Source organism: Streptomyces sp. NPDC046379, from assembly GCF_055587785.1.
This window is the reverse complement of record NZ_JBVJFP010000005.1, coordinates 1-115,343: the sequence shown is the minus strand read 5'-3', so window position 1 is coordinate 115,343 and position 115,343 is coordinate 1. Positions and strand designations below refer to the sequence as shown.

The window sequence follows — 115,343 nt, the reverse complement described above, 5'->3', positions numbered from 1 at the left end:
GTCCGCACGGCGGATCACGGCCGAGCTCACCGAGGCCTACCGGCAGATCGTGGTCCGGGCCCACGCCCAGGGCATCGCCGTCTACGGGGCCACCCTGACCCCCTTCGGCGGCAACGGCTACGACGACCCGGCCGGGGGCCACGAGTCCGCGCGTCAGGCCGTCAACCGGTGGATCCGCACCGGCGGTGTGTTCGACGCCGTGATCGACTTCGACGAGGCCGTCCGCGATCCACGGGCGCCCCGGCGCCTGCTGCCCGCCTACGACACCGGCGACCACCTGCATCTGAACCCCGCCGGCTACCGCGCCCTGGCCGAGGCCGTCCCGCTCGGCCTGTTCCGCCGGCCCGCGGCCGTCTCCGGCCTCTGACCGCACCGAGTGCGTCCCCGCCCGGCGGCCACCACAGCGCCGGGCGGGGACGCCCGCGCGTCCGGCTCGCGTGGCGGAGCGGCGGCCCGTCGCGTCGGCACCCCGGCGGTCACCGAGCCGCCCCGCTCCCCTCCACGAACGTCTTGGCCGCGGTCAGCTCGGTGAGCCAGCCCTTGTCGTTGCCCTCGCGCTCCTTCAACCACGCCGCCGGGTCGTCGGCGAGGCCGGAGAACCCGCTCTCCACCACGCGCAGGGTCACCCCGCCGCCGTCCCGCTCGTCGATCCAGAACTCGACCAGGGTCGTCGGCGTGAACTCGTCCCGCGTCGGCGTCCCGATCCAGCGGAATGCCGCGTAACGGGGCTTGTCCAGCTCGACCGTCCGGAACCGGAACTCGCCGAGGGACGGATGGCGCACCACGGCCACGTCGTCCTCGTACCGCAGATCCGGCTGCGGGTCGACCACGCCGTCGTTGATGTACCAGCCGGGCCGCGCGACCAGCTCCCACACCCGCTCGGCCGGGGCGTCGATGTCGATCTGCCGGGCGATCCGGTCCAGCTCGACCAGCTCTGCTTCCGTGTACGTGACGTCGTCGTTCACAGGTGTCTCCCTTGCCATTGACGTGCAACTCAAAGGTTGCACAGCTCGGGGGCAACTGCAACTTGCCGGTTGCACTGTTCGACGAAACTCCCGGCTCCGGGACAACGGCGAGGCCCGGCCGTGGACGACCGGGGGTCGGACGTCCGGAACGGCCGGGCCTGCCGAAGCGGCCGGGAGTCGGCGGCGCGTCCCCGCGTCAGCGGGCCGCGAGGAGTTCGAGCGTGTCGATCACACGGTTCGAGAAGCCCCACTCGTTGTCGTACCAGGCGACCACCTTGACGTGACGGCCGTCGACCCGGGTGAGCGCCGAGTCGAAGATCGAGGAGGCGGGGTTGCCCGTGATGTCGGAGGACACGAGCGGGTCCTCCGAGTACTCGAGGATGCCGGCGAGCGGGCCCTCCGCCGCGGCGCGGTACGCCGCCAGCACGTCGTCGCGCGTCACGTCGCGGGCGACGGTCGTGTTGAGCTCGACGATCGAGCCGACCGGCACGGGCACGCGGATCGAGTCGCCCGACAGCTTTCCGTCGAGGCCGGGCAGCACCAGGCCGATCGCCTTGGCGGCGCCCGTCGTGGTCGGCACGATGTTGACCCCGGCGGCGCGGGCGCGACGGGGGTCGCGGTGCGGCCCGTCCTGCAGGTTCTGCTCCTGCGTGTAGGCGTGCACGGTGGTCATGAACCCGTGCTCGATGCCGGCGACCCGGTCCAGCACGGCCGCCAGCGGCGCGAGCGCGTTGGTGGTGCAGGAGGCGTTGGAGACGATGGTGTGCAGGGCCGGGTCGTAGGCGTCGGTGTTGACTCCGAACGCGAGCGTGACGTCGGCGCCGTCCGACGGCGCGCTGACGAGCACCTTCCGCGCGCCCGCGTCGAGGTGGGCGCGGGCGGCCTTGGCCGAGGTGAAGCGGCCGGTGGCCTCCAGGACGATGTCGACGCCGAGTTCGGCCCACGGCAACTGCGCCGGCTCACGCTCGGCCAGCACCCTGATCCGGTGGCCGTCGACGACGAGGGCGTCCCCGTCCACCGTCACCGGACGCCCGAGCCGGCCGGCCGTGCTGTCGTAGGCGAGGAGCCGGGCCAGAGCGGCGGGCTCGGTCAGGTCGTTGACGGCGACGATCTCGAGGTCGCTGTCGCGCTCCAGGCGCGCGCGCAGCACGTTGCGTCCGATGCGGCCGAAACCGTTGATGGCGATGCGAGTCATGAATGGTGTCCCTTCCCTTCGCCATCAGGTTCGCCCGCGGCGCGCGCCCGTCGACAGTGGCGTGATCGCCATGGTTCACAAGGATCCCGCCACCCCCCGCCGCAAGGTTGCCGCAACGCCACGGCCGTCGAACGGCGCGGCGAACGGCGCGCTATTCGCGCCGGGTGAAGGTGCGCCGGTACTCGCTCGGCGTCGTGCCGAGGATGCGCTGGAAGTGCAGGCGCAGGTTCGCGCCGGTGCCGAGGCCGACGTCGGCGGCGATCTGCTCGACGCCGCGCTGCGAGCGCTCCAGCAGTTCGCGGGCGAGGTCGAGGCGGGCGCGCATCACCCACTGCATCGGCGTGTAGCCGGTCTCCTCGACGAAGCGACGGGAGAACGTGCGCGGCGACACCCCGGCCTGACGCGCCAGTATGTCGAGGGTGAGGGGCTCGCCGAGCCGGTGCAGGGCCCACTCGCGGGTGGCGGCGAAGCGTTCGCCGAGCGGTTCGGGGACGCTGCGCGGCACGTACTGGGCCTGGCCGCCGCTGCGGTAGGGGGCCGCGACCAGACGGCGAGCGGCGTGGTTCGACGCGGCGAGCCCCAGGTCGCGTCGCAGGATGTGCAGGCACAGGTCGATGCCGGAGGCGGCGCCGGCCGAGGTGAGCACGCTGCCCTCGTCGACGAACAGCACGTTCTCGTCCACCCGGACGCGCGGATGCCTCGTCATCAGCGCTTGCGTGTAGTGCCAGTGGGTCGTGGCACGTCTGCCGTCGAGCAGGCCGGTGGCGGCGAGCGCGAACGCGCCCGTCGAGATGGCGGCGAGCCGCGCGCCCCGGTCGTGCGCGGCGATCAGCGCGTCCACGACGGCCGGCGGCGGGTCGTCGCGGTCCGGGAACCGGTAGCCGGGGACGAAGACGATGTCGGCCCACGTCAGCGCGTCGAGGCCGTCGGCGACGTAGTACGACAGACCGTCGCCGCCGGTCACGAGGCCGGGGGTCGCCCCGCAGACCCTCACCTCGTACGGCATGCTCGCACGGGTCGAGAACACCTGTGCGGGGATGCCGACATCGAGCGGTTTCGCGCCCTCGAGCACGAGGACGGCGACGCGGTGCAGACGGGAGGCTGACACGGGAAGGAGGTTACTGCGCGGAAAGATCCGTTCCGGAACGTGGACGCCTGTTGGCGTGGAGCGCCGGCTGCGGTACAAATAGGCCTCATGAATCCCGAGCCCTTGGTGCGACGCCTGGTCATCGACCTGTGCCGACGCCCGGGCTCGTGTTGTTGCTGACCCGGCCTGCCTCGACCAGGCTTTTCTGACACGCCCCGAGGTGCGGTGACGCCACCCCGCGCCCGGGCGGTTCCCGCACCCTGACACAGGGGTGCGCTCCCCTCGTCACCCCTCACCTTCGCTCGGGTCCGGCCGCCCATGTCGGTCGACGGCAGCCGCTCGTGTCCCGGCGCCCCCTGGAGGACGCCCGTGTCCGCAATTCCCCCTGCCACAAAGGCAGATGACAATCCGTCAACCACCGCCACAGCTTCCACCCCGCGTCCGCCGGCACGGGAGCGGGACCGGCGGACCGGCCTGCGCGGCGTCGCGCTGCCGTTCGGCTCGCTCCTGCTCTTCCTCGGCCTGTGGCAGCTGCTGGCGGCGAGCGGGACGTGGAGCGAGACGCTGGTGCCGCCGCCGGCCACGGTGTGGGAGGCGTTCATCGACGTCTCCACCACGCACGACGGCGTACGCGGCTACAACGGCACCACGCTGGTGGAGCACCTCGGCATCAGTCTGCGGCGCATCGCGCTGGGCGCGGGCATCGGCATCGCCGCCGGCGTGGTGCTCGGGCTGCTCATGGGCACCGTCGGCTGGGTGCGCTCGCTGTTCGAGCCCTGGATCACCTTCCTGCGGACGCTGCCGCCGCTGGCGTACTTCTCGCTGCTGATCATCTGGCTCGGCATCGACGAGGAACCCAAGGTGACGCTGCTGGCCGTGGCGGCCTTCCCGCCCGTGGCGGTGTCCACGACCACGGCCGTCACGGCGGTGCCCAAGAGCCTGATCGAGGCGGCCCGTGCGCTCGGCGCGTCGCGGTGGGACGTGGTCAGGGACGTCGTCGTCCCGTCCGCGCTGCCCGAGACGCTCACCGGGGTCCGGCTGGCCGTGGGCGTGGCCTACTCCTCCCTGGTGGCCGCCGAGTTGGTCAACGGACTGCCCGGCATCGGCGGCATGGTCAAGGACGCCGCCAACTACAACAACACCCCCGTCGTCCTCGTCGGCATCATCGCCATCGGCGTCTCCGGCCTGATCATCGACGGCCTGCTGCTGCGTCTGGAACGCACGGCCGTTCCCTGGCGCGGTCGCGCGTAGAACGTCTCCGGCCCCTTTGCGTCCATCCCGCTCGCTCTCCTCCTCCCGCCCTTCTTTCCTTCCTTTCCTTCCTTTCCTTCCTTTCCTTCCGCACAGAACGGCTCCGTCATGTCCCGTGTCTCCCAGGGTCCTTCCCGTCGTCTCCTGCTCGCCGGCGCCTTCGCCGCCGTCTCCGCGGCCGTCACCGGCTGCTCCTCGGACAGCGAGGCGTCGGCGTCCGGCGGCTCCAAGCGGCTGCGGATCGGCTACTTCGCCTTCCCCAGCGGCGATCTGCTGGTGAAGAACAGAAAGCTGCTGGAGAAGGCGCTGCCCGGCTACGAGATCACCTGGATCAAGTTCGACTCCGGCGCCAGCGTCAACCAGGCCTTCCTCGGCAAGTCCCTCGACATCGCCGCGCTGGGCTCCAGCCCCTTCGTCCGCGGCGTGTCCGGCAGTTCGCCCATCCCCTACAAGGTGGCCTGGATACTCGACGTCGCGGGCGAGAACGAGGCCCTCGTCGCACGCAGGGCCACGGGCATCACCGACATCGCCGGGCTCAGGGGCAGGAAGATCGCCACCCCGTTCGCGTCCACCTCCCACTACAGCCTGCTCGCGGCACTGGACGCGGCGGGTCTGAAGCCGTCCGACGTCGAACTGATCGACCTGCAGCCGCAGCCGATCCTCGCCGCCTGGCAGCGCGGCGACATCGACGCGGCCTACGTCTGGCTGCCGACGCTGGACGAGCTGCGCGCGACCGGCACCCAGCTCACCAGCAGCAAGGAGATCGGCGCGGCCGGCAAGCCGACCCTCGACCTGGCCGTCGTCTCGGACGATCTCATCGCCAGGGACCCGGGGGCGATCGACGCCTGGCGCGAGGCGGAGGCCGAGGCGCTCAGGCTGCTCAAGTCCGACCCGGACGGCTCGGTGCGGGCCGTGGCCGCCGAGCTGGGCATCAGCACGGCGGACGCCGAGGCGCAGCTGGCGCAGGGCGTGTTCCTCACCCCCGAGCAGGTGGCCTCCGCCGACTGGCTGGGGGGCGAGGACGGCCCGGGCAAGCTGCTCGGCTACATCACCGACACCGGCCGGTTCCTGGCCGACCAGAAGCAGATCGACGCCGCGCCCTCCGAGGACGTGGTCCGCGAGGCGTTCTACCTCAAGGGGCTGGCCGATGTCCGCGCCTGAGACCGCCGAAGCCGCGCAGGCGGTGGCCGCCGAGCCCGCCGGGTCCGTCCGTGTCGACGGCGTCGTCCACCGGTACGGCAGGGGCGAACAGACCGTCACCGCCGTCGGACCGGTCGACCTGACCGTCCCCACCGGGGAGTTCGTCGTCCTGGTGGGCGCCTCCGGCTGCGGCAAGAGCACGCTGCTGCGGCTGATCGCCGGCTTCGAGCGGCCCACGCACGGCTCGGTGCGGGTCTCCGGCGCCGACCCGCGGCCCGGCGAGACGTCCGGGGTGGTGTTCCAGACGCCTCGGCTGTTCCCGTGGCGGACCGTGCGGGGCAACATCGACCTGGCGCTGCGCTACGCCGGGGTGGAGCGCGCCCAATGGCCGGTGCGACGGGCCGAGTTGCTGGCCAGGGTCGGTCTCGCGGGTACCGAGGAGCGGCGGGTCTGGGAGATCTCCGGCGGACAGCAGCAGCGCGTCGCGATCGCCCGGGCCCTCGCCGCGGAGAATCCGCTGCTCCTGCTCGACGAGCCGTTCGCGGCGCTGGACGCGCTGACCCGGGAGCGGCTCCAGGAGGACGTGCGCCGGGTGGCCGACCTGACCGGGCGGACGACGGTGTTCGTGACCCACTCGGCGGACGAGGCGGTGTTCCTCGCCTCCCGCATCGTCGTACTGACCAGGAGCCCGGGCACCGTCGCCCTGGACCTGCCCGTCACCCTGCCCCGCGGCGACGTCGACGCCGAAGGGCTGCGCGGCTCGCGGGAGTTCGCCGAGCTGCGCGCCCAGGTGTCCCACGCCGTCAAGGCGGCAGCGGCGGCCTGAGCCGCGTACCGGCACACGACCCGTACCACCACGACCACCCGTAACCCACGGGCGAAAGGACATCCCCATGAGCATCCTCCGCGAACGGCCCGCGCTCGCGCAGCTTCCGATCACCGAACTCGGCCCCCGCTTCGGCGCGGAGATCCACGGCATCGACCTAGGCCGCCTCGACGACGACCAGGTCCTCGCGCTGCGCGAGGCGCTGGTCGCGTACAAGGTCCTCTTCGTGCGGGGCCAGCACACTCTGGACGACGCCGCGCAGATCGAGTTCGGCAGGCGCCTGGGCGAGGTCACCGTCGGGCATCCCGTCCACGACTCGGGCGACGTGGCCCCCGAGGTGTACTCCCTGGACAGCCAGGACAACGGTTTCGCCGACGTGTGGCACACGGACGTGACGTTCGTGGAGCGTCCGCCGGCGATCTCGGTCCTGCGGGCCGTGGTGCTGCCGCCCAGCGGCGGCGACACCAACTGGGCGGACAGCCAGCTGGCCTACGAGTCGCTGTCGCCGGGGCTGCGGGCGTACGTCGACACGCTCACCGCCGTCCACGACGGCAGCCGTGAGTTCGGCTACTACCTCGCCCAGCGCCGGCAGGGCCGGGGCAACCTGTGGGAGGGCGAGGTGTTCACGGAACTGACGCCGGTGGAGCACCCGGTGGTGCGGGTGCACCCGGAGAGCGGTCGCAAGGGCCTGTTCGTGAACCCCGGTTTCACCTCGCACATCGTGGGGGTCTCGGAGTACGAGAGCCGGGGTCTCCTCGACATCCTGTACGCCCACCTGACCAAGCCCGAGCACGTCGTACGGCATCGGTGGCAGCCGGGGGACGTCGCGCTGTGGGACAACCGCAGCACCGCCCACTACGCCAACCGCGACTACGGCACGCGGCATCGCGTCATGCACCGCATCACCCTGCGCGGGGACACCCCGGTCGGCCCGGCGACCGTCGCGGCGGGCTGACACCCCCTCGTCGGCGCTCCCGTCCCGGCGGGCGGCGCGGCATCCGTTCGGCTCCCTCCCGCCTGCGCGCGCGGCCGACGGCGCGGACGGTGGGAGCATGTCTCCCATTCCAGGCGTCCGCGGCCGTGACGGCTCCTTCACCGGCGAGGTGACGGACGCCGTCACGGCGCGGGCCACGCTGCTCGTGCTCGGCGTGGTCGCGCTCCAGTTGCTGTTCATCGCCTCGTACGTGGGGGCGCTGCACGACCCGGCGCCGAAGGACGTCCCCTTCGGCGTGGTGGCGCCCTCGGGCGCGGCCGGGCGGACGGCGGACCGGCTGGACCGGCTGGACCGGCTGCCCGGATCACCCCTGGACGCGCGCCCGGTGGGCAACGAGGCCGACGCCCGGAAGCAGATCCTGGACCGGGAGATCGACGGCGCCCTCGTCGTCCAAGCCCGCGGGGGCGCCGACACGCTGCTGGTCGCCTCCGGCGGCGGCACGGTCCTCGCCACCGCCCTGGAGGGCCTGGTCGCCCGGGCCGAGGGCGCGGAGCGGCGCGACGTGCGGACCGTCGACGTGGCCCCGACCTCGCCGCGGGACTTCGACGGGCTGTCGTCGTTCTATCTGGTCGTGGGCTGGTGCGTCGGCGGCTATCTGTGCGCGTCGATCCTCGCCATCAGCACCGGCGCCCGCCCCGCCACCCCCCGCCGGGCGGTGATCCGCCTGATCGTGATGGCGCTGGTCGCGGTCGTCGGCGGACTCGGCGGCGCGGTGATCGTCGGGCCGGTCCTGGACGCGCTGCCGGGCGGTGTGGCCGCTCTGTGGGGTCTGGGCGCCCTGGTCACGTTCGCGGTGGGCGCGGCCACCCTCGCCCTGCAGGGCGTCTTCGGCGTCGTCGGCATCGGGCTGGCGATCCTGCTGGTGGTGATCGCCGGCAACCCGAGTGCGGGCGGCGCCTTCCCGTTGCCGATGCTGCCGCCGTTCTGGCGGGCGATCGGCCCGGCACTGCCGCCGGGGGCCGGGACGTGGACGGCCCGCTCGATCGCCTACTTCGAGGGCGCCGACGTGACGGCCGCGCTGCTGGTGCTGTCGGGGTGGGCGGTCGCCGGGGTGGCGGTCACCGTGCTGGCGGCGGCGCGGAGAGGCGGACGGCAGTCGGCGCGGGCGTCCCTTCGGCCGCCGTGACGATTGGCCGGTGCGGTGGGCGGACATGCACTCACCGACGAACGGACGAAGGAGCCGAGGTGACGAGGAACCCCGCCGACGCGGTGGAATCGATGGAGCAGCTCGCGACGGTCTGGCGTGCCATGGTGCTCGACCGGAACCCGGGGGCCGACGTCCGTGACCTGCCGGGCATCGCGGTCCGCTGGGCGGGCTGCCGGTTCGCCTTCTGGAACTGCGTCACGCTCACCGACACCGGAGCCGGCCCGGACCTGCTGGAGCGGCGGCTGGGGCAGGCGGCGGACCTGATGCGGTCGAAGGAGCACGCGGGCTTCCTGTGGGTCTTCGAGGACCTCCTGGGCGCCGAGGCGCGCGCGAACCTGCCGACGGCGGCCGGGCGGGCCGGTCTTGCGCACGCCTTCACGGGCGTCGGCATGGCCGGTGACCTGCTGCCCCTGCCCGAACCCGCGCACCCGGACCTGACGTTCGTCCGCGTCGCCACGGACGAACACCTGCGCGCCTACGCGGACCTCAACTCCCGCGCCTACGGCATGCCCCTGGAGGACGGCCGCGACGGGCTCGCGGGCTCCGCGCTGTGGCGCGGCGAGGTGCACGCCTGGCTCGGCCTCCGGGACGGCGTCCCGGTGAGCTGCGCCGGATCGGTGGCGGCCGACGGCCGCCTGTTCGTCGCGCTGGTGGCCACGGACCCGCGCTGGGAACGCAACGGCTACGGCGAGGCGGTGACCCGCAAGGCCCTGTACGAGGGCGCCCGCGCCACGGGCCTGACCCGCGCGACCCTCCATGCGACGGCGGCCGGCGCGCCCGTGTACCGCCGGATCGGCTTCGCTCCGAACTCGCCGCTGCACTTCTTCGCCCTGGGCAGCTGAGCACGGGCGGTCGACGCCAGGTCACCGCTGCCTGGCCGGCCGGACTCGGAAAGCACCTGGGCAACGGTGGAACGTGACCGTCCGGCGCATGCGGTCGAGCCCCGGGACACGTCGTGACGGCGGGCCGCGCGGGGTACGGGGCTCGGACGGCCGACGGGCTGCGGTGCCCCGCACCGGCCCCGTCCTTCAGCTCAGGCCCTGAACCGCGTAGATCCCTCCGAAGGCCGTGGCCAGGATGCCGAGCAGCAGGCGCAGGACGGGCTCCGGCAGGCGCGGTTGCAGATGGGCGCCGAGATAGCCGCCGATCAGACCGCCGAGGCCGCAGGCCAGTCCGAGGCGCCAGTCGGGGGCGACCTCGCCGGCGCCGGTCAGGGACAGCAGCGCGAAGGTCGCCGCGCCGGCCACGGAGGTGACGAACGTGGCGGCGAGGGCGGCAGGGGCGACCCGGCTCACCGGCATGCCGCGGCCGACCAGGACGGGGCCGAGCAGGGAGCCGCCGCCGATTCCGTAGATGCCGCCGATGATCCCGACGGCCACGGCGAGGGCGATGACGAAGCGGGGCGAGGGTTCCGCCGCCGGGGCGGGGCGGCCCGGGCGCGGGGTACGGGCGATCAGCCACAGGCCGAGCGGCAGCAGCAGCCCGGCGACCAGCAGGCGGAACACGCTCGCCCCGGGCACGGCGAAGACCCGCACCGCGGCGCCGACGACCACGCCGGGCAGCGTGCCCGCGACCAGGAGGCGGGTCAGCGGGCTGTTCAGCACCCCCGCGCTGCGGTAGCGCACCAGGGCGCCCGGCCCGGCCACCACGTTGTACAGCAGGTTCGTCGGGGTGACCGCCGGACTGGGCACGCCGAACGCGCTCAGCTGCACGGGCAGCAGGAAGACCGCGCCCGAGACCCCCACGGGCGCGGTCACCGCCGCGATCGTCAGGCCGACGGCCAGGCCGTACAGCTCCGCCGGCACCGCCACGTCAGCCCCCGATCCGTGCCATGTCGGCCACCCCCGCCGCCTGTTCACACATCCGCCCGGTGTTCGTCCGCTCGGTGTCGTCGTCGAGCCCGCGGGCAGAGCGGCCCCCGCCAGCCGGGGGCCGTCAGTACACGGTCACCGGATGCCGCACCACGGCGTCGAAGAGGTAGCCCTGGGCGTTGGGCACGGCGACGTCCGGCTGGCTGCGGCCCGCGGTGTCGGTGGCGCGGGCCAGCAGTTCGACGGGTCCGGGCGCGACGGGCCTCCAGGGGACGGACCAGCGCGTCCAGCTGTCCGGGCGGGGGCGGTCGTGGAGCCGGGCCGGGCGCCAGGTCGCGCCGCCGTCGGTGCTGACGTCGACCCGCGCGATCGCTCCCGCGCCCGACCAGGAGCGGCCGTGCAGCACCTGGCCGGCGCCCGCCGGGAAGGCCGCGCCGCGCACCAGCTCGAAGGCGCTCTTGACGGTCTGCCGGGTGAGGGGCGCGCTGCCGCCCTCCGGGTGGGCGGGGCCGAACAGCCGGTAGAACGTGGTGTTCCACGGCGAGAACAGCGGCTGCGCCGACACCTCGATGTCGCCGACCCACTTGACCGACGCGATCCCCACCCAGGAGGGCACGAGCACGCGCACCGGATACCCGTGGTCGGGGGGCAGGGGCTCGCCGTTCATCTCGTAGGCGAGCAGCACGTCGTCGAGGGCCTTGGCCAGCGGCAGCGGGCGGCGGACCCGGCCGAGGTTCTCCCCGCCGCTGACGTACTCGGCGTCCAGGCCGCGGGGCTGGACGTCCACGGCGCGGGAGGAGAGTCCGGCCCGGCGCAGCACGTCGGCCAGGCGCACCCCGCGCCAGCGGGCGACGCCGACCGCGCCCAGCGTCCAGGCGGTGCCGGTGACGGCCTCGCCCTGCTGGGAGGCGTAGTACGTGCGGCCGTTGCCGGCGCATTCCAGGAACGCCGTGCGGGTGACGGAGGGCAGGGCGCGCAGATCGTCGTAGCCGAACTCCACCGGCCGGTCCTCGCCGGGTGCCCCGCGCAGTCCGCTGCCCCACAGCCGCAGTCGCCAGTCGTGGGCGTCGAGCAGGGGGGTGGCGGTGTGGTTGCGGACGAAGAACAGGTCGTTCGGGGTGAGGCGGCCGGTCCCGCGCAGGGCCTCCCAGCGGGTCTCGGCGTTGGTGCCGCGCAGGATGAACGACTCGGGCGGCAGCGGTTTGACGATCGTCGCGTCCGAGGCGCGTCGGGGACCGTCGGCGCGTGCGGGGCCGGGCGTGGGGAGCGCGGTCGCGGCGGCCGTGGCGGCGAGCAGCGTGAGCAGACGGCGGCGGCCGACGCCGTCCGCCCGGGCGTCGCCGGCGAGCCACTGGCGCAGTCTGTGCCGGTCGTATGCGGTTTCGTCGTGCCGGGCGGCGGATGCGGGCATGGCGGTCCTCGTCATCGGTGTGGCCGGACAGGGGGCGGGGCGGTGGTGCGAAGGCGGAAAGCGCCTGGGCGCCGGTGCGCGGGACGGGTCGGGCCGGCTGTCGCGTCAGCCGCGACAGCCGGCGGACCACACCCGACCGAAGTCCGTGCGGTCATGGGCGACCGGACGCGGCGCGGCGTTCATGTGATCAGTTGAGCAGCCCTGCGCCCGTCTCGTCAATCGTGCGCCTCTGAAGTGCAGGTTCACCCTTGGTCCCGGATGATGAGATCCAGTTGTCCAGAATACGAACACCCCCTTGGGATGCACGCCACCGTCTGCCACGATCCCTAGCAACCAGGTAGGAAAACTAGGGATCGGGGGTGGTCATGGGCGCGCTCACGCACGCGAACCGGTGGCTGCCTCTGCTGACCACGCGCCGCCACATCGACCTCGGCCGCACGTCCAGCGCCATCTGTCGGCCTTGCGACGCCCCCGCAACCGACGCGTCGCCCGGCGACGCTCCGTCGTCCCACCTCCCTGATCGCCCTTTTCCCCGAGAGGACACTCCGTGTCTGCCGCAAGACCGCTCTCCGCCCTGCGCACCCTCGCCGTCATAGCCGCGCTCCCCCTCGTCCTCACCGCCTGCGGCTACGGTTCCGACTCCGCCGACGAGGGCGAGCAGGCGGAAGTCGCGGCCGGCGCCGAGAAGCTCTCCGCCGACGAAGTGACGATCGGCTACTTCCCGAACCTGACCCACGCCACCGCTCTGGTGGGCGTACAGGAGGGCCTGCTCCAGAAGGAACTGGGCGGCACGACGATCAAGACGGCCACGTTCAACGCCGGCCCGTCCGAGATCGAGGCGCTCAACGCCGGTTCCATCGACATCGGCTGGATCGGCCCCTCCCCCGCCATCAACGGCTACACCAAGTCGAACGGCCAGAACCTGCGCATCATCAGCGGCTCCGCCTCCGGGGGCGTGAAGCTGGTCGTCGACCCGAAGAAGATCAAGTCCCTCGACGACGTCAAGGGCAAGAGAATCGCCACGCCCCAGCACGGCAACACCCAGGACGTCGCGTTCCTCAACTGGATCGCCGACCAGGGCTGGAAGGTCGACGCCGAGAGCGGCAAGGGCGACGTCTCCGTGGTCCGCACCGACAACAAGATCACCCCGGACGCCTACAAGTCCGGCTCCCTCGACGGGGCCTGGGTGCCGGAGCCGACCGCCTCCAAGCTGGTCGCCGAGGGCGCGAAGGTGCTGCTGGACGAGGCCGACCTGTGGCCCGACAAGAAGTTCGTGATCACGAACATCATCGTGTCGCAGAAGTTCCTCGAGGAGCACCCGGACGTCGTGGAGGCCGTGCTGCGCGGCTCGGTGAAGACCAACGAGTGGATCAACGCCAACCCCGAGAAGGCCAAGGCGTCCGCGAACGCGGCGCTGGAGAAGCTGTCGGGCAAGGCGCTGCCCGCCGAGGTCGTCGACCCGGCCTGGGAGTCCATCACCTTCCTGAACGACCCGCTGGCCGCCACCCTCAACACCCAGGCGCAGCACGCGGTCAAGGCCGGTCTGCTGGAGAAGCCCGACCTGGCCGGCATCTACGACCTCGCGCCGCTCAACAAGGTCCTCAAGGCCGAGGGCGAGACCGAGGTCGACGACGCCGGCCTCGGCGCGTAGTGACCACTGCCGTATCCCGATGAGTTCCCAGGAGGTGACGACCATGGCCACCACGGTCGCCAAGGCTGCCGAGGACGCCGCGGCGGTGACGTACGCCGCCCGTGTCGAGCACGTCTCGAAGTCCTTCCCGGTCCCGGGCACGGCCCGCGGACAGCAGCTCGTGCTGGACGACATCACGCTCGACGTCGCACCCGGCGAGTTCGTCACCCTCCTGGGTGCCTCCGGCTGCGGCAAGTCCACGCTGCTCAACCTGGTGGCGGGCCTCGACCGGCCCTCCGCCGGCTCGATCGGCACGGACGGCCGGCCCGCCCTGATGTTCCAGGAGCACGCCCTGTTCCCCTGGCTGACCGCGGGCCGGAACATCGAACTCGCCCTGAAGCTGCGCGGGGTGCCCCGGCCGGAGCGCAGGCCCGAGGCGGAGCGGCTGCTGGAACTCGTCCGCCTCAAGGGCGCGTACGGCAAGCGGGTGCACGAGCTGTCCGGCGGCATGCGCCAGCGCGTGGCGCTGGCCCGCGCCCTGGCGCAGGACAGCCGGTTGCTGCTGATGGACGAGCCGTTCGCCGCGCTGGACGCCATCACCCGTGACGTCCTGCACGACGAACTGACCCGTATCTGGGGCGAGACGGGCCTGTCGGTGCTGTTCGTGACGCACAACGTGCGCGAGGCGGTGAAGCTGGCGCAGCGCGTGGTGCTGCTGTCCTCGCGGCCCGGTCGGATCGCCCGTGAGTGGACCGTCGGCATCCCGCAGCCCCGCCGGATCGAGGACGCCGCGGTCGCCGAGCTGTCCCTCGAGATCACCGAAGAACTGCGCAAGGAGATCCGCCGCCATGGCCGGCACTGACACGGACACCGGCGTGGGCGCCGGAAAGACGCGCGACGCACAGGACCTGGCGGGGCTGGAGGCCGGACTCGACGCGCTGGAGACGGTGCAGACCGCCCGTACGCCGCTGCGCGAGACCCTGCTGCGCAAGGCGCTGCCGCCGGTCACCGCCGTCGCGCTGGTCCTGGTGGTCTGGCAGCTGCTGGTGTGGTCGGGGGCCGCGCCCGACTACAAGCTGCCCTCGCCGTCCGCGGTGTGGGACGAGGTGACGGACGCGTGGCTGCGGGGCACGCTGCTGGACTACATCTGGACCAGCGTCTCGCGCGGTCTGGCCGGCTTCCTGATGGCGCTCGCCATCGGCACGCCGCTCGGCCTGCTGGTCGCCCGGGTGCGGTTCGTCCGCGCTGCCCTCGGCCCGATCCTGTCCGGCCTGCAGTCGCTGCCGTCCGTGGCGTGGGTGCCGCCTGCCGTGATCTGGCTCGGCCTGAACGACTCGATGATGTACGCCGTGATCCTGCTCGGCGCCGTCCCGTCCATCGCCAACGGTCTGGTCGCCGGCATCGACCAGATCCCGCCGCTGTTCCTGCGGGCCGGGCGCACGCTGGGCGCGACCGGGCTGAGCGGCGCCCGCCACATCGTGATGCCGGCCGCGCTGCCCGGCTACCTCGCCGGCCTGAAGCAGGGCTGGGCGTTCTCCTGGCGCTCGCTGATGGCCGCGGAGATCATCGCCTCCTCGCCCGATCTCGGCGTGGGCCTTGGGCAGTTGCTGGAGAACGGGCGGAACAACTCCAGCATGCCGCAGGTGTTCCTGGCCATCTTCCTGATCCTGCTGGTCGGCATCGCCATCGACCTGCTCGTCTTCAGCCCGCTGGAGCGGCGGGTGCTGCGCAACCGGGGGCTGGTGACGGCGCGTTAGCCGACGCCGGCGGGTCGGGTGCTCGGGGCGCGGGTGAAGCGTTCACATGGTCGTCCTGCGCGATCACGTCGTCCTGCCCGGCCGCAGGGAGCCCGTGGTCGCAGGCCGAGCCGCACCGGGCCGGCGGCCCGTGGCGTCGGCCGGCGCGTCAGAGGACGGCGAGCAGGTCGTCCAGCGGGGCGGGGACGCGGGCGGGGTCGAGGGCCTCGACGAGGACGCGGCCGTAGCGGATCTTGCGTCCCTTCTTCGTGCCGAAGAAGCGCCGCAGCTGCTGTTCGGGCGGGCGGCCCTGCTGAGCGGGCTGGCGCAGGAAGGTCCGCAGGGGGCGCAGCTCGCCCTCCGCCCGGACGAGTTCCGTCACCCGTGTCACGCCGAGGGCGCGGATCAGCTCGTCCTCCAGGTCCGCCGCGCAGACGAAGTACCCCTGCCGGCCGGCGCCCGCCCCGTCCAGGGCGCGGGCGTAGTAGGGCCGCTCCCGCTCGTCGCACAGGCCGGTCAGGCGCAGGCCGAGGCCGCGCGGCCCGAGGAGGTCGGCGAAGCGGCCGACGCTCATCGCGCCGCCCATCGCCAGGACGCAGACGCCCTCGGCCTCCAGGTCCCGGCCGCGTCCTTCGGCCAGCGCGTCGACCGCCGCGACGTCACTCGGCCCTTCCAGCAGGACCACCGCCCGGACGGACAACCGCTCCGCCAGCTCGCGTGCGGGGTCACCGGAACCGCCGGCCGCCCACGCGGTGACCGCGTCCCGGAAAGCCCCCATGTCTGCCATGGCACGAGTCTGCGCCGTCCGCGGCCCCGGCGGTAGGCAATTTCCGCCGCCGCCGGACACCGGCGAGGGCATCTTCCCGTGCCTCCCCGGGGCCGGGGCCCTGGGGAAGCCGGCAACGGCGTGTGATGAGGCCGGTGCTACCCCCGCGGTGCATTCCGGGTCGGCGCCGCGGCGTCCTGCTGGGCCGGGTGGCCGGGGACGCCCCGTTCTGGATGAGCGGCGACCAGTACGCGTACTGGTCGCAGACCCACCTCACCGTCGACGTGGTGCCCGGCCGGAGCAGCGGGTTCTCCCTGGAGGCCCCGGAGGGCGTGCGCTTCCTGCTCCGCTCCCGGCTGCTGACGGACGAGGGGCTGGCACGCGTCGAGGCGGAGCCCCCGCTGCCGACCGGCGCGGACCCGACGGCCGGCTGAGGACTCGGTCGCGGGTGCCGCGGATCAGCGCAGGTCGAGGCGCATCAGGACGCGGGGGTGGCCGGCCAGCACCGAGGTGGTGTCGGCGGCGTGGACGAAGCCGGCGCGTTCGAAGTTCTTGCGCAGACCGGCGTACGCCATGGTCAGGTCGACCCGGGCGTCGCCGTTGTCCAGCGGGTACGCCTCGACCGCCGGGGCGCCGTGGGCGCGGGCGAAGTCGACGGCGCCGGCGATGAGGGCGTGCGAAACGCCCTGCTTGCGGTGGCCGGGACGGACCCGGATGCACCACAGCGACCACACCGGCAGGTCGTCCACGTGCGGGATCTTGCGGTTGCGGGCGAAGGACGTGTCCGCGCGGGGCGCCACGGCGGCCCAGCCGACCGGTTCGTCGCCGTCATAGGCCAGCACGCCGGGCGGCGGGTCGGCGCGGCACAGTCCGGCGACGTACTCGCCGCGGGCGGGGCCGCGCAACTCGTTGTTGAGCCGGGAGGGGATGCGGTAGCTCAGGCACCAGCACACGTTGGCCCCGGGCGACTTGGGGCCGAGGACGGCGCGGACGTCCTCGAAGACGGAGGCCGGGCGGACATCGATGGTCATACGGCCACGATGTCAGCCCGGCCCGCGGCCCGCAGGCCGTCCGCTACGGAACGACGGTGGCGCCGCTGTCCGGCTCGGCCGGCGGTTCGCTCAGCTGCTCGCGCACGTAGTTCCAGATCACCGCGATCTGCGCGGCGACGGGCACGGCGAGCAGGCTGCCGACGATGCCTGCCAGGCTGCCGCCCAGGGTCACGGCGAGCAGGATCACCGCGGCGTGCAGGCCGAGCCCCCGGCTCTGGATGATGGGCTGGAAGACATTGCCCTCCAGCTGCTGCACCGCCACGATGATCGCCAGCACGATCAGCGCGTCCGTCGGGCCGTTGTACACCAGCGCGATCAGCACCGCGACGAAGCCGGCGAACAGGGCGCCGACGATCGGTACGAACGCGGACACGAAGGTCAGCACCGCCAGCGGCAGCACCAGCGGGACGTCGAGGGCCCACAGGCCGAGGCCGATCAGGACGGCGTCGAGCAGGCCGACGATCGCCTGGGAGCGGACGAACGCGCCGAGGGTGTCCCAGCTGCGGGCGGCGACCGCCGGGACGTCGGTGGCGAGCCGGCCGGGGAGCTGGCGGGAGAGCCAGGGCAGGAAACGGGGGCCGTCCTTGAGGAAGAAGAACATCAGGAACAGCGCCAGCACGGCGGTGACGATGCCGTTGACCACCGTGCTCACCCCGCTGACGATGGCGGTGACCATCGAGCCGAGGCCCTTCTGGGCGCGCTCCACCGCAGTGTCGAAGGCGTCGCTGATCTGGTCGTCGCCGATGTTGAGCGGCGGCCCGGCGGCCCACTCGCGCAGCCGCTGGATGCCCTCGACCACGCCGTCGGTCAGCTCCCCGGACTGGGAGGCCACCGGCACCGCGATCAGCGCGACGACCCCGGCGGCGGCCAGCAGGAACAGCACGGTCACGGTCGCCGCGGCCAGCGCGGGCGGCCAGCCGTGGCGGCGCAGGAAGCGGGCCACGGGCCAGGTCAGCGTGGTGATGAACAGGCCGACTATGAGCGGCCAGACGACCGGCCACATACGGCCCAGGACCCACATGGTCACCGTGAGCATGAGGAGGATCAGCAGCAACTCACCGGAAACGCGCGCCGAAACGCGCAGCGCGGCGCGGGTCTTGGTGGAACTCAGCGTGGCAGGCATGGGGCCACCTTATGTGGATCACCGTGGGGCGCCGCCCTCAGTCCCCCAGCGCCCGGCGCAGGGCGTCGTCCAGCCGTTCGGCCAACTCGGAGTCGCCGGGCGGGTCGTCGGCGAACAGCGCGCCGAGCTGGGCGGTGAACGTCTGGGTGAACGCGCCGTACAAGGGGGTGCGGGGACGCAGCACGGCGTCGCGCAGGGCGGGCAGGAGGACGGATCGGGCATAGGCGGGCCGGCCGGTCCTCGCCTCGCGCGGCATCCGGTCGGTGCTCTCGCCGGTGGGCGAGGCGGAGGGGGAACCCGCGCCGAGGGGGCAGCGGAGGCCGGGGTCCTCGTAGGCGGACGTACGGGTCGCGGCGAACCCGGCGTCGAGCAGGCAGCGTTCGCTCTCCTCGCCGGTGAGGAAGCGGATCAGGTCGGCCGCCATGCGGGGCCGGTGGGACACGTCGGTCACGGCGAGGTTCTGGCCGCCGAGGACGGCCCGGCCGGGCAACGGGGCGACGCCGAGCTGCCGCGGGTCGAAGGTCTGGTGCAGGGTGCGGTAGGCGTACGGCCACTGCCGCAGGAACGTGGTGCGGCCGGCGGCGAAGTCGTTGAGGGAGCGGGCCTCGTCGGAGCCGTGGGCGTCGGGGAGGGTGTAGAGGTCGTCGGTGCGGCGGCGCAGTTCGGCGATGCCCGGGGCGAGTTCGTCGGCGTCGGCGCTGTAGCGGCCGTCCTCGTCGGTGAGCCGCAGCCCGGGCACGGCGCTGGTGAAGGCCTCGACGGCGTTGACCGTGCGGCCCTCGTAGGCGTCGAGCTGGGTCGTCCAGCCCTTCTCGTACCCTTCCGGGCGGTGGTCGTGGACGTGGTCGATCAGCCGGCGGAGCTGGTCCCAGTCGCTGCGGCGGAGGTCGGTGCGTTCCACGCGGGCCTGTTCCAGATGGTCGCGCCGGTAGTAGAGGAGACCGACGTCGCTGTTGAACGGCACCGCGTAGAGCCGGTCGTCCCACCACGCCGTGCGGGCCACGGACCCGATGACGTCGCCGTCGACGAGGTCCTCGTCGAGGGGACGGATCAGCCCGGCCTCGGCGAACTCCGGCACCCAGGTGACGTCCAGGTTGACGACGTCGTAGGCGGCGCCCCCGGACTGCAGGGCGCCGAGGAGCTGGCTGCGCTGCTCGTCGGCGCTGCCGGGCAGCTCGACCAGCCGGGCGCTGTAGCCGCTGCCGGCGCGTTCCTGGCGGGCGTTCCATTCGTCGATCAGCTGCTGGCGGATGCCGTTCTTGCCGGTGACGTCCCGGCCGCTGACGACCACGATCTCGCCGGGCTGCTCCGGGGACGGGCTCGGCGTCGCGCCCTCGTTCCCGCCGCCGGTGCAGGCCGCCGCCATGAGCAGGGCCAGCAGGGCCGCGACCCGTCGCATCCTCACTCCTCCCCCGTTCCGGTGCGGGCCACCTCGTCGTGCAGGACGGCGCCCACGTCGTCGTCGGCGTCGACGCACCGGCCGCCGGACGCGGCGGAGATCTGCGCGTCCGGTTTGTCGGAGGCGCAGCCGCCGCTCGTCAGGGACACCATGGCGACCGGCACCTTCACGGCGCGGGCGGTGGCCAGCACGTCGTCCAGGTTGCCGCCGGTCAGCCGGTTCGCGTCCTCGTCGTCGGTGATGTAGACGATCAGCTGGGGCCGGTCGTCGGCCGCTCCCCGGTCGTTCATGAACTGGAGCGCGTCGATCAGCGCGGCGTGCGGATCGGCCTGGGCGTCGCGGACGCGGGCCCGTTCGTCGATGGTGCGCTCGGCGTCGTTGCGGGCGCGGCTGCCGAAGGCGAGCAGCATCTCGTACGACCGCTCGCCGAGGCCCGACACGCCCCACACGCCGTACTCGTCCGCCGGGCCGAGCCCGACCAGGGACTGTTTCAGCAGGCCCGGGCCGCCGCTCGGCCCCTTCCACACGTCGCCCATCGAGCCGGAGCTGTCCAGCAGGAAGAGCACCCGGCCCGGCCCGTTGGCGCCGCGGTACCGCTCCAGCGCCGTGTCCATCGCCCTGCGCCCGGCGGACTCCACCAGCCGGGACGGCGCGGGCAGCACCCCTTCGGCCACGTGGTCCGCGTCCAGGAGCGGCCGGTGTCCGGTGGCCGCGCGGAAGCCGTCGCGGGCGAACGCGGACCGGCCCCCGCCGTCGTTGAGCCAGGCGCGGAACCGGTCCGCGGCGTCGTCGCGGGCGCTCGCGTCGCGGTCGCCGCCGTGCCAGCGGACGCGCACGAACACCGGCTCGTAGCCGGGCACGTCGCCGGGGTACTGGGCCGTCCTGGGCACCCGCCGTTCGGCGTCGCAGCCGACGCCGCTGCGCATCAGGAACTCGGGGACCAGGGCGGCGCCGGCGTCGTCCGCGGCGTCGTCGTCGGGCAGCGTGCACAGCAGGCCGGCGGCGGTGGGCGCGGGCACGCCGGGCACGAGGTCGCGCTCCGCCTGGGCGGGGTCGCGGTCCCCGCCGGTGGCGGAGCGCTGCAGGCCGATGGTGGCCAGCAGGCCCGCGGCGGTGAACTCGGGGTCCGGCCGCCAGATCCGGGCGTCGGGGCGGCGCGCCTTCAGCTGGGCGATCATACGGGCGAGGGGGGCTCCGGTGCGGTCGTTCCAGGACTGGGCGGAGAGGTCCTCGGGCACGGCCAGCACGACCGGGGAGTAGGCGAAGGGCGTCTGGTCGGCCTCCACCGCGGCCACGGCGTCCGTGTCCTGGCCGGCGGCGACCCGGGCGGCGTCGGCGGGGGACGCGGGGATCCACACGTCGGGCTGCGGGCCGATGTCGCGCTGCGGGTTGGGCCCCTCGTGGCGGGGTTCCTGCCAGGCGCCGGTGTGCTTGCGCAGGGCGGTGACCGTGTCGGCGGCGCCCGCGCCGTAGACGGTGATGCCGCTGCGCCGACAGTCGCCGTCGCGGTTCTCGTCCGACGTCAGGAACTCGTCGGCCGCGGCGCGCACGGTGCGCTCGAGGTCGGGGTCGGTGAGCACGCGCAGTTCGGTGGGCGGCGCGCAGGCCGGGGGCCGCAGCGCGGCGACCAGGCCGTGGACGCCGAGGCCGAGTCCCAGGGCGAGCACCAGGAGGGTGAGCAGCCCGGTGGCGACCACGCGCCGGGGTCGCCGCCGGGCGAGCGGGCAGTGGCGGTGGGGCTGCCCGCGCGCCGACAGCAGGACGTCCTGGTCGGGCTCGCCGCGGCGCTGGGGTTCCCAGGGTTCGGGGGGCTTGCGCAGGGTGTGCAGGCCGCGGGCGGTCATCCGGGCCCGTACGTCGTCCGCCAGGCCGGCGAAGCCCAGGGCGCCGTCCCGTTCCAGGCTCCGTACCAGTTCCTCGGTGAACGGCGTCGGCGTGTCGCCGGGGCCCGCGTCGATGAGGTGGTTGGCCTGCACGCTCATCAGCAGCAGGACGTTCCGTTTCCTGGGGAGCTTCTCCCAGATCCAGGCGGCGTTGCCCGCGAAGCAGCAGTCGAGGACCACCACGATCTGCCGGGCCCGGCTCTTCGCCAGCTCGTCGAGCACCTCGCTGAAGGGCGCCGCGCCCTCGAAGAGGGCCTGCCGGCCGGGGATCACGCCGGCGTCGCGCATCTGCAGGTACAGCTCGTCGCCCGCGCTCGGGAGGGCGCCGTGCCCGGCGAAGTAGAGCAGCAGCACGCCCCTGGCCTTGGCGACGGCCTTGCGCAGGGATCTTTCGAACTCGTCCCTGGACGGGGAGCGCTCGACGACGATCTGGCGCTCGCGGAACACCTCACCGCCCCGGAGCGCCTCGCGGAGCCGGTTCACGTTGTGCTTGACGGCCGGGAGGTCTCCGCTGACACCGCGCGGCATCCCGGCGAAGTCGTACTCGGACACCCCGACCAGCAGTGCCCGGTTCCTGCGCCCACGGGGGTCGAACCGGGTCACTGGCTTGTCCGTGCTCATGCGTCACCCGTCGGCGCGGGCAGCGGGCGGATCGTTCTCCGGGCCCGCGGTCCCCTCCGGTTCGTCCTCCCCGACCGACTCCAGCCTGACCTCGGGCGGTTCTCCTTCCTCCACTCCCCTGCGGTTGTCCCGCCATGCCTGCGCCGCCCGTCCGATCGCGTCCAGGAGGTCCCGGACGACGACGGAGGTGACGCCTCCGACGACCGCGGCGAAGATCTCCATGCCGACGCCCATCGGGCTCCCCGGCTCGGGATCGTCCGTACGGCTCCGTTCCTGCAGCTGCAACCGTCCCGAGCGGACCAGTTCGTCGAGCGCCTGTTCGCGCTCCAGCCAACTGCGCAGGGCGCCCACATCGCTCTCGGTGGCCGTTTCACCGTGCAGTCGTACGCACACGCCCCGGACTGCCACATCATCCCCGTCAGCCATAACTCACCATCATGGCAGCCCAGTTGCGTGGTGGGGAGGGTTCGAACAGCCTCGGGGAGAGATCGCCGCCGGGAAAACACGTGCGAGGCGTCGCCGTATGGTGGACGCCATGGCGGAGGTGGAGGTCGTGCAGCTGCTGGTGTCCGCGGACCACCGTTTCGCGGGGCGTCCGGCGGACGGGCCCGCGCCGGGGCCGGCGGACGAGCGGGTGACGCAGGTGCGGGTGCGCCGCGGTCTCGGACTGGTCGGCGACCGCTACTTCGGCCGGGCGGCCCACCGGGACGCCGCGGTGACGATCATGTCCGAGGAGAACCTGCCCACGGCCGTCGACCCGGACGTCGATCTGCGGGCGACGCGCCGCAACATTCTGCTGCGCGGCGTCGACATCGACGCGTTCGTGGGAGCGGTGATCACCCTGGACAGCGGTTGCGGCCCGGTGACGTTCCGGGTCAACCGCCCGGCGCGGCCCTGCGCCTGGATGGACGTCACCGTCGGACCGGGCGCGCAGCGGGCGCTGCGCGGCGGGGGCGGCGTGCGGTGCACGCCCGAGTCCGACGGTGTGCTCGGCCTGGGCAGGGCCGTGTTCCGGGTGGTTCAGGGTCACCAATAGTGGCGGCGGCCGGCGACCGCGTGGCCCATGGAGCCCGCGATCCACAGGATGGCGCCGACGACGACCAGGATGAGTCCGATCGTCCACAGGATCGATATCCCGGTGATCAGTCCGATGACAAGAAGGATGACGCCGAGGAGGAGCATGGTTGCCTCCTGAGAGGGAGTAGGGCTGCCTCTCCGAGTACCCCGGCATACCCCGGGGAAGCACCCGGGTCGCCCTTGCCGGTCACTCGTCCCTAATGCCTCACTTATCCCGCTTGCCACTCTTCATCCGGTTTCGCCGCTTATGCGGTGGTGAGTCGGACAGGGCGAGCCCCAGCAGCGAGAGAGAGGACGAGATCAGTGATCACCCGCGAGCAGATCCCCGCCGTACTCGATCACCCCGTGTACGACGCCGAGGGCAACAAGGTCGGCGAGGCCAAACACGTCTTCCTCGACGACGCCACGGGCATGCCCGAGTGGGCCACCGTGAAGACCGGCCTGCTCGGCACGAGCGAGTCGTTCGTGCCGATCCGCGACGCCTCGATCGTGGAAGACCATCTGGAGGTGCCCTACCCGAAGAACACCATCAAGGACGCGCCCCACGTCGACGTCGACGCGGGCGGCCATCTCTCCGTCGACGAGGAGCACCGCCTCTACGAGTACTACGGCATCCGCTGGGACGACGCCTGGCAGCAGGCCAACGAGCCCGGCGAGGGCGGCTGGGCCCACGAGGGCGCCGGCGGCGGTACGGCGGGCGCCGCGGGCATGGCCGCCGGCACCGCGGGGATGGCCGGCACCGCGGGCGACGAGACGACCCGCCGACGCGGTGTCGCCGACGACGAGACGGCCCGGATGCGCGGCGCCGGAGGCGGTGTCGGCCGGGACGACGCGATGACGCGCTCGGAGGAGCAGCTGCGCGTCGGCGTCGAGCGGCAGGAGACCGGCCGGGCGCGGCTGCGCAAGTACGTCGTCACCGAGGAGGTGCAGCAGACCGTTCCGGTCAAGCGCGAGGAGGTCCGCGTCGAGCGCGAGCCCATCACGGACGCCAACCGCGACGCGGCCATGTCGGGCCCTGAGATCTCCGAGGCCGAGCACGAGGTCGTCCTGCACGAGGAGCGGCCCGTGGCGCAGACGGAGACGGTCCCGGTGGAGCGGGTGCGCATGACGACCGAGGAGCACGCCGACCAGGAGACGGTGCGCGGCCAGGTCCGCAAGGAGCGCATCGACGTCGAGGGCGTCGAGAAGGAGGAGGGGCCCGGCAAGTGACCGCGGCGGGGCCCCCGCGTGCGGCGGCCCGTCCCGCGACCGCGCGGGGCGGGCCGCCGCACGCGTCCTCGCCGGGGCCGCGTCCTCGCCGGGGGCGGACGACGCCGCCTGGGCCGAGCCTCGGTCAGTGGCGGGCCACCACCCGCAGCGTCCGGACCGACGGGTCGGCGGCGTCCGGGATGAGGACGCCGTGGTCGACGCCGCTGCGCAGGTACTCGACGACGTCCTCGTTGATCACCTCGCCGGGGGCCACCACCGGCACGCCCGGCGGATAGGGGCTGATCGTCTCGGCGGCGATGCGGCCCGCGGCGCGCTCGGCGGGCACGTGCTCGGCCTCGGCGAAGAACGCGTCGCGGGGCAGCAGCGCCTGCTCCAGTTCCAGCGCCTTCGGGTCGGGCAGGTGGACCGGCGGCTGCCGCTCGATGGAGTCGGCGCCCTCGACCAGCGCGCGCAGCGCGTCGACGAGCACCTTCTCGGTCTCGTCGTCGTCGGCGTGGGTGATCGAGGCGCTGATGCGGCAGGTGTCGGAGCCGCCGACGTCGACGTGCCGGTGGGCGCGCAGCCACTCGGCCGCCTGCATGCCGCTGATGCCCAGCTCCCGGACGTCGATCACCAGCTTCAGCGGGTCGAACGCCGCGGCGAGGCCCTCCTCGACGACCTCCCCGCCCATCGGCCGCAGCCCGGGCAGCTCGCCGGCCGCCGCGCGGATCCGCTCCGCCCGGTGCAGGGCCGCGTCCAGCAGGTCGTGCCCGTGTTCGACCATCTGGCGGCGCCAGCCGTCGAGAGTCGCGTACACCAGGGACGACGCGCTGGTCGTGCCCAGCAGGTCCTCCCGCTGCTTGAGCGCCTCGGGGGAGACCCGGTCGTACTGGAGGTGGAAGACGGAGCTCTGCTCGATCGCGCCGCCCATCTTGTGGACACTGGTGACTACCAGGTCCGCCTCGGCGTCCATGCCCCAGGCGGGCAGGCCGGGGTGGAAGGGCAGGTGGGCGCCCCAGGCCTCGTCCACGATCAGCGGGACGTCGAACTCGTGGCACACCCGCGCCACGCCGCCGATGTCCGCGCAGGTCCCCCAGTCGGTGGGGGTGATCAGCAGCATGCCCTTGGCGTCCGGGTGTTCCTCCAGGCGGCGGCGTACGTCGTCGGGCTCGGGCGGATGGGCGATGTGCCGCTCGGTGTCGAACTTCGGGTGGACCCAGATGGGCTCCACGCCGTTGACGACGACGGCCGCGATCACGGATTTGTGCGCGTTGCGGGACAGCAGCAGCTTCTCCCCCGGCCCCGCGACGGCCAGCATCGCCGTCTTGACCGACAGGGAGCTGCCGCAGGTGGAGAAGAACGCCTGGTCCGCGCCGACCGCGTCGGCCATCAGTTCCTGGGCCTGCCCGAGCACGTTCTGCGACTGGCGGCGGTCGTCGAGGCCGTTGAGGGAGAGCACGTCCGAGCGGAACACGTCGAGCCCGACGATCTCGGCCACCCGGGGATCCACCCCGCGGCCCTGCTTGTGCCCCGGCGGCCCGAAGACCACGTCTCCTCGGCGCCGGAATTCCTGAAGCGCCTCCAGCACAGGCACGCGCGAGTGGTCCATCGTTCCTCCCAGCCGGACGTCCAGGTACACCGATCGTGTTGCACCGGCACGGCACTCGAAACCCCGGGGGGTGTGGCACCGCCCGGACGGTGGCACCCGGGGACGCACACGTCGCCCCACCGGAGGAGACCGAGTGACCCGCACCGACCTCGCACCCGTCCACGAGGCGCTCCGCACGGCCGTGGCCGCACGGGCCGGCGCGCTGTGGGACGTGGCGCTGCGGCTGCACGCCGACCCCGAGTACGCCTTCGCCGAGCACCGGGCCGCCGCACTGCTCACGGGCGAGCTGGAACGTGCGGGGTTCGCCGTGGAGCGCGGGGTGGCCGGGATGGCGACCGCGTTCACCGCCCGTACGGGGAACGGGCGTCCCGCGGTGGCACTGCTGCTCGAGTACGACGCCCTGCCCGGCCTCGGGCACGCGTGCGGGCACAACCTCATCGCGGCGGCGGGCCTCGGCGCGGCACTGGCGCTGCGCTCGGTGCCGGCCTGCGACGCGGGGTCCGTGCTCGCGGTGGGAACCCCGGCCGAGGAGGGCGGCGGCGGGAAGGCGCTGGAGGCTCGGGCCGGGGTGTTCGACGGCGTGGACGCGGCGCTGATGTTCCATCCCGGCGTGCACAACTGGCGGCGGGCCCCGCTGACCGCGCAGGTGCAGTACCGGGTCGGCTTCCACGGCCGGGCGGCGCATCCCACGGGCAACCCGACCGAGGGGATCGACGCGCTCGGCGCGCTGATCGAGCTGTTCAACGTGCTGGGCGGGCTGAGCCGACGGTTGCCGGAGGCGTCGCACGTGCAGGGCATCGTCACGCACGGGGGCACGGCCACCAACATCGTCCCGGCGTACGCGGAGGGCCTGTTCGGGCTGCGGGCGGCGACCACCGGGGCGCTGGAGGACCTGGCGGGGCGGCTGCGCACCTGCGCGGAGGGCGTCGCCCTCGCCACGGGGACACGGGCGGAGGTCGAGCGGGCCACGGTGCGCTACGAGCACTTCCGGGACAGCGGGGTCCTGTCGGCCCGGTTCGCCGCGCACCTGTCCCGGTCGGGAATCGAGCTGACGGAGCCGGAGCCGGGCGTCCAGCTGGGGTCGTCGGACATCGGCAACGTCAGCACGCTGGTGCCGGCCGTCCACCCGTTCGTGGCGATCATGGGCGAGGACGGCTCCGACCACACCCCCGCGTTCGCCGAGGCCGCCGCCTCCGAGCGGGCCCGGACGGTGCTCACCGCCGCGGCCGGCGCGCTGGCGTGCACGGCGGCGGACGTGCTGCTCGACGCGGACCTGCGCGGGCAGGCGTGGGCGGGTCACGCGTCGCAGGGCTGAGTCGCAGCCCGACGGTACTCAGCGCGCGCCGGGCTGCGGCAGGCCCTCAGCGGTCCGTGTCGTCCGTGCCGGGCGCGGACTCCTCGGCCTCGACACCCTCCAGGGGGTCGCCCGCCACGGTGCCGCGGTCGGGCTGGTAGCCCTCCCGGGCACTCGCCGTGCCGGGCACGGAGCGCTCCTGGGCCTGGCTCTCCCCGCCCGAGTGCGCGCCCGGTTCCTCGGGGTCGCGCGCCCTGTCGTAGCGGTCGCCGCTCTGGTCGTTCCCGCCGGTCATGTCGGTGCCTCTCGTCGCGGTTCGGGCTGCTCCGGGTTCCCGTGACCCGGTCCCCGGAAACGGCACGCGGCGGGTACGTCGGTCTTCCCAGGGGGGCGTCCGGCCCGATGCCGGAGACCGGCCCGGCACCGGACGCCGGACCTGCGCGGACCGGCCCCGGACCGGGAGCCCGACCCGGACCGGGCGCCGGACCTCCGCCGAAGACGGCGCCCGCGACGGCGCCGACGTCCCGACCCACGCCACGCCGGACGATCGCCGTCCCTCAGCAGTCGGCTCCCGGCAGCGGCGGGACGATTCCCTCGTCCCGGTCCGGCAGCGAGGCGATCAGCTCCGCGCGCCGCCGTCCCGCCCACGCGGGGCGCAGGGTGTGCAGCAGCTCGAACTGCCGCCGCCACAGGGTCACCCGGAAGGGCTCGCCGTCCAGCCGGTTGCGGCTCGCCCACCGTCCGGCGGCCTCGTGGGCGGCGTCGCGGAACGCCCAGTAGAGCAGTTCGTCGAGGTCGGACGTGACCTGTTCGAAGAGCAGCCGACCGCGCTCGTACGCGAGGTAGCGGTACTCCCCCGCGTCCCCGATCCGCAGGAACGGGTAGCCCGCGTCGCGGTCGACGAAGCCGGGCCACCGCTCCTGCGGCAGGCCCACGAGCCCGGCGAGCCGCGCCACTTCGTGCTCCACGCGCCGCCGCGTCCGGGCCGGGTCGTCCGTGCCCATGGGCCCGCCCTCCGTTCCTCGCAACCGTTCTCGGATTCCCGGCCGGCCCCACGGGCGGGCCGGCCCGAGGACGGTATCGGGTCGCTCGTCTCCGGGTGCCGGGGGTCGGACCGGAAACCGATGCCTGGCCGAGACCTTTCGCCGCGAAGCGGGCGAGGAGTACCTGGCGCGGCATTCGGTGCATCCAGTACGCGCCAATAGCGTGCGCGCCGCGCAATCCGGGGTTTCGGCGCCGACGCGTCGACGGGCGGGGCGCCGCACCGCGTCCGGCGTGCACGTATACGAACAAGCACATGGCGTCACGGTTTCTCCGTACGACCTTCACAACACGCACACTTTCGGTCGATCCCCGGGAAGGGCGCCGACGCGGGGGCAGACGCCGCGGGCGGCGGGTGCCTAGCCTCCCGGGCCATGCGATCACCCATGACGAGACGTCTCGGTCTCACCGCCGTCCTGGCCCTCATCCTCGCCGTGTTCGGCCTGGCGCCCTCCGCGAGCGCGGCCGACCCCGCCCCCGCGGAACTGACGTTCACCAGCGACGCCGCCACGACCACGCCGGGCGGCACGGTGAACCTGTCGATGACGCTCACCAACAACAAGACCTACGACGTCTGGTTCGTCTACCAGACCATCGACCCCACCTGGCTGACCACCCAGCGACCCGACCTGAAGTACTCCTTCACCGGCTGCACCCTGGCCACGGCCTCCGGCAGCACCCCCTGTTCCGGCACCGGCCCGGCCGACCTCGGCGCCAACTACGGCGCGCCCATCCCGCCCGGCCAGAGCCGCACCGTGACGCTGACGCTGCAGATCGCCGCCGACTCCGGCTGCAACGGCAACATCGGCTTCTACTCGTACTTCTACGCCGAGTTCAGCGACAGCACCAACGTCAGCGGCGGCCCGGTCTACTCGCCCCAGACCCGCGTCCTGTGCGCCTAGGCCACCGTACGGGCGCCACATTGACCTGAAACCGGCCAACGGATCCCGCGGCGAACCCGTCCGGACCCACGGCAGCCGCACCGGTGGACCCGGCGGTCCACCGGTGCCCCGCCTCCCCCTCCGACCTGCGCGACATGGCCCCGGCCGGGCCGTCCGCGCGGATCGGCGAATCCCTGCCGCAGGCCAAACCACCGCAGAGGGACCCCTGTCGCACACCTGCGCTTTTCCGTCAGGTTTCGCGACATGCCCGCAAAAGCTACACAGACCATCCACCATGTGACGCGACGGATGTGTCGACGACTGGCCTCTGAGGGGGAAGCCGGCGTCGCGCAAGGGGGTGCGTCCGCTCCAGCGGAGCAGTGCTCACCCCTGCCCTGGGAGGGGACAGCACCGCATGAAGCGGACCATAGGCACCACCCTGCTCACGGCGGGCGCGCTCATAGCCGCCCTCGGCATACCGGCCACGGCGGCCCACGCCGACGCCGCCGGCCCCCGCATCGATCTGCGGGTCCTCGTCGTGAGCGACGGCGGCCCGGCCACCGACGCCATCGCGGCCGAACTGGACGCCGCGGGAACGCCGTACACGGAGATCGACCTCACCCGCTCCGACCGGCCGGTCATCGACGCCGGCTACCTCGCGGACACCGTGGACGGGCGGCAACGGGCCAGGTTCCAGGCCGTCGTGCTGCCCAACGACAACCCGTTCCCGGCCGGCTCCGCCGAGATGGCCGCGCTCGCCGCGTACGAGCGGACCTACGACGTGCCGCAGGTCGACGCCTACACCTACGCCAGGCCCGAGGCGGGGCTCCAGTACCCGATCCACGGCGGCTACTCCGGCAGCGTCGACGGCGTCCGCGCCGAGGTGACCGACGCCGGCCGCGCGGGCGCCTTCGACTACCTCGACGGCCCGGTGCCCTTCGAGGACAACTCACCGACCGTGGGCGAGAGTTACGCGTACCTGTCGACCCCCGTCGCCGGCGCCGACTTCACCCCCTACGTGCAGGCCACGATCCCGGGGACCACCAAGAAGGGCTCGCTGGTGGGCGAGTACCGGCACGACGGGCGGCGCGAACTCGTCGTCACCTTCGTCTACAACCGGTACCAGCAGCAGTTCCGGCTGCTGGCCCGCGGCATCGTGGAGTGGATGACCGGCGGGGTGCACCTGGGCGCCTCCCGCAACTACTTCGCCGTGCACGTCGACGACGTCTTCGCCGCCGACGACCGCTGGAACTCCACGCTCAACTGCACCCCCGGCGACGTCGACTGCACCGACCCGAACGCCACGCCCGACCCGATCCGGATGACCCCTGCGGACGTCGACCACGCCGTCGACTGGCAGCGCGAGCGCGACTTCACCCTGGACCTGGCCTACAACGGCGCCGGCAGCGTCGACCACCGCGAGGACCACAACGGCCAGGACCCGCTGACCGACAGGTTCCTCGCCCAGCGGGGCGAGTTCCGCTGGATCAACCACACCTACACGCACGCCTTCCTCGGCTGCCAACAGGACACCACGGTCGTGCCCTGGCGGTGCGCGACCAACGCGGACGGCAGCACCAAGTGGGTCAGCCGCTACGACGTCGCCGACGAGATCGCGAGCAACACCGTGTGGGGCCTCGTCTCCGGACTGCCCCTGGACACGAGCGAGCTGGTGACCGGCGAGCACTCCGGGCTGCGGGTGCTGCCGCAGCAGCCGGCCGACAACCCCAACCTGGCGCTCGCCCTGGGCGACAACGGCGTCCGCTGGCTCGCCTCGGACAACTCCCGCGACCCCGACCAGCGCAGGGTCGGCCCCGCCGCCACGGTCCCCCGCCACCCGATGAACATCTTCTACAACGCCGGACGGCAGGCCGACCAGGTCGACGAGTACAACTGGATCTACACCAGCCGCGCCCAGGGCGGCAGCGGCATCTGCGAGGACAACCCGGCCACGACCACCTGTCTGCCGGCCCCGCTGGACACCGCCACCGGCTACACCGAGCACATCGTGCCGCTGGAGCGGCGCATCGCGCTCGGCCACGTCCTCGCCAACGACCCCAAGCCGCACTTCATCCACCAGTCGAACCTGGCCGAGGACCGCATCGCCTACCCCGTCCTCGACGGCGTCCTCGACGGCTACGCGGCGCTCTTCGCCGGCAACACCCCCGTGGTGAACCTGCGGATGAAGGACATCGGCGTCGAACTCCAGCGGCGCACCGCCTGGCGCACGGCCCTCCGCGACGGACAGGTCACCGCCTACCGCGTCGGCGACACCGTCACCGTCACCGCGCCGTCCGGCGTGGCGGTCCCGGTGACCGTGCCCGAGGGCACCACGCGGACCGGCCTGCCCTTCGGCAGCGCCTACGCGGGCGAGCGCTCCGGGTGGGCCACCCCGGCGCTCACGGCCCTGACGCTGACCCTGCCGCAGTCCGCCGCCCCGGCCCCGGCCGGCGCACCGGGCGTCGTGGCGGACGCCACCGGCCCGGCGCCCGGGACCCGGGTGCCCCAGGGCGTGGCCGAGCCGGTCTCCCCCGTCGCGGGCGGCTGACCGGCGCTTCGGCAGCACGGTCCCGGCCGCCCCCGCACGGCGGCCGGGACCGGCACGACCACCCCACATCCAGGCCGTGGAGCCCACCCATGCACGTTCAGCACGGCGCGCGACCCTCCGGCGCGACGCGCGTCACCCTGCTCACCGAAGGCACCTATCCCCACAGTCACGGCGGCGTGAGCGTCTGGTGCGACCAGCTCGTCACCGGCATGCCCGACGTCGACTTCGACGTCATCGCCGTCACCGGCACCGGGCGGGAGCCCGTCGTCTGGGACCTGCCGGGCCACGTCTCACGGGTCGTCTCGGTCCCGATGTGGGGCGATGCACCGCCGGGCCGTCCGCCGCGCGGCCGGGCCGCCCGCGCGCGCCTCGCCGACGCCTACGAGCGTTTCCTGACCGCCCTGGTCGACCCCCGCGCCGAGGACGGCTTCCCGCCCGCCCTCTACTGCCTGGCGCACGCGGCGGCGGACGGTCACCTCAGCCCTTTTCTGCGCGGCGACGCCGCCACGGCCGTGCTGACCTCCGTGTGGACCCGCCCGGGGCTGGCCGTGCGCGAGGCGGCGCCGACCCTGCACGACGCGCTCACCGCGACCGGGCTGCTGGAGCACGCCCTGCGCCCGCTGGCCGCGCCCCCGCCCGAGGACGGCGTCGCGCACGCCGTCAGCGGCGGGGTCGCCGTACTGCCCGGGCTCGCGGCCCTCGACCGGCACGGGGTGCCGTTGCTGCTGACCGAGCACGGCGTCTATCTGCGCGAGCGCTACCTCGGCTACCGCACGGCCCCCTACCGCTGGCCGGTCAAGGCGGTGATCCTGGGCTTCTTCCGGCTGCTGGCCGAGGAAACGTACCGCCGGGCGGCGCTGATCACGCCGGGCAACCGGTACAACCGGCTCTGGGAGGAGCAGGGCGGCGCCGACCCGGAGTCGATCCGCACCGTCTACAACGGCGTCGACCCCGCCGCGTTCCCGCCCGCCGGCCCCGAACCGGAGACCCTCACGCTCAGCTGGGCCGGCCGGGTCGACCCGATCAAGGACCTGGAGACCCTCATCCGCGCCTTCGCCCTGGTGCGGGCCGAACTCCCCGGCGCGCGGCTGCGGTTGTTCGGCGGCACGCCCCGCGGCGGGGAGGCGTACCGGGAGCGCTGCGAGGCGCTGGCCGCCGAGCTGGGGCACGCCGACGCGGTGACGTTCGAGGGACGGGTCGAGGACATCAGGGACGCCTACGCGGCCGGGAACGTCGTGATGCTGTCCAGCATCAGCGAGGGGTTCCCGTTCACGCTGATCGAGGCGATGTCGTGCGGGCGGGCGACCGTCTCCACCGACGTGGGCGGGGTGCGGGAGGCCGTCGGCGACACCGGGCTCGTGGTGCCGCCGCGCGACCCGGGGGCGATGGCCGCCGCGGCCCTCGAACTGCTCGGCGACCCGCAGCGGCGCCGGGCGATGGGCGAGGCGGCCCGGCTGCGGGTGGTCGAGCAGTTCACCCTGCGCCAGACCATCGACACCTTCCGCTCCATCTACCGGGAACTGCCCCTGCGCGCACGGAGGTCGTCGCCGCGGGTCGTCCTGCCCGCCCCGGCGGTCAGCGGCACGGGGAGCCTCACCGGATGAGCGGCCCGATGTCCCTCGAACCCGGCGGCGCCGAGCAGGACACCCTCGCCCTGCGCCTGGCCCGGCCTCGCCGGCCGCGCCGCCGCCGCCCGAGCTGGGCCCTGGACGACGCCGCCCTCGCCATCCGCCTGCCCCGGCGCGGTCCCGACGAGGAGTCCGTCACCGCGCTCGCCGTCGAACTCGCCGACCGCGTCGGACCCGCCGTCCACCCCTACGAGGTCGCCGCGCTGCTGGAGGCGGAGGGCCTGTCCGCCGAGGTGATCCGGGACCGGTACGGGCACCCCGATCTGTTCTCCCTGGCCGCCGCGCTGTACGAGAGGGTGCCGCGCACCTTCCCCGAGCCGCCCGCGGCGCCGGACCCGTGGCGCCCGGACACGGTGCGGTGTCTGCTGCGCGGGGTGCTGTTCGCGCTGCCGGCGCTGGCGCATCTGCTGACCGCTCCGCTGTGGGACGTCGACCGGCACGCCCCCGTGCTGATCGTCGCGGGCATCGCGTCCTGGGCCTGGGGGCAGGCGCTCGGCCACCGCGCGCACCTGCGGCTGGTGGCGGGGCGCAGGGAGGCCGCCCGCACCCTGCTGGCCGGAGCCCCGGCGGGCGCGGCGGTCGCCACCGGCCTGGCGGTGCTGCCCGCCGGGGGCGGCGCGGCGATCTGGGCGGCCGGCGCGCAGTCGCTGTACCTGGCGGCGGCGGGAGTGCTGCTGGTGCTGGCCCGCGAGCGGCTGCTGCTGGCCGCGCTCAGTCCGCTGGTGGCCGGGGCGGCGGTGCTGCCGTGGTGGGATCCGGGTGCGCCGGCGCGGGTGGCCCTGCCCGCGCTCGCGCTGCTGGCCACGCTCGCCGCCGCCGGGTGGGTGCTGCGGGCCGGCCTCGCCGCCCCGGGCGCGCCCGGCGGAACCCGGCCGCGCCTGGGCTCCTCCGTTCCGTACGGCCTGTTCGGTCTGGCGGCGGCGGTGCTCGTGGTGCTGGAGGGCCGGCGGCACCCGTACGCGGTGATCGCGCTGACCGTCAGCATGGGACCGGCCGAGTGGCTGCTGTACCGCTTCCGCGGCTGGTCGGTGGCCGCGCTGCGGGTGAGCGCGACGCCCCGCGGGTTCCTGCTGCGCTCGGCCGGCAACCTCGCGCTGTGTCTGACCGCCTACCTGCTCCCGCTGCTGGTCCCCGCCCTGCTCACCGACTCCGACCCGGCCGCGCTGCTGCTGCTCGCGGCGGCCCTGTGGACCGCCCTGCTGCTGCAGGCGTTCGGCGTGGCCTGGCCGCCGGCCGTGCTGTGCCTGCTCGCCGCGGGCGCCGCCGCCGCGGTCCTGCGCCTCGATCTGCCGCCGGGCCCGGCCGTACTGCCGCTGGCCTGCGGCACGGCCGCGGCCTGTCTCGCCGGCTGCGCGGTCCGGCTGCTCGGCAGACCCTCCCCGCACGCCTGACCACCGGGCCACGCGCCTCGGTGCGCACCCCCGGCTCGCCTCACCACGACGAAAGGACCCAGGAGTTGACCTCCGCACCGCTCGCCGCCGTCACCGGAGCCGAGGGCTTCATCGGCTCGCACCTCACCGAGGCGCTCGTCGCCTCCGGCCACCGTGTCAGAGCCATGGCCCAGTACAACTCGTTCTCCTCCTTCGGCTGGCTGGAGACCCTGTCCGCCGACGTCCTGGACCACGTCGAGATCGTCCTCGGCGACGTGCGCGACCCCGGCTCGGTGCGCGGCCTGCTGGAGGGCGCCGACTGCGCCTACCACCTGGCCGCGCTCATCGCGATCCCCTACTCCTACCGGGCGCCGCACAGTTACGTCGACACCAACGTCACCGGCACCCTCAACGTGCTGGAGGCCGTGCGCGCCCTCGGCACCCCGCGCCTCGTGCACACCTCGACCAGCGAGACGTACGGCACCGCGCAGACCGTGCCCATCACCGAGGACCACCCGATCAACACCCAGTCCCCGTATGCTGCTTCGAAGGCGGGCGGGGACCGGCTCGCCGACAGCTACCACGCCAGTTTCGGCACGCCCGTGGTGACGCTGCGGCCGTTCAACACCTTCGGCCCGCGCCAGTCGATGCGCGCGGTGATCCCCACCGTCATCGGCCAGGTCGCCGCCGGGCAGCGCACCCTCACCCTCGGCGACCTGCGCCCCACCCGGGACTTCAGCTATGTGAAGGACACCGCGCAGGCGTTCCTCGCCGTCGGCACGGCACCGGCGGAGAAGGTGGTGGGGCGCACCTTCAACTCCGGGACCGGCGCCGAGATCTCCGTCGGCGACCTGGTCGCGCTGATCGGCAAGGTCATGGACACCCCGCTCGACGTGCGCGAGGACCCAGAGCGGCTGCGGCCCGCGAACTCCGAGGTGATGCGGCTGGTGGCCGACGCGAGCCGACTGGCCGCGGCGACCGGCTGGCAGCCGCGCCACACGCTGGAGCAGGGCCTCGCGCGGACCGTGGAGTTCTTCTCCGACCCGGCCAACCTGGCCCGCTACAAGACCGGCATCTACAACATCTGACCCGTCCGGCACGCCACGCAGGAGGTATCCCCATGCACGCAGTGATCCTGGCCGGAGGAAAGGGCGTGCGGCTTCGGCCGTACACCACCGCGCTGCCCAAGCCGCTCGTGCCCATCGGCGACCAGCACGCCATCCTGGAGATCGTGCTGCGCCAGCTGTCCACGGCCGGCTTCACCCACTGCACCCTCGCCATCGGCCACCTCGGCGAGATCATCCGCGCCTACGTCGGCGACGGCTCGCAGTGGGGCATCACCGTCGACTACGCCACCGAGGAGAACCCGCTGGGCACCATGGGCCCGCTGCTGAACCTGCGCGACCGGCTGCCGGAGACCTTCCTGGTGATGAACGGCGACGTGCTCACCGACCTCGACTACGCCGACGTGCTGCGCCGGCACGAGGACTCGGACGCGCCGCTGACCATCGCCACCTACGCGCGCACGGTGCACATCGACTTCGGGGTGCTGACGACGGACGCGAGCCGGGTCGTGGCGTTCACCGAGAAGCCGAGCATCGACTACCGGGTGTCCATGGGCGTCTACGGCGTCTCCCGCTCGACCCTGGACGGGTACACTCCGGGGCTGCCGCTGGGCTTCGACGAGCTGGTGCTGGACCTGCTCGCCGCCGAACGGCCGCCGCACGCCTACGAGTTCGACGGCTACTGGCTGGACATCGGCCGGCCCGACGACTACGACCGGGCCAACGCGGAGTTCACCAGCCGCAAGTCGCTTCTGCTCAAGGGAGCCTGAGCACGCATGCGCATCCTCGTTCTCGGCGCCACCGGCTATCTGGGCGCTCATGTCGCCGGGCTGCTGCGGGCCCTGCCGGGCGCGCTGGTGCTCGCCGGGGGCCGCTCGTCCACCGCCGACGTCACCGTCGACCTCGCCGCCGACCGGGCGCCCGCGGTGGCGAAGGCACTGGCGTCGGCCGCGCCGGACGTGGTCGTCAACTGTGCGGGCGCGACCGGCGGGGACGCCGTCACCCTCGCGGAGGCCAACGCCCGCGGGCCGGCCGTACTGTGCGCGGCGCTGCTGGAGGCCGCGCCCGGAGCGCGTCTGGTGCATCTGGGGTCGGCCGCCGAGTACGGGCCGGGCGAGCCCGGCAGCCGGGTGACGGAGTCGGCGGCGACCTGCCCGGTCGGCCCGTACGGGGCGACCAAGCTGGCGGGCACGGTCGCGGTGACGGCGTCGGGGCTGGACGCCGTGGTGCTGAGGGTGGGGAACCCGGTGGGTCCGGGGGCCCCGCCCACGGGGCTGCCGGGCCGGGTCGCCGCCCTGCTGCGGGACGCCGGCCCGGACCCGGAGGCCCGGCTGCGGCTGGGCGACCTGTCCGCGCACCGGGACTTCGTCGACGTGCGGGACGTGGCGGGGGCGGTGCGGTTGGCGGCCACCGTGCCCGGGCCGCTGCCGCCGGTGCTGAACATCGGCGGCGGCGAGGCGGTGCCGGTGCGCGCGCTGGTGCGTACGCTGGCGGACGTGGCCGGTTTCCGGGGGCGGATCGTGGAGGAGGGCGGGGGCGGCTCGGCGCGGTCCGCGCGGGTGTCGTGGCAGTGCTCCGACGTCGCCGCCGCCCGCGAGGCCCTCGGCTGGCGGCCGGTCCACTCGCTGGAGGCGTCGCTCGCGGCGCTGTGGGCGGCCGGAGGGGCCCCGGCGCCGTGAACCTGCTGATTCCGCTGTACGTCCATCCCGCCGAGGACCCGGCCGCCTGGCACCGGCTCATCACCTGCGCCGACCGCGCCTACGCCGTCGTCCTCAACCCCGCGAACGGTCCCGGCGACGGCCCCGATCCGGCGTTCGTCGCCGCGGCCGGGGCGCTGCGGTCGGCGGGCGCCCGGCTGCTCGGCTACGTCGACACCGACTACGGGGCGCGCGATCCGGCGGCGGCCGCCGCGGATCTGCGCCGGCACCAGGAGTGGTACGGGGCCGACGGCTGCTTCCTGGACCGGGTGACGGCCGCGCCGGACGGGCTGCCGGCGTGCCGCAGGCTGGTGCGGTCGCTGCGCCGGCTCGGCGCGTCGACCGTCGTGCTCAACCCGGGCGTGCACCCGGCGCCGGGTTACGTCCGGCTGGCCGATCTGACGGTCACGTTCGAGGGGCACTGGTCGACGTACGTGTCGGCGTTCAGCCGCCCCTCGTGGGCGGTGCGGCAGTCGCCCGAACGGCTGTGCCATCTGGTGTACGGGGTGCCGGGGCCGCTGGTGCCGCTCGCCGTGCGCACCGCGCGGGAGCGGGGCGCCGCGGTGTGCGGCCCGGTGACGGGGGAACCGCCCAACCCGTGGTCCCGGCTGACGCCGGCGCTGACGGAGGCGGACCGATGAGGCGACTGGCGCGGGCGGTGGTGCCGGTCCTGCTCGCCGCGCTGGTCTCCTGCTCCGGCGGGTCGGAAGGGGCCGGTGGTCCGGGCGGTTCCGGTGGCGCGGACGGCGCGGTGTGGCGGCCCCGGCCGGGGCTCGCCTGGCAGTGGCAGCTCGACGGCAGGGTCGACCCGTCGGTGGACGTCCCGGTGTACGACATCGACGGCTTCGAGAACGGCGCGGCCGACGTCGCCCGGCTGCACCGCGACGGCCGCAAGGTCATCTGCTACGTCAACGTCGGCGCCTGGGAGGACTTCCGCCCCGACCGGGACGACTTCCCCCGGGCTCTGCTGGGCCGGCCCAACGGCTGGCGCGGCGAGCGCTGGCTGGACATCCGCCGGGTGTCGGTGCTGCGGCCGCTGATGGAGCGCCGCTTCGACATGTGCCGGGACAAGGGCTTCGACGCGGTGGAACCGGACCTCGTCGAGGGCTACGCCAATGACACCGGCTTCCCGCTGACCGCCCGCGACCAGCTCCGCTACAACCGCATGATCGCGGACATCGCGCACGAGCGCGGCCTCGCCGTGGGCCTGAAGAACGACCTCGCGCAGATCCCGGAGCTGCTGGACGACTTCGACTTCGCGGTCAACGAGGAGTGCGCCCAGTACGACGAGTGCGGGCGGCTCGGACCGTTCGTCGCGGCGGGCAAGGCGGTCTTCCACGTGGAGTACGCCGAGCCGACGGCACGGTTCTGCCCGATGGCGCGCGAGCTGGGCCTGTCGTCGATGCGCAAGAAGCCGGACCTGGGGGTCTGGCGCAGTCCCTGCTGACCCGACCGGGTGTCCGGGGTGGTTCCTTCCCCGCCCGCGGGGCAGAGGGAACGGGACGAACGCAGCGACTGCCGTACTGCCGAGGAGCGTGTCCGCGCCATGGGAACCGCCGTCCACGTCCCGCAGACCAGGGACATGATCGGAGAAGAACTCTCCGGCGACGAGGCGTTCGCCGCGCTGCGCCACTACGGCGGGCTGCGGCTGCTGACCGACGCCTTCGTGCGGTTCCGGTACGCGGACGGCTTCACCAACGCGCGGGCGCTCGCCTTCCAGGTGGTGCTGGGGCTGGTGCCGTTCACCATCGCGCTGGTGGGCCTGGCGACGTCCGCGCACACCGAGAGCGTGGGCCGGACGATCGAGCTGACGCTGGCCCGGATCGTGCCGGGGGCGAGCGCCGACGTCGTGGCGGACGCCCTCGACGGCGGATCCGGCGGGAACCACGGCCTGTGGGGCACGGTCGCCCTGTGGCTGGGCCTGGCCTTCGCCGTGCTCAACCTGGCCTCGGCGATGGGCCAGATCGAGCGCGGCGCCAACCGCATCTACGGCATCGAGCGCGACCGCCCCTTCCCGCGCAAGTACGGCCGCGCGATGGTCCTGGCGTTCGCTGCGGGCCTGCCGCTGGCGCTCGGGTTCATGGTCCTGGTAGCCGGGGACGCGGTCGGCGACGCGGTGGCGCGGACCGCCGGGCGCGAGGGCGGCGGACCGGGCTGGTGGCACGTGCTGGAGGTGCCCCTGGGGCTCGCGCTGGCCTGGGTCGCCTCGGCGGTCATCTTCCGCTGGTCGCCGCGCCGCGACCAGCCCGGGTACACCTGGCTCGCCTTCGGATCCGGCGTCCATCTGCTGCTGTGGGTGGCGGCGACGTGGCTGCTGTCGCTGTACGTCGAGCGGAGCGGGGCGTTCGGTGATCTCTACGGCCCGCTGACCGCGTTCGTGGCGCTGCTGCTGTGGGCCTATCTCACCGCCGTGGCCCTGTTCCTCGGCATCGCGTTCGCCGCCCAGCTGGAGGCGGCGCGCGCCGGGGTCGCGTCCCCCGCGGGACCCGACCCCGGCCCGGGCGCCTGACCGGGCCGCCCGGCCGGAACACCGTCAGTCGGCGTCGCGGGCGGCGGCTGCGAGGTCGGGGGCGGGAGTGGCGGCGTGGTCGGGGGCGGGGGCTGCCGCGAGGTCCGCGTCGGCGAGGGAGAGCACCAGCATCTTCGTCACCGAGCCGTCGTCGCCGACCACGTCGCGCAGGTGCCGGAAGCCCAGCCGGCGGCTCATGGCGAGGCTGGCGGTGTTCCCGGCGCCCACCATCCCGTAGACCTCCGTCAGCCCCAGGTTCTCGGAGGCGTGCCGGAGGAGTCCGCGGACCACCTCGGTGCCCAGGCCCTTGCCCCAGTACTCCGGGAGCAGGGCGGTCACCAGTTCGTGCCCGTCGACGTTGCCGGTCTTCTTGATCTCCGCGTGGCCGACGTAGACGCCCTTGGACCACAGGCCCCACACGTCGAACCTGCGCTCGGGATAGACGACGGTGAGGATCGCGCGGAAGATCGTGCGGATGTCGGCCTCGGGCACGCGTTCCTGGCCCATCCAGCGGCAGACCTCCTCGTCGCGCAGGAGCCCCACGAAGGCGTCCTCGTCCTCGGGTCGGTAGGGCCGGAATTCCAGTCGTTCGGTGTGCAGGACGGGTGTCATGACGGTCTCCTCGGACGCCGGTGTTTCGGGTAGCGCGGGTGGCCTTGGGGAGGGCCGGGAGAGCGTGGGGGGACCGGGAGAGGTGGGGGGCCGGTGGGCTCGGGGGTGAGGGCGCCGGGTGGCCGGGGTGCGGCGGCTGGCCGCGCCCCGGCCGTCCCTGCGGGCGTGCGCGCCGGGGTCAGGCCCCGGCGTTCTCCATCCGCTCGCGCAGGCTGCGCGGGCGCATGTCGGTCCAGACCTCGTCGACGTAGGCGGAGCACTCGGCCTCGGTGCCCTCCTTGCCGACCGGCTGCCAGCCGGCGGGCACCTCGACGTCGACGGGCCACAGCGAGTACTGCTCCTCGTCGTTGCGCAGCACCTGGTAGCGGGTGTTCTCGTCCATGGGTCCGGATCTCGCTTTCTGCTGGGTCGGGTTCGGTCGTGCGGGTCGGTACGGTGGCGGGCGGTCCCTGGGCGGCCCGCGGACCGCGGGGCGGGGCGTCACCGGCTGTCCCGGGCGTGCCGGGCGATGTGGCGCAGCGCCTCGGCGAAGTCCTCGGCGACGCGGCGGACGGTGTCGGTGTCGTGCAGGGCGGGCCGGTGGTGCCAGGTGAAGGACAGCCGTCCGGCCTGGACCGCGCCGACCACCTCCAGCGGGTGCGATCCGCTGTCGCGCGGGTCGTGGTCCCGGCCGAAGGAGCCGTGCTCGGCGCGGACGAGTCCGTCCCCGGGCGTTTCCGGGCGGGCGTCCCACTGGCCGAGGTAGTTGAAGACGACCTGGCCGTGGGCCGCCCGACCGAGCCGCTCGCGCACCTCGGGCGGGCCGTAGGTGCGCAGGGCGCCGAAGCCGAGGCCGCCGCCGGGGACGGCGCGCAGCTGGCGGCGCACCGACTTCACCAGGGTCCGCCAGTCCCGGCCGGGGAGCGGTTCCCCCGGTTCGGACACGCGCAGGGCGACCGGGTGGACGGTGGTGAACCAGCCGACGGTGCGGGAGAGGTCCACGTCGTCGAGGACGTCCTCGCGACCGTGTCCCTCCAGGTCCAGTCGGATCTCCTCGCGTCCGGTCCAGCGGGCGAGGGCCAGGGCGAGGGCGGCGAGCAGCACGTCGTTGACGCGGGTGCGGTAGGCGGTCGGCGCGGCGCGCAGCAGGGCCTCGGTGTCCGCCTCGTCCAGTGCGACGCCGAGCACCTCCACGCGGCCGGCCTCGGGTCCGGTGGCGGGTGGGGCCGGGAGCGGGTCGGCGGCCACCGCCCGTTCCCAGTAGGGCAGTTCGTGGTCGAGGGCGCCGGAGGCGACATGCGCGGCGAGGCCTCGGGCCCAGTCGCGGAAGGAGGTGGTGCGCTCGCCGAGGGCGACCGGGCCGCCCCGCAGGGCCTGGCGGTAGGCGGCCTCCAGGTCGTCGCGCAGGATGCGCCAGGAGACGGCGTCCACGACGAGGTGGTGGGCGACCAGGAGGAGGAAGGCGGGCCGGTCGGCGCCGCCGTCGAACAGGGCCGCCCGCAGCAGCGGGCCGCGCGCCAGGTCGAAGCCGGTGTGCAGGTCGTCGGCGGCCTTCTCCATCGCCGCGTCGGCCTCCGCGGGCGTCAGTCCGCCGAGGTCGTGGCGGGGGAGCAGCTGCGCGGGGCCGGTGTCGGAGGGCGGCGGGTTGAACTGCCGCCAGCCGTCCCCGTCGCGGGTGAAGCGCATGCGCAGGGCGTCGTGGTGGTCCAGCAGGGCGGCGAGAGCGGTCTCCAGCGCGGCGGCGTCCGGGGTGGCGTGCAGTTCGACCAGCAGGGACTGGTTGAAGTGCGCGTGGCTGGCGCGCGGCGCGGTCAGGAACCAGTCCTGGATGGGGGTGAGCGGGACCTCGCCGCTCACCGGCCCGTGGTCCCCGGACGGCTCGGGCGCCGCGGCGACGACGGCGGCCAGCTCGGCCACCGTCTGGTGGGTGAACAGGTCGCGGGTGGCCAGGTGCAGTCCGTCGCGCCGCAGCCGGGAGACGACCTGCATGCTCAGGATCGAGTCGCCGCCGAGGTGGAAGAAGTTGTCGTGCGCGCCGACCTCGGGCACGCCGAGGACGTCGGCCCAGATGCGGGCGATGCGCTTCTCGGTGTCGGTGCGCGGGGCCGTGCGCGGTCCGGCGGCCGTGTGCGCGGCGCCGGGTTCGGGCAGGGCGCGCCGGTCGGTCTTGCCGTTCGGGGTGAGCGGCAGCCGCTCCAGCGGGACGAACGCGGAGGGCACCATGTGCGGCGGGAGCAGCCCGGCCAGGTGGTCGCGCAGCTCGGAGGCGGGCGCCTGATCGGGGGCGGCGGGCACGACGTAGGCCACGAGCCGCGCGGAGCCGGAGCCGTCGCCGCCGCGTACGACGACGACCGCGTCCCGCACCCGCGGGTGGCCGCGCAGGGCGTTCTCGATCTCCCCGGGTTCGATGCGGAAGCCGCGCAGCTTGACCTGGTCGTCGGCGCGTCCGGCGAAGCGCAGCCGGCCCTCCGCGTCCCAGCGGGCGAGGTCGCCGGTGCGGTACATCCGCTCGCCGGGTGCGCCGAAGGGGGCGGCGACGAAGCGGGCCGCGGTGAGGCCGGGCCGGCCCAGGTAGCCGCGGGCCAGTCCGGGTCCGGCGACGTACAGCTCGCCGGTGACGCCGGGCGGGACGGGGCGCAGGGCGGCGTCGAGGACGTGGACGCGGGTGGCGCCGGCCGGGCCGCCGATGGGCGGGGCCCCCTCCCCGGGGGCGAGGGGGCCGGTCCAGGTGGCGACGACGGTGGCCTCGGTGGGGCCGTACGAGTTGATCATCCGGCGTCCCGGGGCCCACCGGTCGACCAGGTGGGCCGGGCAGGCCTCGGCGCCGACGATGAGGGTGCGCAGGTGGGGAAGGGCGGCGGCGGTCTCGGGGGCGACCGTGGCCAGGGCGGCCGGCGGGATCAGGGTGTGGCTGATACGCCGTTCGGCGAGGACCTGGGCGAGCCGCTCCCCGACCAGCGGCCCTTCCTCGCCGGTGACCAGGGTGGCGCCGGTGAGCAGGGACACGCACAGCTCCAGCACCGAGGCGTCGAAGCTGGGCGAGGCGAACTGGAGGACCCGGTCGCCGGGGCCCGCGTCGTAGCGCGCGGCGGCTGCCGAGGCGAAGGCGGCGAGGCCCGTGTGGGTGACCACGACGCCCTTGGGGGCGCCGGTGGAGCCGGAGGTGTAGATGGTGTACGCCGGGTGGGCGACGGTCAGCGGCGCGAGGCGGTCGGCGTCCGTGGGGGCGGTGTCCGGGCCGTCCGCCTCCCATACGGCGGCGGGGTCGGCCAGGACCAGCCGGGCGCCCGCGTCGCGGAGCATGAACTCGCGGCGCTGTTCGGGGTAGTCGGGGTCGACGGGCAGGAAGGCCCCGCCGGCCTTGGCCACCGCGAGCTGGGCGACGACCGTTGCGGCGCCGCGGGGCAGGGCCAGCGCCACGATGTCCTCGGGGCCGACCCCCTGGGCGATGAGCCGGTGCGCGAGCCGGTTGGCGGCGCACTCCACGTCCGCGTACGTCAGCTCCCGGCCGCCGGCGTCGGACACGGCGACCGCGTCGGGGGTGCGGGCGGCCTGTCGTTCGAACAGCTCGGGCAGGGTCGCGGGGGCCGCCTCGGGGGCCGTGCCGCGTCCGAGGTCGAGGACGGCCCGCAGGGTCGCGTCGGTGGCGAGCGGCAGGGCGCCCACCGGCCGGTCGGGGTCCTCGGCGACGGCGGTCAGCAGGGTGGTGAGCTGGTCGGCCATGCGGGCGGCGGTGGCCGCCTCGAACAGGTCGGTGTTGTAGGTGACCACGCCGTCCAGGGCGCCGTCGGCGGCCTCGGCGAACTCGAAGGTGAGGTCGAACGCCGCGTGCCGCAGTTCGGTGTCGACGTCGGCGACCTCGACGCCCGGCAGGTCGAGGCCGGCCGCGGGGGCGTTCTGCAGGACGACCATGACCTGGAAGAGGGGGGTGCGGCTGGTGTCGCGGACCGGCTGCACCTCGTCCACCACCCGCTCGAACGGGGCCTCCTGGTGGGCGAAGGCGTCCAGGACGGTGCCGCGCACGTCGGCGAGGAACTCGGGGAACGGCCGGTCCGGTTCGACCCGGGAGCGCAGCACGAGGGTGTTGACGAAGAACCCGACGAGGCCCTGCGTCTCGGCGCGGTCGCGGCCGGAGGTGACCGTGCCGACGGCGATGTCCCGGCCGCCGGTCAGCCGGGCCAGATAGGCCTGGGCGGCGGCGACGAGGGTGGTGAAGAGGGTGGCCTGCCGGTCGCGGCCGACCTGGGCGAGGCGGCGGGCCGTGCGGCCGGGCAGGGTGAACCGCACGGAGGCGCCGTCGTGGGTGCGCACGGGCGGGCGCGGCCGGTCGGTGGGCAGGTTCAGCGTCTGAAGGCCCGCGAGGTGCTCCTTCCAGTGGGCGAGCTGCTCGTCCGTGCCGTGGGCGCGCTGCCAGTGGGCGTAGTCGGCGTACTGCACCCGCAGGGGCGGCAACTTCTCCTTCTCCACGCCCAGTTCGACGCGGTAGAAGTGGGCGAGGTCGCCGGTGAGGACGCCGGTCGACCAGCCGTCGGTGACGATGTGGTGCAGGGTCAGGGTCAGCACGTGCTCGTCGTCGGCGAGCCGGATCAGCCCGGCGTGCAGGAGCGGGCCGCGCCGCAGGTCGAAGGCGCGGGCGCGTTCGGCGGCCAGCAGGGCGTCCAGGCGGGCCGCGCGGGCCTCGTCCGCCAGGGGGGACAGGTCGTGCAGCGGCAGCGGCACGCCGGACGGCGGGTGGACGATCTGCACGCCCCGGCCGTCGACCGTGTCGAAGGTGGTGCGCAGCGCCTCGTGCCGTTCGGCGAGGGCGCCGAGGGCGGCGGTGAGGGCGGCCACGTCGAGCGCGCCGCGCAGCCGCAGGGCCAGCGCGGTGACGTACTCGCCGCTGTTCGGCGCGAACTCCTCCAGGAACCAGAGGCGTTGCTGGGCGTACGACATCGGCGCGGGCGTGTCCCGGGGCACGGGGACGATCGCGGCCGGCGCGTCGCCCCGGTGTTCCTGTCCGGTGAGGAGGGCGGCGAGGGCGGCGGGCGTGGGGTGGGTGAAGACCTCGCGGGGCGACAGCTCGGCGGCGAACGCCTCGGCGAGGCGGGTGGCCAGGCGGATGCTGAGGATGGAGTCGCCGCCCAGTTGGAAGAAGTCGTCCTCCACGCCGGGCCGGTCCACGCCGAGGACGTCGGCGAAGATCTCGGCGGTGCGCCGCTCGGCGTCGGTGCGCGGCTCGGCCGGCGTGCCGCCCGGGGCGGCCGGCTCCGGTGCGGGCAGGGCCGCCCGGTCGACCTTGCCGTTGCGGCTGAGCGGCAGCGCCGGGAGGGCGACGAAGGCGGAGGGGACGAGGTAGTCGGGCAGTGTGCGCCGGGCGAATTCCCGCACCTCGGTGAGGTCGTCGGGGCCGACCACGTAGGCGACCAGGCGCCGGCCGCCGGGGCCGTCGGCGCGGGCCAGCACGGCCACGTCGGCGACGCCGGGGTGGGCGGCGAGGGCGGCCTCGACCTCGCCGGGTTCGACGCGGAAGCCGCGGATCTTCACCTGGTCGTCGGCGCGGCCCAGGAACTCGACCGTGCCGTCGGGGCGGCGGCGGGCGAGGTCGCCGGTGCGGTACATGCGCGCGCCGGGCGGGCCCGCGGGGTCGGCGAGGAAGCGGGCGGCGGTGTCGCCGGGGCGGCCGAGGTAGCCGCGCGCCACGCCCTCGCCGGCGAGGTACAGCTCGCCCGCGCAGCCCGGGGGAACGGGCCGGAGCCGGGCGTCGAGGACGTGGACCCGCATGTCGTCGAGGGGGCGGCCGATGGGCACGGTGTCGGGCACGGCGGCGGCGTCGGCGAGCGGGAAGGAGGTGGCGAAGGTGGTGGTCTCGGTGGGGCCGTAGCCGTCCACCACGGTCAGGCCGGGGCAGGCGGCGAGGACCCGGCGCACGGCCGCGGCGGGCACGACGTCGCCACCGGTCCACACCTGCCGCAGACCGGCGAAGCCGTCCGGCGCGTCCTGGGCCAGCAGCCGGAACAGCCCGGCGGTCAGCCACAGCGCGGTCAGCTCCTCCTCGGCCACCAGCCTCCGCAGCAGCGCGGCGTCCAGGGGCCGTCCGGGCGCGACGACGACGCAGCCGCCGGTGAGCAGCGGCGCCCACACCTCGAAGGTCGCCGCGTCGAACGCGACCGGCGAGTGCAGCAGCACCCGCCCGCACACGCCGTCGGCGAAGCGGCCGTCGGTGGCGAGGGAGGCGACGTCCCGGTGGCGTACGGCGACGGCCTTGGGCTCGCCGGTGGAGCCGGAGGTGAACATCACGTACGCCAGCCGGTCGGGGTCGCCCGGCACGGGGGCGGGGGCGTCCGGCACGGGGGTGCGGGCGGCGGCGACGCCGTCGGCGGTCAGCTCGGCCGTGGCTCCGGCCCGCGCGATCAGGGCCCGGCGGCGTTCCTCGGGGGCGCGGGCGTCCACGGGCACGTACGCGCCGCCCGCCTTGAGGACGGCGAGCTGGGCGACGACGAGTTCGGCGCAGCGGTCCATCGGCAGCGCCACCCGGTCCTCGGGCCGCAGTCCGTCCGCGAGCAGCCGTGAGGCCACAGCGTCCGACCAGGCGTCGAGTCGACGGTAGGTCAGTTCGGTGTCGCCGTCGCGCAGGGCGGGGGCGTCGGGGGTGCGGCGGGCCTGCTCGGCGAAGAGGTCGACGGGGCTGAGCGGGGCCTGCCGGCGGGCGGTGGCGTTCCACTGCGCGAGCAGGGCGCGGTCGGCCTCCGTGAGCGGTTCCAGGCCGGTGACGTCCGCGTCGGTGTCGAGGGCGTCGGCGAGGGCGGTGAGCAGGGTGGTCAGCCGGGCCGCGGCCCGTTCGGCGGTGTCCCGGTCGAACAGGTCGGCGTCGTAGGCGAGATCGAGGCCGAGCCGGTCGCCGAGGTAGGCGCGCAGGCACAGCGGGAAGGTGGGCGCGTCGTCGGCGCGCACGTCCTCGACGCGCACGCCGGTCCTGGCCGTGGCGGACTCGTCCACGGGGTAGTTCTCGAAGACGACCATGCTGTCGAACAGGGCCTCACCGGCGGGGACTTCGCTCAGCGCCTGGATGCGGGGCAGCGCGAGGAAGTCGTACCGGCGGGCGTCGCTGCCGCGTTCCTGCACCCCGCGCAGCCAGGAGACCGCTCCCCCGCCGGTCACCCGGACACGGGTGGGCACGGTGTTGATGAACATGCCGATCATGGTGTCGACGCCCGGCAGTTCGGCGGGCCGCCCGGAGACGGTCGTGCCGAACACGACGTCGTCGCGTCCGCCGTGCCGGGCCAGGAACAGCGCCCACGCGCCCTCGACCACGGTGTTCACCGTGAGCCCGGCCCTTGCCGCCGCCTCCCGCAGGCGGGCCGAGACCCGCTCGTCCAGTTGCCGGCGCACGACGGCGGAGGCGCGGGAGCGGTGCGCCTCGGCGGGCGTGCGGTCGTACGGCAGCGGGGTGCGGGCGGCGAAGCCGGCGAGGGCGTCGGCCCAGTGGGCCTCGGCGGCGTGCTCGTCCTGGTCGTGCAGCCAGCGCAGGAAGTCCGCGAAGGGCCGCCGCACCGGAGCGGGCGCCTCGGGTCCGCCGGTGAGGGCTGCGTAGCGCTCACAGACCTCGGTGAGCAGTTGGCCGGTGCTCCAGCCGTCCAGGATCAGATGGTGGGAGGACCACAGCAGCAGGACCTCGTCGCCGGGGAGCGCGGCGAGGGCGACGCGGGTGAGCGGGGCGGCGGTGAGGTCCATGCCGGCCGCGCGGTCGGCGGCGAGCAGCTCCTCGGTCGCCCGCTCCCGCTCCCGGGGCGTCAGGCACCGCCAGTCCAGGTGGGTGACGGGCAGTTCCACCCGCTCGTGGACGACCTGGACGGGGTGCGGCAGCCCCTGCCAGTGCACGCTGGTGCGCAGGGCCTCCGTGCGGTCGGCGACCTGCTGCCAGGCGGCGGCGAACGCCTCCGGGTCGGCCACGCCGGACAGCCGCACGGCCGTCCGGTCGAAGTAGGCGCCCGCCGTGTCCACCAGGCCGTGGAAGAGCATCCCGGCCTGCAACGGCGTCAGCGGCAGCACGTCCGCCACGCCCCGGCCGTCGCCCACCAGCCGGTCGAGGTCGGCCTGGCCGAGCCCGGCGAGCGGGAAGTCGGACGGGGTGCGTCCGCCCGCGTCCGGCCGGGCGCAGTGGGCGGCGATGTCGCGCAGGGCCGCGCACATCTCCTCGGCCAGCCGGCGGACCGTGGCCTCGTCGTACACGGCCGGGGGGTAGGTCCACCCCAGTTCGAGCCGGCCGTCCTGGACGACGCCGGTGACGTCCAGCAGGTAGGGGCGCGTCTCGCCGGGATCGGTGTCGGAACCGGCCGGGGGCAGGGCGGCTCCGAAGAGGCCCGTCGCGCCGGCGCCCGCGTCCCACTGGCCGTGGTAGTTGAAGCCGACCCGCGGGGCCGGGCCTTCGGCGAGGGGGCTGTCGGGCAGGAGGTGGCGCAGCGCGCCGTGGCTCAGCCCGTGCAGCGGCACCGCGCGCAGCTGTTCCTTGACCGAGCGCAGGGTGTCGTGCCAGCCGGCGTCGGGGGCGACGCGCAGGGCGAGCGGGAACTCGGCGGTGAACCAGCCGACGGTCCGGGACAGGTCCAGGTCGTCGAAGAGGTCCTCGCGGCCGTGTCCCTCGACGCCGACGAGCACGGTGTCGCGCCCGCACCAGCGGGCCAGGGTGCGGCCGAGGGCGCTGAGCAGGACGTCGTTCACCTGCGTGCGGTAGACGTCGGGGACGCGGCGCAGCAGGGCCTCGGTGGTCTCCGGCTCCAGCCGCACGGTGAGGGTGGCGGCCGTGCCGTGGGTGTTGGGCCCGGGCCGTCCGGCGGGCAGGTCCGCGGGTGCGGCGGCGGTGCGCCGCCAGTGGTCGAGGTCGTGGTCGAGGCATCCGGAGCGGGTGTGCCGTTCCAGGCGCTGCGCCCAGTGGCCGTACGCGCTGGTGGCCGGGGGCAGCTCGACGGGGAGCCCGGCCGCGGCGGCGCGGTGGGCGGTCTCCAGGTCGGCGAGCAGGATGCGCCAGGAGACGCCGTCCACGACCAGGTGGTGGGCGGTGACGAGGAGTTGCGACGGCTCGTCGGGGCCGCGGTCGAGGAGCAGGACGCGCAGCACCCGTCCCTCGGCCGGGTCGAGCCCGGCGCGTGCCGCGTCGGCCGCCCGCGCCGCCTCCGCCTCCAGCTCGGGTCCGTGCAGGCCGCGCACGTCGTGGTGGGTGAGGATGCCGTCCGGGGCCTCGGGCAGGACCTCCTGGCGCCAGCCGTCGCCGGTGCGGCGGAAGCGGGTGCGCAGAGCGGGGTGGTGGCGCACGAGGGCGTCCACGGCGGTGCGCAGGGCCGACGGGTCGGCGTCGGGGGCGAGTTCGAGGCGCTGGGTCATGGTGAAGCGCATCGGGTCGCCCTCGCGGCGGCCGTCGAGGTACCAGTGCTGGATCGGCGTGAGCGGGGCCTCGGCGGGCGGGGCCTGGTCCGTGGCGCGGGCGGGGCCGGTCGCGGTGACGCGCAGGGCGAGTTCGGCGACCGTCTGGTGCCGGAAGACGTCCTTGGTGGTCAGCGCCAGCCCGGCCTGGCGGGCCCGGGAGACGATCTGGATGCTGAGGATGGAGTCGCCGCCCAGGGCGAAGAAGTTGTCGCGCGCGCCGACGCGTTCGACGCGCAGTACGTCCGCCCAGATGCCGGCCAGGGTCTCCTCCGCGCCGGGCCGGGGGGCGACGTAGGCCGTGGTGGGGTCGGGCTGCGCGGGCGGGGCGGGCAGGGCGCGCCGGTCGGTCTTGCCGGTGCTGGTGCGCGGGATCCGCTCCAGCGGGACGAACGCCGCCGGGACCATGTGGTCGGGCAGGGTGCGCCGCAGCGCGAGCCGCAGGGCGTCGTGGGACGGGGTGCGGTCGCCGGCGGGCACGAGGTGGGCCACGAGCATCGGGCGGCCGGCGTGTTCCCGCGCGGTCACCACGGCGTCGGCGACCTCGGGGAGGGCGAGCAGCGCGGCCTCCACCTCGCCGGGCTCGATGCGGAAGCCGCGGATCTTGATCTGTTCGTCGGTGCGGCCGAGGAACTCCAGCAGGCCCCGGTCGTCCCAGCGGGCGCGGTCGCCGGTGCGGTACATCCGCTCCCCCGGCGCGCCGAACGGGTCGGCGAGGAAACGCGCGGCGGTCAGGCCGGGGCGGCCCAGGTAGCCGCGGGCCACCTGCGCGCCGGCCAGGTACAGCTCGCCGGGCACGCCGGGCGGCACCGGCCGCAGCGCGCCGTCGAGGACGTAGGCGCGCAGGTTGCGGCCGGGGCGGCCGACGACCGGGCGGTCGGGCCGTTCGGCGCAGCGCCCGTAGGCGGCGTCGACGGTGCACTCGGTGGGCCCGTACATGTTGTACGCGGTGACGCCGAGGCCGGCCGCGGCGCACAGCTCCCGCCAGGCGTCGGCGCCGATGGCCTCGCCGCCGACGAGCAGGACGCGCGGGTGGTGGCGGCCGGGGGCGAGCAGTCCGGCGGCGGTGAGTTCGCGCAGGAACGACGGGGTGACGTTGACGAGGTCCAGGGCGTGGCCGGCGACCTGGGCGCAGAACGCCTCCGGGTCCAGGCGCACGTCCTCGTCGACGAGGTGGACCTCCTGCCCGAGGGCGAGCAGCAGCGGCCCCTCCCAGGACGTGTCGAAGGAGAAGGAGGCGCTGAGCGCGGCGCGCAGCCGCCGCCCGTCGGCGGTGTGCGGGGCGACGAGCCCTTCTCGGTGGTCGTGGCAGAGGTTGACCAGCTGGCGGTGCTCGACCACGACGCCCTTGGGGCGGCCGGTGGAACCGGAGGTGTAGACGATGTACGCGGCGTGGTCCGGGCGCAGCGGGGCCCGCCGGTCGCGGTCGGTCGGGTCGTGGGCGGGAAGCCGGTCCCAGGGCGTGTCGCGCAGGGTGTCCTCGGTGACCACCGTGTGCGGGGCGGCGTCCGCGAGGAGGTGGGCGGCGCGCTCCGCGGGCAGGTCGGGGTCGAGGCTGAGCAGGACGCCGCCCGCCTTGGCGACGGCGAACAGCGTCACCAGCAGGTCGCTGGTGCGGGGCAGCCGTACGGCGACGACGTGCTCGGGGGCCACGCCCAGGGCGATGAGGTGGTGGGCGAGCCGGTTGGCGCGCTCGTTGAGGGCGGCGTAGGTGAGGGTGGCGTCACGGGCGGCCAGGGCGGTGAGGTGCGGGGTGCGGGCGGCCTGCGCCTCGAAGAGCGCCGGGAACGTGGTGTTCTCGACGGTGAGGCGCGGGCCCTGCCAGTCGTGCAGCACCTGGCGGCGCTCGGCGGCGGTCATCAGCTCCAGCGCCCGGCAGTCGCGGTCCGGGTCCTCGGCCGCCGCCTCCAGCAGCAGCCGCAGCCGGGCGGCCAGCCGGCGGATGGTGGCCTCGTCGAACAGGCCGGTGTTGTACTCCAGATGACCGGTGAGGCCGCCGTCGTCCTCCACGAAGTCGAAGGCGAGGTCGAAGGTCGCGTTGCGCACGGGCGGCGTCACCGGCTCGACGTCCAGTCCGGGCAGCTCCGGGGCCCGGACGCCCAGGTTGTGCAGGGCGACCATGACCTGGAACAGCGGGGTGCGGCTGGTGTCGCGCTCGGGCTGGAGGGCGTCGACCAGCCGCTCGAAGGGCACGTCCTGGTGCGCGAACGCCTCCAGCACCGTGGTGCGCGTGCGCTCCAGCAGGTCCCGGAAGGACATGCCGGGGCGCACCCGGTTGCGCAGGACCACGGTGTTCACGAACATGCCGACCACGTCGTGCAGTTCGGGCCGGTCGCGGCCGGCGGTGACGGTGCCGACGGCGACGTCCTCCTGGTCCGCCCAGCGGGAGAGCAGCACCGTGCAGGCGCTCAGCAGGGTCATGTAGAGGGTCGCGTCGGCCTCCCGGCCGCGGGCGCGGAGCCGGTCGGCAAGTGCTGCGGGCAGGGTGAAGGTGTGCAGCGCGCCCTCCCGGCCGCGTACGGCGGGACGCGGCCGGTCGGTGGGCAGTTCCAGCGGGGGCACGCCGTCCAGCGCGGTGCGCCAGTAGGCGAGTTGCTTCTCGACGTGGTCGGCGCGGGAGCGCTGCCAGGCGGCGTGGTCGGCGTACCGCACGGGCAGCGGCGGGAGCTGGGGTGGGCGGCCCTCGTGCGCCGCCGCGTACAGCTCGCCCAGGTCGCGGCCGAGGACGCCGAGCGACCAGCCGTCGGTGACGATGTGGTGGACGGCGAGGAGCAGCGCGTGCTCGTCGGCGGAGAACCGGGCCAGCCGGGCGCGCAGGAGCGGTCCGGCGGCCAGGTCGAAGGGCGTGCCGGCCTCGCGTTCCAGCACCGCGTGGAGGGCGGCGCCCGGGTCGGGGGCCGCGGTGAGGTCGTCCACGGGCAGGTCGACCGGGTGCGGCGGGTGCACCAGCTGCCGTGCCTGGCCGTCCTGTTCGGTGAAGGTGGTGCGCAGCGCCTCGTGCCGGGCGACCAGTCCCTCCAGCGCGGCGCGCAGCGCCGGTTCGTCCAGCGGGCCGCGCAGGCGGAGCACGGACAGGGTGGTGTACTCGGTGCTGCCCGGCTCGAACCGGTCGAGGAACCACAGGCGTTGCTGGGCGTACGACAGCGGGGCCGGGGTCCGCGGCGCGGTGGCGGGGATGGCGTCGGCGGACACGGCTGTCCCGTCCGCCGCGGGTTCGCCGAGCACGGCGGCCAGGGCGGACACGGTGGGGTGGGTGAACAGCAGCCGCGGGGAGACGTCGGGGCCGAAGGCGGCGCGCAGCCGGGCGGTGACGCGGACGGCGAGGATGGAGTCGCCGCCGAGGGCGAAGAAGTCGTCCCCGGCGCTCACCTCGCCCGCGCCGAGCACGTCGGCCCAGGCGGCGGCGACCAGCCGTTCGGCGGGCGTGCGCGGCGGGGTGCGGTCGGCGCCGGCGGCGTAGCCGTCCGGGCCGGGCGCGGGCAGGGCGCGCCGGTCGAGCTTGCCGTTGACGGTGAGCGGCAGCGCGGGCATCGGCACATAGGCGGCGGGCACCATGTGGGCGGGCAGCAGCCGCTCCAGGTGGGCACGCAGCTCGGCCGCCGCGGGCGCCGCGTCGCCGCCGGGGCCGACGACGTGGGCCACGAGCCGGCGGGTGCCGGACGCGTCCTCGAACACGCCGACGGCGGCCTCGGCGACGCCGGGGTGGGTGTGCAGGGCGGCCTCGATCTCGCCGGGCTCGATGCGGTAGCCGCGGATCTTGACCTGGGCGTCGGCGCGGCCCAGGTACTCCAGGGTGCCGTCGGCGCGCCACCTGGCCCGGTCGCCGGTGCGGTACATCCGGCTGCCGGGCCGCCCGAAGGGGTCGGCGAGGAAGCGGGAGGCGGTCAGGCCGGGGCGGCCCAGGTAGCCGCGGGCCAGGCCCTCCCCGGCGACGTACAGCTCGCCGACCGCGCCGGGCGGCACGGGGGCCAGTCCGGCGTCGAGGACGTACACGCGCAGGTCGGGGATGGCCACGCCGATGGGGCTGGCCGGGCCGGTGCGCGCGGTGGCGGCGTCCAGGGGGGCGTGGGTGACGTGCACGGTGGTCTCGGTGATGCCGTACATGTTGACCAGCCGCGGCGCGGTGTCGGGGTGGCGGGCCCACCAGTCGGCGAGGCGGCCGACGTCGAGTGCCTCGCCGCCGAAGACGACCGTGCGCAGCGCCAGCCGGGCGCCGACCTCGGGGTGTTCGGCGTCCGCGCGGATCAGCGGGTAGAAGGCGGACGGCGTCTGGTTGAGGACCGTGACCCGTTCGTCGGCCAGCAGGCGCAGGAAGTCCTCCGGGGAGCGGGCGGTCTCGTCGGGGACGACGACGAGCCGGCCGCCGTGCAGCAGCGGGCCCCACAGCTCCCACACCGAGAAGTCGAAGGCGTAGGAGTGGAACAGCGTCCACACGTCGTCCGCGCCGAAGCCGAACCAGGGGGCGGTGCGGGTGAACAGCCGCACCACGTTGGCGTGCGGGATCACCACGCCCTTGGGGCGGCCGGTGGAGCCGGAGGTGTAGATGGCGTAGGCGGGGCTCTCCGGCAGCGGGCGGCGGGCCGGTCCGGGGCCGCCGGCCGGGCGCCGGTCGAGGTCGGCGCGGACGCCGGGGTCGTCCAGGAGCAGCACCGGCACGTCGGTGCCGTCGGCGAGCGCGGCCGTGCCGGTGGTGGTCACCAGCGTCACGGGGGCGGCGTCGGCGAGCAGGTGGGCGACGCGTTCGGCCGGTGAGTTGGGGTCGACGGGCAGATAGGCCGCGCCCGTCTTCAGGACCGCGAGGATCGCGACGACCTGGTCGGTGGAGCGGGGCAGGGCCAGGGCGACGAATCGCTCGGGGGCGGCCCCGAGTTCGGCGAGGCGGTGGGCGAGCCGGCCGGCGCGGGCGTCGAGCGTGGCGTAGTCGAGGCGGTCGGCGTCGCAGGTGACGGCGATCGCGTCGGGGGTGCGGGCGGCCTGCGCCTCGAACAGGTCGACGAGGGTCTCGTCGGGGCGGCCCTCCTGGGCGCCGTTCCAGTCGGCGAGCATCCGCCGCCGTTCCTCGGCGGTCGTCCAGGCGAGGGCGCGCAAGGGCCGGCCGGGGTGGTCGGCGATCTCGGTGAGCAGCAGGCAGAGCCGGCCGGCGAGCGCGCGGACGGTGCCGGCGTCGAACAGGGCGGGGTCGTAGGCGAGGTCGAAGCCGAGGCGTTCGCCGTGGTAGGCGCGCAGCACGAGCGGGTAGTTGGTGGCGTCGCGGGAGGCCACCTCCGTCAGGCGGATCCCGGAGCCGGCCGCGCGGGCCTCGTCGAAGGGGTAGTTCTCGAAGGCGACCATGCTGTGGAAGAGCGGGCTGCCGGAGGGCACGTCGGTCAGCTGCGTCAGCTCCGCCAGCGACACGGCGGCGAACCGTCTGGACTCGGCCTGCGCGTCCTGGAGTTCGCGCAGCCACTCGGCGGCCGTGCGCCGGGCGTCCACGCGGACCCGGGTGGGCACGGTGTTGATGAACATGCCCACCATCGACTCGACGCCGGGCAGGTCGTCGGGGCGGCCGGAGACGGTGGCGCCGAAGACCACGTCGGGTTCGGCGGCGTAGCGGGACAGCAGCAGCGCCCACGCGCCCTGCACGACCGTGTTGAGGGTGAGCCCGGCGTCGCGTGCGGTGCGCGCGAGCCGCGCCGACGCCTCCTCGCCCAGCCCGGCGACATGGACGTCCGCCGAGCGGGCCCGGTGCGCCTCGCGCAGCGGGCGGTCGACGGGCAGCGGGGTGGGCTCGGCGAAGCCGGCGAGGACGTCGCGCCAGTGGGCGCGGGCCGCGTCGGCGTCCTGGTCGGCCAGCCAGCGCACGTAGTCGCCGAAGGGCCGCCGCACGGGCGGGCGGGGCTCGGCGCCGGCGGTGAGCGCGGCGTACTCCTCGAACACCTCGGTCAGCACCTGGGCCAGGCTCCAGCCGTCCAGGATCAGATGGTGGGAGGTCCACAGCAGGTGCAGCCGCGCGTCGGGCAGCCGGACCAGTGTCAGCCGCGTCAGCGGCGCGGCGGCGAGGTCGATGCCGCGGGCGAGGTCCTGCGCGCGCAGCCGGTCGAACCGTTCGGCGCGCTCCTGTTCGCCGAGGTCGCGCCAGTCCAGGTGGGTGACGGGGACGCGGACCTCCCGGCGCACGATCTGCAGCGGCGCGGGCACGTCCTCCCACACCACGCAGGTCCGCAGGGCGGGCGTGCGGTCGGCGACCCGCTGCCAGGCCGCGGCGAGGGCGTGCGGGTCGGCGACGCCGTCGAGCAGCAGCGCGGCCTGGTCGACGTAGACGTCGTCGGGGCCGCCGACCAGCCGGTGGAACAGCATGCCCTCCTGGAGCGGCGTCAGCGGCAGGACGTCCTCCACGTCCCGTCCATCGCCGACGAGCCGGTCGACGGCGGCCTGGTCGAGGCGGGCCAGCGGGAAGTCGGAGGGGGTGCGTCCGCCGGCGCCGGGGCGGGCGCAGTGCTCGGCGATCGCGGCGAGCGCGCGGGTCATGCCGTCGGCGAGGGTGCGCACGGTGCCGTCGTCGTGGACGGTGTCGCTGTAGTGCCAGGTGATCTCCAGCTCGCCGCCCGCGACGACGGCGGAGACGTCGAGCAGGTGGTCCAGCGGTTCGTCGGCGGCGATGTCGCGGCCGGGGACGGCGCCCGCCGGGGCGAAGTCGTGTCCCTCGCCGGCCTCCCACTGGCCGTGGTAGTTGAAGGAGACCTGCGGCAGCGGGAGGTCGCGCAGGGCGCGGGCGGCCGGGTCGGGCGAGCCGAGGCGGGCCAGGGCCTCGTGGCTCAGGCCGTGCCGGGGCACCGCGCGCAGCCGCTCCTTGACCGCCTTGAGGGTGGCGCCCCAGTCGGGCGCGCCGGCCGGCCCGGCCGGGGCGAGGGTGACGGGGTACTGGCTGGTGAACCAGCCCACCGTGCGGGACAGGTCGAGCGCCTCGTCCTCGCGGCCGTGGCCCTCCAGGGCGACGGTCACGCGGTCGGTCCCGGCCCAGTCGGCGAGGACCCGGCCGAGCGCGCTGAGCAGCACGTCGTTGACCTGTGTGCGGTAGGCGGCGGGGACCCGGCGCAGCAGGGCCTCGGTGGTGGCGCGGTCGACGCGGGTGCGGACGGTGCGCACCGATCCGGCGAGCGGGACGCCGGGGCGGTCGACCGGCAGCGGGATGCGGGGCTCGGCGGCCTCACGCGTCCAGTACGGCAGGTCGGCGTCCAGCTCGCCGGCCCGTACCCGCCGGGAGAGGTGCGCGGCCCAGTCGGCGAACGGGGCGGGGACCGGGTCCAGTCGGACGGGTTCGCCCTGGGCGGCCTGCCGGTAGGCCTGTTCGAGGTCGGCGAGGAGGATGCGCCAGGAGACGCTGTCCACGGCCAAGTGGTGGGCGGCGACGAATAGTTGCGAGCGTTCGCCGGGCGGGGGCTGGAGCAGGGCGGCGCGGAACAGGGCGCCGGTGGCCGGGTCGAGGGCGGCGCGGGCGGCCTCGGCGGCCTGCTCGCGGGCGGCCTCGGCGTCGCCGGCGCGGGCGAGGTCGTGGCGGGTGAGCAGGCCGGTGGCGGGTCCGTCGCCGGGGTGCTGCTCCCAGGCGTCCCCGGTGCGGACGTAACGGGTGCGCAGCGCGGGATGGCGGACGGCCAGGGCCTCCAGGGCGCGCTCCAGCGCCGGCTCGTCGAGGTCGTGGGGCAGGTCGAGCAGCATCGACATGGAGAAGTGGCGCAGCGGGCCGTGCGCGGCGAAGAACCACTCCTGGATCGGCGTCAGCGGGACGGGCCCCTGGGCGCGCGGCAGGCTCGGCGCGGGGACGTCCGCGGTGCGGCCGGAAGCGGCGGCGGCGAGGTCGGCGACGGTCTGGTGGCGGAAGACGTCCCGCGAGGTCAGGCGGAGGCCGGCCGCGCGGGCGCGGGAGACGGCCTGGATGCTCAGGATCGAGTCGCCGCCCAGCTCGAAGAAGTTGTCGGTGACGCCGACCCGGGGCACGCCCAGCACGTCCGCCCAGATGCCCGCGAGGGCCTCCTCCTGCGGGGTGCGCGGGGCGACGAACTCCCGGTCCCGCTCGCCGCCCCCGAAGTCGGGCGCGGGCAGGGCACGCCGGTCGACCTTGCCGCTGACGGTCATCGGCAGGGCGTCGAGCACGGTGAACGACGACGGAGTCATGTGGTCGGGCAGCACCCGCCGGCAGGCCGCCCGGACCGCGCCCACGTCCAGGCGCCCGGCGCCCGGGGCGGGTACGAGGTGGGCGGCCAGGCGGGTGTGGCCGTGCGGGTCGGCGACCGCGACGACCGCGGCGGCGGCGACCTCCGGCAGGTCGGTCAGCACCGCCTCCACCTCGCCGGGCTCGATGCGGTGGCCGCGCACCTTGACCTGGTCGTCGACGCGGCCGAGGTAGTCGAGCCGGCCGTCGGCGCTCCAGCGGGCCAGGTCGCCGGTGCGGTACATGCGGGAGCCGGGCGGGCCGAACGGGTCGGCGAGGAAGCGGGCGGCGGTCGGGCCGGGCCGGCCCGCGTAGCCGCGGGCCAGCTGCGCGCCCGCGAGGTAGAGCTCGCCGCCGACTCCGGGCGGCACGGGCCGCAGCCGGTCGTCCAGGACGTAGGCGCGGACGTTGGCCAGCGGCCGGCCCACGCTCGGCCGGCCGTCGCCCTCGATCCGGCACGCCAGCGCGTCGACCGTGCACTCGGTGGGGCCGTAGAAGTTGTAGGCGGCCACGTCCGGCAGCGCGGCCAGTTCCCGCCACAGCCCCGGTCCCACGGCCTCGCCGCCGAGCATCAGGACCCGGGGCCGGTGGCGCGGGTCGGTGAGCAGCCCGGCGGGCAGCAGCTGGCGCAGATACGTCGGGGTGAGGTCGAGGAAGTCGACGCGGTGCTCCACGACGTACTCGACGAGGGCGGCGGCGTCCAGCCGGGTCGTCTCGTCGACCAAGTGCAGCGGGTGGCCGTCGGCCATCAGCAGCACGCCCTCCAGCGAGGTGTCGAAGGAGAACGACGCCGTCAGCGCCACCCGCAGCGGCCCGCCGCCCGCCTCGGCGACGAACCCGGCGCGGTGGCCGGCCAGCAGGTTCGCCGCGGCCCGGTGCGTCACGGCGACGCCCTTGGGGCGGCCGGTGGAGCCGGAGGTGTAGATGACGTAGGCGGTGGTGTCGGGGTCGGGCGGCGCGAGCGGGCCCGCGCCGGTCGCGGGGGCGGCGGTCGCCTCGCGCAGCGCGGTCTCGTCCAGGACGAGGGCGGGCCGGGCGTCGGCGAGCAGGAACCGGACGCGCTCCTCGGGCAGCGCGGGGTCGAGCGGGAGGTAGCCGGCGCCCGCCTTCCACACGGCGAGGATCGCCACGACCATGTCGGCGGTGCGCGGCAGTCGCAGCGCGACCAGCCGTTCGGGGCCGGCGCCCTGCGCGGCGAGACGCCGGGCGAGGCGGTCGGCGCGGGCGTCGAGCGTGGCGTAGTCCAGGCGGTCGTCCCCGGCGACCAGGGCGGTGGCCCCCGGGGTGCGGGCGGCCCGGCGGGCGAACAGCTCGGGAACGGTCTCGTCGGGGACGGGCAGGTCGGTGGCGTTCCAGTCGCGCGTCACCTGCTCCAGCTGCCGCGGCGACAGCAGGGGCAGCGCGCCCAGCGGCCGGTCCGGTTCCGTCGCGGCGGCGTCCAGCAGGCGCAGCAGCTGGTCGGCCATGCGGGCGGCCGTGTCCGCGTCGAACAGGTCGGTGCGGTACTCCAGCAGGCCGGTGAGGCCCTCGCCGTCCGGGACGAACTCGACGCTCAGGTCGAAGGTGGCGGCCCGGCGGGGCACGGCGACCGGGGCGGTGGCCAGGCCCCGCGGGTCGGGGGCGGCCGGGGGCGCCGGGTGCAGCAGGACCATCACGTCGAACAGGGGGTTGCGGCCGGCCTCGCGGCTCGCGCCGACGGCCTCCACGAGCCGCTCGAACGGCGTGTCGCCGTGCGCGAAGGCGTCGTTGACGGTGTCGCCCGCGGCGTCGAGCAGGTCGCGGAAGGAGCCGGCGGTGTCCACGCGGGTGCGCAGCACGACGGTGTTGACGAAGAAGCCGACGGCGCGTTCGAGGTCGGTCCGGCCGCGGCCCGGGGTGAGCGAGCCGACGGTGATGTCGTCCTGGCCCGACCAGCGGGCCAGCAGGGCCTGGGAGGCGGCGACGAGGGCGGCGAACAGGGTGGTGTGCCGCTCGGCCGCGAGGTGCTTCAGGCGGGCCGTGGTGGCGGCGGGGACGGTGAAGGCGTGCACCGCGCCCGCGCCGGACTCCTCACCGCCGCGCGGCCGGTCCAGCGGCAGCTCGGGCGCCACCGCACCCGCCAGCCGCTCCTTCCAGTGGGCGATCTCGCGCTCCAGCCGGTCGCCGGAGAGCTGCTCTCGCTGCCAGACGGCGAAGTCCGGGTACTGCGTCGCCACCGGCGCGAGCGCGGGCTCGGCGCCCTGTGCCAGGGCGTCGTAGGCGGTGCACAGCTCCTCCAGGAGCACGCCCATCGACCACCCGTCGGTGACGATGTGATGGGCGGTCAGCAGCAGGACGTGCGCCCGGTCCGACTCGCGCAGCAGCAGGGCGCGCAGCAGGGGCCCGGTGCGCAGGTCGAAGGGGCGCTCGTACTCGGCGGTCAGGGCGGCGTCGAGGGCGGTCGCGTCGCCGGGCGCGGGGAGGTCGCGGACCGGCAGCGGGAGCGGTCCGGCCGGGCGGACGGTCTGCACGGGTCTGCCGTCGGCCTCGTCGAACGTGGTGCGCAGCGCCTCGTGCCGGGCCGCCACCAGCTCCAGCGCGGCGGTCAGGGCGTCGTGGTCGAGGGCGCCGGTGAGGCGGAGGGCGACGGCGCTGTTGTAGCGGGGGTCGCCGGGCCGCAGCCGGTCCAGGAACCACAGCCGCTGCTGGGCGAAGGACAGCGGCAGCGGCCGGGTGCGGTCGGCGCGCGGTATGCCCCGGCGGGCGGCGGCCTTGGCGGCACGGCCGGCCAGTCGGCGGCGCAGCTCTTCCTGGAGGTCCTGCGGCAGGGCCTGGGCGCGGTCTCGCTTCGAAGACGTCATGGGGTTGTCGGTCCTCACCGTTCGTCGTGGTCGCTGTCGCCGCGTACGGCGTCTTCGAGTTCGCTCAGCACCTGCTCCTCCACCAGCTCCGCCAGGGCGGCGACGGTGCGGGTGACCAGCACGTCCCGCGGCGTGAGGGACACGCCGAAGGCCTCGCCGGCGCGGGAGGAGATGAGCAGGGCGCGCAGGGAGTCGCCGCCGAGGGCGAAGAAGTCGTCCTCCGCGCCGACGGTGGTCTCCAGCGCCTCCTCCCACAGGTCGGCCAGGACCTCCTCGGTGGGCGTGCGCGGCGGCACGTGACCGGCGGCCGGGGGCTCGGTCCCGGCTGCCGGGGCGGGCAGGGCGGCCCGGTCGGTCTTGCCGTTCTCGGTCAGCGGGAAGCGGTCCAGGACCACGAAGGCCGAGGGGACCATGTGACCGGGCAGGGTGCGGGCGGCGAAGGCCCGCAGCTCGGCACCGGCGGGCCGGTCGGCGCCGGGCGCGGCGAGCAGGTGGGCCACCAGCCGGGGCAGGCCGGGTTCGTCCTCGCGGACGCTCACCACCGCGTCGAGCACCGCGGGGTGGCGCACGAGGGTGGCCTCGACCTCGCCGGCCTCGATGCGGTGGCCGCGCAGTTTGAGCTGGTGGTCGGTGCGGCCCAGGTAGTGCAGTTCGCCGCGGGCGTCGCGGCGGACCAGGTCGCCGGTGCGGTACATGCGGCTGCCGGGCGGGCCGTAGGGGTCGGCCAGGAAGCGGGACGCGGTCAGTCCGGGGCGGCCCAGGTAGCCGCGGGCCAGGGCCGGTCCGGCGAGCCAGAGTTCGCCGGGCACGCCGTCGGGCACGGGGCGCAGCCGGGCGTCGAGGACGTAGGCGGCGGTGGCGGGCAGGGGGCGGCCGATGGGGGGTGCGGCGCCGTCCGGTTCCAGCGGGTCGGACCAGGTGGCGACGACGGTCGCCTCGGTGGGCCCGTAGGAGTTGACCATCCGGTGGTGCGGGGCCCAGCGGGCGACGAGTTCGGCCCGGCAGGCGTCCGCGCCGACGATCAGGGTGTTCAGGTCGGGCAGGGTGCCGGGCGTGTTTGGCGGGAGGGTGGCGAGCGCGGCGGGCGGCAGCAGCGTGTGGGTGATGCGTCCGGTGCGCAGGACGTCCGCCAGTTCGGCGCCGAGCAGCGGGCCGGGCGGCGGGACGACGAGGGCCGCGCCGCTCGGCAGGGACATGCACAGCTCCAGCACGGAGGCGTCGAAGCTGGGCGTGGCGAAGGCGAGGACCCGGTCGCCGGGGCCGACCCGGTAGTGGGCGGCCTCGGCGGCGGCGAACGCGGCCAGTCCGCGGTGGGTGACGACGACGCCCTTGGGCGTGCCGGTGGAGCCGGAGGTGTAGATGACGTACGCCGGGTCGTCCAGGTCGAGGGGGCGGACCCGGTCGGCGTCGGTGGGCCGGTGGCCGGGGACGCCGTCCGGCGGGGCCGCGAGCAGGGCGGCGACCTCGTCGGCGGTGAGGGTGACGGCGGGGTCGGCGTCGCTCAGCATCAGGGCGACGCGGTCGGCCGGGTAGCCGGGGTCGACCGGCAGGAAGGCGGCGCCGGCCTTGGCGACGGCGAGCTGGGCGAGGACCATGTCCGCCGAGCGCGGCAGGACGAGGGCGACGATGTCGCCGGGTCCGGCGCCGCGCGCGATGAGCCGGTGCGCGAGCCGGTTGGTGTGCGCCTCCACCTCGGCGAAGGTCAGCGTGGTGTCCGTCGTGGCGAGGGCGGGCCGGTCCGGCCGGCGGTCGGCGGCGGCCTCGGTCAGCGCGGGCAGCGTCGCCGGGGGCACGGGCGGCAGTTCGGGGCGGGCGGGGCCGTGCAGCAGCCGTTCGCGTTCGGCGGGCGGCAGCACGTCCACCGCGTGCAGCGGGGCCGGGTCGTCGGCGTCGGCGAGGGCGGCGAGGGCGTGCATCAGCCGGGCGGCGAGGGCGTCGGCGGTGGACTTCGCGAAGTAGCGGGGGTCGTAGCCGAGTTCGACGCTCAGGTCGTCGCCGGGCGAGATCACCACCGTGAGCGGGTAGTTGGTGGCCTCGCGGGCGTCGAGGTCGTGGATGCGGACGCCGTGCGCGCCGGCGGTGGCGTCGCCGACCGGGTAGTTCTCGAAGACCAGCAGGCTGTCGAAGAGGGAGGTGCCGGAGGGAAGTTCGCTCCACTGGTGCAGCTCGGACAGCGGTACGTGGTCGTGGCGCCGGTCCTCCGCCCGTGCCGCCTGCATGTCGCGCAGCCACGCGGCGCAGGGCGCGTCCTCGTCCACCGCGACCCGGGCGGGCAGGGTGGTGATGAACAGGCCGGTGATGGTGTCGGCGCCCGGCAGGTCGGCGGGCCGCCCGGAGACGGTCGTGCCGAAGCACACCTCGCGCTCGCCGCTCCAGCGGGCCAGCAGCAGCGCCCACGCACCCTGGACCAGCGTGTTGAGGGTGAGGCGGTGCCGGCGGGCGAAGTCGGTCAGCCGTGCCGTGCCGTGCGCGCCGAGCCGCCGCGACAGCCAGGTGCCCGAGCGGGCGGCGGCCCCGGGCGCGGGCCTGCGGTCGTAGGGCAGCGGGGTGGGCGCGGTGTATCCGGCGAGGGCGGCCTTCCAGTGCTCCTCGGCGGCGGCGGTGTCCCGCGCGGCGAGCCAGGCGGCGTAGTCGGCGAAGGGACGGCGGTCCGGCAGTCGCGGCTCGGTTCCGGCGGCGAGCGCGGCGTGCGCGGCCAGCACGTCGCCCAGGACGTGGAAGACGCTCCAGCCGTCCAGCAGGACGTGGTGGAAGGTCCACACGACGCGCACCCGGTCCGGGCCGAGCCGGATGAGGGTGACGCGCAGCAGCGGGGGCCGGTCGAGGGCGACGCCGCGGGCGCGGTCCTCGTCGAGCAGCCGTCGCAGCCGCTCCTCCCGCTCGGCCGGCGCCACGGCGCTCCAGTCGAGTTGGGCGACGGGCAGGACGGCGTGGCGGTGCACGGTCTGGAGCGGGACCGGCACCCCGTGCAGGGCGACGGCGGTGCGCAGGACCGGCGTGCGGTCCACGACGTGCTGCCAGGCGGCGGCCAGCAGCCCCGGCTCGCGCACGCCGTCCGCCACGAACGTGATCTGTTCGGTGTAGAGGCCCTCGCCGGGTTCGTCCAGGGCGTGCACGACCATGCCGGTCTGGGTGGGCGTGAGCGGGTAGACGTCGACCACGTCGCGTCCGGTGCCGACGAGCCGGTCGACGGCCGCCTGGTCGAGCCCCGCGAGCGGGAAGTCCGAGGGGGTGCGGCCGCCCGCGCCGGGCTCGGCGCAGTGCCGGACGATCTCGCGCAGTTCCTCGGCCGTCTCGGCGGCCAGCCGGGCGACGGTGTCGGGCCGGTGCACGCCGCGCGAGTAGGACCAGGTGAACTCCAGCCGCTTGTCGGCGACCCGGCCGAGGACGTCGATGAGGTGGGGCCGCTCGGCGGAGCGGTCCATGCCTCCGGTCAGGCCGCCGTGGGGCGCGTGCAGCAGGCCGCCCGGGGCGGCGTCCCAGTCCTGCCGGCCCAGGTAGTTGAAGCCGACCTGGGGCAGCTCGGGCAGCTCGCCGGCCGCCTCGGGGCGCAGGTGGCGCAGGGCGCCGTAGCCCAGTCCCCCGCGCGGCACGGCCCGCAGGCTCTCCTTGACGGACTTCAGGGCCGCGCCGGGGCCGGCGTCGCGCGGCACGTCGAGGCCGACGGGATGCATGGTGGTGAACCAGCCGACGGTGCGGGCGAGGTCGACGTCGTCGAACAGGTCCTCGCGGCCGTGTCCCTCCAGGGCGACCACCACCCGGTCCTGCCCCGTCCAGCGGGCGAGGACACGGCCGAGGGCGCACAGCAGGACGTCGTTGACGCGGGTGCGGTAGACGTCGGGGACGTCCTGGAGGAGGCGGCGGGTGTCCTCGCCGCCGAGGCTCACGGTCACCGTCTCCTCGTCGGCGGCGGTGTTGCCGCCGTCGAGGTCGGTGGGCAGGGGGGTGGGGCGCAGGGCGCTCCAGTGGGCGATCTCGTCGTCGAAGCCGCCGGCCGCGGTGTGGGCGGCCAGGCGCCGGGCCCAGTCCCGGAAGGACGTCGTCTTCGGGCCGAGGTCGGGCGCCGAGCCGGCGCGCAGGGCGCGGTAGGCGGTGTCGAGGTCCTCCAGGATCACCCGCCAGGACACGGCGTCGACGACCAGGTGGTGGGCGGCCAGCAGCAGCACCGGCGGCCGGTCCTCGCCGGGGCGGCACAGGGCCGCCCGCAGCAGCGGGCCCCGCGTCAGGTCGAACCTGGCGCACAGGCCGGCGGCCACGGCCTGGGCCTCCTCGGGCGCCTCGTGCACCTCCAGGTGGGGGGCGTCGCCGGGCGCGGTGCCGTACTGGCGCCACCGCCCGTCGCCGGCCGGGTCGTAGCGCAGGCGCAGGGCGTCGTGGTGCTCCAGCACCGCGGCGAGCGCCTCCCGCAGCGCGGACTCGTCGGCGTCGGCGGCCAGTTGGAAGGAGACGGCCTGGGTGAAGTGGGCCGGGTCGCCGGTGAGGGTGTCGAACATCCAGTGCTGTACGGGGGTGAGCGGGACGTCCCCGACGACCGGCCCCTGGTCGGCGGCGGGCGCGGTCCCGGCGTCGGACTCCTCGACGGCTGCGGCGAGTTCGGCGACCGTCTGGTGCCGGAACAGGTGCCGGGGGGTGAGCGCGAGGCCGGCCCGGCGGGCGGCGGAGACGATGCGGATGCCGAGGATGGAGTCGCCGCCGAGCGCGAAGTAGTTGTCGTCCGCGCCGACTTCGGGCACGCCCAGCACCTCGGACCAGATCGTGGCGAGGGTGTGCTCGGCGCCGGTGCGGGGCGGGCGTCCGCCTTCCGAGGCGGGGGCGGACCACCGCGGTTCGGGCAGCGCGCGCCGGTCCAGTTTGCCGGTGGCGCCCAGCGGCAGCCGCTCCAGCGGCACCACCACGGCCGGGACCAGGTGGTCGGGGAGGGTGCGGGCGAGGAAGGCGCGCAGGTCGGCCGGCGCGGGCGCGTCGCCGCCCCGGGGCACGGCGTAGCCGACGAGGCGTTTGTGGCCGTCCTGTTCCACGACGCGGGCGGCGGCCTGCGCCACCTGCGGGTGCCGGGCGAGGGCGGCCTCGACCTCGCCGAGTTCGATGCGGAAGCCGCGGACCTTCACCTGGTCGTCGCCTCGGCCCAGGTAGACCAGGTCGCCGTCGGCCGACTGGCGGACCAGGTCGCCGGTGCGGTACATGCGGCTGCCGGGCGGGCCGTAGGGGTCGGCCAGGAAGCGGGACGCGGTCAGTCCGGGCCGGCGCAGGTAGCCGCGGGCCACTCCGGTGCCGGCGAGGTACAGCTCGCCGGGGGCGCCGGGCGGCACCGGGCGCAGCCGGGCGTCCAGGACGTAGGCGCGGGCGCCGCCGAGGGGCCGGCCGATGGGCGGGACGCGGTCGGGGTCGGCCGGGTCGCAGGTGAAGGCGGTGGCGTAGACGGTGGCCTCGGTGGGGCCGTAGATGTTCATGACGCGGCAGCCGGGTATCGCCTCGCGCACCTGGCGCACGGCCCGCGCGGGCAGCGCCTCCCCGGCGAGGACCACGGTGTCGGCCGTGACGCGCACGGTGCCCTCGGCGAGCAGCCGGCCCAGCGCGGAGGGGACCGCGCTGAGCAGTCCCGCCCGCCACGGGCCGGGCCGTTCGGCGAGCGCCAGCAGGTCGCGGACGACCTCCACGTGCCCGCCGGACAGCAGCGGCGAGAGGATCTCGAACACCGACACGTCGAAGTTGAGCGAGGTGGACGCCACCACGTGGCCGAGCCCCCGGCCGGTGAACTCGCCCGCCGCCCAGTCGGTCAGCGCGACCACGGAGGCGTGGGGGACGACGACGCCCTTGGGCCGGCCGGTGGAGCCGGAGGTGTGGATGACGTAGGCGGGGTGGTCCGGCAGCAGCGGGCCGCGCCGGTCGGCGTCGCCGAGGGGGGCGGGGGACGCGGCGGCCAGGCGTGCGGCCCAGTCCGGGTCGTCCAGGACGATCCGCGTGTGCGGGCCGTCGGGCAGCCGGCCGGACGTCTCCGCGCAGGTGATCACCGCGCCGGGGCGTACGTCGTCGAAGAGGAAGGCGATGCGTTCGGCCGGGTGCCCGGGGTCGACCGGCAGGTAGGCGGCGCCGCTCTTGAGGACCGCGAGGAGCGCCACGATCAGGTCGGCGGTGCGGGGCAGGGCCAGTGCGACGAACCGCTCGGGCCCGGCGCCGGCCTCGACGAGGAGGCGGGCCACGCGGTTGGCGCGCTCGTCGAGCTCCCGGTACGTGAGCCGGTCGGCGCCCGCGGTCACGGCGGGGGCGTCCGGGGTGCGGGCCGCCTGGGCCGCGAAGGCGTCCGCGAGGGTGCGGCGCGGCAGCTCGGCCACCGGACCGGCGAACCGGTCGAGCAGCCGGCGCGCGTCGGCCGGGTCGAGCGGGGCGAGGTCGGCCAGGCGGCGGCCGGTGTCGGCGGTGATCTGCGTGAGCAGGGTGCGCAGGCTCGCGCCGATGCCTTCGACGGTGGCGGCGTCGAAGGCCGCCGGGTCGTAGTCGAGGGAGACCGTCACGTCGTCGCCGGGAGCGACGACCACGCTGAGCGGGTAGTTGGTCGGCTCGAGGTCGCTCTCCATCTCGACGGCGAGTCCGTGCCGGGCCAGCGCGTCCGCGTCGAAGGGGTAGTTCTCGAAGACGACGATGCTGTCGAACAGGCTCGCCCCGCCCGGGACGTCGCTCCACGTCTGCAACTGGGCGAGGGAGACGAAGTCGTGCCGTCGGGCCTCCGACTGGGCGGCCTGCACCTCGCCGAGCCACTGCAGCACGGGCCGGCTCCCGTCGATCCGCAGCCGGGTCGGCACGGTGTTGATGAACAGGCCCACCATGGAGGTGACGCCGGGCAGTTCGGCCGGGCGGCCGGAGACGGTCGTGCCGAAGACGACGTCGTCGCCGCCGCCGTAGTGGTGCAGCAGCAGTCCCCAGGCGCCCTGGAGCACCGTGTTGACGGTCAGCCCGGCCTGCTGCGCGGTCTCCTTCAGCCGGGCCGACACCTCCCGGCCGAGGGACACCCGGACCGTGCCCGAGGAGGACGCGCGGTGGGCCTCGGCGGGACGCCTGTCGCGCGGGAGTTCGGTGGGGACGGCGAACCCGGCGAGGGTCTCGCGCCAGTAGCGCTCGGCGCGGCCGGTGTCCTGGCCGGCCAGCCAGCGCAGGTAGCCGGCGAAGGGCGCCCGGTCGGGAACGTGCGGGCGGCGGCCGGTGGTCAGGGCCGCGTACCGCTCGCACACCTCGTCGAAGACCTGGGCGGCGCTCCAGCCGTCGAGCAGGACGTGGTGGAACGTCCACGCCATGCGCACCCGGTCCGGTGCGAGCCGGATCAGCGCGAGCCGCATCAGCGGGGCCGCGCCGAGGTCGATCCCGGCCCGCCGGTCGGCGTCGAGCAGCGCCTCCATGTCCCGGGCGCGCCGTGCCTCGGACCGTGCGGTCCAGTCGTGGTGGGCGACGGGCACGACGGCCCGGCGCTCCACGACCTGGAGGGGTTCGGCGGTCTCCTGCCACACCAGGCGGGTGCGCAGGATCGGGTTGGCGTCCGCGGTGCGCCGCCAGGCCTCGGCGAGCGCGTGCGGGTCGGTGACGCCGTGCAGCACGACCTGCACCTGGTTGACGTAGGTGCGGGCCTGGGGGTCCAGGAGGCTGTGGAAGAGCATCCCGGCCTGCATCGGCGTGAGCGGGTACACGTCCTCGACCGTGCGCCCGTCGCCGACGACGCGGTCCACGGCGGCCTGGTCGAGCCGGGCCAGCGGGAAGTCCGAGGGCGTACGGCCGCCCGCGCCGGGTGCGGCGCAGTGCGCGACGATCTCCTCCAGCGAGCGCAGCATGCCCTCGGCGAGCGCGGCGACGGTCTCCTCGCGGTGGCGTCCGGCGCTGTAGTGCCAGGCGATCTCCAGCTCGTCGCCTTCGACGCGGGCCACCACGTCCAGCAGGTGCGGGCGCGGCGAGCCGGGGTCCTCGGCGCCGTCCAGGCCGCCCGGCACGGCGCGGACCAGCGCTCCGGTGTCGGCGGACCAGTCGAACCGGCCCAGGTAGTTGAAGCTGATGCCGGGCATGGGCGCGGCGGCGAGCGGCCCGTCGCCCGCGAGGTGGCGCAGGACGCCGTACCCGACGCCCCGGTCGGGCACGGCCCGCAGTTGCTCCTTCACGGACTTCAGCGCGTCGCCCCAGCCGCCGTCGGGCAGTGCGAGGGCGACCGGGAAGAGGCTGGTGAACCAGCCGACCGTGCGGGACAGGTCGAGGTCGTCGAAGAGGCGGTCCTCGCGGCCGTGGCCCTCCAGGCCCACGGCGACCGTGCCGCGTCCGGTCCAGTCGGCCAGCACCCGGCCGAGGGCGGTCAGCAGGACGTCGTCGATGCGGGTGCGGTAGACGCCGGGGACCTTGCGCAGGAGGTCGTCGGTGCGCCGGCGGTCCAGACGCACGGTGACGGCGCGCAGGTCGGCGGCGGTGTTGCCGCCGTCGAGGTCGACGGGCAGCGGGTCGGCGCAGTGCCGTGACACGGCCTGCCAGTGGGCGCGCTGCGCGGCGAGGTCCGACTCGCCGGCGCGTTCGGCGAGGCGCCGCACCCACTCCCGCACGGAGGTGGTGCGCTGCGGCAGCCGTATCGGCTCCCCCGCCAGGGCCTGCCGGTAGGCGGTCTCCAGGTCCTCCAGGAGGATGCGCCAGGAGACGCCGTCCACGATCAGGTGATGGGCGGTCAGCAGCAGGCGGGCGGGGCGGCCCGCGCGGGTGAACAGCCGGGCGGCGATCAGCGGGCCGGTCTCCAGCCGGAAGCCGGTGTGGGCCTCGTGGGAGAAGCGCGCCTCGGCCGCCTCGGCCGCCTCCGTGTCGAGGCCGCTCAGGTCGTGCGCCCGCAGCAGCCCCGGGGCCTCGGTGTCCGGGGCGGCGTATTCCTGACGCCAGTTCCCGTCCGCCGCGCGGGCGAACCGTGCGCGCAGGGCGTCGTGGTGGGCCCACAGGGCGGCGAGGGCCGCGCTCAGCGCGTCGGCGTCGACGTCCTCGGGCGTCTCCACGACCACGGACTGGTTGAAGTACTCCGGCCGGGGCGGCTCGGCGTCCAGGAACCAGCTCTGGATGGGGGTGAGCCCGACCTCGCCGCTCACCGGTCCGGTGCCCGCGACGGTCGCGGCGGCCCCGGTCGCGGCGGTGGCCAGGGCGGCGAGCGTCGGGTGCCGGAACAGGTCCCTCGGGGAGAGCGCGAGCCCGGCGGTGCGGGCGCGGGAGACGACCTGGATGCTGACGATCGAGTCGCCGCCCAGCATGAAGAAGTTGTCGTCCACACCGACCCGCGGCACGCCGAGGAGTTCGGCCCAGATGCCGGCGAGCACCCGCTCGGCGTCACTGCTCGGCGCCCGGTAGGCGGTGTCGGCGGCGGCCGAGAGGTCCGGGTCGGGCAGCCGGCGCCGGTCGACCTTGCCGTTCGCGGTCAGGGGCAGCTCGGCGACGGTGACGAACGCGGCCGGGACCATGTAGTCGGGCAGTTCGCCCGCGAGGCGGTCGCGCAGCTCGGCCGCCGGCGGGACGGCCGCGCCGGGGGCGGGCACCAGGTGGGCGACCAGGCGGGTGCGGCCCGCGTGCCGGAAGGCCGACACCACGGCCTCGGCGATCTCGCCGAGCGCGGTGAGCCGGGCCTCGATCTCGGCGGGTTCCACGCGGAATCCGCGGATCTTGATCTGGTCGTCGGCGCGTCCGACGAAGTGCAGTTCGCCGTCCGCGCTCCAGCGCACGATGTCGCCGGTGCGGTACATGCGGGAGCCGGGCGGGCCGTACGGGTCGGCGAGGTAGCGGGCCGCGGTCGCGCCGGGGCGTCCGGCGTAGCCGCGGGCCAGTCCGGCGCCGGCCAGGTACAGCTCGCCGGGCACGCCGGGCGGTTGGGGCTGGAGCGCGGCGTCGAGGACGTAGACGCGGGTGTCGTCCAGGGGGCGGCCGATGGGCAGCGTCGCGGGCAGCGTGTCGTGGGCGCGGAAGGCCCGCCGGGTGGCGAAGGTGGTGGTCTCGGTGGGGCCGTACACGTCCACGACGGTGAGATCGGGGCAGGCGTCCAGCACGCGCCGTACGGCGGATCCGGGGACGGCCTCGCCGCCGGTCCACACCTCCCGTGCGCCGCGCAGACACGCGGGGTCCTCCTGGGCGAGCAGACGGAACAGACCCACCGTCAGGAACAGGCAGGTCACCCCCTGTTCGCCGATCGCGCGGCGCACGGCGGCGGCCTCCAGGTCGCCCGGCGGGGCGAGCACGGCCGTGCCGCCGCGCAGCAGCGGCGTCCACACCTCGTAGGTGGAGGCGTCGAAGGCGTGCGGGGAGTGCACCAGGACCCGGTCGTGGCCGGCGAAGGCGCGGTCGAGGGCGAGCGCGGCCACGTCCCGCTGGCGGGCGGCCACGCCCTTGGGGGCGCCGGTGGAGCCGGAGGTGAACATCAGGTACTGCACGTTGTCCGGGTCCACCCGGAACGCGGGGTCGGGTGCGTGCGCGTCGGCGGCCTCGGTGTCGGGTCGCAGCACCCGGCCGTCCGGCAGCAGGTCCGCGGCGGTCTCCTCCCAGGCGCCGTCCGCGAGCAGCAGGCCGGCGCCGGCCTCGCGGAGCATGGTGCGCAGCCGCTCCCGCGGGGCCCGGCCGTCGAGGGGGACGTAGACGCCGCCGAGGCGGGCGAGGGCGACCTGGGTGACGACCAGGGCGGCCGAGCGGTCCATCAGGACGCCGACGCAGACCTCGGGCCGCACCCCGAGCGCGGCCAGCCGTGCGGCCAGCGTCCGGGCGCGGTCGTCGAGCTGCCGGTAGGTGAGCCGCTCGTCGCCGGCCAGCAGCGCGAGGGCGTCCGGGGTGCGTCGTACCTGCGCGGCGAAGAGGGCGGCCGTGGTCGCCGCCGGGGCGTCGGTGGCGGTGTCGTTCCACGCGTGGAGCACCTGCTCGCGGCGGGCGGGCGTCAGCAGCGGCAGCCGGGCCGGGGCGCTCCCGGGCGCGGCGGCGACGTTCTCCAGCAGGACGGCGAGGTACTCGGCCAGGCGCTCGACGGTGGCGGTGTCGAAGAGGTCCGGGTCGTAGCCGAGGCGCAGGGTGAGCGCGGCGCCGGGGTAGGCCACCAGGCTCAGCGGGTAGTTGGTGGTCTCGACGCCGTCCAGGCCGGTCAGCCGCAGTCCGTGCGCGGCGGCGAGTCCGTCGTCGACCGGGTAGTTCTCGAAGACCACGATGCTGTCGAACAGGGGGGCCTGTTCCGGGAGTCCGGTCAGCGCCCTCATCCGGTGCAGGGGCACGTGGCCGAAGCGGCGGTCCTCGCTCTGCTCCTGCTGGAGCCGGGCCAGCCAGTCGAGCAGGGTCCCGTCGCGGGGCACGGTCACGCGGGTGGGCAGGGTCGCGATGAACAGGCCGTTCATGGACTCGGCGCCGGGCAGCTCGGGCGGCCGGCCGGACACGGTGGTGCCGAACACCACCTCGTCGCGGGCCGCCTGACGGCCCAGCAGCACGGCCCAGGCGCCCTGCACCAGGGTGTTGAGGGTGAGGCCGGCCGACCGGGCGAGGGACTCCAGCGCGCGGGTGGTCCCCTCGGGCACGGTGACGCGCACGGCCTCGGTGGACTCGGCGCGGTGGCTCTCGCGCGGCTCGCGGTCGTAGGGCAGGGCGGTCGTCTCGCTCAGGCCGTCCAGCCGGGCGCGCCAGTGCCGTTCGGCCTCGGCGCGGTCGTCGCGCTCGCGCAGCCAGGCCACGTAGTCGCGGAAGGGGCGGCGGTCGGGCAGCGGCCCGTCCGGGGCCGTGCCGGACAGGGCGGCGTGGCGGGCGAAGACGTCGGAGAGGACCTGGAAGAGGCTCCAGCCGTCCAGGATCAGGTGGTCGAAGGACCACACGACCCGCACGGCGCCGTCGGAGAGCCGGGCCAGCGTGAGCCGTTGCAGCGGGGCGCGGGTGAGGTCGACGCCGCGGGCCCGGTCGCGGTCGAGCAGCTCGCGCAGGGCGCCGTCGCGTTCGGCGTCGGACAGGGTGCGCCAGTCCAGCCGCTCCACCGGCACGGCCGCCCTGCGCTCCACGACGAGCAGCGGCTCGGGCACGTCCTGCCAGACGACGCGGGAGCGCAGCACCGGCGTGCGGTCGGCGACCTGCTGCCAGGCGTCCGCCAGCAGGCCCGGGTCGGTGACCCCGTCGAGGACGAAGGTGAGCTGCTGGAAGTACACGCCCCGGTCGTCCTGGGAGAGCCGGTGGAAGAGCATCCCGGCCTGGGTGGGCGTGAGCGGGTGGACGTCCTCCACCGCGGCGGGGTCGTCGCCGGCGATCCGGTCGACGGCGGCCTGGTCGAGCGGGGCCAGCGGGAAGTCGGACGGGGTGCGTCCGGCGGCGCCCGGAGTGGCGGCGTGGCGGGCGAGGTCGGCGAGCGCCGCGGCGAACCGCTCGGCGAGGCCGGCGACGGTCTCCCGCCGGTGCAGCTCGTCGGAGTAGAACCAGGTGAACTCCAGGCCGTCGCCGTCGAGTTGGCCGACGACCTCCAGCGGGTGCGGACGTGCGGCGAGGGGGTCGGCGTCCAGCTCGAGGGGGCGCAGCGGGGCCGCGTACAGACCGTCCGGGGTCTGCGGCAGCGCGATGCGGCCGAGGTAGTTGAAGCTGATCTGCGCGGGCTCGGACGGGAGCCGGGCGCCGGCGTCCGGCAGGGTGGTCAGGACGCCGTGGCCGAGACCGTGCCGGGGTGTGGCCCGCAGCTGCTCCTTGACCTGCTTGAGCACGGCGTCCCAGGGCGCGTCCGGCGGGACGGCGAGGGCGACCGGGTGGCGGGTGGTGAACCAGCCGACGGTGCGGCTGGTGTCGACGTCGGCGAACAGCTCCTCGCGGCCGTGTCCCTCGACGTCCACGAGTACGCCGGCGTGCCCGGTCCAGCCGCACAGCACCCGGCCGAGGGCGGCGAGCAGCACGTCGTTGGCCTGGGTGCGGTAGGTCTCCGGAAGGGTGCGCAGCAGCGCCTCGGTGTCCTCGGCGCCGAGCCGCACGGTGACCGAGCGGGCGGAGGCGTAGGCGCCGGCGCCCGTCCGGTCGGCGGGGAGGGCGGCGACGGCGCCTTCCGTCGCCCTGGTCCAGTAGGCGCGTTCGTCGTCGAATCCGCCCGACGCGGCGTGCGCGGCGAGGCGCTCGGCCCACTGGCGCAGCGGGGAGGACTTGCCGGGCAGGGCCGCCGCGCCGTCCAGGCCGGCGCTGCGGGCGCGGTAGGCGCGGTCGAGGTCCTCCAGCAGCAGCCGCCAGGACACGCCGTCGACCACCAGGTGGTGGACGGCCAGGTGCAGCACGGCGGGCAGGCCGGGGCCGCGGTCGTGCAGGACCGCGCGCAGCAGCGGGCCGTGGGCCAGGTCGAAGGGGCCGAAGTGCGGGGTGGCGGCCTCCGGGCCGGTGTGGCGGGCGAGCCGGAAGCGGGGGGCGTGGGCGTCGATGTGCCAGCGCACGCCGTCGTCGCCGGGGACGAAACGGGAGCGCAGGGCGTCGTGGTGGGCGACCAGGTCGTTGAGGGCGTTCTCGAGCGCGGCCGTGTCCACGGGCTCGCGCAGCTCCACCGACAGGGCCTGGGCGAAGTGCCCGGCGCGGTCGGCGGCGCTGTCGAAGAGCCAGCGCTGGATGGGCGTCAGCGGCGCGGGGCCGGTGGGCTCGACGGGCGCCGCGGCGACGGCGGGCCGCCGGCTTGCGGCGGCGTCGGCGCAGCGGGCCAGAGCGGCGACGGTCTGGTGCCGGTAGACGTCGCGGGAGGTGACGGTGAGGCCGGCCTGTCTGGCCTGGGCCACGACCTGGATGGAGAGGATGGAGTCGCCGCCGAGCGCGAAGAAGTTGTCGTCCGCCCCGACCCGCTCCACGTGCAGGACGTCCGCCCAGATCGCGGCGAGGGTCCGCTCGGTGGGGGTGCGCGGGGCGACGTGGCGCGCGGCGGGCGCGGCGGGGCCGGGGTCGGGGAGCCGGCCGCGGTCCAGCTTGCCGTTGGGGTTGAGCGGCAGGGCGGGCAGCACCAGCACGGCCGAGGGCACCATGTAGTCGGGCAGGGTGCGGCCCAGTTCGCGGCGCACCGCCTCCGGTTCCACGCGGGCGCCGGGCGCCGGGACGACGTAGCCGATCAGGCGGCGGTTGCCGTCGTCCTCCCGGACGCTCGCCGCCGCCTCGGCCACGCCGGCGCAGCGCAGCAGGGTCTCCTCGACCTCGCCGAGTTCGATGCGGAAGCCGCGCACCTTGACCTGCTGGTCGATCCGGCCGAGGTACTCCAGCTCGCCCGCGGCGTTCCAGCGCACCAGGTCGCCGGTGCGGTACATGCGCTCCCCCGGCGCGCCGAACGGGTCGGCGACGAAGCGGGCGGCGGTCAGGCCGGGGCGGCGCAGATAGCCGCGGGCGAGTCCGCCCCCGCCCAGGTACAGCTCGCCGGGGACGCCGGGCGGCTGGGGGCGCAGCAGCCGGTCCAGGACGTAGGCGCGGGTGCGGGCGACGGGCCGGCCGATCGGCGGGGCGTGGTCGGGCACGGCGCCGTCGGCGAACCAGGCGGTGGCGTAGACGGTGGCCTCGGTGGGGCCGTAGAGGTTCGCCGCCTCGGCCGCGGGCATGGCGTTCTTGAGGTCCCGCAGGGTCTGCGCGGGCAGCGCCTCCCCGGCCAGTACGACCGTGTCCGCCTCGACGGGCGTTGTGCCCGCCGCGAGCATCCGGGAGATCACCGAGGGGACGCCGCTGAGGAGTCCGGCCCGGCGCGGCGTCTCGGCGTCGGCGAGGGAGGGCAGGTCGGCGACGACCTCGACGCTGCCGCCCGCGGTGAGCGGGCACAGCAGCTCGAAGACCGACACGTCGAAGTTGAGGGAGGTGGAGGCGACGACGTGCGACAGCCGCTCGGGCCCGAACCGCTCGCGCGCCCACACGGCCAGCTCGGCGGCGCTGCGGTGGGCGACGACGACGCCCTTGGGCCGGCCGGTCGACCCGGAGGTGTAGATGACGTACGCGGGATGGGCCGGGTGCAGGGGGCGGGTGCGGTCGGCGTCGGTGAGGTCGCCGGCGTCGGCGGGGTCCGGGGCCTGGGTCGCGTCCTCCAGCAGCAGCGGCGCGCAGCCCTCGGGCAGCGCGTGCGCCGTCTCCCGGGTGGCGACGACCAGGGCGGGGGCGGCGTCGGCGAGCATCAGGCGGATGCGCTCGGCCGGGTAGGCGGGGTCGACCGGGAGATAGCCGGCGCCCGACTTCAGCACCGCCCACAGCACCGGCACCAGGTCGGCCGAGCGGGGCAGGCAGAGCGCAACCAGGGACTCGGGGCCGGCGCCGCGGGCCGCGAGCAGCCGGGCGAGCCGGTTGGCGCGCCGGTTGACCTCGGCGTAGTCGAGGCGGACGGCGCCGCAGGTCACGGCGGTCCGGTCGGGGGTGCGGGCCGCCTGGGCCTCGAACAGCGCGGGCAGGGTGTCGCCCGGTCCGGCGGGCGGGGCGGGCGGGTTCCAGGAGTCGAGCAGGGTGCGCCACTCGTCGTCCGAGAGCAGGGGCAGTTCGGCCAGCGTCCGCTGCGGGCCGTCGGCCATGCCCTCCAGCAGCCGGTGCAGCTGCCGGGTCATGCGGGCCACGGTGCCCGCGTCGAACAGGTCGGTGTTGAACTCGGCCGTCAGCTCGCAGCCGCCGTCGGCGCGCGGCGCGAACTCCAGGACCAGGTCGAAGCGGGCGGCCGGGCGGGGCAGCGGATGCTCCTCGATCCGCACCCCGGCGGCGAGCGGCGGCCGGACGGGCGCCGTCTGCTGCACCACCATCACCTGCACCAGCGGGGTCCGGCTGGGGTCCCTCGGCGGGGCGAGTTCCTCGACCACCCGGTCGAAGGGCACCCCGTCGTGGGCGAAGGCGTCCAGCACGGTGGCGCGCATGGACTCCACGAAGCGGTCGACCGTGGTGGCGTCGTCCACCTCGCCGCGCAGCACCACGGTGTTGGCGAAGAAGCCGGTGACGTCCTCGAGTTCGCGGCGGCCCCGCCCGTTGGTGACGGTCCCGAACGCCACGTCCCGCTGCCCCGAGTGGCGGGAGAACAGCACGGCCGCCGCCCCGGCGTACAGGGTGAACACGGTGGTGCCCCGGCCCGCCGCCAACCGGCGCAGCCGCTCGACGAGTCCGCGCGGGAGGTGGTGGCGCAGTGCCGCGCCGGCGGTGGTGCGCACGGGCGGGCGGGGCCGGTCGGTGGGCAGTTCCAGCTGCTGGAGGCCGGCCAGGTGGCGCTTCCAGTAGGCGAGGTCGTCGGCGTCGGCGTCCTCGGTGTGCCGCCGCTGCTCCCAGGCGGCGAAGTCCGGGTACTGCACGGCCGGCCGGGGCAGACCGTCGGGTTCGCCGTCCGCCTCCGCGCGGTAGAGCGCCGCGAGGTCGCGGGTGAGGACGCCCACCGACCAGCCGTCGGTGACGATGTGGTGCTGGGCCAGCAGCAGGACGTGGTCCTCGGCCGCACGGCGGACGAGGAGGGCGCGGGTCAGGGGGCCGGTCGTCAGGTCGTAGGGGCGGCTCAGCTCCTCGGTGAGCAGGCGCTCCACGGCCTCGTCGCGGCGGTCGTCGGGCACGGGCGGGACGTCCGCCGTGCGCAGGGGCAGGGCCGCGTGGGGCGCGACGGTCTGGGCGCCCTGGCCGTCGACGGTGGCGAAGGTGGTGCGCAGGGAGTCGTGGCGGGCGGCGAGCCGGTCCAGGGCGCGGCCGAGGGCGGCCTCGTCGAGCGGGCCGCGCAGCCGCAGCGCGACGCCGGTGTTGTACTCGGTGCCGCCGTCGGTGAGGTCGTCCAGGAACCACAGACGGCGCTGTGCGCCGGACAGCGGGACGGGCCGGTCGCGCGGGACGGCCGGGATCGGCTCCGGCGGCGCGGCGGCGTCCGGTGCGGCGGTGAGGGGGGCGAGCCCGGCGACGGTGCGGGCGGTGAAGACGTCCCGCACGGACAGGCGGGCGCCGAGGTCCTCGCGGATGCGGGACAGGGCGCGGGCGGCGAGGATCGAGTCGCCGCCCAGGTCGAAGAAGTCGTCGGTCGCGCCGACGGCGTCGACGCCGAGGACGTCGGCCCAGATCGCGGCGAGCGCCCGCTCCCGGTCGGTGCGCGGCTCGACGTGGCCGTCGGATCTGACGCTGCCCGGGGCGGGCAGGGCTCTGCGGTCGATCTTGTGCTGCGGAGTGAGCGGGAGTTCGTCCAGGACCACGACGGCCGAGGGGACCATGTGGGCGGGGAGGGCGGCGGCGAGGGCGGTGCGCAGCCGGGCGGGTTCGGGGCGGGCGGCCGCGTCGGCGGGGGTGACGTAGCCGACGAGCCGGCCGCGGGCCGGTTCCTCCTCGCGGACCACGACGACGGCCTCGCGCACGGCCGGGTCGCGCAGCAGCGCCGCCTCGATCTCGCCGGGCTCGATGCGGAAGCCGCGCACCTTGACCTGCCGGTCGGCCCGGCCGAGGTACTCGAGTTCGCCGTCGGCGCGCTGCCGCACGAGGTCGCCGGTGCGGTAGAGCCGGGCGCCGGGCGGGCCGGACGGGTGGGCGACGAACCGGGAGGCGGTGAGGCCGGGACGGCCGAGGTAGCCGCGGGCCAGCCCGTCGCCGCCGACGTACAGTTCGCCCTCGGCGCCGGGGGGCACGGGCCGCATCGCCGGGTCGAGGACGTGGGCCTCGGTGCCGGGCAGGGGGCCGCCGATGGCGGGGGTGCCGGTGCCCGCGGTCAGCGGTCCGGTCCAGGTGGCGACGATGGTGGCCTCGGTCGGGCCGTACGAGTTGATCATGCGGCGGCCGGGCGCCCACCGGTCGACGAGCGCGGCCGGGCACGCCTCGGCCCCGACGATCAGCGTGCGCAGACGGGGGACGCCGCCGAGGTCCGCCGGGTCGGGCAGGGTGGCCAGGGCGGCCGGGGGGATCAGGGTGTGGCTGATGCGGTGCTCGTCGAGGACGGCGGCCAGTTCGTCGCCGAGCCAGGGCCCGTCCGGCGGGACGACCAGGAGGGCGCCGGACAGCACGGAGATGCACAGCTCCAGCACGGAGGCGTCGAAGCTGGGCGAGGAGAACTGCAGCACGCGGTCGCCGGGGCCGACGTCGTAGCGCCGTGCGGCGGCCGCCGTGAAGCCGCCGATGCCGCGGTGGGTGACGGTGACGCCCTTGGGGGTGCCCGTGGAGCCGGAGGTGTAGATGACGTACGCCGCCTGGTCGGGCAGCGGGCGCTCGAACGGGGGCGCCGCGCCGGCGGGTTCCTCCTCCAGCAGGGCGCGCACCCGGGCGGGATCGTCCAGTACGACGGCCGGCGCCGCGTCGGTGAGCATCAGCGCGCGCCGTTCGGCGGGGTAGCCGGGGTCGACGGGCAGGAAGGCGGCGCCCGCGAGGGACACGGCGAGTTCGGCGGCGATCAGCTCCATGGAGCGCGGCAGCACCAGGGCCACGGTGCGTTCCGGTCCGGCGCCGGCGCGGACGAGGTGGCCGGCCAGCCGCTCGGCGCGCCGGGCCAGTTGCCGGTAGGACCAGGTGCGCCGGCCGTCGGTCACCGCCGGTGCGTGCGGGTCGCGCCGCACCCACGCGGCGAACAGCTCGCCGAGGGGGACGTGCCGGGTGGCGTGCTCGGTGCCGGCCGGGGGCGCGGCGGGCTCCGGTGTGCGCTGGTCGTGCAGGTCCGTCATGGAGGTGTCGTCCTTCGGGCGTGGCGGCGGCGCGCGGGCCCGGCGGGCCGGTCGGCAGCCCGCGGGCGCACCGGGGCGGTGCGGGGGTCCGCGCGTTACGGGGAGGGGGACGCGGCGGCGCGCGGTCTAGGCGGTGGGGGCGCGGCGCGCGGTGCGTCCGGAGATCTGGAGCCGGTCGATGACGCCGGTGGCGGGGTCGCGGTGGAAGCGCCCGCCCGGTTCGCGCCGGCCGGTGGCCGGGTCGACCAGGTCGTAGGTGAGGTCCGGGTGGCAGACGAGCGGCAGGGGGTAGTCGCCGTCGACGGAGAGCGTCGGCATGCCGTCGCCGTCGAGCTTGACGGCGTACTCGACGCCGCCGTTGCGGTAGACGCCGGCGCACTCGGGCAGCGGTACGGCGGGCCCGGTGCGGGTGGGCGCGGCGGCGGTGGGCACGCGCACGCCGGTGAGGTCGGCGAGGTCGGCGGCGAGGTCGCGCCACAGGGCGGTGGCGCCGCCCGCGTTGCCGGTGAAGGCGACGACGACGCCGCTGTCCGCGTCGGCCCGCAGATGGCAGGAGGTGCCCTGGGCGTTTCCGTCGTGGCCGCACCACACGCGGCCGTCCTCCTGGAAGAGGGCGAGGCCCAGTCCCCAGGCGTCGGCCAGGGCGCCGGGGTCGGCGGCCGGTTCCGGTTGCCGCATCCGGGCGGCGAGCGGGGCGGGGAGCACGCGGGTGCGGCCGATGACCGCCCTGCCGAGGGCCGCGAGGTCGGCGGCGCTCGCCAGCAGGGCGCCGGCCGGGGCCTCCACCGGGGCGAGGTTCTGCCGGGCCGGGCGGACCTGCCCGGAGGCGGTGTTGAGGGCGTGGCCGCCGGCGACGGGGCGGGCGGGGGCCGGGTCGCCGAGGAAGGCGGGGGTGATGCCGAGGGGTTCCAGGAGCAGGGCCCGTATCGCCTCGTGCCAGGTCATGCCGGTCACTTCGGAGACGAGCCGGCCGGCGGCGACGTAGCCGGCGTTGGAGTACGAGAAGCCGCTGCCGGGCGGGAACAGGGCGTTGTGGGCGGTGCAGACGGCCGACAGATAGCGCGCGGCGGTGGCGCCTGCGGCGCTGTCGGAGTCGGGGCCGGTGGGCAGGCCCGAGGTGTGGCTCAGCAGGTGTCGTACCGTCAGGTCGGGTAACGCGCGTAACTCGGGCAGGAGTTCGGCGACGGCGTCGTCGAGGTCGAACTCTCCGTCGTCCGCCAGGAGCAGGACGGCGGCGGCCGTGGCGACCTTGGTGACGGAGCCCAGCGGCACGGCCGTGTCCGCGGTGAACGGTGCTCCCGTCACGGCGTCGGCCGTGCCGGTGTGCAGGGATATCAGCTCCGTCCCGGTGTCCACGGCCACCTGGGCGCCGGGTACCCGGTGTTCGCGGGCGAGGGTGTCCAGGCGGCTCTGCAGCGCCCGGCGGGCGGGGGACGGCGGCCGGTCGAGGGCCGAAGCGGCTGTGGGGTACGGCATGAGAAGGGGACTCCTCGTGAGAGCGGGTGCGGGGAGAGCGGGGTCGGGCCGCGTGGGGAGCGGTGCGGGGTGCGCGGGGTGCGCGTTTACGGCCCGGTGACGGCGATCGGCAGCCGGCGTACGCCGACCAGGACGGCGGGGTTCTGGTAGGCGACGTCCTCGTAGGAGGGGACCGCGATGCGGGAATGGCGTTCCAGCAGCGTGCGCAGCGCGATCCGGGCCTCCAGCCGGGCCAGGGGCGCCCCGAAGCAGAAGTGGATGCCGTGTCCGAACGTCAGATGGGGGTTGGGGCTGCGGGTGACGTCGAAGACGTTCGGGGCGGTGAAGCGGGAGGGATCGCGGTTGGCGGCGCCCAGGTGGACCATCAGCAGGGCGTCGGCCGGGATCTCGTGCCCGCCGAGCACGACCGGGCGGGTGGTGCGCCGGCCCAGTTCGGGAAAGGGGGGCAGCCAGCGCAGCACTTCCTCGATGGTGTCCGGGAGCCGGTCGGGGTCCTCGCGCAGCGCGGCGAGGGTGCCGGGGTGCCGGTCGAGGGTGACGACGGCGTTGCCGAGCAGCGCGGTGGTGGTGATGTGCCCGGCGACCAGCAGCAGGGCCACGAATCCGACGATCTCCTCGTCCGCCAGGCGGGTGCCGTCCACCTCGGCGGCGAGGAGCTTGCTGGTGAGGTCGTCGCCGGGGTGCGCGCGGCGGTGGCGGATGTGGTCGAGCACGTAGCCGTTCATCTCGCGCACGGTCGGCGCGATGGCCTCCAGCGCCCGCTCCAGGTCGGCCATGTCGAGGCTCTCGCCGAGCTGGTCCCCGGCGAAGAGCGTGCCGGCCCATTCCTGGAACAGCTTGTGGTCGCCGGCCGGGACGCCGAGGAGTTCGGCGATCACGATGATGGGCAGGGGATAGGCGAGGGCGTCGACCACGTCGAACACGTCCTGGTCGGCGACCCGGTCCAGCAGGTCCGCGCACACGGCCTCGATGCGCGGTGCGAGTCCGTGCACCACTCTCGGGGTGAAGGCCTGGCTCACCAGGGTCCGGAGTTTGCGGTGCTCCGGCGGGTCCATACCGACGAAGTTGCCCCTCCGGAAGGCGTCGAAGTCCTCCTGGGCGGGGGTGATCGGGGTGAGGTCCGAGGAGTACGTCGCCGGATCGGCGAGCACGGCCGAGACGCCCTGGTGGTCCACGACACGCCACAGGCCCTGCGCCGCGTCGTGGGTGACGGGGTCCGCGTCGGCGAGGGTTCTCCACCGGTCGGACAACGCGTCCAGGACCGAGGCGGTCCCCGTCAGTTCGCTGCTTGACACCGTTTCTCCTTGGGTGAGGACGCGCGGGCCCTGCGTGGCCACGGGTGGAACGGACGCGCCGCTGCTCGGCCGCCGGGTCCGCCCCGGCCGGCGTGGAGGGTCGAAGGGGCCCCGGGCGGGGCCGTCAACAGACCGGAGAGCGCATTCCGTACGGCAGGGCGGCCACAAGGGCCGTTTCGGACGTCCGCCGCACCGCCGACCGGGCCGCACGCACGCGGCCGGACTGCGGCACACCCCTCGGGCACCAAGCAGACATCACACATCTCCCAGCGACTCTTCCCGCGCAGCGGCTGCGCGGGACTTCCCCTGTCCCACGATGGTGCGTTTCACGCTAAGAACACAGGTTCGACCCGTTTGGTCCCTGTCGAACGCGCTCACAGTCTTCACGGTGGGTCACGAGATGGCAACCCCCCGAAGTTGAACGGGAGATGCCCCAGCGCTCGCACGCCCTGACCGCGTGTATCCCGTCACCCGACCTTCAAACTCGACGCTCCCGAGAAAAGTCAGATTTTCTTCGCCGACCTGGTGGCACGCACGCCGCCACCAGCCCCAACAGCCTCACCCGAGCCGTTCGGCGTGACGCAAAGGCACCGGCGTGCGAACCACTGCACCGGCGCTCGGAGTCACCTCGTGTGCGCGGGCGTGCACCAAGAGGTAGACGCCGTCTCGAGGTGAGCTTGAGGCCGAGGACGGTTACCCGGACCCCGGGAGTGTGTGACGCACGAGGACGACGAGGCAGGAAAACACCAGGCTGGAGACCAGGCGGAAGAGGAGGAGAGGACCATGGCGCACCGTACGAGTGCCCGGGACGTGGTGAAGGCGATCAAGGGCGTCGACTTCCCGGCGGGCAAGGAGGAACTGGTCGAGGCGGCGCGCGTCTCCGGCGCTTCTCAAGAGGTCGTCAAGGCACTGCGCGGTATTCCGCCGGAGAAGTACGCGAACCGCGAGGAGGTGGCCCGGTCGGTGCGCGTGGACCCCGACTCCGATCTGGGCCTGTCCCCGTCACAGCGCGCCCTGCAGGCACGGGAGGGCGGCCGGCCCGGCCAGTCCCAGCATCTGCGGGAGACGCCCAAGCCGCCCGTGCAGGACGAACTGGACGGCTGACGGACCGCGCCCGACGGTGCGGAAAAGGGGGCGCGGGAGGTGAGCGGGATGATTCCCGAGCCGGTCCCTGAGCCGGAGCCGGAGGCGGAGGCCGAGTTCGCGCCGGTGCCGGAGGCCGAGTCCGCGTCGGTGCCGGTGTCCGTTCCCGTGGACGGCACCGTGCTCGACGGCGATCTGACGGTGCCCGCCGGCGCCCGGGCGGTGGTGCTGTTCGCGCACGGAAGCGGCAGTTCCCGGTTCAGCCCCCGCAACCGGGCGGTCGCCGGTCGCCTTCTGCGGGCGGGACTGGGCACGGTGCTGCTCGACCTACTGGGCGAGCGGGAGGAGCGGGCGGACGCCGTGACGGGCCTGCACCGCTTCGACATCCCCCTGCTGGCGGGGCGGCTGACGGCGGCCGTGGACCGGCTGGCGGCCCTCCCCGGCGCCGCGGGCCTGCCGGTCGGCCTGTTCGGGGCCAGCACCGGCGCGGCGGCGGCACTGGTCGCGGCGGCCGAACGGCCCGGGCGGGTGTACGCCGTGGTCTCCCGCGGCGGCCGGCCCGACCTGGCCGACGACGCGCTGCGGCGGGTCGCGGCACCGGTCCTGCTCCTGGTCGGCGGCCGGGACGAGGAGGTCCTGCGCCTCAACCGGCGGGCGGCCGGGCAGCTGACGGCCCCGCACGAACTCCGGGTCGTCGAAGGCGCCACCCATCTCTTCCCGGAGCCGGGCGCGCTGGAGGAGGTGGCCGAGGCCGCCGCCGAGTGGTTCCTGTCCCGTCTGCACGGGCAGGCGTGACCTCGCCGCCGCACCGGGAGGCGCGACCTCGTCAGTCGCTGTGCGGCGCGACCTCCTCCGGTCGCCGACGCCCCGGGGCGCCCGGCTGGTCCCCGGCGGTCGCGTGCTCGGCGGTGAACCGTACGACCGTGTCCGCGTGGTCGGACAGGTAGAAGTGGTCGCCGGGCAGCACCTCCAGGCGGAAGCCGGCCGTGGTGTGGCTCTTCCAGGCGGCGGCCTCCTCCACCGTCGCGCGCGGGTCGCGGTCGCCGGTGAGGCAGAGGACGGGCACGTCCGCCACGGCGTCCGGTGCGGGGCGGTACCGCTCCACCGCCCGGTAGTCGTTGCGGATGGCGGGCAGCAGCAGTTCCATCAGCTCCGGGCTGGTGACGACGGCCGAGTCGGTGCCGCCCAGGCCGGTGACGTGGTCGAGGATCTCCTGGTCGGTGCGCAGCACGGGGTCCTCGCGCGGGGCCGAGGGCGCGCCCCGCCCGGAGACGACCAGCCGGCAGCGTCCGCCCGCGCCGAGCGCGGCCAGCCGCAGCACCGCCTCGAAGGCGACGGACGCCCCCATGCTGTGCCCGAACAGCACCAGCGGCGCCGGCCCGGCCGCCAGCCTGCGCAGCGAGGGCGTCACCTGGTCGGCGAGGCCCTCGACGGTCGTGACGAACGGCTCGCCGAGACGGTCCTGCCGCCCCGGATACTGCACGGCCGAGACGTCGTACCCCTCCGGGAACCGCCGCGCGAACGGGAAGAAGAACGAGGCGGCCCCACCGGCGTGCGGGAAGAACACCACCCGCGCGCGCGGCCGTTCGGCACCGCGCAGTTCCCTGATCCAGGGGTCGTTCCCCGCCATTCCCGCATCCCGCCCTTCGTCTTCGCGGCGCTCCCGCCCGCGGCACGGAGATAATGCGGTCCGGCGGACCAGCGCCGCACCTGCCGTGCTCTGCCAGTGAGGTGGTAGCCCCGTGAGCATCGTCGATCTCGCCGCGCTCGGCGAGTCCTTCACCCGCGACCCCTACCCCGTGTACGCCCGATTACGTGCCGAGGGCCCGGTGCACCGCGTCCGGATGCCGGAGGGCAAGGCGGAAGCCTGGCTGGTCGTCGGCTACGAGGCCGGACGCGCCGCGCTCGCCGATCCCCGCCTGTCCAAGGACTGGGCCAAGGCCTCCCCCGCGCTGCCGCTGGGCGCGATCTCCTCCGGGCCCCACATGCTCAGGGCCGACCCGCCGGACCACACACGGCTGCGCAGACTGGTCGCCCGGGAGTTCACCGCGCGCCGGGTCGAGGAACTCGCCCCCGGCATCCAGCGCACCACCGACGCCCTGCTGGACCGGATGCTGGCGGCGCCCGACGGCCGGGCCGACCTCGTGGAGGCGCTGTCCTTCCCCCTGCCCATCTCGGTGATCTGCGCCCTCCTCGGCGTCCCCGACCTGGACCGGGACTCCTTCCGCGCCTGGTCGAACGAGGCGCTCGGCGCCACCGAGCCCGAGGTCCGCAGGGCCGCCGCCGCCTCGATGGCCCGGTACCTGGAGCAGTTGGTCGCCGACAAGCGCGAACGGCCGGGCGACGACCTGATGAGCGCCCTGATCCACGGCTCGGACGAGGACGGCGACCGGCTCTCCCCCGAGGAACTCCTCGGCATGGCATGGCTGCTGCTCGTCGCCGGTCACGAGACGACGGTGAACCTCATCTCCAACGGCGTCCTCGCCCTGCTCACCCACCCCGGCCAACTCGCCGCCCTGCGCGCCGACCTCTCCCGCATCGACGCGGCCGTGGAGGAGATGCTGCGCTACGACGGGCCGGTGGAGACCCCCACCTACCGCTTCACGACCGAGCCCGTGACGATCGGCGACACGGTGGTGCCCGGCGGCGGCGAACTGGTCCTGGTCGCACTGGCCGACGCCGACCGCGACCCCGGCCGTTTCCCCTCCCCCGACCGCTTCGACATCTCCCGCGACGCCCGCGGCCATGTCGCCTTCGGCCACGGCATCCACTACTGCCTGGGCGCCCCACTGGCCCGGCTGGAGGCCCGCATCGCCATCCGTACCCTGCTGGAACGCTGTCCCGATCTCGCCCTGGACGTCCATCCGGCGGCCCTCGCCTGGCGGTCGGGAATGATGATCCGCGGCCCGGTGAGCCTGCCGGTGCGGTTCACCGCGTGACGGGACGTCCGGAAGCCGGGACGGGAGCCGGGGACCGGACGCCGGACCGGAGCCGGGGACCGGACGCCGGACCGGAGCCGGGGACCGGACGCCGAACCGGAGCCGGGACCGGACCGGGAGTCGGGATCCGGATGTCCCGGCTCCGGTGAGCGGCGCGGCCCCGCCCGGCCGGTCAGCCGATGCGAGCGCCGTACACGTGCTCGACCGCCATCGTCATCAGCACCCGGCGGTCGGACACCATCACCGACCGGTACTCGGCCCAGTCCGGGTGCTCACCGGCGGCCAGCCGGTAGTAGTCCACGAGCGCGTCGGCCTCGGGGCCGTGCGGATCGGTCCCCGGGCCGACGAGCGTGACCGTGCCCTCGGCGGTGGCCCAGGAGCGGCCGTCGGGGGCGGTGACCTCCAGCGCGGCCCGCGGGTCCCGCCGCAGGTTCGCGGTCTTGGCCCGGCCCTCGGTCATCGACACGTACAAGCGCTCGGCGGCGCGGTCGTAGAACGGCATGACCGGGGAGAGCTGCGGCCGGCCGTCGGACTTGATGGTGGCGAGGACGCCGAGCCGGCTCTCGGCGAGCAGGGCGCGGGGGTCGAACGCGGCATCGGTCATGTCATGCCTCCGTGGGCTCGCGGAACTGCTCGATCAGAGCGGCATAGCCGTCGCCGCCGTGCCCGCCGGCGACGGCCCGGGCGGCCAGTGCCCGGACGAAGCGCGGCAGTTCGGCGCTGACGCCCAGCGACTCGCTCTCCTCGACCAGGTGTTCCATGGCGTTCAGATGGATGTCCAGGGTGGCGTCGAGGGGCGGATACGCGCCGTCCTCGACCTGCTGAGCGTAGCCGGGCAGCCAGTCGGCCACGGTCCCGACCGCCGTCCGGGCGAGCGGCGCGAACCTCGTCGCGTCGACGCCGGCCGCGCCGAGCAGGGCGGCGCCCTGGAGGAAGCCGTTCATGACGCTCCACATCAGGCTGAGCCCGGCCTGCTCGAACAGGGCGGCCAGGGCGGGGTCCTCGCCCAGGTGCTCGGTGCTCGCCGCCAGGGCGGCGAGGTCGGCCGCGTGGGCGTCGAAGACGTCGCGCGGCCCGCTGTAGACGACGATCGCCTCGTCCGTGCCGACGGCCTGCGGCACGGCCATGATGGCGCCGTCGAGATAGCGGCCGCCCAGGTCCGCCACGCGGTCGGCCGTCTCGCGCGCGGCCTTGGACGTGCCGGAGGACAGATTCACCAGAACCCGTCCGCCGAGCGACGCGTCCACCTGGTCCAGGAGTGCGCGCACGGCGTCGTAGTCGGTGACGCAGACGATCACCAGCGGGCCGGCCGCCACCGCCTCGGCAGGCGAACCGGCCGCCCTCGCGCCCCGTGCGACCAGTTCCCCCGCCTTTGCCGCGGTGCGGTTCCACACGGTCGTGGGGTGCCCGCGGTCCAGGAAGGCCCCGGCCAGCGCCTGTCCCATCAGTCCCAGCCCCAGGACCGTCACCGGGACGGGCTTCCTCGCGTCGCCGTCGTCGCTCATCGTCGCCACTCCTTCATATGTCCGCACATTCACCTGACTTCGCGGGCATCCGCCCCCCGGCGCGGACGCCGTGACAGAATCCTGGACATTCACACCGGTATGAAGGTCAAGGGGGAGACCGGCATGTTGATCGGCGAGCTGAGCCGCAGGACCGGGGTCCGTACCCACCAGCTGCGCTACTACGAGGCCCAGGGACTGCTGAAGCCCCGCCGCAGCCCGGGCGGGTACCGGGAGTACGGCGACGACGCGGTGCTGACCGTGCGCCAGATCAGGAAGATGCTGGAGGCGGGTCTGTCGACCCAGGACATCGCGTTCCTGCTGCCCTGCGCCAACGGCCCGACGCCCGAGTTCTACGCCTGCCCCGAGCTGGTCGACGCCCTGCGCGCCCGGCTGCACGCGCTCGACGAGCAGATCGACACCCTCACCCGCTCACGCCGCGCCCTGCGCGACTACCTCGCCGACACGGAACGCGACGGGCGGCAGTACGCGCCGGCGTGACGGCGGGCGGCCCGCCGCGCGTATACGATTCCGGTCCTGCCGGTTCGGGACGTGTGCGGAGGGTGACGGCTGATGGGTGACGCGGCGGCCGACGACGGGGCTGCGCGGGTGCTGTGCGACACCGGGGCGCTCACCGCCGAGGCGTCGGCCACCGGGGCGCTGTGGCGACTGGCCGAGCCGGGCCGGCAGCTGGACGCCAACGTGGTGCGCGTCGCGCCGGGCGCCGGCGTCGGAGCCCACACGGAGCCCGACCTCGACGTGCTGCTGCTCGTGCTGGCCGGCGACGGCGCCCTCTCCACCGGGCGGGACCGACGGCCCCTGGCCGCCGGCGCTCTGGTCTGGCTGCCGCACGGCGCCGCGCGCGGTCTCGTCGCGGGCGAGGACGGGCTGACGTATCTGACGGTGCACCGCCGCCGCCCCGGCATGCGCATCGGGACACGCCCCGGCGTCTGACCGGACCGGGCCGGCCGGCCCCGGCCCGTCGCGGGCGGACGTGGACGGGACGGGCGGGGGGGGACGGAGGCGGACAGAGGTGCGGCCCGGACCGGCATCCGGGTCCGGGCCGCGGTGCGGCCGGCTCGCTCCTTTCGGGCCGGCGTACGGCGTCCCCGTCAGGCCGGCGTACGGCGTCCGGGCTTCGGCGGCCGTTCGGCCGCCCTGGCCGCCGCGCTCGCCCCCAGGGCGAGCAGCAGGCCGATGACGCCGACGACGACGTTGTTCCAGACCGACCGGGTGGTGCTCACGTCGCCGGCGACGACCCACGGCGCGACGATCGTCCAGGCGCCGAGGGCGCAGGCCGCCCAGGCCATGCCGTGGGTGCGCTCGTAGGCGCGGCCGAAACCACCGCTCATCAGCAGCGCGTAGGCGATGCCGACGATCAGGTTGTTGACCGCCAGCGCGGACAGGTTGCTGAACCCCGCGATCCACGGGGAGGCCGCCAGGTACACGCCCGTCAGAAAGGCCAGGGTCTCGATGGCCTGCGCCTTGGGAGTGCTCGCGGCACGCTCCGCCATCTCGTGACGGTTGCGTATGTCGATGATGTCGGGATGGGTCTCCATGGGGGACCCGTGAGAGGTTGCCACTCCCATCACCTCCGGAAGTTCCGGCTCGATGGCTCCCCCGAGTAACCCGCGACGCGCGGGTCGAACCGTCCTGCGGGGCTGCTTGCGCGGTGATTTCCCGCGGTCATTCCCCGAGGACGCGTTCCAGCCAGTCCGCGGCGGCCCGGCGGAAGAGCCGGCGGTTGTCCGCGCGCAGGAAGTCGTGTCCCTCGTCGCGCAGGGTGAGCAGCTCGGCGGGGATGCCGCGCTCGCGCGCGGCGCGCACGAACTGCTCCGACTCCCCCGGCGGCACGTTGGTGTCGTGCTCGCCGTGGACGGCGAGGAGCGGGACGCGCAGGGCGTCGATGCGGGTCATCGGCGACAGCGCCCGCAGCAGCTCGCGGTCGCGCTCGGGGTGCCCGTACTTGTGGGCCGCCGACTCCGCGATCCAGGGCTCCGTGCCGGCGAAGAAGGTCAGGAAGTCCGACATGCCGCAGACGGCGACGCCCGTGCGGAACAGGTCGGGGTGCCACACGAGGGAGGCGAAGGACAGGTAGCCGCCGTAGGAGCGGCCCATGACGGCCAGTCGGGTCGGGTCGGCGGGGCCCGCCTGCACGGCGTGGGCGGCGCAGTCCGCGACGTCGTCCAGCGCGGCGAAACGGCCGGCGCCCAGGTCGGCGTCGACGAAGGACCGGCCGTGCCCCGAGGAGCCGCGCACGTCGGGTGCGAAGACGTCCAGGCCGCGGCCGAGCAGCTCGTGGTAGAGCGGGTTGAACACCGGGCGTTCCTGCTCCTCCGGGCCGCCGTGCAGATGGATCACGCAGGGCGCGGGGACGTGCGAGGGGCGGCCCGGCGCCCTGTAGTACCAGCCGCTCAGCGGGAGTCCGTCGCGGGCGGTGAGCCGCAGCGGGACGGGGCGGACGGGCGGACGGCCGGGCGGGACGGCGTCCTCGGCCCGTGAGGACCAGGGCGTGCGCAGCAGGGACACGCCTTCGTGGGCCCACCACACGCCGGGCCGGCGCTGGGAACCGGACAGGGCGAGCAGGAGCCGGCCCGTCCCGGCGGGGGTGATGCGGGTGACGACCTCATGGGGCAGGGGGACGGGCCTGGCGGGGCCGGTGGCGTCCGTGGCCCGGTGGGCGGGGAAGGTCTCGACGAGTTCGAGGTCGCTCGCGCCCTGCACGTTCCAGGCGAGTGCGGCCGTGCGGCCGTCGTGGGCCAGGGCGAGCAGCTCCAGGTCGCTGCCGTCGCGTTCGGCGACGACCGCGCGGCCGAGCGGCTCCCCGCCGGGGCCGAGCGCGACGGCGAACAGCGCCGCGAACTCCCGGTCGGCGTTGCTGCGCAGCCACAGCGTCCGCGCGTCGGGCGAGAAGCGGCCGATCCACGGGTCGCCGTCGGCGACGGCGAACGTGCCGGTCGTCGCGGAGTCGGCGAGCCGCCGGATCACCGCCTCGCGTCGCCCGCGCGGTCCGCGCCGCAGCAGCGCGAGCCCGCCGTCGTGGCTGAGGTCGCAGACCCGCAGGGTGGCGGCGTGCGTCTCGGTGGCGACGAGGACGGGGGACGCGATCCCGTCGGGGTCGATCAGATACGCCGACAGACCGCCGCCGGACCGGACGGCCGGGCCGCGCGCCGCGGCGCCGTAGGGGACCGCCCCCAGCAGCGTCGCCCGGCCGTCCCGCCCGGGCGCCCGGCCGGCGAGGGGCCGGAACTCCGCGAGCGGGGCACCGGCCGGTACGCCGCTCGTGCCCGGCGCGCCCGGTGCGCCGAGCAGCGTCGCCCGGGCGTCCGTCGTCGCGTCGTACGGCACCCCGCCCAGCAGCGTCGCCCGGCCGTCGCGGCCGGCCCAGTCGGCCGGCGGGACGGGGTGGGTCTCCCCCGGGGCGCCGGGCTCCGCGCCGTCGGGCGGCCGGGCGCCGGACGGCGGGGCGACGGTGACCGCGACCGCCGAGCCGTCGTGGGCCCAGCAGCCCAGGTAGGCGGAGCTGTCCGGGTCGGCCCCGGCCAGGATGCGGCGGCCGGTGCCGTCGGGCCGTACGCACAGCACCCGCGAGTGCTCCCCGCCGCCCGGCGCGGTGGTGTAGGCGATCCAGCGGCCGTCCGGCGACCAGGACACCTCCTTGACCGGATCCGGGGAGGAGTCGAGGACGTGGACGTCGTCGCCGTCGACCGGCCCGGCCCACAGCTGGGGCACGCCGCCCCGGTCGCAGATGAAGGCGACCCGGGTGCCGTCGGGGCTCGCGGAGGGATACCAGCAGCCGTGCGCGTGCAGCCGGGTCACCGCGTCGCGCGGGCCGCCCGCGCCGGGCAGCGGCACGGGCGCCGGGGCGGCGGCGCGGGCCGGGTCGCCCGCGTCCGCCGCCGTCCGCGCTCCGTGCGCGTCGGTCACTTGATTCCGTGCGTCTGCAGCCATATCTCCAGCAGGGCGATCTGCCACAGGGCGTTGGCCCCGCGCCGGGTCCGGTGCTCGTCGGGCGCCGCGAGCAGCTCGGCGACGTACGACTCCTGGAACAGGCCGCGCTCCTTCGCCTCCGGCGCGTGCAGCGCCTCGCGCACCCGGTTCAGGACGGGGCCCGCCATGTGCTTGATCGCCGGGACCGGGAAGTAGCCCTTGGGCCGGTCCACGACCTCGCGCGGCAGGATCTGACGGCCCGCCGCCTTCAGCACGCCCTTGCCGCCGTCGGCGAGCTTGAGCTCCGGCGGGCAGGCCGCGGCCAGCTCCACCAGCTCGTGGTCCAGGAACGGCACCCGTGCCTCCAGGCCCCACGCCATCGTCATGTTGTCGACGCGCTTGACCGGGTCGTCCACGAGCATGACGTGCGTGTCCAGGCGCAGGGCCGCGTCCAGGGCGGTCTCGGCGCCGGGGTGCGCCATGTGCTCGCGCACGAAGCGTCCGGACACGTCCTCGGCGGGCAGCATGTGGGGCTGCAGGACGCGGGCGAGGTCGCCGTGGGGTCGGTCGAAGTAGACGTCGGCGTACCGTTCGGGCTCCTCCTCCCGGGCGACCTCGGCCAGCCGCGGGTACCAGTGGTAGCCGGCGAGCACCTCGTCGGCGCCCTGGCCGCTCTGCACCACCTTGATGTCCTTGGACACCTGCTCGGACAGCAGGTAGAAGGCGACCACGTCATGGCTGATCATCGGCTCGCTCATCGCGGCGACCGCGCCGTCCAGCGCCGTCGACACCCGGTCGGAGGGCACCATCAGCCGGCGGTGGTCGGTGTCGAACTCCTTGGCGACCAGGTCGGAGTAGTGGAACTCGTCCCCCTCCTCGCCGCCCTCCGACTCGAAGCCGACGCTGAACGTCATCAGGTCGCGCTGGCCCTCCTGCGCGAGGAGCGCCACGATCAGGCTGGAGTCCAGTCCGCCGGAGAGCAGCACGCCGACCGGCACGTCGGCGACCATCCGGCGGCGTACGGCGGTGCGCAGGACGTCGAGCACGGCGTCGCGCCAGTCGTCGGCGTCCATGCCCGCGTACTCGGCGCGCCGGGTGTACGACGGCTGCCAGTACACCCGGTCGCGGTGGGCGCCGTCCGGCTCGATCACCCGCACGGTTGCGGGCGGCAGCTTGCGCACGCCGTTGAGGACCGTGCGGGGCGCGGCGACGGTGGCGTGCCAGCTCAGGTACTGGTGGACGGCGACCGGGTCGAGCGAGGTGTCCACGTCCCCGGCGGCGAGCAGGGCGGGCAGCGACGAGGCGAACCGCAGCCGGCCCGGGGCGTGGGCGAGGTACAGCGGCTTGATGCCGAGCCGGTCGCGGCCCAGGACGAGGCGTCCGGTGCGGTGCTCGACGAGCGCGAAGGCGAACATGCCGCGGAACCGCTCCACGCAGGCGGTGCCCCATTGCCGGTAGGCCTTCAGCACGACCTCGGTGTCCGAGGTCGACGCGAAACGGTGGCCGAGGCCGCGCAGTTCCTCGCGCAGCTGCCGGTAGTTGTAGATGCAGCCGTTGAAGACGCCGGTGACGCCGCCGGCCTCGTCGGTCATGGGCTGCGCCCCCTGCTCCGACAGGTCGATGATCTTCAGCCGGCGATGGCCGAGCGCGACCGCGCCGCGCGTCCACGTCCCGCTGCCGTCGGGGCCGCGGTCGGCGAGCCGGTCGCTCATGCGCCGGACCGCCTCGAGGTCGGGCCGTTCGCCGTCGAAACGTATCTCCCCGCTCAGACCGCACATGCCGCGCCGCCTCCCTTCCGAGTCCGGTGGTCGGTGTCCCGCGGAGGAGGCGCCGCGGCGCGCCGTGCGGCCGCGGCCTGGGCGGTGCTGCTGGACATGAAGGGATCTCTCCTGAATACGAGGGTGTGAAAGGTTCCGGGGGGCGTGCTCGGCGCGGTCAGCGGCCGACGGCCTCCGGCTTTCCCGGGACGCGGGCCGTGCTCCGGCCGTCGGTCGGAAGGCGTCGTCCGCGGGTGAGGGACGCGGCGCCCGGGCGCGGGCGTTCGCCGCGCGTCTGGGCGATCAGCAGGTCCACACAGGCGAGCAGGTCCTCCTCCTGCGCCGTGCGGCGGATGCGCCGGGCGGCGCTGCCGTGGGCGAGGGCGGAGTCGGTCAGCGCCCGGACGGTGTCCCAGTCGCCGTGGGCCTCCAGGGCCGGGCGCAGGCGGGCGAGGAGTCCCCGCACGACGTGCGGGGCGGGCGCCTCGCACCGGGTCTCCGGGTCGATCAGGGCGCCCTCCAGGCCGGACCTGGCGGCCCGCCAGGTGGCGCCGCGCAGCCAGTCGTGGCGGCCGTCGCACTCGGGCGCGTCGCCCGCGTCCAGCCGCTCCCGGGCCTCGGTGACCAGCGCCCGGAACAGCCCGGCGACGAGCACGACCGTCTCCACGCGCGGGCAGGCGTCGCACACGCGCAGCTCCAGCGTCCGCAGATGCGCCGAGGGACGGACGTCGTAGTAGACCATCCCGGCGTCGCTGATGACCCCGGAACGCACCAGGGATTCGACCGCGGCGTCGTAGTCGGCGGCGTCCCGGTAGCAGCCGATGGGGCCGGCGGTGGGCCAGCGCTGCCACAGCAGGGTGCGCCAGCTCGCGTAGCCGGTGTCGGAGCCCTGCCAGAAGGGCGAGCTGGCGGACAGGGCCAGCAGGACGGGCAGCCAGGGCGAGACCGCGCAGGCGACCCGGACCGCGGTGTCGCGGTCGGGCACGTCGACGTGGATCTGGGCGCCGCAGATGAGCTGTTCGTCGGCGACCCGGCGGTACTCCTCGACCATGTGCCGGTACCGCGCGCCCTCGGTGGGGCGCGGCGGGCCGGCCGGGGCCAGCGGCGCGGTGCCCGCGGCGACCACGGCGAGCCCCAGCGAGGAGGCGACCGCGTCGAGCCTGCGTCTGGTGGCGTGGAGGTCGGTGTACAGGTCGTGCAGCGAGGCGTGGACGCCGCTGTTGGTCTCCACGGTGGTCCGGTGGAGTTCACTGGTGAAGGTCCGCCGGGGAAGCCGTCGCAGGACCGGGTCGGCGCGTGGCACGAGCAAACCGCTCTCCACCTCCAGGACGTGGAACTCTTCCTCCACTCCGATGCGAATCGTCACGGTCTCTCCTCGGGCGGTGCGGCATCGGTGACAACGTCCGAGTGCCCAGGACGGCGCACCGTAAGCCCCTGGTGCCCATCTGAGACACTCACATCACAGATGAGCGATTCTCCTGCCACCGTGGGACGCATGCGGCAACCGTTCTCTGGAGTAGGCTCACGAGCCATGTCGCACCCTGATGACCTGCTCGTCGACATCGCTGCGATGGTGGAGTCGGAGCACAGCAGTCGGATGTCCCTCACGGTGGTGGTTCCGGGGGCCGTGATCACCGGACGGCTCGCCCCCGAGACCCTGTGGAAGGAGCGCGTGGCGGAAGTGCTGCGCGACTCCGAGCAACTGCGGGGATTCGCCCGGCCCTTCACGTCGTCCGGCGGCGCGGACGGCCGCCCCACGCATCTGCACTTCCATGTCGCGCGGATCCTCCAGGGCAGCTACGGCATCCCGGACACCGGCGGCATGTTCCGTGTGGCCATCGCGGACGTGAGCGCGTGGACGGTGGGGGACATCAACTACTCGGATCAGTGAGCCCATAGGGCGGGCGACACCGTTTCACGGCCGGTTCGGCCCAAGGCCGGTGTTCTCGCGCGGGGAGGGTAGAGGCTCGGTGTGAAGCGGTCAGGCTCAGGAAGAGGGCGGATCGGATGGACGGAGCTGTGCCGGACGACGATCGGCTGATCGGCGCCCAGCTGGTGCGGGCGTCGGCGGCCTACGAGGGCAGGTCGGGCGACATCGCCCAGGGCCGTGCCCTCGCCCGAGCCTTTCTGACCCGGGTGCAGTCGGCGCACGGCCTGCCGGTGTCGGGGCGGGCCATGGACGTGGTGCAGCTGGTGGTCAGCGAGTTGCTGACGAACGCCTGCAAGTACGCGCCGGGCCCGTGCCTGCTCGACCTGGAGGTGGTCGAGGGGCGCGTCGAGATCACGGTCTGGGACAGCGACCCGGTGCTGCCGGTGGCCCGGGCCGCCGATCCCGGCCGGGTCGGGCAGCACGGTCTGGAGATCGTCATGGCCGTGTGCCAGAGCTTCGAGGTGCACCGCGAGCCGGTCGGCAAGCGCACGACGGCCGCGGTGGAACTCGCCGACGATCCCGGCGGCGACGCCGCGGGCCACCGGCCCTGAACCCCGTCGGCCCGTTGCCGGCACCGCACAGCCGGCCCTGTCGGCGCCGCGGCCGACCGCGGCCACGGCATGCGCGCCGGCGCCGTGCGTCCTCGCATCCTGCCTCTCGGCGGCCCACCGCGGTCGTGCGCCCATGGGACCTCCGTCCGGGCGGGTCCGCAACCGGAGGCGGGCCGTCTCCCCGGTCGGGAGGCCCGCGAAGTCGGTTCCGGAGAGCCGCGGGGCCGGTTCCCGGAAGCGCGGGCCCGGAGTCGCAGGCCCTCGGCGTCCGGAGTCAGAAGTCCTCGGCGTCGCGGGGCGGCAGCTGGGTGCGCAGCCTCTTCCAGTACCGGTACACGTGCCGCTCGGCCTCCCGGAGCACGGCGTCCGCGTCCGACCTCGGGCGGCGCGACCGGCTCGCCGCCCAGCGCAGCATCAGGACCAGTCCGGTGGCCGCGCCCGCGGTCAGGGCGGGCAGGGCGTGACGACCAGTCACGGCGATCAGTACCTCCCGTGCCGCCCGGCCGGCGCTCGGCGCCGCCGCCGGGTCAGCGCTTGGCGCTCTCCTTGATCTCGGCCATGTCGGCCTTGACGCTGTGGATGGTCTTCCGGGGCGCCGGCGGGGCGGCCCGGCCGACCTCCTTCTTGCCGACGAGCGCCAGCACCGCGGCGATCACTCCGAGCACGGCCGTGACGATCAGCGCGGCGGCCCACACCGGCAGCGGCACCGCGAGCGCGGCGATCGCCGTGGCCACCAGGGCCTGCAGCGCCAGGAAGCCGACCAGGCCGGCGCCGCCGAACAGGCCGCCGCCCTTGCCGTAGCGCCTGCCCTTCTCCTTCATCTCCGCCTGCGCCAGCCGCATCTCGCCGCGCACCAGCTCGGTCAGCTGCTGCGAGGCGCGCCGCACCAGCTCGCCGACCGGTTCGTCGCCCGGCGTCGTCCGCCGGATGTCGCCGTCGACGGTGCTGCCGCCGTACCGGTTGGATCCGCTCATCGTGATCACCTCTCCGCCTGTCCGGGGGACCGAGTCCCCAGAACCCGGGGGGAGAACACCTGGCCGCCGGGCCGCGACGCGGCGAGGGCCCGAACGGGACGCAGGGCGGTGGAGGGCCCGGCGTGCGCCGTGCGCCGGGCCGGGCCCTCCCCCGGGCGGCGACCGCGGGTCAGCGCAGTTCCACCAGCAGGTCGCCGCCCTCCACCTGCTGGATGCGGTTGATGGCGAGCCGGGACACCGTCCCGGCCCTCGGGGCGGTGATCGCCGCCTCCATCTTCATCGCCTCGATGGTGGCGACGGTGGCGCCGGCCCCGACCTCGTCGCCCTCGGCGACCGAGAGGGTGACCACTCCCGCGAAGGGGGCCGCGACATGGCCGGGGTTGGCGCGGTCGGCCTTCTCGGTGGCCGGGACGTCCGAGGCGGCGGACCGGTCGCGGACCTGGATCGGACGCAGCTGGCCGTTGAGCGAGGACATCACGGTGCGCATGCCGCGCTCGTCGGCCTCGCCGATCGCCTGCAGCTCGATCAGCAGCCGCACGCCCGGCTCCAGGTCGATGGCGTACTCGGTGCCGGGGCGCAGACCGTAGAAGAAGTCCTTGCTGTCGAGCACGCTGGTGTCGCCGTAGTTCTGGCGGTGGGCCTCGAACTCGCGGGTGGGGGCGGGGAACAGCAGCCGGTTGAGCGTCGCCCGGCGGTCCTTTGCGAGGCCCTCCCGGTCGTCGGCGGTCAGCTCCTGAACGGGCCTGGCCTCGGCGCGCCCCCGCAGCGCCTTGGTGCGGAACGGCTCGGGCCAGCCGCCGGGCGGCGTGCCCAGCTCGCCGCGGAGGAAGCCGATCACGGAGTCGGGGATGTCGAAGCGGTCCGGCTCGGCCTCGAAGTCCCGCGGCGAGACGCCGGCGCCGACCAGGTGCAGCGCCAGGTCGCCGACCACCTTGGAGGAGGGGGTGACCTTCACCAGGCGGCCGAGGATGCGGTCGGCGGCGGCGTACATGGCCTCGATCTCCTCGAAGCGGTCGCCGAGGCCGAGCGCGATGGCCTGGGTGCGCAGGTTGGACAGCTGCCCGCCGGGGATCTCGTGGTGGTAGACACGGCCGGTCGGCGCGGGCAGCCCCGCCTCGAAGGGGGCGTAGACCTTGCGGACGCCTTCCCAGTACGGCTCCAGGTCGCCGACCGCCCGGATGTCCAGGCCGGTGGTCCGCTCGGAGTGGTCCGTCGCGGCGACGATCGCCGACAGGGCGGGCTGCGAGGTGGTGCCCGCCATCGACGCCACCGCCCCGTCCACGGCGTCCACGCCGGCCCGGATCGCGGCGAGGTAGGTGGCGAGCTGTCCGCCGGCCGTGTCGTGGGTGTGCAGGTGGACCGGCAGTTCGAACTCCCGGCGCAGCGCGGTGACCAGCGTGGCGGCGGCCGGGGCGCGCAGCAGGCCCGCCATGTCCTTGACGGCGAGGACATGGGCGCCCGCGTCGACGATCCGCTCGGCGAGGCGCAGGTAGTAGTCCAGGGTGTAGAGCTTCTCCGCCGGGTCGGACAGGTCGGCGGTGTAGCACAGGGCGACCTCGGCGACGGCGGTGCCGGTCTCCCGTACGGCGTCGATGGCGGGGCGCATCCGGTCGACGTCGTTGAGGGCGTCGAAGATGCGGAAGATGTCGATGCCGGTGGCGGCGGCCTCCTGCACGAAGGCGTCGGTGACCTCGGTCGGGTACGGGGTGTAGCCGACGGTGTTGCGGCCGCGCAGCAGCATCTGGAGGCAGATGTTGGGCACGGCCTCGCGCAGGGCGGCCAGCCGCTCCCACGGGTCCTCGGCGAGGAAGCGCAGGGCGACGTCGTAGGTGGCGCCGCCCCAGCACTCCAGCGACAGCAGGCCCGGCAGGATGCGCGCGACGACCGGGGCGACAGCGAGCATGTCCTTGGTGCGGACCCGGGTGGCCAGCAGGGACTGGTGGGCGTCGCGGAAGGTGGTGTCGGTGACGGCGACGGCGTCCGACGCGCGCAGCCGGCGGGCGAAGCCCTCGGGACCGAGTTCGGCGAGCAGCTGCCGGGAGCCGGCCGGGGGCTCGCCGGCGGGCAGCGGGGGCAGCTTGGCCAGCGGGTCGGTCAGCTCGGGCCGTTCGCCGTGCGGCCGGTTCACGGTGACGTCGGCGAGATAGGTGAGCAGTTTGGTGCCGCGGTCGGCGGAGTGGCGCGCGGTGAGCAGGTGCGGGCGCTGCTCGATGAACGACGTGGTGACGCGGCCGGCCCGGAAGTCCGGGTCGTCCAGCACCGCCTGGAGGAAGGGGATGTTGGTGGCCACGCCACGGATGCGGAACTCGGCGACGGCCCGTCGGGCGCGGCCCACGGCGGTGGCGAAGTCCCGGCCGCGGCAGGTGAGTTTGACCAGCATCGAGTCGAAGTGCGCGCTGATCTCGGTGCCGGCGTGGGTGGTGCCGCCGTCCAGGCGGATGCCGGAGCCGCCGGGCGAGCGGTAGGCGCTGATGCGGCCGGTGTCCGGGCGGAAGCCGTTGGCGGGGTCCTCGGTGGTGATGCGGCACTGGAGCGCGGCGCCGCGCAGGGCGACCGTGTCCTGGGCGAGTCCGAGGTCGGCGAGCGTCTCCCCGGCGGCGATGCGCAGCTGGGCCTGGACGAGGTCGACGTCGGTGACCTCCTCGGTGACGGTGTGCTCGACCTGGATGCGCGGGTTCATCTCGATGAAGACGTGGTTGCCCTCGCGGTCGAGGAGGAACTCCACGGTGCCGGCGTTGCGGTAGCCGATCTGCCGGGCGAAGCGGACGGCGTCGGCGCAGATCCGGTCGCGCAGCTCCGGATCGAGGTTGGGGGCGGGTGCGAGCTCGATCACCTTCTGGTGGCGGCGCTGCACCGAGCAGTCCCGCTCGAACAGGTGGATGACGTCGCCCTGGCCGTCGGCGAGGATCTGGACCTCGATGTGGCGGGGCTCCACCACGGCCTTCTCCAGGAAGACGGTGGGATCGCCGAACGCGGAGGCGGCCTCCCGGGACGCCGCCTCGATGGACTCCCGGAGCCGGTCGGGGTCGTCGACGCGGCGCATGCCGCGCCCGCCGCCGCCCGCGACGGCCTTGACGAACACCGGGAAGCCGACGTCCTCGGCGGCGCGCACCAGTTCGTCGACGTCGGTGGAGGGCGCCGAGGAGCCCAGCACCGGCACGCCGGCCGCGCGGGCGGCGGCGACCGCGCGCGCCTTGTTCCCGGTCAGCTCCAGGATGTCCGCGCTCGGCCCGACGAACGTGATGTCCGCCGCCTCGCACGCCCGGGCCAGCTCAGGGTTCTCGGACAGGAAGCCGTAGCCCGGGTAGACGGCGTCCGCTCCGGCGCGGCGGGCCGCGCCGACGATCTCCTCGACGGACAGGTAGGCGCGCACCGGGTGGCCGGGCTCGCCGATCTCGTAGGCCTCGTCCGCCTTCAGCCGGTGCAGCGAGTTGCGGTCCTCGTGCGGGAAGACGGCGACGGTGCGCGCGCCCAGTTCGTATCCTGCGCGGAACGCCCGAATCGCGATCTCACCGCGGTTGGCGACCAGCACCTTGCGGAACATTGTCGATCCCTTCAGCCTGCCGGTGAACGCCCCCCATGGTGTCGGCGTGACCGACGCCACGCCATGTGAACCTGGCCACTGCATGACGGCATGGGCATGTCGATCACGTCCTGCCCGCCGCGGACGTCAGCCGTGCGGCGGGCGTACCGGCCCGGCGAACCGGGCAGACGTCAGCGGTGACCTCGGCCGATTACCTCTGTGCCCTGCTGGGGGCCGGCGCCCTCGGTGCCGCCGTCGTGCCCCGGCTCGTGGCGGGCAGACCAGTGTCCGCCCCCCTGGTCTTCCTCGCCTGCGGGGTGGCCTTCCAACTGCTGCCGACGCCGCTGCCCGAGATCGACCCGGTCGCCGACCGGCTGTGGGTGGAGCACCTCACCGAGGTGTGCGTGATCATCTCGCTGATGGGCGCGGGCCTGGCCCTCAACCGGCCCTTCGGCCGCCGCCACTGGCACGCCACCTGGCGGCTGCTGGGCGTGACGATGCCGCTGACGATCGCGGCCACGGCCGTGCTCGCGTGGCTCCTGCTCGACTGGCCGCCGGCCGCGGCACTCCTGCTGGCGGCCGTGCTCGCGCCCACCGACCCGGTGCTCGCCTCGGAGGTGCGGGTGGGCGCGCCCACCGACGCCGAGCACGACGAGGACGAGGTCCGCTTCGCCCTGACCAGCGAGGCGGGGCTCAACGACGGCCTGGCCTTCCCGGTGGTCATGGCCGCGCTGGCGATGGCCGCGGCCGGGCCCGGCCCGTCCGGCGACTGGATCGGGCACTGGGCGCTGGTGGACGTGGCGTACCGGTGCGTGGCCGGCGTGCTCGGCGGCCTGCTCGTGGGCACGCTGCTGAGCTGGCTGTTCTTCCGCACCAACTGGCAGGCGATGCGGCTGTCGGAGCACCGGGAGGGGTTCGTCGCCCTGGGCGCGACGTTCCTCGCCTACGGGCTGACCGAGCTGGCGCACGGGTACGGCTTCCTGGCCGTGTTCGTCACCGCCTGCCGGATCCGCGCCGCGGAGCGCAGCCATGGGTACCACACCGTCCTGCACGACTTCGTCGAGCAGGTGGAGCGGCTGCTCACGGCGGCCCTGCTGTTCCTGCTCGGCGCGTTCGTCGCCCAGGGGGGACTCGCCCCGCTCGGCTGGCAGGGCGCGCTCACGGGTGTGCTCCTGCTGCTCGTGGTGCGGCCGCTGACCGGCTGGGGCGGCCAGCTGCGCACGGCGGCCGGGCCCCGGGAGCGCGTCGTGGTCGCCTTCTTCGGCATCCGCGGCATCGGCTCCCTCTTCTACCTCGCCTACGCACTCGGCATCGAGGGCTTCGGCGTCCCGGCGCGGGAGCTGTGGGCCGTCGTCACCTTCACGGTCCTCGCCTCCGTCGCCCTGCACGGCGTGACCGCCTCCCCCGTGATCACCCGCCTCGACCGCCTCCGGCTGCTCCAGGCCCGCCGTGCCACCCGCCCGGGCACGGAACCGGGCGAGGACGACGTGGCCCGCGAACGCCTGTGAGCCACGGGCCGGGGAGCCCGCGTCGCGCACGCCGCCCGTCCTCGCCCCGACCCTCCCCCGCCCGCCCCGCAAACCTGTCCAGAGGTTAACCCTTCGTTTTCTTTAATGATTCGGGTTTAAGGCGGTAGGTTGTGCGTCATGACCTCCGCATCCCTGCCCCCGACCGCCGCCGAGGAGCTGCGCGGCGCCGGCCTGCGGGTCACCGCCGCACGCGTCGCGCTGCTGCAGACCGTCCGGGCCGGCGACCACCTCGACGTCGAGGCCATCGCCGCGGGGGTGCGCGAACGCGTGGGCCACATATCGCTGCCGGCCGTGTACGACGCCCTGCACGCGCTCACCGCGGCAGGTCTCGTCCGCCGCATCGAGCCGCCCGGCAGCCCCGCCCGCTTCGAGGGCCGCGTCGGGGACAACCACCACCACCTCGTGTGCCGCTCGTGCGCCGCCGTCGTCGACGTCGACTGCGCGGTCGGCCACGCCCCCTGTCTCACCGCCTCCGACGACCACGGCTTCTCGGTGGACGAGGCCGAGGTCATCTACTGGGGCCTGTGCCCCGACTGTTCCACCGCCCGCAACACAGCACCGTGATCAATGAAGTCCGGAAGGAATTCGATGTCTGAGAACCACGACGCGATCGTCACCGACCCGAAGCCGGAGGAGGCGTCCGGCTGTCCGGTCGCGCACGGCCGCGCCCCGCACCCGACCCAGGGCGGCGGCAACCGTCAGTGGTGGCCCGAGCGGCTGAACCTGAAGATCCTGGCCAAGAACCCCGCCGTCGCCAACCCGCTCGGCGAGGACTTCGACTACGCCGCGGCCTTCAAGGCCCTGGACCTCCCGGCCGTGAAGCGGGACATCGCCGAGGTGCTGACCACCTCGCAGGACTGGTGGCCGGCGGACTTCGGCCACTACGGTCCGTTCATGATCCGCATGGCCTGGCACAGCGCCGGCACCTACCGGATCACCGACGGCCGCGGCGGCGCCGGCGCCGGCCAGCAGCGCTTCGCCCCGCTGAACAGCTGGCCGGACAACGCCAACCTGGACAAGGCCCGCCGTCTGCTGTGGCCGGTCAAGAAGAAGTACGGCAAGAGCATCTCCTGGGCCGACCTCATGGTCCTCGCGGGCAACGTGGCGCTGGAGTCCATGGGCTTCGAGACCTTCGGCTTCGCCGGTGGCCGCGCCGACGTGTGGGAGCCCGACGAGGACGTGTACTGGGGCCCGGAGACCACCTGGCTCAGCGACGAGGGCCGCTACAGCGGTGAGCGCAACCTCGAGGAGCCGCTCGCCGCGGTCCAGATGGGCCTCATCTACGTCAACCCCGAGGGCCCGAACGGCAGCGGCGACCCGCTGGCCGCCGCCCGCGACATCCGCGAGACCTTCGGCCGGATGGCGATGAACGACGAGGAGACCGTCGCCCTCATCGCCGGCGGCCACACCTTCGGCAAGGCCCACGGCAACGGCCCGGCGGACGCCGTCGGTCCCGACCCCGAGGCCGCCCCGCTCGAGGAGCAGGGCCTCGGCTGGAAGAACACCCACGGCGCCGGCAACGGCAAGGACACCGTCACCTCGGGTCTCGAGGGCGCGTGGACCTACGAGCCCACCAAGTGGGACAACGACTACTTCAAGATCCTGTTCGGTTACGAGTGGGAGCAGTTCCGCAGCCCCGCCGGCGCCCTGCAGTGGCGTCCGAAGCACGGTGCGGGCCAGGTCGTCCCCGACGCCCACGAGGCCGGCGTCCGCCACCAGCCGATCATGTTCACGACGGACCTGGCGCTGCGCATGGACCCGATCTACGAGCCCATCTCGCGCCGCTTCCTGGAGGACGAGCAGGCCTTCGCCGACGCGTTCGCCCGCGCCTGGTTCAAGCTGACCCACCGCGACATGGGCCCGGTCGCCCGCTACCTCGGCCCGGAGGTCCCCTCCGAGGTCCTGATCTGGCAGGACCCGCTGCCGGAGCGCACCTACGAGCTGATCGACGCCGCGGACGTCGCCGCCCTGAAGGCCAAGCTCCTGGAGTCGGGCCTGTCCGTGTCCGAGCTGGTCTCCACCGCCTGGGCGTCGGCCTCCTCCTTCCGCGGCAGCGACAAGCGCGGTGGCGCCAACGGCGCCCGCATCCGCCTGCAGCCGCAGGCCGACTGGGAGGTCAACGAGCCCGCGAAGCTCGCCACCGTGCTGCGCACCCTGGAGGGCGTGCACGAGTCCTTCAACGCCTCCCTCACCGGCGGCAAGCAGGTCTCCTTCGCCGACCTGATCGTCCTCGCCGGCGCGGCGGGCATCGAGAAGGCCGCCAAGGACGCGGGCTACGACATCGAGGTCCCGTTCACCCCGGGCCGCGTCGACGCCACCCAGGAGCAGACGGACGTCGAGTCGTTCGCCGCGCTGGAGCCGAAGGCCGACGGCTTCCGCAACTACGTCGGCAAGGCCAACCGCCTGCCGGCCGAGCACCTCCTGCTCGACCGGGCGAACCTGCTGAACCTCAGCGCGCCCGAGATGACCGTCCTGGTCGGCGGCCTGCGCGTGCTGGGCGCCAACTACCAGGGCTCGCAGCACGGCGTCCTCACCGAGACCCCGGGCCGGCTGACCAACGACTTCTTCGTCAACCTGCTCGAGCTGGGCACGACGTGGAAGCCGGTCGAGGGCGAGTCGAACCTCTACGAGGCCTTCGACGCCACCGGTGCGAAGAAGTGGACCGGCACCCGTGCCGACCTCGTCTTCGGCTCGAACTCCGAGCTGCGCGCCGTCGCCGAGGTGTACGCCTGCGACGACGCGAAGGAGAAGTTCGTCCAGGACTTCGTCGCCGCGTGGAACAAGGTCATGAACGCGGACCGGTTCGACCTGGTCTGAGTCCGACCCCTGTGACGGGGGCGTCCGGGGCGACCCGGGCGTCCCCGTCGTGCCGTAGGACCAAGACCGCGATGTCGTCGGCGCGCTGCCCCGTCGTGCGGACCTGCCGCAGCAGATGGTCGATGAGCAGCTCCAGGTCGCGGTCGTCGCCGATGGCCACGTGGTGCGCGAGCCGGGCGAGGGAGTCGTCGACGTCCTCGCCCGGCCGCTCGATCAGGCCGTCGGTGCACAGGACGAGCAGCGTGCCGGGGTCGAGCGGGATCTCGGTCACCGGGAAACCGGCGTCCGGGTCGATGCCGAGCAGCGGTCCGGGCGGTACGTCCAGGGGCCGGGTGTCGCCGTCGGGCAGCCGCAGGACCGGCGGCGGATGGCCGGCGCTGGCGAGCAGGGCGCGCCCGCGGGCGAAGTCGAGCCGGGCGTAGAGACAGCTGACGAACAGGTCGGGGCCGAGGTCGGCGAGGAGCCGGTTGGTCCCGGCGAGGACCTGGTCGGGGCTGGCGCCGAGGGCCGCGTGGGCGTGCACTGCGGTGCGGGCCTGGCCCATCAGCGCGGCGGCGGCGACGTTGTGGCCCTGGACGTCGCCGATGACGGCCGCGGCGGCGGTGTCGCCGAGCCGGATCAGGTCGTAGAAGTCCCCGCCGATGTCCATGCCCCGGGTGGCGGGCAGGTAGCGGGCGGCGACCCGCAGCCCCGCGACCTCGGGCAGGGTGCGCGGGAGCAGCGCCTGCTGGAGGCCGTGGGCCAGTTCGTGCTTGGTGTCGTAGAGGCGGGCGCGGTCCAGGGCGTGGGCGATGAGCCCGGCGAGCGAGGTGAGTACGGCGCGTTCCTCGGCCGGGAACTCGCGCGGACGGTCGTAGGACAGGACGCAGATGCCGACGGGCCGGCCCGAGACGATCAGCGGCAGGAAGGCCCATGCCTGTTTGCCGCTGATCTCCGACGCCTCGGGATAGATGCGCCGCATGTCCTCGGCGTTGGTGAAGAACGCCGGGATGCCGCTGCCGAGGGCGCGTCCGGCCGGGGTGAGGCGGGTGTCCAGGGGCAGGGCGTCGAGGCGCTCGATGGTCGCCCGGTCGTAGCCGCGGTGCCCGGTGATGCGCAGCCGGCCCGCGTCGGCGGAGGAGAGCACCAGGCCCTGCGCTCCGAAGGCGGGCATGACCTGGTCGGCGACCAGGTCGATGACGTCCTGGACGCCGACGACCTCGGTCAGCGCGGCGGCCAGATGGGTGAGCTGGTAGAGCCGGCCGGCCCGGGTGGGTTCGGCGGCGCCGAGGGGGGTGCGGGGCGCGGGCTGCGGCAGCGCCGGCGCTCCGGTGCACACGATGCGGACGCTGATGCCGCTGGCGTCCGGGAAGAGGTGGAAGTCCATCCAGTCGTTGGGCGGGCGGCAGGCGCTGAAGGCGACGGGTTCGCGGCTGAGCACGGCGGCCCGGTAGCGGTCCTCGTAGGTGGGGTCGTCCAGCCAGCGCAGCGACTGCCAGGGCAGGGTTCCCAGCAGCCGTTCGGCGTCCGCGCCCAGCAGCTCGCAGGCGCCGGAGCTGACGTAGGTGAAGCGGCCCTCCAGGTCCAGGGAGCAGCTGCCGCCGGGCAGCCGCTCGATGAAGTCGACGGCCGCCGTGCCGGGGTTGATGGCCGGGCGGCCGGTCCCGACGGCGACGACCCGGGGCCGGTCCCCGGGGGTGGCCGGCCGGCCGGTCTCCTCCAGCAGGCGGGCCAGCCGCCGGCAGCTGGCGGCGATGTTGCCCCGCTCCCGCCCGGTCATGTACGGGGGACGGCCCGCCGGCCACATCAGCAGCAGGGCGCCCCACCGGCGGACGCCGGTGACCGGTGCGGCGACGAGGGCCAGCGGGAACGGCAGGGCCATCGCGGTGCGCGGATAGGAGCGGGCGATCTCCTCCTGGCTGCCCGCCCACACCACCCGGTCCTCGCGGACGGCGTCGGCGACCGGGGCGGGGGCGGCGACCGGGACCTTTGTCCAGGGCGCGGCCAGTTCGGCGGGGGCGCCGCAGAGCACGTCGAGGATCAGGAGCTGCCCGTCCGGCGCGAGCAGGTAGAGCGCGCCGATGGACGCGCCCGTGCGGCGCACGGTCTCCGCCAGCGCCGCGTCCAGTTCCCCGGCGTCGGTGGCGGCCGGGTCCGTCGTGCCGGTCACGAGCACCTCCCGGCGTCCCAAGCGCGGCATCCGCCCTATGGGGACGTTACGCCCCCGTCCGCGGATCGGCACACCCGCGCGGCCCCTCGTTTGCCGGACGGCTGCGGGGGGACCCGGCGGGCCATGAACATCGCAGCTCACCGCCGCGCCGCAGATCACCTGCGCGGCCTCCTCCGGCGCACCCGCAACGACTACTCGGCCGGTCACGAACGCCCGCTGGGCGGCTATCTCGCGGCGATGGGCGGTTTCACGGCCTATACGGCGGCCTGGGCCGCGGCGGTGCGGCTGCGCGGGCGCCCGTTGCCGGAGCGGCCCGTGCCCTGGGACGTCGTCCTGACCTCCGTGGCGACGTTCCGGCTGAGCCGGCTGCTGAGCAAGGCGTCGGTGACCAGTCCGCTGCGCGCGCCCTTCACCACCTACGCCGGTCCGCAGGGCCCCGCCGAGCTGCACGAGGAGGCCCGCGAGGAGGACGGCAGGGGGACCGTCGGGGAGCTGGTGACCTGCCCGTTCTGCCTGAGCGTGTGGGTGGCCTCGACACTGACCGCGGGGCAGCTGCTGTGGCCCCGGGCGACCCGCACCGCCATGGGCGCGCTCACCGCGCTGGCCGGGGCGGACGCGCTGCAATTGGCGTACAGCGTCCTGTCCGACCGCGCGACCGGCGACGACGACGAGGACGGCGGCGAGGAGGACTGACCGACGGCGACCATGCCGTGACCCGTGGAGACTCCGCAGGTCACGGCATGGTCGTCTCCTCGGCGATCATCTCCGTGACGGCGTCGAGTCCGCCCGCCTCCAGCGCCCGGCGCTGCCGGTCGGCGCCGGTGCCCTGCCGGAGCAGGCGGTGCACGAGGGAGGTCACCTCGCGGGTGTCGCCGGCCGCGTCCAGGGCGGGCGCGATGTGGTCCAGCAGCCCGCACACGACGTCGCCGGCGCGTCGGCGCATGCCCCCGGCGTCGACGAGGGTGTCGCTCAGTCCGTGCCGGGCGGCCTGCCACATGGAGATCTGCGCCAGCTCGGGCGGCCAGTCGGGGACCGGACGGCCGGCAGCGGCGTCGTGCACGGCGATGCCGACGAGGGCGCGGACGATGCCCGCGAGCATCGCCGCCTCGTCGGTGCGCAGCTGGACGTCCAGGCAGCGCACCTCCACCGTGGGGTACCGCTCCGAGAGCCGGGCCTGCCAGTACAGCTGCCCGGTGTCGGTGATCACGCCGGTGGCCAGCAGGTGCCGGACACGGGCGTCGTAGTCCGCCTCGCCGGCGAAGCGGGGCGGGACGCCGCCGACCGGCCAGCGCCCGAAGACGATCGTGCGCCAGCTGGCGAACCCGGTGTCGTGTCCCTCCCACAGGGGCGAGTTGGCCGACATGGCCGTCAGGATCGGCAGCCAGGGCCGGATGCGGTTGAGCACGTCGACGCCGGCCGCGCGGCTGTCCACGGCCACGTGCACGTGCATGCCGTTGACCATCTGCTCGGCGACCAGCTGGGGCGCCTGCCGCTGCAGGGCCCGGTAGCGGGCTTGCCGGGTGACGGCCACGGGCACCTGCTGCCGCAGCGGGGGCGTGCCGCAGGCGGCGAGGCGGCAGCCGTGCGCCTCCGCAGCCCCGGCCACCGCGTGCCGCAGCCGCAGCAGATGGCCGCCGACCTCGTCCAGCGTCCGGCAGACGGGGGTGGCCACCTCGATCTGGCCCTGGAGCAGTTCGGACTGGATCTCACGGCGCGCGACGAACGGCTCCAGACCGGCCGCCGCCCGCACCTTCTCCGCCTGTTCGGCCAACTGACCGGTGACCCGATCGATCAGCAGGTACTCCTCTTCGACACCGACCGTCGCCACCGAAACGCCTTTCGTCCGGGCCCCGTTCCGCGGGCCGTCCGGGGCCCGGTCCAAGTGCCGCGATCCCGGCCCGGTCAAACGTCGGGGCCGCTGCGGTCGCTCTCGTGGCCCGGCGCGTCGATCACGTCGCGGCGGCCGGTGTGCTGCTGCTGTTCGAGCCGGGCGATGTCCGGGTGGTGCAGGTCGAAGGCGGGCGATTCGGAGCGGATGCGGGGCAGCGCGTGGAAGTTGTGCCGGGGCGGCGGGCAGGAGGTGGCCCACTCCAGGGAGCGGCCGTAGCCCCAGGGGTCGTCGACCTCCACCCGCTCGCCCTTCTTCGCGGTCTTCCAGACGTTGTAGAGGAACGGCAGGGTGGACAGGCCCAGCAGGAACGCGCCGATGGAGGAGACGGTGTTCAGGGCGGTGAAGCCGTCGGCGGCGAGGTAGTCGGCGTAACGGCGGGGCATGCCCTCGGCGCCGAGCCAGTGCTGCACCAGGAAGGTGGTGTGGAAGCCGACGAACAGCGTCCAGAAGTGGACCTTCTCCAGGCGCGTGTCGAGCATGGTCCCGGTCATCTTCGGCCACCAGAAGCTGAACCCGCCGAACATGGCGAACACGATCGTGCCGAACAGCACGTAGTGGAAGTGGGCGACGACGAAGTAGCTGTCGGTGACGTGGAAGTCCAGCGGCGGCGAGGCGAGCAGGACACCGGTCAGCCCGCCGAACAGGAACGTCACCAGGAAGCCGGCCGCCCACAGCATGGGCGGCTCGAACGACAGCGACCCCTTCCACATCGTGCCGATCCAGTTGAAGAACTTCACCCCGGTGGGGACGGCGATCAGGAAGCTCATGAAGGAGAAGAACGGCAGCAGCACCGCTCCGGTGGCGAACATGTGGTGCGCCCACACGGTCACGGACAGGCCGGTGATGGAGATGGTCGCGGCGATCAGCCCGGAGTAGCCGAAGATCGGCTTGCGGGAGAACACCGGGATGATCTCCGTGATCACCCCGAAGAACGGCAGCGCGAGGATGTACACCTCGGGGTGGCCGAAGAACCAGAACAGGTGCTGCCAGAGGATCGCGCCGCCGTTCTCCGGGTCGAAGACGTGCGCGCCGAACTTGCGGTCCGCCTCCAGCGCGAGCAGCGCCGCGGCGAGGACGGGGAAGGCCAGCAGCACGAGCACGGAGGTCAGCAGCACGTTCCAGGTGAAGATCGGCATCCGGAACATGGTCATGCCCGGGGCGCGCATGCAGATGATCGTGGTCATGAAGTTGACCGCACCGAGGATCGTGCCGAACCCGGAGAGGGCCAGCCCCATGACCCACAGGTCCCCGCCGAGCTGGGTGGTGCGCTCACCGCCGCTGAGCGGGGTGTACGCGGTCCAGCCGAAGTCGGCGGCGCCCTCGGGCGTGAGGAAGCTGCCGAGGACCATCAGCCCGCCGAACAGGAACAGCCAGTACGACAACATGTTCAGCCGCGGGAAGGCGACGTCCGGGGAGCCGATCTGCAGCGGCATGATCGCGTTGGCGAACCCGGCGAAGGTCGGGGTCGCGAACAGCAGCAGCATGATCGTGCCGTGCATCGTGAACGCCTGATTGTACTGCTCGTTGGAAACGATCTGGATCCCCGGCCGGGCCAGCTCCGCCCGCAGGACCAGGGCCAGCGCCCCACCGATAAGGAAGAAGGCGAACGACGTGATCAGGTAGAGATGCCCGATCTTCTTGTGGTCGGTCGTCGTCAGCCAGGTGACGACGACCTGCCCACGACCACGGCGCTCCGCCGCCGGGACAGGAGAAACCGGTTCAGTGTGTGTCGCCATCGAGTCCCTCGGTCAGCTGGGTGGGGGGTCGCGGTCTGGCTGTCGCGCAGTGCGTAACCAGCTCAGCGGACGTTAGTCCTGCGGGGCGGGCGGCGACGCCCTGCGGGCGCCGATTTCGAGCCGAATGGCCGAGGGAACGCCTCATCCGGGCGTACCCGTTCACTCGCGCGGGGCCTCCCGGCGGCCGACGCGGGACCCCCGGTAGGCGGCGCGGCGCACCCCGGCCAGGGCCTCGCCGGGGGTGAGGCCGGGAAGATCATGGGCATAGACGTCGAAGCCGGGGGTCTGCTCCGTCGGCACCGACAGGGGTGTGCGCACCGTCAGCACGCCGAACACGCGCCACGACCGCCGTCCGGTCCCGGCGCACAGGTCGAGGACGATCGGCCCGGCGGCCAGGGCCGCCCGCAGTCCCGCCGGGTCGCCCGGCACGGGGCGGCGCGCGGAGGGGCGCGGCAGGGCGGCCAGCAGACGGTCGCGGTCGCCGACGCGGTAGGCCAGCAGGCTGGAGTACGGGCCGCCGAGCACGTCGATGCGCGGCAGCGGCAGGCGCCGCGTGAACCGGCCCCTGCCGCTGCCGGTGAGGAGCAGGTCGAGGGTGCGGCCCTCCTCGTCGGCCCGCTCGACGCGCACGGCGAGGCCCAGCCCGTCGGGCAGGCCGCGCGGCAGTCCGGCGGCCCGTGAGAGCCGTACCGTGGCGGCGTGCCGGCCGGGCGTGTCCAGGAAGGGCACGCCCCAGGGCCCGCGCCCGTCGTCCACGATCTCCAGCTCGCCCGCGCAGGTCAGTCCGTGCGGGTGCAGCGCGGGAGCATGGCGCGCGCCGGCCAAGAGCCGGAATCCGGAGCGGACCTCATCCGTCACGACCGGGACCCGTCGCCCTCCTGCGCGTCGGTGGCGTCGCCGTCGTCGTCACGGTCGCCCTCCGCCTGCGACGGTGTGGTCCGCGGCGCGGCGTTCCCGCCGGAGGTCTCCGCCTCGTCCCGCTCGGGCTCGCCCTCCGCCTGGGAGGGGGTCTGCTCGGTCATGGTGGTCCTTTCTGTGCGAGGAGTGCCGTGCGGTGGTGCGGACGTCACGGGGTGGAACGCAGCCACGCGGCGATCCACCCCGTCTGCATCGCGGCGTCGAGGAGATAGGTCGGCCTGATCCGTCCCTTGGGCACGTAGACGAGGTCGACGGCGAGCAGGGTCAGCGCGGTGCCGAGGCCGACGAGGCGGGCCTGGCGCCGGCCCTCCGGGTCGGCGCTCGTCGCCAGTTGGGCGGCGCCCGCGGCCACCAGCAGTCCGCCCGTCGTCTGCTGCAGCCACACATCGGTCTTCGGGCCGAAGACCCGTTCGAAGCTGCGCAGGTGCAGCAGCGGCCACAGTCCGCCCACGAGGTTGAACACTCCCTGCCCGAGCGCGACGGCGTCCGCCGGCTCCCCGCTTCGCCGCGTCGGTCTGCTCCTGCCCATGGCCGTCCTTTCGTGTGAGTGATCGCCGCGCGCCCGCCGGGCCGCTCAGGCGCCGAGCTTGGCGGCGGCGTCCCGCAGCGACGCCGCCGCCCGGGTGAGTTCCTCGGGGCCGGGCGACGCCGTGCCCAGCCGGTCCACCAGGTCCGCGCGCGACAGCAGCACCACTGCCCCGCGCGACTGCCCGCTCTCCAGGGCGGCGCGGTTCGCCACCTGTGCCCTGCCTTCGAGCAGGACCAGGGCGGCGCCGTCGTCCGTCGCGTCCAGGAGTGCGCGAAGCAGGTCCTCGTCGATCACCACGGGTTCCCTTCCCTCGGGGGTGCGCCGGTCGCGGGTCCGGTCAGCCGTCCTTGCCCATGGCCTTGCGGACCGCGTCCTTGGTGCGGTCCATCAGGGCGGCGACCGGTCCGAGCGCCATGTTGGCCGCCGCGGACTCGACGCCCGGGTGCGGCCGGGTGGGGGCCATGGCCTGGGCGGCCTTGACGGCCTTGGCCATGGCGGCGAGGTTCGTCACGTCGGTGCTGCGCCGGATGAACGCGAACTCGTAGCGTTCCTCCTTGCGGGCGTGCTCCTGCACCTCGGTGCGCAGCCGCATCAGCCGCGGCATGAACTCCGGGTCGTCGGTGTCGAGGTCGTCGAGCGCGCTGAGCGTCTCCTTCGCCGCCCGCTCCTCGGCGAGCCGCTCCTCGACGACCTGTTCGCCGCCCGGGAAGGCGCGCCGGGCGAAGGGGTGGACGACCTCCTCCTCGGCGGTCTCGTGGACGGCGAGGAGCCGTACCAGCCGGCGGAACGCGTCGCGCCGCTCGTCGCCGCTGCTCGCCTCGACCTCGTCGAACAGGTTGCGGATGTCGCCGTGCTGTCGCATCAGCAGCCCGACGACGTCCAGGTCCTGGCTCCGGTCGTCGCCGGCCTGGGGGGTGTGCAGCTCGGTCATGTCGGCCCTCCCCTACTTCTCGCGCATCGCGGGGTCGGGGTGCTCGCCCTCGGACTGGACGCGGTACTCGCGTCCGAACATCTGGTCGTGCTCGGCCATGACCCGCTCGCTCGGCGGCGCCTCGCCGCCGTGGATCGCCTCCTGCATCTTCTCGAACCGCTCGTGCGCCTCGCGGACGTAGCCGGCGCCGAGGGTGGTCAGATCCATCTGGGTGTCGAGCAGCTCGCGCACGTACGCCTTGTTCGGCTCGAAGGTGAGCACGTTGGGCAGCTCGGGCGCGAGGACCGACTCCGGGTCGCGTCCGTCGTGGCGGCGCATCAGGTCGCAGGCGGTGTGCAGGTGCTCCAGCTCCATGTTGAGATGCAGCTCCCAGATCGCCTTGACCCTGGGGTCGCTCTCCTGCTCCATGAAGGAGTAGTAGAGGTAGCACTCGTTGTACTCGTGGTTGACGAGCTGCTCCCACCAGGTCTCGCCCGGGTCGACGAGGGACTCGTAGTGGGTGACGTGCTCCTCCTCGATCAGCCCGATCTCCTGGTACAGCTGGCGGGCGATGGGCTCCATGTAGGTGGGGCCGGTGTTCATGTAGAAGTTCATGGTCTGCTGCTCGGCGGACATGACCGTCAGGGCGTGCAGCTTCGACAGCGGGTTCGTCTCGTCCTTCGCGTACGGGTCGCGGACGTTGTCGTACGGGTCGCGGTGGTGGTACTTGGTGGGGCGGCCCGGCATGATCTCGGTGAGGTTGTCGACGATCGACTCCGCCTTGCGGTGCTCGATCATCTCGTACAGGTTGGCGTACCGGTACAGGTGGTCGAAGTCCTCCAGCACTCCGAACTGGTACGCCTGCTTCAGGTACGGGTCCGGTTCCATGCGCGCGATCCACGCGGTGAGGTCCACGGCGACCTGCTCGTAGGCGATCGTCGTCTCCAGCACCGACGACACGCCGGGCAGCAGCCAGTTCACGACCTTCTGCTGCTGCGCCTCGATGTAGCGGACCCGGGCCAGCTGCCGCTTGACCTCCGGGTCGACCGTGTTGCGGGCCAGCTGGTGGCTGAACATGATCGCCTCGACCTCGATGCCGTTCATGGTGATGACGCGGCAGCGGGTGTACGGGTCGCAGCGGTCGGGGTCGATGGGGCTGACGTCGAGCTCCCGCCAGCTGCGCAGCTGGCGGTCCAGCGGGATGCCCCGCTGCTCCAGGGGGTTGAATGTCACGGGCGCTCTCCTCCAACAAGGGCCGGGCGGGCGAAGTACCCCCGTCGCCGTCCTTCATGTCCGCGGGCTCGGGGCACTGCCGCCCATGCTTCGCCCCTCCCGCGAGTGCCACCACCGCAGCGCACCCGAACGGCGGACGCCCGCCGCCCGCGCCGCCCGGACACGGGGCCGCCCCGCTCACGTCGGTGAGCGGGGCGGCACACGTGTGTCGGCCGGGTGAATCGGAGGAGGACGGTCAGGGCAGGGTCCACTTCTGGTTGGCTCCGGTGTGGCAGGTCCACAGGTGCACGGGCGTGCCGTCGTTCCACGTACCGCCCGAGGCGTCCAGACACTTGCCCGACTGCGGATTGCGGACCGTCCCGTCCGACTGCGCCGCCCACTTCTGCGCACCCGTCCCGTTGCACGTCCACAACTGGACCTTCGTCCCGTCCGCAGAACCCCCACCGGACACGTCCAGGCACTTCCCCAGCGCCTGCACCGACCCGTCGCCCGCAACGGTCCACCGCTGCGCCGCGGACCCGTTGCACGACCACAACTGCACCTGCGTACCGTCCGCCGAAGCACCGTTCGCCACGTCCAGGCACTTGCCGTTGACGCCCTTCACCTCACCCGTGCGCGGGCCGGGCTGCTGGGTGCCGCCCTGCTTGACGCGGATGTTGCGGAAGGCCACCTCGTCGCCCTCGCCGTGGTTCTGGAGGCCGATGTGGCCCTGGCGCAGGCTGCGCGCGGGGTCGGTGTTGGTGAAGTCGTTGATCTTGCGCCCGTTGAGGAAGACCTCCAGCCGTTCGCCGGTGACCCGGATTTCGTACGTGTTCCACTCGCCGGGCGGGTTGAGCGCCGCGTCGCGCACGGCGAGGTCGGCGGACTTGAAGCCGTAGACGGCGCCGGTGGTGCGGTCGGCGGCGTCGGTGGCGTCGATCTGGATCTCGTAGCCGTTGTTCACCGCGGACCAGGGGTCGTCGGAGGCCGGGAAGCCCACGAACACGCCGGAGTTGCCGTCGCCGGCGGCCTTCCAGTCGAGCTTGAGGGAGTAGTCGCCGGTCAGCTCCTTGGCGGAGTGCCAGTACAGGCCGAGTCCGCCGTGGGAGGTGAGGGTGCCGTCGGCGAGGGTGAACCCGCCGGGGCCGGCCTGCTTCCAGCCGGTGGTGCCCGAGCCGTCGAACAG

The 115,343-nt window shown here is 74.8% G+C and carries 76 protein-coding genes and 1 pseudogene (1 of these 77 running past the window's edge); 36 read left to right on the top strand and 41 right to left on the bottom strand.

Annotated features, from left to right (window positions below; all coding sequences use genetic code 11):
* Positions 1-367, top strand: partial view of an SGNH/GDSL hydrolase family protein gene (locus tag ACZ6KF_RS11375; protein WP_469238210.1) — the 3' portion only. The gene continues 965 nt to the left of window position 1, outside the view; 367 of the gene's 1,332 nt are visible here — the last part of the coding sequence; its start codon lies off the left edge, out of view; the stop codon is at positions 365-367.
* Between the two features lie 109 nt (positions 368-476).
* Here the strand turns inward: ACZ6KF_RS11375 and ACZ6KF_RS11370 are convergent, their stop codons facing one another.
* The 3 genes from ACZ6KF_RS11370 to ACZ6KF_RS11360 all read right to left on the bottom strand — a co-directional run bounded on the left by ACZ6KF_RS11370 (position 477) and on the right by ACZ6KF_RS11360 (position 3,268).
* Positions 477-965: an SRPBCC family protein gene (locus ACZ6KF_RS11370; protein WP_356633783.1), complete on the bottom strand. Its 489-nt coding sequence runs from the start codon at positions 963-965 to the stop codon at positions 477-479.
* A gap of 196 nt (positions 966-1,161) precedes the next feature.
* A complete protein-coding gene (gene gap, locus ACZ6KF_RS11365; protein ID WP_356633785.1) occupies positions 1,162-2,160 on the bottom strand; it encodes a type I glyceraldehyde-3-phosphate dehydrogenase in 999 nt (332 codons plus the stop codon).
* Positions 2,161-2,311: 151 nt separating this feature from the next.
* Positions 2,312-3,268 (bottom strand): GlxA family transcriptional regulator, encoded by a 957-nt coding sequence (locus tag ACZ6KF_RS11360; protein ID WP_356633787.1) that lies wholly within the window; start codon positions 3,266-3,268, stop codon positions 2,312-2,314.
* A gap of 453 nt (positions 3,269-3,721) precedes the next feature.
* On the opposite strand from ACZ6KF_RS11360, the gene ACZ6KF_RS11355 reads away from it, so the two are divergent.
* The 6 genes from ACZ6KF_RS11355 to ACZ6KF_RS11330 all read left to right on the top strand — a co-directional run bounded on the left by ACZ6KF_RS11355 (position 3,722) and on the right by ACZ6KF_RS11330 (position 9,447).
* Positions 3,722-4,498, top strand: coding sequence for an ABC transporter permease (locus tag ACZ6KF_RS11355; protein ID WP_356633827.1), 777 nt, complete (start codon positions 3,722-3,724; stop codon positions 4,496-4,498).
* A 108-nt stretch (positions 4,499-4,606) separates the two neighbouring features.
* Positions 4,607-5,659 (top strand): taurine ABC transporter substrate-binding protein, encoded by a 1,053-nt coding sequence (locus ACZ6KF_RS11350; RefSeq protein ID WP_469238208.1) that lies wholly within the window; start codon positions 4,607-4,609, stop codon positions 5,657-5,659.
* Positions 5,646-6,464: an ABC transporter ATP-binding protein gene (locus tag ACZ6KF_RS11345; RefSeq protein ID WP_356633791.1), complete on the top strand. Its 819-nt coding sequence runs from the start codon at positions 5,646-5,648 to the stop codon at positions 6,462-6,464. The genes ACZ6KF_RS11350 and ACZ6KF_RS11345 overlap by 14 nt, the downstream gene beginning before the upstream one ends.
* 67 nt (positions 6,465-6,531) lie before the next feature.
* Positions 6,532-7,419, top strand: a complete 888-nt coding sequence (locus ACZ6KF_RS11340; RefSeq protein WP_469238205.1) for a TauD/TfdA dioxygenase family protein — start codon at positions 6,532-6,534, stop codon at positions 7,417-7,419.
* A 97-nt stretch (positions 7,420-7,516) separates the two neighbouring features.
* On the top strand, positions 7,517-8,584 hold the full coding sequence (locus ACZ6KF_RS11335; RefSeq protein ID WP_469238203.1) for an ABC-2 transporter permease: 1,068 nt from the start codon (positions 7,517-7,519) through the stop codon (positions 8,582-8,584).
* A 92-nt stretch (positions 8,585-8,676) separates the two neighbouring features.
* Complete coding sequence (locus ACZ6KF_RS11330) at positions 8,677-9,447, top strand: GNAT family N-acetyltransferase (protein ID WP_356633829.1); 771 nt, start codon at positions 8,677-8,679, stop codon at positions 9,445-9,447.
* Positions 9,448-9,633: 186 nt separating this feature from the next.
* Here the strand turns inward: ACZ6KF_RS11330 and ACZ6KF_RS11325 are convergent, their stop codons facing one another.
* Positions 9,634-10,416, bottom strand: a complete 783-nt coding sequence (locus tag ACZ6KF_RS11325; protein WP_356633797.1) for a TSUP family transporter — start codon at positions 10,414-10,416, stop codon at positions 9,634-9,636.
* A 124-nt stretch (positions 10,417-10,540) separates the two neighbouring features.
* Positions 10,541-11,827 carry a sulfite oxidase gene (locus ACZ6KF_RS11320; RefSeq protein WP_469157733.1) on the bottom strand — a complete coding sequence of 429 codons (1,287 nt, stop codon included), beginning with the start codon at positions 11,825-11,827 and terminating at the stop codon, positions 10,541-10,543.
* Positions 11,828-12,192: 365 nt separating this feature from the next.
* On the opposite strand from ACZ6KF_RS11320, the gene ACZ6KF_RS11315 reads away from it, so the two are divergent.
* Genes ACZ6KF_RS11315 through ACZ6KF_RS11300 form a run of 4 tightly spaced genes read left to right on the top strand, consistent with a single transcriptional unit; the run spans position 12,193 to position 15,214 of the window.
* Complete coding sequence (locus ACZ6KF_RS11315) at positions 12,193-12,423, top strand: putative leader peptide (RefSeq protein WP_356633801.1); 231 nt, start codon at positions 12,193-12,195, stop codon at positions 12,421-12,423.
* Positions 12,375-13,478: an aliphatic sulfonate ABC transporter substrate-binding protein gene (locus ACZ6KF_RS11310; RefSeq protein WP_469238202.1), complete on the top strand. Its 1,104-nt coding sequence runs from the start codon at positions 12,375-12,377 to the stop codon at positions 13,476-13,478. Before ACZ6KF_RS11315 ends, ACZ6KF_RS11310 begins: the two co-directional genes overlap by 49 nt.
* Positions 13,479-13,497: 19 nt before the next feature.
* Positions 13,498-14,319, top strand: a complete 822-nt coding sequence (locus tag ACZ6KF_RS11305) for an ABC transporter ATP-binding protein (RefSeq protein WP_356633805.1) — start codon at positions 13,498-13,500, stop codon at positions 14,317-14,319.
* Complete coding sequence (locus ACZ6KF_RS11300; RefSeq protein ID WP_469238201.1) at positions 14,306-15,214, top strand: ABC transporter permease; 909 nt, start codon at positions 14,306-14,308, stop codon at positions 15,212-15,214. The genes ACZ6KF_RS11305 and ACZ6KF_RS11300 overlap by 14 nt, the downstream gene beginning before the upstream one ends.
* A 148-nt stretch (positions 15,215-15,362) precedes the next feature.
* Here the strand turns inward: ACZ6KF_RS11300 and ACZ6KF_RS11295 are convergent, their stop codons facing one another.
* Positions 15,363-15,980, bottom strand: a complete 618-nt coding sequence (locus ACZ6KF_RS11295) for a TOPRIM nucleotidyl transferase/hydrolase domain-containing protein (RefSeq protein WP_469157735.1) — start codon at positions 15,978-15,980, stop codon at positions 15,363-15,365.
* 135 nt (positions 15,981-16,115) lie between these two features.
* Here ACZ6KF_RS11295 and ACZ6KF_RS11290 point away from each other — a divergent pair.
* Positions 16,116-16,393 (top strand): annotated as a pseudogene (locus ACZ6KF_RS11290) (DUF779 domain-containing protein); the annotation flags it as partial.
* A 24-nt stretch (positions 16,394-16,417) separates the two neighbouring features.
* Here the strand turns inward: ACZ6KF_RS11290 and ACZ6KF_RS11285 are convergent.
* Genes ACZ6KF_RS11285 through ACZ6KF_RS11265 form a run of 5 tightly spaced genes read right to left on the bottom strand, consistent with a single transcriptional unit; the run spans position 16,418 to position 22,463 of the window.
* The gene (locus ACZ6KF_RS11285; RefSeq protein ID WP_356633811.1) at positions 16,418-16,990 is read right to left on the bottom strand and encodes a GNAT family N-acetyltransferase; all 573 of its coding nucleotides are present in this window, start codon (positions 16,988-16,990) and stop codon (positions 16,418-16,420) included.
* Positions 16,991-17,033: 43 nt separating this feature from the next.
* A complete protein-coding gene (locus tag ACZ6KF_RS11280) occupies positions 17,034-18,134 on the bottom strand; it encodes an AI-2E family transporter (RefSeq protein WP_356633813.1) in 1,101 nt (366 codons plus the stop codon).
* A gap of 37 nt (positions 18,135-18,171) precedes the next feature.
* Positions 18,172-19,533: an extracellular solute-binding protein gene (locus ACZ6KF_RS11275; protein WP_469238200.1), complete on the bottom strand. Its 1,362-nt coding sequence runs from the start codon at positions 19,531-19,533 to the stop codon at positions 18,172-18,174.
* 2 nt (positions 19,534-19,535) lie between these two features.
* Positions 19,536-22,037 (bottom strand): caspase family protein, encoded by a 2,502-nt coding sequence (locus ACZ6KF_RS11270; protein ID WP_469238199.1) that lies wholly within the window; start codon positions 22,035-22,037, stop codon positions 19,536-19,538.
* A gap of 3 nt (positions 22,038-22,040) precedes the next feature.
* Positions 22,041-22,463 (bottom strand): hypothetical protein, encoded by a 423-nt coding sequence (locus tag ACZ6KF_RS11265; protein WP_356633819.1) that lies wholly within the window; start codon positions 22,461-22,463, stop codon positions 22,041-22,043.
* Between the two features lie 109 nt (positions 22,464-22,572).
* On the opposite strand from ACZ6KF_RS11265, the gene ACZ6KF_RS11260 reads away from it, so the two are divergent.
* Complete coding sequence (locus ACZ6KF_RS11260; protein WP_469238197.1) at positions 22,573-23,073, top strand: molybdenum cofactor biosysynthesis protein; 501 nt, start codon at positions 22,573-22,575, stop codon at positions 23,071-23,073.
* Here the strand turns inward: ACZ6KF_RS11260 and ACZ6KF_RS11255 are convergent.
* Positions 23,064-23,219, bottom strand: coding sequence for a DUF6131 family protein (locus ACZ6KF_RS11255; RefSeq protein WP_356633823.1), 156 nt, complete (start codon positions 23,217-23,219; stop codon positions 23,064-23,066). The two genes, ACZ6KF_RS11260 and ACZ6KF_RS11255, sit on opposite strands and share 10 nt — an antisense overlap.
* Before the next feature lie 198 nt (positions 23,220-23,417).
* Here ACZ6KF_RS11255 and ACZ6KF_RS11250 point away from each other — a divergent pair, with 198 nt between their 5' ends.
* Positions 23,418-24,323, top strand: coding sequence for a DUF2382 domain-containing protein (locus ACZ6KF_RS11250; protein ID WP_469157741.1), 906 nt, complete (start codon positions 23,418-23,420; stop codon positions 24,321-24,323).
* Between the two features lie 124 nt (positions 24,324-24,447).
* Here the strand turns inward: ACZ6KF_RS11250 and ACZ6KF_RS11245 are convergent, their stop codons facing one another.
* Complete coding sequence (locus tag ACZ6KF_RS11245) at positions 24,448-25,911, bottom strand: aminotransferase class I/II-fold pyridoxal phosphate-dependent enzyme (RefSeq protein ID WP_356634099.1); 1,464 nt, start codon at positions 25,909-25,911, stop codon at positions 24,448-24,450.
* Positions 25,912-26,044: 133 nt separating this feature from the next.
* On the opposite strand from ACZ6KF_RS11245, the gene ACZ6KF_RS11240 reads away from it, so the two are divergent.
* A complete protein-coding gene (locus ACZ6KF_RS11240) occupies positions 26,045-27,226 on the top strand; it encodes an amidohydrolase (RefSeq protein ID WP_469238196.1) in 1,182 nt (393 codons plus the stop codon).
* 46 nt (positions 27,227-27,272) lie between these two features.
* Here the strand turns inward: ACZ6KF_RS11240 and ACZ6KF_RS11235 are convergent, their stop codons facing one another.
* The gene (locus ACZ6KF_RS11235; protein ID WP_356634095.1) at positions 27,273-27,500 is read right to left on the bottom strand and encodes a hypothetical protein; all 228 of its coding nucleotides are present in this window, start codon (positions 27,498-27,500) and stop codon (positions 27,273-27,275) included.
* Positions 27,501-27,762: 262 nt separating this feature from the next.
* Positions 27,763-28,209 (bottom strand): Imm63 family immunity protein, encoded by a 447-nt coding sequence (locus ACZ6KF_RS11230; protein WP_469157744.1) that lies wholly within the window; start codon positions 28,207-28,209, stop codon positions 27,763-27,765.
* Positions 28,210-28,620: 411 nt separating this feature from the next.
* On the opposite strand from ACZ6KF_RS11230, the gene ACZ6KF_RS11225 reads away from it, so the two are divergent.
* The 10 genes from ACZ6KF_RS11225 (at position 28,621) to ACZ6KF_RS11180 (ending at position 39,943) form a co-directional block, all read left to right on the top strand.
* A complete protein-coding gene (locus ACZ6KF_RS11225) occupies positions 28,621-29,148 on the top strand; it encodes a hypothetical protein (protein ID WP_356634091.1) in 528 nt (175 codons plus the stop codon).
* A gap of 394 nt (positions 29,149-29,542) precedes the next feature.
* Positions 29,543-31,675, top strand: a complete 2,133-nt coding sequence (locus ACZ6KF_RS11220; protein WP_469238194.1) for a hypothetical protein — start codon at positions 29,543-29,545, stop codon at positions 31,673-31,675.
* An 89-nt stretch (positions 31,676-31,764) separates the two neighbouring features.
* Complete coding sequence (pelF, locus tag ACZ6KF_RS11215) at positions 31,765-33,279, top strand: GT4 family glycosyltransferase PelF (protein ID WP_356634087.1); 1,515 nt, start codon at positions 31,765-31,767, stop codon at positions 33,277-33,279.
* The gene (locus ACZ6KF_RS11210) at positions 33,276-34,694 is read left to right on the top strand and encodes a hypothetical protein (RefSeq protein WP_469157747.1); all 1,419 of its coding nucleotides are present in this window, start codon (positions 33,276-33,278) and stop codon (positions 34,692-34,694) included. The genes pelF and ACZ6KF_RS11210 overlap by 4 nt, the downstream gene beginning before the upstream one ends.
* Before the next feature lie 65 nt (positions 34,695-34,759).
* Complete coding sequence (locus tag ACZ6KF_RS11205; RefSeq protein ID WP_469238192.1) at positions 34,760-35,761, top strand: GDP-mannose 4,6-dehydratase; 1,002 nt, start codon at positions 34,760-34,762, stop codon at positions 35,759-35,761.
* A 32-nt stretch (positions 35,762-35,793) separates the two neighbouring features.
* Positions 35,794-36,507, top strand: coding sequence for a nucleotidyltransferase family protein (locus ACZ6KF_RS11200; protein ID WP_356634081.1), 714 nt, complete (start codon positions 35,794-35,796; stop codon positions 36,505-36,507).
* A 6-nt stretch (positions 36,508-36,513) separates the two neighbouring features.
* Positions 36,514-37,416: an NAD-dependent epimerase/dehydratase family protein gene (locus ACZ6KF_RS11195; RefSeq protein WP_469238190.1), complete on the top strand. Its 903-nt coding sequence runs from the start codon at positions 36,514-36,516 to the stop codon at positions 37,414-37,416.
* Entirely contained in the window at positions 37,413-38,075 is a 663-nt protein-coding gene (locus tag ACZ6KF_RS11190) for a spherulation-specific family 4 protein (protein ID WP_356634077.1), read from the top strand. The genes ACZ6KF_RS11195 and ACZ6KF_RS11190 overlap by 4 nt, the downstream gene beginning before the upstream one ends.
* Positions 38,072-38,881, top strand: coding sequence for an endo alpha-1,4 polygalactosaminidase (locus ACZ6KF_RS11185; protein ID WP_356634075.1), 810 nt, complete (start codon positions 38,072-38,074; stop codon positions 38,879-38,881). Before ACZ6KF_RS11190 ends, ACZ6KF_RS11185 begins: the two co-directional genes overlap by 4 nt.
* A 99-nt stretch (positions 38,882-38,980) precedes the next feature.
* The gene (locus ACZ6KF_RS11180) at positions 38,981-39,943 is read left to right on the top strand and encodes a YihY/virulence factor BrkB family protein (RefSeq protein ID WP_356634073.1); all 963 of its coding nucleotides are present in this window, start codon (positions 38,981-38,983) and stop codon (positions 39,941-39,943) included.
* A gap of 24 nt (positions 39,944-39,967) precedes the next feature.
* Here the strand turns inward: ACZ6KF_RS11180 and ACZ6KF_RS11175 are convergent, their stop codons facing one another.
* The 6 genes from ACZ6KF_RS11175 to ACZ6KF_RS11150 all read right to left on the bottom strand — a co-directional run bounded on the left by ACZ6KF_RS11175 (position 39,968) and on the right by ACZ6KF_RS11150 (position 82,277).
* Entirely contained in the window at positions 39,968-40,555 is a 588-nt protein-coding gene (locus tag ACZ6KF_RS11175) for a GNAT family N-acetyltransferase (RefSeq protein WP_469238188.1), read from the bottom strand.
* A 178-nt stretch (positions 40,556-40,733) separates the two neighbouring features.
* Positions 40,734-40,937 carry an MbtH family protein gene (locus ACZ6KF_RS11170; protein WP_301971175.1) on the bottom strand — a complete coding sequence of 68 codons (204 nt, stop codon included), beginning with the start codon at positions 40,935-40,937 and terminating at the stop codon, positions 40,734-40,736.
* Positions 40,938-41,035: 98 nt separating this feature from the next.
* On the bottom strand, positions 41,036-60,940 hold the full coding sequence (locus ACZ6KF_RS11165) for a non-ribosomal peptide synthase/polyketide synthase (RefSeq protein ID WP_469238186.1): 19,905 nt from the start codon (positions 60,938-60,940) through the stop codon (positions 41,036-41,038).
* Positions 60,941-60,954: 14 nt separating this feature from the next.
* Positions 60,955-79,506 carry a non-ribosomal peptide synthetase gene (locus ACZ6KF_RS11160; RefSeq protein ID WP_469238184.1) on the bottom strand — a complete coding sequence of 6,184 codons (18,552 nt, stop codon included), beginning with the start codon at positions 79,504-79,506 and terminating at the stop codon, positions 60,955-60,957.
* 126 nt (positions 79,507-79,632) lie between these two features.
* Positions 79,633-80,982, bottom strand: coding sequence for a serine hydrolase domain-containing protein (locus tag ACZ6KF_RS11155; RefSeq protein WP_469157753.1), 1,350 nt, complete (start codon positions 80,980-80,982; stop codon positions 79,633-79,635).
* 86 nt (positions 80,983-81,068) lie between these two features.
* The gene (locus tag ACZ6KF_RS11150) at positions 81,069-82,277 is read right to left on the bottom strand and encodes a cytochrome P450 (RefSeq protein ID WP_469157754.1); all 1,209 of its coding nucleotides are present in this window, start codon (positions 82,275-82,277) and stop codon (positions 81,069-81,071) included.
* Positions 82,278-83,060: 783 nt separating this feature from the next.
* Here ACZ6KF_RS11150 and ACZ6KF_RS11145 point away from each other — a divergent pair.
* The gene (locus ACZ6KF_RS11145) at positions 83,061-83,381 is read left to right on the top strand and encodes a DUF2795 domain-containing protein (RefSeq protein ID WP_469157755.1); all 321 of its coding nucleotides are present in this window, start codon (positions 83,061-83,063) and stop codon (positions 83,379-83,381) included.
* Between the two features lie 48 nt (positions 83,382-83,429).
* Entirely contained in the window at positions 83,430-84,155 is a 726-nt protein-coding gene (locus tag ACZ6KF_RS11140; protein WP_469238182.1) for a dienelactone hydrolase family protein, read from the top strand.
* Positions 84,156-84,186: 31 nt separating this feature from the next.
* On the opposite strand, the gene ACZ6KF_RS11135 is transcribed toward ACZ6KF_RS11140, so the two are convergent.
* The gene (locus tag ACZ6KF_RS11135; RefSeq protein WP_356634058.1) at positions 84,187-84,990 is read right to left on the bottom strand and encodes a thioesterase II family protein; all 804 of its coding nucleotides are present in this window, start codon (positions 84,988-84,990) and stop codon (positions 84,187-84,189) included.
* A gap of 112 nt (positions 84,991-85,102) precedes the next feature.
* Here ACZ6KF_RS11135 and ACZ6KF_RS11130 point away from each other — a divergent pair, with 112 nt between their 5' ends.
* Entirely contained in the window at positions 85,103-86,299 is a 1,197-nt protein-coding gene (locus tag ACZ6KF_RS11130) for a cytochrome P450 family protein (RefSeq protein ID WP_469238180.1), read from the top strand.
* Positions 86,300-86,471: 172 nt separating this feature from the next.
* Here the strand turns inward: ACZ6KF_RS11130 and ACZ6KF_RS11125 are convergent, their stop codons facing one another.
* Together ACZ6KF_RS11125 and ACZ6KF_RS11120 are read right to left on the bottom strand one after the other, a co-directional pair.
* Entirely contained in the window at positions 86,472-86,903 is a 432-nt protein-coding gene (locus ACZ6KF_RS11125) for a PPOX class F420-dependent oxidoreductase (protein WP_356634054.1), read from the bottom strand.
* A 1-nt stretch (position 86,904) separates the two neighbouring features.
* Positions 86,905-87,804, bottom strand: coding sequence for an NAD(P)-dependent oxidoreductase (locus ACZ6KF_RS11120; protein WP_469174916.1), 900 nt, complete (start codon positions 87,802-87,804; stop codon positions 86,905-86,907).
* A 123-nt stretch (positions 87,805-87,927) separates the two neighbouring features.
* Here ACZ6KF_RS11120 and ACZ6KF_RS11115 point away from each other — a divergent pair, with 123 nt between their 5' ends.
* Positions 87,928-88,302: a MerR family transcriptional regulator gene (locus ACZ6KF_RS11115; RefSeq protein ID WP_356634050.1), complete on the top strand. Its 375-nt coding sequence runs from the start codon at positions 87,928-87,930 to the stop codon at positions 88,300-88,302.
* Between the two features lie 72 nt (positions 88,303-88,374).
* Positions 88,375-88,755, top strand: a complete 381-nt coding sequence (locus ACZ6KF_RS11110) for a hypothetical protein (RefSeq protein ID WP_356634048.1) — start codon at positions 88,375-88,377, stop codon at positions 88,753-88,755.
* A gap of 158 nt (positions 88,756-88,913) precedes the next feature.
* On the opposite strand, the gene ACZ6KF_RS11105 is transcribed toward ACZ6KF_RS11110, so the two are convergent.
* The 4 genes from ACZ6KF_RS11105 to ACZ6KF_RS11090 all read right to left on the bottom strand — a co-directional run bounded on the left by ACZ6KF_RS11105 (position 88,914) and on the right by ACZ6KF_RS11090 (position 94,854).
* Positions 88,914-89,360, bottom strand: a complete 447-nt coding sequence (locus ACZ6KF_RS11105; protein ID WP_356634046.1) for an SPW repeat protein — start codon at positions 89,358-89,360, stop codon at positions 88,914-88,916.
* Between the two features lie 127 nt (positions 89,361-89,487).
* Positions 89,488-91,752, bottom strand: a complete 2,265-nt coding sequence (locus ACZ6KF_RS11100) for a S9 family peptidase (RefSeq protein ID WP_469238177.1) — start codon at positions 91,750-91,752, stop codon at positions 89,488-89,490.
* Positions 91,725-93,509, bottom strand: coding sequence for an N-acetylglutaminylglutamine amidotransferase (locus tag ACZ6KF_RS11095; protein WP_469238175.1), 1,785 nt, complete (start codon positions 93,507-93,509; stop codon positions 91,725-91,727). The genes ACZ6KF_RS11100 and ACZ6KF_RS11095 overlap by 28 nt, the downstream gene beginning before the upstream one ends.
* A 157-nt stretch (positions 93,510-93,666) precedes the next feature.
* Positions 93,667-94,854 carry a carboxylate-amine ligase gene (locus ACZ6KF_RS11090; RefSeq protein WP_469174920.1) on the bottom strand — a complete coding sequence of 396 codons (1,188 nt, stop codon included), beginning with the start codon at positions 94,852-94,854 and terminating at the stop codon, positions 93,667-93,669.
* 165 nt (positions 94,855-95,019) lie between these two features.
* On the opposite strand from ACZ6KF_RS11090, the gene ACZ6KF_RS11085 reads away from it, so the two are divergent.
* Together ACZ6KF_RS11085 and ACZ6KF_RS11080 are read left to right on the top strand one after the other, a co-directional pair.
* Positions 95,020-95,379, top strand: a complete 360-nt coding sequence (locus ACZ6KF_RS11085) for a hypothetical protein (protein ID WP_356634038.1) — start codon at positions 95,020-95,022, stop codon at positions 95,377-95,379.
* Positions 95,380-95,495: 116 nt separating this feature from the next.
* Positions 95,496-95,969: an ATP-binding protein gene (locus ACZ6KF_RS11080; RefSeq protein ID WP_356634036.1), complete on the top strand. Its 474-nt coding sequence runs from the start codon at positions 95,496-95,498 to the stop codon at positions 95,967-95,969.
* Between the two features lie 274 nt (positions 95,970-96,243).
* On the opposite strand, the gene ACZ6KF_RS11075 is transcribed toward ACZ6KF_RS11080, so the two are convergent.
* The 3 genes from ACZ6KF_RS11075 to ACZ6KF_RS11065 form a co-directional block, all read right to left on the bottom strand.
* Complete coding sequence (locus ACZ6KF_RS11075) at positions 96,244-96,444, bottom strand: hypothetical protein (protein WP_356634034.1); 201 nt, start codon at positions 96,442-96,444, stop codon at positions 96,244-96,246.
* Positions 96,445-96,496: 52 nt separating this feature from the next.
* A complete protein-coding gene (locus tag ACZ6KF_RS11070; RefSeq protein ID WP_356634032.1) occupies positions 96,497-96,943 on the bottom strand; it encodes a phage holin family protein in 447 nt (148 codons plus the stop codon).
* Positions 96,944-97,112: 169 nt separating this feature from the next.
* Positions 97,113-100,487, bottom strand: coding sequence for a pyruvate carboxylase (locus ACZ6KF_RS11065; protein ID WP_469238173.1), 3,375 nt, complete (start codon positions 100,485-100,487; stop codon positions 97,113-97,115).
* A gap of 176 nt (positions 100,488-100,663) precedes the next feature.
* Here ACZ6KF_RS11065 and ACZ6KF_RS11060 point away from each other — a divergent pair, with 176 nt between their 5' ends.
* The 3 genes from ACZ6KF_RS11060 to katG all read left to right on the top strand — a co-directional run bounded on the left by ACZ6KF_RS11060 (position 100,664) and on the right by katG (position 104,812).
* Positions 100,664-101,974: a cation:proton antiporter gene (locus tag ACZ6KF_RS11060; protein WP_469238171.1), complete on the top strand. Its 1,311-nt coding sequence runs from the start codon at positions 100,664-100,666 to the stop codon at positions 101,972-101,974.
* 138 nt (positions 101,975-102,112) lie between these two features.
* On the top strand, positions 102,113-102,559 hold the full coding sequence (locus ACZ6KF_RS11055) for a Fur family transcriptional regulator (RefSeq protein WP_356634026.1): 447 nt from the start codon (positions 102,113-102,115) through the stop codon (positions 102,557-102,559).
* Positions 102,560-102,583: 24 nt separating this feature from the next.
* On the top strand, positions 102,584-104,812 hold the full coding sequence (gene katG / locus ACZ6KF_RS11050) for a catalase/peroxidase HPI (RefSeq protein ID WP_356634024.1): 2,229 nt from the start codon (positions 102,584-102,586) through the stop codon (positions 104,810-104,812).
* Here katG and ACZ6KF_RS11045 read toward each other — a convergent pair.
* Positions 104,781-106,961 carry a SpoIIE family protein phosphatase gene (locus ACZ6KF_RS11045; protein WP_356634022.1) on the bottom strand — a complete coding sequence of 727 codons (2,181 nt, stop codon included), beginning with the start codon at positions 106,959-106,961 and terminating at the stop codon, positions 104,781-104,783. The two genes, katG and ACZ6KF_RS11045, sit on opposite strands and share 32 nt — an antisense overlap.
* A 123-nt stretch (positions 106,962-107,084) precedes the next feature.
* Between ACZ6KF_RS11045 and ACZ6KF_RS11040 the strand changes: the two genes are divergently transcribed.
* Positions 107,085-107,654, top strand: coding sequence for a DUF1360 domain-containing protein (locus ACZ6KF_RS11040; protein ID WP_469238169.1), 570 nt, complete (start codon positions 107,085-107,087; stop codon positions 107,652-107,654).
* 40 nt (positions 107,655-107,694) lie between these two features.
* On the opposite strand, the gene ACZ6KF_RS11035 is transcribed toward ACZ6KF_RS11040, so the two are convergent.
* The 9 genes from ACZ6KF_RS11035 to ACZ6KF_RS10995 form a co-directional block, all read right to left on the bottom strand.
* Positions 107,695-108,789, bottom strand: a complete 1,095-nt coding sequence (locus tag ACZ6KF_RS11035) for a carboxylate-amine ligase (protein ID WP_469238167.1) — start codon at positions 108,787-108,789, stop codon at positions 107,695-107,697.
* A gap of 74 nt (positions 108,790-108,863) precedes the next feature.
* Positions 108,864-110,588 carry an aa3-type cytochrome oxidase subunit I gene (gene ctaD / locus ACZ6KF_RS11030; RefSeq protein WP_356634016.1) on the bottom strand — a complete coding sequence of 575 codons (1,725 nt, stop codon included), beginning with the start codon at positions 110,586-110,588 and terminating at the stop codon, positions 108,864-108,866.
* 159 nt (positions 110,589-110,747) lie between these two features.
* On the bottom strand, positions 110,748-111,446 hold the full coding sequence (locus ACZ6KF_RS11025; RefSeq protein ID WP_469238165.1) for a phosphodiesterase: 699 nt from the start codon (positions 111,444-111,446) through the stop codon (positions 110,748-110,750).
* Positions 111,443-111,610 carry a hypothetical protein gene (locus ACZ6KF_RS11020; RefSeq protein WP_469157764.1) on the bottom strand — a complete coding sequence of 56 codons (168 nt, stop codon included), beginning with the start codon at positions 111,608-111,610 and terminating at the stop codon, positions 111,443-111,445. Before ACZ6KF_RS11020 ends, ACZ6KF_RS11025 begins: the two co-directional genes overlap by 4 nt.
* Before the next feature lie 44 nt (positions 111,611-111,654).
* On the bottom strand, positions 111,655-112,035 hold the full coding sequence (locus ACZ6KF_RS11015) for a hypothetical protein (RefSeq protein ID WP_356634010.1): 381 nt from the start codon (positions 112,033-112,035) through the stop codon (positions 111,655-111,657).
* Positions 112,036-112,080: 45 nt separating this feature from the next.
* Positions 112,081-112,332, bottom strand: a complete 252-nt coding sequence (locus tag ACZ6KF_RS11010) for a hypothetical protein (protein ID WP_356634008.1) — start codon at positions 112,330-112,332, stop codon at positions 112,081-112,083.
* Between the two features lie 40 nt (positions 112,333-112,372).
* The gene (locus ACZ6KF_RS11005; protein ID WP_469238163.1) at positions 112,373-112,966 is read right to left on the bottom strand and encodes a hemerythrin domain-containing protein; all 594 of its coding nucleotides are present in this window, start codon (positions 112,964-112,966) and stop codon (positions 112,373-112,375) included.
* A gap of 12 nt (positions 112,967-112,978) precedes the next feature.
* Positions 112,979-114,178, bottom strand: a complete 1,200-nt coding sequence (locus ACZ6KF_RS11000; RefSeq protein ID WP_356634004.1) for a hypothetical protein — start codon at positions 114,176-114,178, stop codon at positions 112,979-112,981.
* A 235-nt stretch (positions 114,179-114,413) separates the two neighbouring features.
* Positions 114,414-115,343, bottom strand: a 930-nt coding sequence (locus tag ACZ6KF_RS10995; protein WP_469238160.1) for a lectin, incomplete at its 5' end; no start/stop codon positions are given.

What these genes read in the sequence shown, in the direction of transcription:
- ACZ6KF_RS11040 (WP_469238169.1), top strand. Translation starts at nt 107,085, where the DNA reads ATGAACATCGCAGCTCACCGCCGCGCCGCAGATCACCTGCGCGGCCTC.
- ACZ6KF_RS11015 (WP_356634010.1), bottom strand. Translation starts at nt 112,035, where the DNA reads ATGGGCAGGAGCAGACCGACGCGGCGAAGCGGGGAGCCGGCGGACGCC.
- ACZ6KF_RS11175 (WP_469238188.1), bottom strand. Translation starts at nt 40,555, where the DNA reads ATGACACCCGTCCTGCACACCGAACGACTGGAATTCCGGCCCTACCGA.
- ACZ6KF_RS11115 (WP_356634050.1), top strand. Translation starts at nt 87,928, where the DNA reads ATGTTGATCGGCGAGCTGAGCCGCAGGACCGGGGTCCGTACCCACCAG.
- ACZ6KF_RS11340 (WP_469238205.1), top strand. Translation starts at nt 6,532, where the DNA reads ATGAGCATCCTCCGCGAACGGCCCGCGCTCGCGCAGCTTCCGATCACC.
- ACZ6KF_RS11080 (WP_356634036.1), top strand. Translation starts at nt 95,496, where the DNA reads ATGGACGGAGCTGTGCCGGACGACGATCGGCTGATCGGCGCCCAGCTG.
- ACZ6KF_RS11230 (WP_469157744.1), bottom strand. Translation starts at nt 28,209, where the DNA reads ATGGGCACGGACGACCCGGCCCGGACGCGGCGGCGCGTGGAGCACGAA.
- gap (WP_356633785.1), bottom strand. Translation starts at nt 2,160, where the DNA reads ATGACTCGCATCGCCATCAACGGTTTCGGCCGCATCGGACGCAACGTG.
- ACZ6KF_RS11110 (WP_356634048.1), top strand. Translation starts at nt 88,375, where the DNA reads ATGGGTGACGCGGCGGCCGACGACGGGGCTGCGCGGGTGCTGTGCGAC.
- ACZ6KF_RS11160 (WP_469238184.1), bottom strand. Translation starts at nt 79,506, where the DNA reads ATGACGGACCTGCACGACCAGCGCACACCGGAGCCCGCCGCGCCCCCG.
- ACZ6KF_RS11155 (WP_469157753.1), bottom strand. Translation starts at nt 80,982, where the DNA reads ATGCCGTACCCCACAGCCGCTTCGGCCCTCGACCGGCCGCCGTCCCCC.
- ACZ6KF_RS11055 (WP_356634026.1), top strand. Translation starts at nt 102,113, where the DNA reads ATGACCTCCGCATCCCTGCCCCCGACCGCCGCCGAGGAGCTGCGCGGC.
- ACZ6KF_RS11260 (WP_469238197.1), top strand. Translation starts at nt 22,573, where the DNA reads ATGGCGGAGGTGGAGGTCGTGCAGCTGCTGGTGTCCGCGGACCACCGT.
- ACZ6KF_RS11095 (WP_469238175.1), bottom strand. Translation starts at nt 93,509, where the DNA reads ATGTGCGGTCTGAGCGGGGAGATACGTTTCGACGGCGAACGGCCCGAC.
- ACZ6KF_RS11085 (WP_356634038.1), top strand. Translation starts at nt 95,020, where the DNA reads ATGTCGCACCCTGATGACCTGCTCGTCGACATCGCTGCGATGGTGGAG.
- ACZ6KF_RS11065 (WP_469238173.1), bottom strand. Translation starts at nt 100,487, where the DNA reads ATGTTCCGCAAGGTGCTGGTCGCCAACCGCGGTGAGATCGCGATTCGG.
- ACZ6KF_RS11295 (WP_469157735.1), bottom strand. Translation starts at nt 15,980, where the DNA reads ATGGCAGACATGGGGGCTTTCCGGGACGCGGTCACCGCGTGGGCGGCC.
- ACZ6KF_RS11350 (WP_469238208.1), top strand. Translation starts at nt 4,607, where the DNA reads ATGTCCCGTGTCTCCCAGGGTCCTTCCCGTCGTCTCCTGCTCGCCGGC.
- ACZ6KF_RS11315 (WP_356633801.1), top strand. Translation starts at nt 12,193, where the DNA reads ATGGGCGCGCTCACGCACGCGAACCGGTGGCTGCCTCTGCTGACCACG.
- ACZ6KF_RS11105 (WP_356634046.1), bottom strand. Translation starts at nt 89,360, where the DNA reads ATGGAGACCCATCCCGACATCATCGACATACGCAACCGTCACGAGATG.
- ACZ6KF_RS11285 (WP_356633811.1), bottom strand. Translation starts at nt 16,990, where the DNA reads ATGACCATCGATGTCCGCCCGGCCTCCGTCTTCGAGGACGTCCGCGCC.
- ACZ6KF_RS11180 (WP_356634073.1), top strand. Translation starts at nt 38,981, where the DNA reads ATGGGAACCGCCGTCCACGTCCCGCAGACCAGGGACATGATCGGAGAA.
- ACZ6KF_RS11165 (WP_469238186.1), bottom strand. Translation starts at nt 60,940, where the DNA reads ATGACGTCTTCGAAGCGAGACCGCGCCCAGGCCCTGCCGCAGGACCTC.
- ACZ6KF_RS11070 (WP_356634032.1), bottom strand. Translation starts at nt 96,943, where the DNA reads ATGAGCGGATCCAACCGGTACGGCGGCAGCACCGTCGACGGCGACATC.
- ACZ6KF_RS11245 (WP_356634099.1), bottom strand. Translation starts at nt 25,911, where the DNA reads ATGGACCACTCGCGCGTGCCTGTGCTGGAGGCGCTTCAGGAATTCCGG.
- ACZ6KF_RS11135 (WP_356634058.1), bottom strand. Translation starts at nt 84,990, where the DNA reads ATGGCGGGGAACGACCCCTGGATCAGGGAACTGCGCGGTGCCGAACGG.
- ACZ6KF_RS11305 (WP_356633805.1), top strand. Translation starts at nt 13,498, where the DNA reads ATGAGTTCCCAGGAGGTGACGACCATGGCCACCACGGTCGCCAAGGCT.
- ACZ6KF_RS11210 (WP_469157747.1), top strand. Translation starts at nt 33,276, where the DNA reads ATGAGCGGCCCGATGTCCCTCGAACCCGGCGGCGCCGAGCAGGACACC.
- ACZ6KF_RS11100 (WP_469238177.1), bottom strand. Translation starts at nt 91,752, where the DNA reads ATGGCTGCAGACGCACGGAATCAAGTGACCGACGCGCACGGAGCGCGG.
- ACZ6KF_RS11225 (WP_356634091.1), top strand. Translation starts at nt 28,621, where the DNA reads ATGCGATCACCCATGACGAGACGTCTCGGTCTCACCGCCGTCCTGGCC.
- ACZ6KF_RS11145 (WP_469157755.1), top strand. Translation starts at nt 83,061, where the DNA reads ATGGCGCACCGTACGAGTGCCCGGGACGTGGTGAAGGCGATCAAGGGC.
- ACZ6KF_RS11275 (WP_469238200.1), bottom strand. Translation starts at nt 19,533, where the DNA reads ATGCGACGGGTCGCGGCCCTGCTGGCCCTGCTCATGGCGGCGGCCTGC.
- ACZ6KF_RS11320 (WP_469157733.1), bottom strand. Translation starts at nt 11,827, where the DNA reads ATGCCCGCATCCGCCGCCCGGCACGACGAAACCGCATACGACCGGCAC.
- ACZ6KF_RS11200 (WP_356634081.1), top strand. Translation starts at nt 35,794, where the DNA reads ATGCACGCAGTGATCCTGGCCGGAGGAAAGGGCGTGCGGCTTCGGCCG.
- ACZ6KF_RS11335 (WP_469238203.1), top strand. Translation starts at nt 7,517, where the DNA reads ATGTCTCCCATTCCAGGCGTCCGCGGCCGTGACGGCTCCTTCACCGGC.
- ACZ6KF_RS11265 (WP_356633819.1), bottom strand. Translation starts at nt 22,463, where the DNA reads ATGGCTGACGGGGATGATGTGGCAGTCCGGGGCGTGTGCGTACGACTG.
- ACZ6KF_RS11120 (WP_469174916.1), bottom strand. Translation starts at nt 87,804, where the DNA reads ATGAGCGACGACGGCGACGCGAGGAAGCCCGTCCCGGTGACGGTCCTG.
- ACZ6KF_RS11270 (WP_469238199.1), bottom strand. Translation starts at nt 22,037, where the DNA reads ATGAGCACGGACAAGCCAGTGACCCGGTTCGACCCCCGTGGGCGCAGG.
- ACZ6KF_RS11195 (WP_469238190.1), top strand. Translation starts at nt 36,514, where the DNA reads ATGCGCATCCTCGTTCTCGGCGCCACCGGCTATCTGGGCGCTCATGTC.
- ACZ6KF_RS11345 (WP_356633791.1), top strand. Translation starts at nt 5,646, where the DNA reads ATGTCCGCGCCTGAGACCGCCGAAGCCGCGCAGGCGGTGGCCGCCGAG.
- ACZ6KF_RS11280 (WP_356633813.1), bottom strand. Translation starts at nt 18,134, where the DNA reads ATGCCTGCCACGCTGAGTTCCACCAAGACCCGCGCCGCGCTGCGCGTT.
- ACZ6KF_RS11235 (WP_356634095.1), bottom strand. Translation starts at nt 27,500, where the DNA reads ATGACCGGCGGGAACGACCAGAGCGGCGACCGCTACGACAGGGCGCGC.
- ACZ6KF_RS11330 (WP_356633829.1), top strand. Translation starts at nt 8,677, where the DNA reads ATGGAGCAGCTCGCGACGGTCTGGCGTGCCATGGTGCTCGACCGGAAC.
- pelF (WP_356634087.1), top strand. Translation starts at nt 31,765, where the DNA reads ATGCACGTTCAGCACGGCGCGCGACCCTCCGGCGCGACGCGCGTCACC.
- ACZ6KF_RS11255 (WP_356633823.1), bottom strand. Translation starts at nt 23,219, where the DNA reads ATGCTCCTCCTCGGCGTCATCCTTCTTGTCATCGGACTGATCACCGGG.
- ACZ6KF_RS11140 (WP_469238182.1), top strand. Translation starts at nt 83,430, where the DNA reads ATGATTCCCGAGCCGGTCCCTGAGCCGGAGCCGGAGGCGGAGGCCGAG.
- ACZ6KF_RS11170 (WP_301971175.1), bottom strand. Translation starts at nt 40,937, where the DNA reads ATGGACGAGAACACCCGCTACCAGGTGCTGCGCAACGACGAGGAGCAG.
- ACZ6KF_RS11005 (WP_469238163.1), bottom strand. Translation starts at nt 112,966, where the DNA reads ATGACCGAGCTGCACACCCCCCAGGCCGGCGACGACCGGAGCCAGGAC.
- ACZ6KF_RS11125 (WP_356634054.1), bottom strand. Translation starts at nt 86,903, where the DNA reads ATGACCGATGCCGCGTTCGACCCCCGCGCCCTGCTCGCCGAGAGCCGG.
- katG (WP_356634024.1), top strand. Translation starts at nt 102,584, where the DNA reads ATGTCTGAGAACCACGACGCGATCGTCACCGACCCGAAGCCGGAGGAG.
- ACZ6KF_RS11020 (WP_469157764.1), bottom strand. Translation starts at nt 111,610, where the DNA reads ATGACCGAGCAGACCCCCTCCCAGGCGGAGGGCGAGCCCGAGCGGGAC.
- ACZ6KF_RS11300 (WP_469238201.1), top strand. Translation starts at nt 14,306, where the DNA reads ATGGCCGGCACTGACACGGACACCGGCGTGGGCGCCGGAAAGACGCGC.
- ACZ6KF_RS11220 (WP_469238194.1), top strand. Translation starts at nt 29,543, where the DNA reads ATGAAGCGGACCATAGGCACCACCCTGCTCACGGCGGGCGCGCTCATA.
- ctaD (WP_356634016.1), bottom strand. Translation starts at nt 110,588, where the DNA reads ATGGCGACACACACTGAACCGGTTTCTCCTGTCCCGGCGGCGGAGCGC.
- ACZ6KF_RS11185 (WP_356634075.1), top strand. Translation starts at nt 38,072, where the DNA reads ATGAGGCGACTGGCGCGGGCGGTGGTGCCGGTCCTGCTCGCCGCGCTG.